Here is a 110578-nt window from a genome sequence, read left to right as displayed (position 1 = left end):
CCAGCTGTCCAAGCGCATCAGCCAGTTGGAAGCGCAGTTTTCCGTGGTGTTGTTGCAACGTACCACCCGCCGCTTGAGCCTGACCGCCGCCGGTGCTGCGTTGTTGCCCCAGGCCCAGGCGCTGGTAGTGCAAGTCGAGCGGGCCCGCCAGGCCCTGGCGCGCCTGAAGGACGACATGGCCGGCCCGGTGCGGATGACGGTGCCGGTGTCGCTCGGGGAAACCTTCTTCGATGGCCTGTTGCTGGAGTTCTCGGCCAAGTATCCCCAGGTGCAGATCGAACTGGAGCTCAACAACAGCTACCGCGAACTGTCTCGCGACGGCTTCGATCTGGCGATTCGTTCCGACGTGGCCATTGACCAGCGACTGGTGGCGCGTCCACTGCTGGCGTGGCAAGAACTGACCTGTGCCAGCCCGGCTTATCTGGAGCAATACGGTGAACCGCAAACCCCCCAGGCGCTGGCCGAGCATCGCTGCCTGCTCAATAGCCATTACAGCGGCCGCGAAGAATGGCTGTATCACCAGCAGCACGAGTTGTTGCGGGTGCGGGTGTCGGGGCCGTTCGCCAGCAACCACTACAACCTGTTGAAGAAAGCCGCACTGGTCGGCGCCGGTATTGCGCGCCTGCCATCCTACTGTTTGCCAACAGAGCTGGCGGACGGGCGCTTGCGATGGCTGCTGCGCGATTATCAGACCCGCAGCATGCCGATGTACCTGGTGCATCCGTATCAGGGCGGTTTGCCCAAGCGCACGCAGGTACTGGCGGATTATTTGATCGGGTGGTTCAAGCGCAGTGGGGAGGTGCTGGATCGGTTGTAAGTCTTCACACGCATGTCCTGTAGGAGCGAGCCTGCTCGCGATGGACGTTAACGATGACGAGGGCTGTCTGAATGAACGCGGCGCCCTCCAGTTCTTCGCGAGCAAGCTCGCTCCTACAGAAGAGGGTCTGTGTGGCTATAGGGGGGGCATAAAAAAACGGCCCGCGAAGGCCGTTTTTCATTTACCGCAAAGGATTAGCCACCGAGGTACGCATCACGCACTTTCGGGTCGGTCAGCAGCGCTTCACCGGTGCCTGTCATCACCACCCGGCCGTTCTCCAGAACGTAGGCTCGGTCAGCGATCTTCAGCGCCTGGTTGGCGTTCTGCTCGACCAGGAACACTGTCACACCGTCCTTGCGCAGCTGTTCGATGATGTCGAAGATCTGCTGGATGATGATCGGTGCCAGGCCCAGCGATGGCTCGTCGAGCAGCAACAGCTTGGGCTTGCTCATCAGCGCACGGCCGATGGCGAGCATTTGCTGTTCGCCGCCGGACATGGTGCCGCCGCGCTGGTTGAAGCGTTCTTTCAGGCGTGGGAAAAGTCCGAGAACCTTGTCCATCTGTTCCTGATAGTCGCCCTTGGCGGTGAAGAAACCACCCATGGACAGGTTTTCTTCAACGGTCAGGCGGGAAAACACCCGACGACCTTCCGGCACCACGGCGATGCTCTTGCGCATGATCTGCGAAGAGTCCTGGCCGACCAGTTCCTCACCCATGTAGCGGATGCTGCCGCTGTGGGCGCGCGGCGAACCGCAAAGCGTCATCAGCAACGTGGACTTGCCGGCACCGTTGGCACCGATCAGGGTCACGATCTCGCCCTGGCGGACTTCGACGTTGACGCTGTGCAGGGCCTGGATCTTGCCATAGAAGGTGGAAACGTTTTCGAACTGCAGCATTTACGCTTCCCCCAGGTAGGCTTTGATCACTTCAGGATTGTCGCGGATCTGCTCCGGCGTACCGTTGGCCAGGGGCGTGCCCTGGTTGATCACGACAATGTGGTCGGAAATGCTCATGACCAGCTTCATGTCGTGTTCGATCAGCAGCACGGTGACGTTGTGCTCTTCACGCAGCATGCTGATCAGCGCCTTGAGGTCCTCGGTTTCCTTCGGGTTCAGGCCGGCAGCCGGTTCGTCGAGCATGAGGATCCGCGGGCGGGTCATCATGCAACGGGCGATTTCCAGACGACGTTGCTGACCGTAGGCCAGGGTGCCGGCCGGACGGTTGGCGAACTCCTTGAGATTGACCTTTTCCAGCCAGAATTCGGCGAAATCCATGGCCTCGCGCTCGCTTTTGCGGAACGACGGGGTCTTGAACAGGCCGGACAGGAAGTTGGTGTTCAGGTGACGATGCTGGGCGATCAAGAGGTTCTCGACCGCCGTCATGTCCTTGAACAACCGCACGTTCTGGAAGGTGCGCACCACGCCTTTGAGGGCAATCTTGTGGCCCGGCAGGCCTTCGATCGCTTCGCCGTCGAGCAGGATGCTGCCGCCGCTCGGCTTGTAGAAGCCGGTCAGGCAGTTGAACACGGTGGTCTTGCCGGCGCCGTTGGGGCCGATCAGCGCAACCACTTGTTTCTCTTTCACGCTCAAGGCTACGCCGTTGACCGCCAGCAAGCCGCCGAAGCGCATGCTCAGGTTTTCTACTTTAAGGATCTCGCGGCTCATTTGCGCAGCTCCATGTGAGGACGTTGCATGGGCAGCAGACCCTGAGGGCGCCAGATCATCATCAGTACCATCAAGGCACCGAACATCAACATGCGGTACTCACTGAACTCACGCATCATTTCCGGCAGCAGGATCATCACCACGGCAGCGAGGATCACGCCCAGCTGCGAGCCCATGCCACCCAGCACCACGATGGCGAGGATGATCGCCGACTCGATGAAGGTGAAGGACTCCGGCGTCACCAGACCCTGACGGGCAGCGAAGAAGCTACCGGCGAAACCGGCGAAGCTCGCACCCAGGGTGAAGGCCGACAGTTTGATGACGGTCGGGTTCAGGCCCAGGGCACGGCAGGCGATTTCGTCTTCACGCAACGCTTCCCAGGCGCGGCCCAGGGGCATGCGCAGCAAACGGTTGATGACGAACAGCGCACCCAGGGCAAGCAACAGCGCAACCAGGTAGAGGAAGATCACCTTGTTGATCGAGTTGTATTCCAGGCCGAAGTACTCGTGGAAGGTTTGCAGGCCTTCCGCGGCTTTACGTTCGAAGGTCAGGCCGAAGAACGTTGGCTTTTCGATGTTGCTGATACCGTTCGGACCGCCAGTGAGGCCGGTCAGGTTACGCAGGAACAGACGAATGATTTCACCGAAGCCCAAGGTCACGATCGCCAGGTAGTCACCACGCAAACGCAGCACCGGGAAACCGAGCAGGAAGCCGAAGGTGGCCGCCATCAGGCCGGCGATCGGCAGGCAGATCCAGAAGCTCAGGCCGTAGTAGTGCGACAGCAGCGCGTAGCTGTAGGCGCCGACGGCATAGAAACCGACGTAACCGAGGTCGAGCAGACCGGCCAGGCCGACCACGATGTTCAGGCCGAGGCCGAGCATCACGTAGATCAGCACCAGCGTAGCGATATCGACCGCACCGCGAGAGCCGAAGAACGGCCAGACCAGGGCACCGGCGATCAGCGCGATGATGATCCAGCGCTGGGTGGTCGGCAGGGTCAGGAAGTTGCTGGCCTTGGCCGGGATCAGCGGCATGCTCGGCGAAGAGCGCCAGGCCGAGCTGATCTGCTGGTCGAACAGCACACGCAGGAACATCAGCACCGAGCACACCGCGATGGTGATCAGGGTGGCGTCGCTGGTGCCATGAACTTCGAGGTTGATGCCGACGATGGTCAGCTTCAGACCGAGTACCGGGTAGGCCACGGCCCACACCAGCAAAGCGCTGAACAGCGCCTGTTTAAGATTCCTAGTCATACCTTCTCAACCTCCGGACGGCCCAGCAGGCCGGTTGGCCGGAACAACAGCACCAGAACCAGCAGGCCGAACGCCACGACGTCCTTGTACTGGTCGCCGAAGATATCGGCACCAAAGGCTTCCGCCACACCCAGTACCAGCCCGCCGAGCATGGCGCCCGGAATACTGCCGATACCGCCCAGTACCGCGGCGGTGAAGGCCTTGAGGCCGACGAGGAAACCGGCGTTCGGGTTGATCACGCCGTATTGCATGCTCAGCAGCACGGCGGCGATGGCTGCCAGAGCCGCACCGATGACGAAGGTCAGGGCGATGATGTTGTTGGTGTTGATACCCAGCAGGTTGGCCATCTTGATGTCTTCGGCACAGGCACGGCAGGCGCGGCCCAGGCGAGAGCGGGAGATGAACAGGGTCAGGCCGAGCATGGCGACGAGAGTCACCACGAACACCACGATTTGCATGTAGGAAATCAGCACTTCATGTGCGCCACCTGGCCCAAAGGCAAAGTTGCCCGGAATCAGGTTGGGGATGGATTTGTCCTTGGAGTCTTGCGCCAGCAGAACGGTGTTCTGCAGGAAGATCGACATGCCGATGGCGGAGATCAGCGGGATCAGACGGTTGCTGCCGCGCAAGGGGCGGTAGGCGATCCGTTCGATGCTGTAGCCATAGGCACTGGTTACAACGATGGTTGCGAGAAAAGCGGCGGTCATCAACAGCGGCACGCTGTCGAGTCCCAGCATGGCCAGCCCGGCGATGGCGATAAACGCCACGTAGGAGCCAATCATGTACACCTCGCCGTGGGCGAAGTTGATCATTCCAATGATGCCGTAGACCATCGTATAGCCGATGGCGATCAGGGCATACGTGCTGCCAATGGTCAGGCCATTAACCAGCTGTTGGAAGAAGTGATAGATGTCAGGCATTACAGCGCTCCTAAAAACCTGATACGCATTTCACTGGTGGAGTCATTTTCCCGCCCGAGCCCCGTGGATCTGCATCCACTTCGAATTCGGGGTTTGCCAGCGAACCGCTGATGACGGTTTTGAGATTTTCAGGTGGGGAGACTGGCGGATCACGCCAGCGCGGCCCAGATACGTTCGTAAAACAAAGCCCACGGCACGCCGTGGGCTTTATTGGCAGTCAGTCTGGCAACGCCTTACTGAGGCTTGGCTTCAGTTTTTGGTTTGCCGAAGTGCCACTCGTAAACCACGAATTTGAAGTCTTTCAGGTCGCCTTTCTCGTCGAAGCTCAGGTCGCCGGTAGGCGTCTTGAAGGTGCCGGCGTGGATGGCTTCAGCCACTTTGGCGGAGTCTTCGGACTTGGCAGCCTTGATGCCGTCGGCGATCACGGTCACAGCCGAGTAGGCCGGGAACACGAACGGACCGCTTGGATCTTCTTTCTTGGCTTTGAACGCATCAGCCAGGGCAACGTTGGCCGGATCCTGGTCGAAGGATTTCGGCAGGGTCACCAGCAGGCCTTCGGAAGCGTCCTTGGCGATCTGCGAAATGGAGTCGTTACCCACGCCTTCCGGACCCATGAACTTGGCTTTCAGGCCTTTTTCCGCAGACTGACGCAGGATCAGGCCCAGCTCCGGGTGGTAGCCGCCGTAGTAGACGAAGTCGACGTTGGCTTGCTTGAGCTTGGCGATCATCGAGGAGAAGTCTTTGTCGCCGGCGTTGACGCCTTCGAACACGGCAACCTTGACGCCTTTGCCTTCCAGGGTTTTCTTCACGGCAGAGGCGATGCCTTCACCGTATTGCTGTTTGTCGTGCAGAACAGCAACGATCTTCGGTTTTACGAAGTCGGCAATGTAGTTACCGGCGGCAGGGCCCTGGGCGCTGTCCAGACCGATGGTGCGGAACACCATTTTGTAACCACGGGCGGTGATGTCCGGGCTGGTGGCAGCCGGGGTGATCATGATCACGCCTTCGTCTTCGTAGATGTCCGAAGCCGGTTGAGTGGAGCTGGAGCACAGGTGACCGACTACGAACTTGACGCCGTCGTTGACGACCTTGTTCGCGACTGCCACAGCTTGTTTCGGATCACAGGCGTCATCGTATTCAACGGCTTCGAGTTTCTTGCCGTCCACACCGCCCTTGGCGTTGATTTGCTCGATGGCCATTTTGGCGCCACTGAACTGCATGTCGCCGTATTGGGCTACAGGGCCGGTCTTAGGGCCGGCGATGCCGATCTTGATGGTGTCAGCTGCGAACGAATGGCTGGCAACCCCGGCCAGAACCATAGCGGCAAACAGTTTGGAAATCTGCTTAGTAGCCTTAGTCATAGTGCTCCACTCTTACTGTTGTAGTTTTTATAGTCCTGGCGCCGAAAGCAGCAGAACCGGGTCGGATATCTGCGACATTCCCCGGAAAAGTCCCTCGGCAACTGTACCGGTACAGTGTAGAGCGCCGATTGTCAGCCTGGGAAGGCAGCGCCGGGGGACAAAACCTGCAAGTGTCGCTTTATTGAAAGTAAAAGACAGAATTGCGGCGGGGTGTTGAGGGGCTTATAGCCGTATTCAGTGCATTCCCTGGCTTTCCTGCGCTTTTCATTTCGGTCACTCAATTGCATCCGGGTTTTTCTGCCAGTCCACCGACGTTATCATTCGCGTCGATTTCTTTTCCGGACAGTCCCATGAATCAAGAACCTAGCACCCTCTATGCCAAGCTGCTTGGTGAAACCGCATCTATTACCTGGAAAGAGCTGGAGCCGTTCTTCGCCAAGGGTGCCCTATTGTGGGTCGATCCTGGCCTGGATCTGATCGCCGCCGCCGAGGCCGTTGCCCAGGATGAAGGGGAGAAAGTGGCTGCCTGGCTGGCCGCCGACAAGCTCGGCAAGCTCTCTGAAACGCGGGCGCTGGATCTTTTTGAACGTGATCCACAGCTGTGGGCCGTGGTTGTTTCGCCGTGGATTCTGATCCAGGAAAGGGCGCAGGCTTAAAAGGTTGCACCTGATTGGTGCGTTCATTTTTGAGGGAAAAGTGTGTAGCCGAGTAGCGTGATGGCATGTTGCCGTAGAGAAAGGCCACAGCCTCACGGTGACGTAAACGTAACGGGAACAGTTGGGAGGGCAACTGAACGTCTGCTCAATTGTTTCTGAATGTTGATTTGCAGTAATTCAAGGCCGCCATCGCGAGCAAGCTCGCTCCACAGGGATCGCATTCTTTCAAACAGAACGCGGTCAACTGTGGGAGCGAGCTTGCTCGCGATAGGGGCGGTGAGTTTTCGCGTCTTGTTAAGCCGTTTTGCCCGTATGGTTATTCAACGAAATAACCTTGGTCTTGCCGATACGGTGACGGTAGATCTCGCGCAGGTACTTGATCGATTTCTTCACGCAATCCCGGGACAGGCGGATGTCGTTGATCGAGACGAACTTGTCCTTGTCGTTGATCAGCTCACGGTACTTCTTCTCGTACATCGGCTTGATCGCGTACCAGTTGGTATCGAGGATCTTCGCCGGGTTCTCGAATTCGTTGAGTAGTTCGTCAATCCGGTCTTCATCGAACTGTTCGTTGATGATGAAGTCCAGGATCGAGTTGTCCAGGGTCTCGTCGAAGCGGTACGGGTTTTTCGCGAAGCAGCGCTTGATGAAGGCCACGATCAGCGTCAGGAAATCGTCCGACAGGCACGGGCTCTTGGCGATCAGGGTGGTCAGCGACAGGTTGGCCGAAGCACCGATCACCAGCGCGTAGCGCTTGAGCGTGGTGTTGGGAAACAGGCTGTTGAGATGAGTCTTCAACCGGTTCAAATCCATGTAGGACAGCTTGTAGTCCTTCGGCAACGAAACGATCGACACCACCGACGAGCAATTCTTGAAGAAGTGCAGGTCATGCAGGGCCGCCGCGTCGTAACCCGAGTTCTTGTACTGCTCCAGCGACGCGCGATAGCGCTTGGACTCGATCGGCAACAGGCTGATGCCCTCGATGGCCTGGGTGACCTTGTTGAAGTGCGGCAGGTCGATCGAGCGGAAGAACAGGTCGTCGATGTTCAGGCGTTGCGGCTCTTTCTCGAACACCTTGAATTTGTCGCTGCTCGGCGCCGGGGTTTCCGGCACAACGGACTCGGCGTAGGCAATCGCCACCGGACCGGCCAGGCTCATGAACAGGTCGTTGGCGTCCAGGCGAATGGTTTCGCCGATGTCGATGCCGGCACGACGGAAATAGTTCTGGTCGTAGTCGGTGGTCACCGCCTGGGCCGTCAGAATGTTGAAGATCTGCTGCGAGATGTATTGGTTGGCATGCTTTTCCATGGCATTGACATCAATGTTCTGGATATTGCCGTCATCGTTCTCTTCGGCGTAACGCATGATGTCGTTGGAGATCAGCATCATCGCGTTCCATGGGCGGATGCGGCCCATGACGCTGGCTTCGCTGCTGTCTTCGTTGGCGAAGTTGTAGGAGAAGTCCCACTCTTCCGACAGGTATTTGCACAACAGGCGACCGGCGTTGATGTGCAGCGCCTCGGACATTTCACTGCGGTGATCTGAAATGTTCGGCAGTACACAGATGCCACTGGTGAAGATCGGTTCGAAGACGAAGGAGTGGCCGCTCTTGCTGTCGTGCTCGTCCATCGGCTTGGTGTCGAACGTCTTGTTCATGTACGAGTGCTGCTGGGCCAGGCCGAACTCCGAGGCCATGCCCGAGCCGGTACCGCCACCGGCACTGAAGATCGAGAAATACAGGCGCGACTGGTTGGCCTTGATGCCGCAGCTGTCGATCAGGTACGAGTGAATCATTTTCCAGTCGGGGCTGGAGAAGCGCTGGGTGTCCTTGTTCAGGATGATCTTGGCCAAGTACTGGCCGAGGATCGGCGCGTTACCGGCGCCACCGGCGTGGACTTCCGACAGGTCCATGATCTTCATCTTGCTGTAGTCGCGCAGAAAGCCGCTTTTTTCGCCCTTGCGCGAGAAGCGGATGCGCCCGGCGATGTCCTTGTCCAGGTCGCCGAGCATCACCAGCGGCTCGACCAGAAACACCGGCTTGGTGTTTTTGTTCTGGCCCAGGCGCAGGTTGTTGCGGATCCACTGGGCCGGGCTGTAACCCTTTTCGGCAAAGCGCTTGTCCGGCGACAGGCGATCTTCGTTATTGAATTCATTGAGGTAGAACTTGCGGGCGTTGTACACCAGTTCCGCCACGTCCAGCGCAATGTTCGAGCCACAGCGGCCCAGGCCGATCAGGCATACCGACGGGAATTCCTGATCGCTGTGCTGTTCGCTGTCGCCTTCCAGGTGCGGTGCGCGCGGGAACACCATGTCGCGCAGGCCGTCGAGGTTGTCGAGGATGCGGTCGGTGTTGGTTTCGGTGAAGTACAGGTATTGCTGGGTCGCCAACGGGCGCGATTGAATCAATGGCTTAGGTGATGACGGGCTGTTGGCCGCGGGGCTCAACGTCAGATCGGTTACCGCAGTGGCCGGGTTGTTTTTAGAAGTCATAGTTCGCCATCTACCTGGGCTGATTGGTTGGCCGACTCACTGTCGTCGAACCGTCACGGAATACAATCGCGTCTTTTTTCAGCGCGTACTTGGACCATGCCTTGGTCTTTAGCCTGAGCATTGCTCGGAGTGAATCCTTTCCTGAGTCATGATGAATCGGCCAATATTCGGTGATCTTTAATCAAGAAGAGGCAAAATGATGTCAACGCTACCTTCGCTAGGGTTTGCCGGGATCGGGCTGATGGGGCTGCCGATGTGCCGGCGCCTGCTGGCCGCGGGTTATCCGCTGGCGGTATGGAATCGCAATCCGGACAAGTGCAAGCCGCTGGTGGAGGCCGGCGCGCACCAGGTCGCCAGCCCGGCCGAACTGTGCCAGCACGCTGACGTGGTGATGCTGTGCCTGGCCGATACCTCGGTCGTACGCGAGGTGGTGTTTGGTCCGGCAGGTGTTGTGGAGGGCGCCAAAAAAGGCCAGCTGCTGGTGGATTTCTCCAGCCTGGAGCCCAACGCTACGCGGGAAATGGCCGCAGAACTTGCCGCTAAAACCGGCATGGGCTGGCTCGATACGCCGGTGTCCGGTGGCGTGGTCGGTGCCGAGGCTGGAAGCCTGGCGATCATGGTCGGCGGTGAGCTACAGGATCTGGAGCGGGTCAGGCCTGTCCTGTTGAACCTGGGGCAGCGTGTGACGCATATGGGCGGCGTCGGGGCAGGGCAGGTGACCAAGGCGTGCAATCAGATGATCGTCGCCTGCAATGCATTGGTGATTGCCGAAGTGGTCGCGTTGGCGGAGCGTTCCGGGGTTGATGCCAGCCTGATCGCCGAAGCGCTGGCCGGCGGCTTTGCCGATTCGAAACCCTTGCAGATCCTGGCTCCGCAGATGGCGCAAAATCGATTCGAACCGGTCAAGTGGCACGTACGGACGTTACTCAAGGATCTGGATACAGCGGTGAAGTTTTCCCGTGAACAAGGCTCGGCGACACCGATCAGCGGTCTGGCCGCGCAGTTGATGCGCCTGCATGGGAGTCAGGGGTTTCTTGAAAAGGACCCGTCTACATTAGTACAGATGTACCGTGAACCAGGCTCAGCGTCGTGACGGTGTAGGCGTGCTTGCGCTGGTTGATTTCGTTCAGCACCGGATGCAGTTCGGCCAGTGGCACCGGCCGACTCAGCAGATAGCCCTGAACGAAGTCACAGCCATGGTCTTCCAGGAACTGGTATTGCTCGAAGGTTTCGACCCCTTCAGTGACCACTTGCAGGTGCAGGGTATGGGCCATGACGATAATCGCCTGGACGATTTCCATATCCTGGGTCGCCTTGGGAATGTCCTGGATGAACGAGCGGTCGATTTTCAGCGTGTTGAGCGGCAAGCGCTTGAGGTAGGCCAGGGATGAATAGCCGGTGCCGAAGTCATCGATCGACAGCGAAACGCCAAGGGCGCGTATCTGGCGCAGCAGCACCAGGGTGTCGGCGATGTTGCCCATCAAGGCGTTTTCGGTGACCTCCAGTTCCAGACGGTGGGGCTCTACACCGGAGGCCCGCAATGCGTACTCGATTTCATCGGCCAGTTCTTCGCGCGCCAGGTTCAGGGGCGAGCAGTTCACGGCGATCTTCAGGTCTTCACAGCCTTGGCGCGACAACTCGCCCAGATCCTCGCAGGCCTTGCGCAGCACCCAGTTGTCCAGCTCGGCGATCAGGCCATTGGCTTCGGCGATGGCGATAAAACGATCCGGTACGAGGAAACCGTGGACCGGGTGTTGCCAGCGGATCAAGGCTTCGAGCTTGCTCACCTGACCGGTCTTGAGGTCATAGATCGGCTGATAATAAAGCATCAAACCGGTGTCTTCACGCAGGGCGTGGCGCAACTCTTCTTCCAGTTGCAGCTCGAGTGTGGCGCGGGTTTTCAGGTCGGCACTGAAAAAACTCAGCCCGTTCCGGCCGCCACCCTTGGACTGATACAGCGCCAGATCGGCGTTTTTCAACAGTTCCTCGCAGGTCTTGCCGTCTTCCGGAAACAGGCTGATGCCGATGCTGGTGGTCATGACCATGCGCCTGCCGGCCAACTCGATGGGCTCCTTCATTTTCAGCATGATGCGTTGGGCCATCTGCCGCGCTTCGTCACGATCACGCAGGTCGATGAGCAGGCAGAACTCGTCGCCGCCGAAGCGAGCGACCACATCCTCATGACTGCGAACGGAGCTCTTGATGTGCCCGGCAAGCACTTTGAGCAGTTCGTCACCGGCATCGTGGCCAAGGCTGTCGTTGATCCGCTTGAAATGGTCGATGTCCAGGAACATGACCGCCAGCATCCCGCCTTTGTTGGTTTTCTCGATGAGTTTTTCAGCGAAGACCTGGTTGAACCCGCGGCGGTTGATCAGGTTGGTCAGCGCATCGTAGTGCGCCAGCTGTTGCAGCGACATGCGCGCCTGGTCAAGTTGGCTTAGCAGGGAGTTGACCCGTTGCAGGTCGTGGTCCTTGTGTTGCAGCTTCTTGTCCGCCAGTGCCGCGCTGATGCTGCTGCCGATGATCAGCAGGGTGATGACCGTCACGGTCAGCGCCAGTTGCAGATGGCTGTGTTCGCCGGTTTGCGCTGGCAGGCTGCCGCTGGGCATCACCATGTTGAACGCGGCCATGGCAGTGAGGTGCATACCGAGGATGCCCGCCCCGAGCACCAGGCTGGCGCAGAATTTGAAAAGCTGATGCAGCATGCCGGCGCCGTCGCGCAGATACCATGCCAGCAACAAGGCGGCCAGTGCGGCACCGATCGCGATCGCGATGGAAAGGGCGAACAGGCCCGGATGGTAATAGACCGAGGCATTGGAGTGCATGGCCGTCATGCCCACGTAATGCATGGTCGCGATACCCAGGCCGATCCCGACCGATGACGTGAGGCACTGTCGAAAACTCAGCTCAGGAAGGCTGAGGGTATGCATCGCCAGCCATGCGGCGAACAGCGCGATGGTTAGCGAGAACACCGTGACAGGCAGTTGGTAGTGAAGATCGATAGGCGCCTGGAATGCCAGCATCCCGACAAAATGCATGGCCCAGATGCCGCCGGCCAGGCATCCGCTGCCCACCCAGCGCCAGAGCGTTTGAGACGCGGATTTTTCAGCGTGAGCAACCCGTTCGGCCATGTCCAGTGTCGCGAAACCGCCGACACAGGCGACCAGATAAGCCAGCAGCACCAGAAACGGGTCATGTGTGCAATTAAGTATGACCTGCCCAGTCTCTGGTAGCTCGGTAATGAAATGCAAACCAAGCCACTCCATAGCATGCCCCATCGTTAAGCTTCAGGTCGGCGCAAGGAGCGTCGGCGAATGTCGTGGAGTATAGAGGGCGTGGATGGAGCGCAAGCGGTAGTGGCACATTGATGCCAATTTTTTGATATTAGCCTAATAGCGATTAGTGATATGACTTAGGCGATTTGCTTCTGAGGCGTCTCGAACGCGGGTTGCAGGGCCGGCAAGCCGAAAGCGGCACGGGCCGCGTCGCAATCGGGATTTGCCAGGCCGTCGACCCACGAAGCGTCGAACTCCCGACAGGTGCTGGAGCGTTTTTCGTAAATGGAGCACTGCACCGTACTGCCCACGTCTCCGACCAGGCTGGTGCAGCGCACGGGTTTGCAGCCGGTTCCGAGCATCGCGACCCGACTGGGGCTGATCTGCTCGACAAGCTCATCGGGTACCGTCCCCCCGGACGAGGCGCATTCACCCCAGAAAAATGACACGCGAAAATGAGAACAGCAGGCACCGCAATTCAGACACGGACTGGCTTCGGACATGGGCGATTATCTAAGGAGGAGTGGAGACACAGGGGGGGAAACAAGGCCGCTATTCTAGGCTTCGCCAACGGCTTGGGAAGGGGGGCTGAAAGGTATTTTTCATCGGTCGGACGGACTGCGAAATACCCGTCCCGCGAAAGCTCCTACAGGATGCGTCCCATGGGTTGGTATCAGCCTGGCGAATAATGAAAGACAGGCGCGGCCGGCCTGTCTAGATTGCAAAGTCCGGGGGCAGTGACGCCCCAAAAACAATAAAAGAGACGGACCCATGCAGAACTCGACCCAAGCGGCCAATGCCTGGCGCATTCTGTTCCTGTTGTTCCTGGCCAATCTGTTCAATTTTTTCGACCGCACCATCCCGGCCATCATCATCGAGCCCATTCGCATGGAATGGCACCTCAGTGATTTCCAGTTGGGGATCATCGGGACGGCATTCACCATCGTCTACGCCATTGCCGGCTTGCCGCTGGGGCGCATGGCCGATACCGGCTCGCGCAGCAAGCTGATGGGCTGGGGGCTGGCGGTATGGAGCGGGTTGACCGCCGTCAACGGCATGGTGGGCAGTTTCTGGAGCTTCCTGATCGTGCGCATGGGCATCGGCATCGGCGAGGCCAGTTACGCGCCAGCCGCCAACTCGCTGATCGGCGACTTGTTTCCGGCGCACCGTCGGGCGCGGGCCATGGGGATCTTCATGCTGGGGCTGCCCTTGGGGCTGTTGCTGGCGTTCTTCACCATTGGCGCGATGGTCAAGGCCTTCGATAGCTGGCGCGCACCGTTCTTTATCGCGGCGGTGCCCGGGCTGATCCTGGCGATCTTCATGTTTTTCATCAAGGAACCGAAGCGCGGCGCTGCCGAGAGCGTTCAGGTTTCGCAGGAAAAAATCGATCGGCCGATCCGTCGGGTATTGGCAGTGCCAACCTTCCTGTGGCTGGTGATGGCCGGCCTGTGTTTCAACTTCGCCACCTATGCTTGTAACTCGTTTCTGGTGCCGATGCTGCAACGCTACTTCCTCATGCCGTTGCAGGATGCCGCAGTGGCGACCGGGGTTATTGTCGGTGTGACCGGGCTGGTCGGCCTGACCCTCGGTGGCTGGATCGCGGACAAGATTCACCAGCGCATCGCCAACGGACGGCTTTTGTTTGCCGCCTTCAGCCTGGTGATTTCGACGGTCTGCACCGCGTGGGCGCTGCATTCCGGGCGAATCGAGATCGGTGTGTTTGTCGCGGTATTCAGTATGGGCTGGCTGTTCGCCTACAACTTTTACACCTGCGTGTACACGGCGATTCAGGATGTGGTCGAGCCTCGGTTGCGGGCAACGGCGATGGCGCTGTTCTTTGCCGGGCTTTACCTGTTGGGCGGTGGCCTGGGGCCGGTGGTGGTCGGGGCCTTGTCGGATCACTTCGCCCACACGGCGATGCTTGCGGCGGGCGCGGAGCAAATGACTGAGGCGTTTAAAGCGGTCGGCCTGCATGACGCGATGTACTTGATACCGGTGGCGTTGTTGCTCACCGTGGTGTTTCTGTTCCTGGCTTCGCGGTGTTTTGTGAGGGACGCCAAGCGGATGAAGGACGGGTTGGTGGCGGTGGTTGAGCCTGACAGTTCTGCGGTGACTGCTTAACCGCTATCGCGAGCAAGCTCGCTCCCACAGGTATCTCATAGGCACTGAAGATCCAATGTGGGAGCGAGCTTGCTCGCGATGAGGCCATCAGCAGCACTACTGAATTTGAAGTAAACAAAAAAGGCCCGCATCGCTTCGGGCCTTCTTTTTATAGCGGTGGAGAAGGGTTGTTAACCCGCCACCAGCACCCGAATCGCTTCCAGTCGCAGCGCAGCCTTGTCGAGCATGGCCAGGCCTTGCTCGCGTTGTTTGCGCAGGGCCACCAGTTCGCTGTCGCGCACGGTCGGGTTGACCGCTTGCAGGGCGGTCAGGCGCGCCAGTTCTTCGTCGGTATCGGCGGCCAGGCGACGCTGCGCCTCGGCGACACGTTCAGTGTGGCGCGGCAGGATCTTCGCTTCACCGGCGTTGATCCGTGGTGTCAGTTGGTCACGCTGGGCCTGGATGAACTTGTTGGCGCTGGCACGCGGTACGCTTTCAAGCTGATCGTTCAAGGTTTCGAACGACACGCGGGCCGACAGGTCGTTGCCGTTGGTGTCGAGCAGGCAGCGCAGGGCGGCCGGCGGCAGGTAACGACCCAGTTGCAGCGAGCGCGGGGCAACCACTTCGCTGACATAGAGCAGTTCCAGTAACACGGTGCCAGGTTTCAGCGCCTTGTTCTTGATCAGCGCCACGGCGGTGTTGCCCATGGAACCGGACAGCACCAGGTCCATGCCGCCCTGAACCATCGGGTGCTCCCAGGTGATGAACTGCATGTCTTCGCGAGAAAGCGCCTGGTTACGGTCGTAGGTGATGGTCACGCCTTCGTCGTCGCCCAGCGGGAAGCTGGCGTCGAGCATTTTTTCGCTCGGCTTGAGGATCAGCGCGTTTTCCGAATGGTCTTCGCTGTCGATGCCGAAGGCGTCGAACAGGGTTTCCATGTAGATCGGCAGGGCGAACTGATCGTCTTGCTCGAGGATGTCTTCAACCAGCGCATCACCTTCGCCAGCGCCACCGGAGTTGAGCTCCAGCAAACGGTCGCGGCCGGTGTGCAGCTCGGCTTCCAGACGTTCACGCTCGGTACGGGCTTCGTCGATCAGAGCTTGCCACTCGCCATCGTCGGCTTCTTCGAGCAGCGGCAGCAGGCGCGGGCCGAACTGGTGCTGCAAGGCGTTGCCGGTCGGGCAGGTGTTGAGGAACGCATTCAGCGCTTCGTGGTACCACTGGAACAGGCGCTCTTGCGGGCTGGTTTCCAGATACGGCACGTGCAGTTCGATGATGTGCTTCTGGCCGATCCGGTCCAGTCGACCGATACGTTGTTCCAGCAGGTCCGGGTGGGACGGCAGATCGAACAGCACCAGGTGATGGGAGAACTGGAAGTTGCGACCTTCACTGCCGATTTCCGAGCAGATCAGCACCTGCGCGCCGAATTCTTCGTCGGCGAAATAGGCGGCGGCGCGGTCACGCTCGAGGATGTTCATGCCCTCGTGGAACACCGTGGCCGGGATGCCGGAGCGCACACGCAGGGCGTCTTCCAGGTCCATGGCGGTTTCGGCGTGGGCGCAGATCACCAGCACTTTGGTGCGCTTGAGCATCTTCAGTTGATCGATCAGCCATTCGACGCGCGGGTCGAATTTCCACCAGCGTTCTTCTTCACTGGCGTCCGGTTGGGCCTGGAAGCTGACTTCCGGGTACAGCTCGGCGTGATCGCCCAACGGCAGTTCGAGGTATTCGTCCGGGCACGGCAGCGGGTACGGGTGCAGCTTGCGCTCCGGGAAACCCTGCACGGCAGCGCGGGTGTTGCGGAACAGCACGCGGCCGGTGCCGTGGCGGTCGAGCAATTCACGCACCAGACGCGCGCTGGCTTCGGTGTCGCCATCGTTGACGGCGGCCAGCAGGGCTTCGCCTTCGTTGCCGAGGAAGCCGTGGATGGTCTTGTGGGCTTGCGGCGACAGGCGTCCCTTGTCCAGCAACTCCTGAACGGCTTCAGCCACCGGGCGATAGTTTTCGCTCTCGGCGCGGAAGGCTTGCAGGTCGTGGAAACGGTTCGGGTCGAGCAGGCGCAGACGAGCGAAGTGGCTGTCCTGGCCCAGTTGTTCCGGGGTGGCGGTCAACAGCAGCACACCGGGAATGGTCTCGGCGAGTTGCTCGACCAGGGAATACTCGGGGCTGACCTGATCTTCGTGCCACACCAGGTGGTGAGCCTCGTCGACCACCAGCAAGTCCCAGCCCGCCGCGAACAGCGCGTCCTGGGCTTTCTCGTCGTCCACCAACCACTCAAGCGCGACCAGTGCGAGCTGGGTGTCTTCGAAGGGGTTGCTGGCATCGCTTTCGATGAAGCGTTCTTCGTCGAACAGCGCGACCTGCAGGTTAAAGCGGCGGCGCATCTCGACCAGCCACTGGTGCTGCAGGTTTTCCGGAACCAGGATCAGCACGCGGTTGGCGCGGCCCGAGAGCAATTGGCGATGGATCACCAGGCCGGCTTCGATGGTTTTGCCCAGGCCCACTTCGTCGGCCAGCAGAACCCGTGGCGCGATACGGTCGGCGACTTCGCGGGCAATGTGCAACTGGTGCGCGATCGGTTGCGCACGCACGCCGCCCAGACCCCAAAGGGAGGACTGCAACTGGCGACTGGTGTGTTCCAGTGTGTGGTAACGCAGGGAGAACCAGGCCAGCGGGTCGATCTGGCCGGCGAACAGACGGTCGCTGGCCAGGCGGAACTGGATGAAGTTCGACAGTTGGGTTTCCGGCAGGGTGACCACTTCGTTCTGCCCGTTGAGGCCGTGGTAAACCAGCAGGCCATCGACGTCGTCGACTTCGCGAACGGTCAGCTTCCAGCCTTCGAAGTGAGTGATGGAGTCACCGGGCGAAAACCGCACACGGGTGAGGGGCGCATTCCTTAGCGCGTACTGGCGAGTGTCGCCAGTGGCCGGATAGAGCACGGTCAACAAGCGGCCGTCCTGTGCCAGAACGGTGCCTAAACCCAGCTCGGCTTCGCTGTCACTGATCCAGCGTTGCCCCGGTTGATACTGCTGCGCCATGCTGCCTGACTCCCACCTGAAAAAGCGGGCTATCTTAACGGAATGAGGGCTTCAGGGCCAAAGGACTCTCAGAAAAACTCACAGTCATACGTTAGCCCACCTGTGCATGACGCGCCGCCCGGTGCACTAATGAGTGCCAAATGAGTCACAGTTTGCGACCGATGGCTCAAGTCGCCATTCCCGCAGCCGACAGCCTGCTGACAGGAGACTGAAAACCATGCTGCCACCGATGCTCCCCTTGAGTGCCGTGCCGATCACTTCACAGTCCGACCCGATCCGTCAGCGTCCGGATATTCCTCCGGTGGTGCCGGTGCAGGAAAGCTCCAGTGAAAGCACGATCGACCTGCAAAAGCGCAACCCTGAGGAGGATGGACTGGTGCTGCGCGAGGAACAGCGCCGCAGGCAGGAGCAGGAACGACGTCGCCACGAAGCTGATAATGACCCGCAGGCTCACCTGGCAATTCCCGGTGATGAACTCAATGCCGACAACACCGTGCCGGTGGTGCCGCTGATGGAAGATCAGCCGCGGCAAGGGTTGTGGGTCGATATCGAGATTTGAGCGCAGGCTGGTCAGCACGGCCGTCAGGCCGCATTATTGGCGCAGGGTTGCCGAACGCTACGGCGGCTTAAACTCATTTCAAGCGATGCACTGACTGCCATGAGCCAAGACGACAAACTGATTGACCTCAATGCCGAGCGCGCCAAGCGTGTTCATGACCTCAATGACAAGCGGCTCAATGAAGTTCGCCAGGCGTTCGAGCAGGCCATGCCATTGGGCAAGGCCAAAAAAAAGCCGAAAAACAAACCGAAAAAGCGCTGAAATACCCCGCATTCATTGATGCGGGTCAAACTTCTCCCTTCCTCTTGCCCAGTCTCGGGCGACATTGATCCCGGTCAATATTCTCTCCTGCCCGTTTGGTTAACTTAGCCCTATCGCAACAGGGCAGGTACAGGAGACGCGTCATGTTTTTCGACAACGTGGTGATCGCCGGAGTGCTGACTGTCAGCCTCATGTTTGTATTTTTTGCAGGGTTCGGACTTTTTATCTGGAAGGATTCGCACAAGCGGAAATAACCGTAGTTCTTTCTGGATGTAATGAGCACGCAAGGCATTTTGGGCAACTTCGGTTGCCCTTTTTTTTGCCTGTAAAAAACTATCGGTAAACACGTAACCCTGTAGGAGCGAGCTCTGCTCGCGATGGACGCCAGCGATGACGCGGGCTGCCTGAATGTACGCGTTGTCCTTGCGGTCATCGCGAGCAGAGCTCGCTCCTACAGTGATTTTTTGCGATTGGCGGCAATAAAAAAGGCGCGGTCCTTGCGGAGCGCGCCTTTTTCGATGCCGCTGTATCAGCTACCCAGCGCCTTCGAGGCCAGCCAGAACAACCCGGCCGACAGGGCCACGGTGGCTGGCAGGGTCAATACCCAGGCCAGCAGGATGGTTCTGACGGTGCCGCCTTGCAGGCCGCTCTTGTTGGCGACCATGGTGCCCGCCACGCCCGAGGACAGCACGTGGGTGGTGGAAACCGGCAGGCTGAAGATGTTGGCCATGCCGATCAGGCTGGCGGTGGTGATCTGCGCCGACATGCCTTGGGAGTAAGTCATGCCTTGCTTGCCGATCTTCTCGCCAATGGTCAGTACCACGCGTTTCCAGCCGACCATGGTGCCCAGGCCCAGGGCCAGTGCTACCGCCAGAATCACCCAGAACGGGGCGTATTCAGTGGTGGTGGTCAGGTCTTTGCGCAACTTGTCCAGGTCAGCCTTTTCACGGGCCCCGAGCGTTGGCAACTTGCTGACTTTCTTCGCGGTGTCATCCAGGCAGAGCAGGTAACGACGTACTTCGATGCGGCTTTCCGCCGACAGCGAATGGTAGTCGGCTACACCCTTGAGGGTGCCGAGCAGGGCGGTGATGGTCGGTTCGGTCTGTTGCGGGTTGCAACGGAATTTCTCCGGCAAGTCGCCGTTCAAGCTCTTGCCCAGGGCCAGGAACTCGCCCAGGGTTTCGGAATTGCGCTGGTAGAACTGGCTCAGGTGCAACGTAGCGTCGCGAGTCCGTTCGATCTGGTAGGTCGTGCTGTTCAGGTCGAGGACGAACTGGGCCGGCACGATACCGATCAGGACCAGCATGATCAGGCCGATACCTTTCTGGCCATCGTTGGAACCGTGCACGAAACTCACGGCCATGGCCGAGATCACAAGTACCAGGCGATTCCAGAACGGCGGGTGTTTCTTGTCGTCGATCTTGCGGCGCTGTTCCGGCGTCTTGTGCATCTTCGACAGCGGACGCCACCATTTAAGACCGATCAGAATCAGCGCGGCGATCAGGAAGCCTGCCATTGGCGAGAATACCAGCGACATGCCGATATCGATCGCCTTTTGCCAGTTCACCCCGTCGGCCAACGGAATTTCGTTGATCAGGGCGTTGGCCAGGCCCACGCCGAGGATCGAGCCGATCAGCGTGTGGGAACTGGAGGCGGGGATACCGAAGTACCAGGTGCCCAGGTTCCAGGTGATGGCTGCGGCGAGCAACGAGAACACCATGGCCAGTCCGTGACCGGTGTTCACATTGATCAGCAGTTCTACCGGCAGCAGGTGGACGATGGCATACGCCACGCCGACCCCGCCCAGCAGTACGCCGAGGAAGTTGAACACACCGGAGAAGAACACCGCCAGGTGAGGCGGCATGGCTTTGGTGTAGATAACGGTCGCCACCGCGTTAGCGGTGTCATGAAAGCCGTTGATGAACTCGAAGGCGAGGACAAAGGCCAGGGCGAGCAAGAGGCTCACAAGCACCCAAGCATCCAGTCCGCTGAATAAATCGATCATGAAGGTTTTCTGACCCGGTCATAAGGGGGCGCGATTATGCCAGAAAAGACTGCTAATCAATGCACTAGCTGCTCATCGGTAACATTCTTCAACGAATTTTTTTGCCGCAGGACCTGAAAACCCACGGTTTTGCTGTGTTTTTTAAGTCATTGATTTTATTGAAAAAATAGACTGTCACAAAACCTTCACGGCCCGGCAGGAGGGGCTTGAACGGTTGTGAGAAAAATCTGAGAAATAGGTCAGATACCGGAAATCTGCCTGATTTGACGACGGTGATGGCCGCTGCCCGCTCGTAGCGGGCGCGAAAGGCAACATCAATACATCCCGCTTTTAACGGGTGCAGAGGCAGGCCCTTGTAAGGATCAGGCCGAAGCAGTCACGGCTCTTCGGCTTTGAGTTCCTTTTCCATTTTTTGAAGTTCTTGCTGGAAAACCTGATCCTGAACGGTGGCGCGTTTACGCCAGGGTTTGCGTTCCGGTTCGGGTTGAGCGGCGTAAGTGGTGACTTCTCCGCCGTAAACTTCCTTGTAACGTTGTTCCTGGCGCTCTAGTTCCGCGCGCAGTTCGTCTTTCGTCACAGTGCTACCTGATTGAGTTGGGATAAATTCTGGTGAAAACGCGCTGCATCAAATCGTTTGATCACGTTCGTCGAGTGGGCAATGCCCGTCAAGGCATCGTTTTTGGCAACAACGTGATCAATACTTCCATGTCACAGGCGGCCACGACACCAGAGATAAATAGCTGACGTAGCTTCAGTTTCCTGTTTCGGCAAGCGCGATGGCAAGGCTGTGCAATGCGGATCTGGCGCTTGCAACGGGCAACGGCGATGGAACATCGCCTGGCCGGGCAGCGGGTTCGGCAAGTAAAAAACCGAAGCGCTACTGAATTGTATTATAGCGGCCGATTTGAAGAACACTATCTCCAAAGAGTTAAAAGTGAATCTTGGTGTGTGACCGTTTTGTTGCTCGAAACTTTGCGATTAACTAGAACGTCGACGGATACCGCATTGCTGCGATGCCTTTCTGACGCCATTAAATCAGGCAAGTTACGGTAATTGGATTGCCCCATTAAGTCCTGTGTCGAGTCGGCGTAAACATGGGGGCGCAAGTCAGCGAAAACCGGGCATCAGCGCATGTGATTTACACGACGGATTGCGATTATCGGTCGAGCGTTCGATAATCGCACGGAGTTGGCGGGCCGGGCTTGAGCGCCAGGCTCGCCCTTTGTAATAGTCGCTGATCCGAATGGGTAAAAGGACCTTGTATGAACGATCAAATGCGCAATTCCTTCGCTTCAGTGGCTCCTCCCATCGTTGCCTCACCTGCCAAACGGATCCAGGCACTGACCGGCGACCCGGATTTCATGACGTCCCTGGCCCGTGGCCTGGCCGTGGTGCAAGCGTTCCAGGAGCGCAAACGACACCTGACCATCGCCCAGATCAGTCACCGCACGGAAATTCCCCGCGCCGCCGTGCGTCGTTGCCTGCACACTCTGATCAAGCTCGGCTACGCCACCACCGACGGCCGCACCTATTCGCTGCTGCCCAAAGTGCTGACCCTCGGCCATGCCTATGTGTCATCAACGCCGCTGGCGGTTTCCGCCCAGCCTTACCTGGACCGCATGAGCGAGCAACTGCACGAGGCCTGCAACATGGCCACGCTGGAGGGTGATGACATTCTGTACATCGCGCGCTCCGCGACCACGCAGCGGCTGATTTCGGTGGACCTGTCGGTGGGCGGGCGCTTGCCGGCCTATTGCACCTCGATGGGGAGGATCCTGCTGGCCGCGCTGGATGACACCTCGCTGGGCGAATACCTCGACCACGCCGAATTGCAAGCCAAGACCAGCCGCACGATCCACACCCCCGAGGCGTTGCTCGAATGCCTGCAAGAGGTGCGACAGCAAGGCTGGTGCATCGTCGACCAGGAACTCGAGCAAGGACTGCGTTCGATTGCCGTCCCGGTGTACGACGCTTCCGGGCAGGTGGTTGCGGCCCTCAATGTCAGCACTCACGCCGGGCGAGTCAGCCGCAATGAACTGGAACAGCGGTTCCTGCCCGGTTTGTTGAGCGCCAGCCGCGACCTCAGCGCCCAGTTGTTTGCCTAAGCCGTTCGATAAACGCACAGAGTCGCGTTTATCGAATTGACGCTGTTTCCTCCGGATCATTACTGTCGCGGCTTCGTCGGCATCTGCTGACATCGTTCGACCGCGATCCGTGGGATAAAAATAATGAACCAGCCTCAGTCTGCTGTAGGTAACTGCCTCGACGTGCAGTCCTTCATCAATGCCCAACCCATTTCGCGCTACCAGTGGCGCGTGGTGATCCTGTGTTTCCTGATTGTCTTCCTCGATGGCCTCGACACCGCGGCCATGGGCTTCATCGCCCCGGCCCTGTCCCAGGACTGGGGTATCGACCGAGCCAGTCTCGGCCCGGTGATGAGTGCGGCGTTGATCGGCATGGTCTTCGGCGCACTGGGCTCCGGCCCTCTGGCTGACCGCTTCGGGCGAAAAGTCGTACTGGTCGGCGCGGTGCTGTTGTTCGGTGCCTTCAGCCTGGCCTCGGCCTACAGCACGAATGTCGATCAGCTGTTGGTGTTGCGCTTCCTGACCGGCCTGGGTCTGGGTGCCGGCATGCCGAACGCCACCACGCTGCTGTCGGAATACACCCCTGAGCGCAAAAAGTCCCTGCTGGTGACCAGCATGTTCTGCGGCTTCAACCTCGGCATGGCTGGTGGCGGATTTATCTCGGCCAAGCTCATTCCGGCCTTTGGCTGGCACAGCCTGCTGCTGATCGGTGGAGTGCTGCCGCTGATCCTCGCCGTCGTTTTGCTGTTCTGGTTGCCGGAGTCGGCGCGTTACCTGGTGGTGCGCAACCGCGGTACGGACAAAGTACGCAAGGCACTGGCGCCGATTGACCCGACGGTGGTGGCCCAGGCGTCCAGTTTCAGTGTGCCGGAACAGAAAACAGTGAAGGCGCGCAATGTGTTCGCGGTGATCTTCTCCGGCACCTACAGCACCGGCACCTTGCTCTTGTGGCTGACCTACTTCATGGGTCTGGTGATCGTTTACCTGCTGACCAGTTGGCTGCCGACGCTTATGCGTGACAGTGGCGCGAGCATGGAGCAGGCCGCCTTCATCGGCGCGCTGTTCCAGTTCGGTGGCGTGCTGAGTGCGGTGGGCGTGGGCTGGGCAATGGATCGGTTCAATCCGCACAAGGTCATCGGCACTTTCTACCTGCTGGCTGGGGTGTTTGCCTACGCGGTAGGGCAGAGCCTGGGCAACATCGCGCTGTTGGCGACGCTGGTGCTGGTGGCCGGGATGTGTGTCAACGGTGCGCAATCGGCAATGCCGTCACTGGCTGCGCGGTTTTATCCGACTCAGGGGCGGGCCACCGGCGTGTCGTGGATGCTCGGGATCGGCCGCTTCGGCGCCATCCTCGGGGCGTGGATGGGCGCGACGCTGCTGGGCCTGGGCTGGAACTTCGAGCAAGTGCTGACGGCGCTGGTGATTCCGGCGGCGCTGGCGACGACGGCGGTGGTGATCAAGGGCATGGTCAGTCATGCGGATGCGACCTGACAGTCTGATCCGGAATCTCGTGTGATGTAGATGGCCTCTTCGCGAGCAGGGCTCGCTCCCACAGTTGATTGCAATCCTCTGTGGGAGCGAGCCCTGCTCGCGATGCATTTTGGGATAGGTAGCCAGACAACAATGTGTTCGATAATCGAACGCTCAGTCGATTATCGGATTGTTTGGCCTTTTTCAGAAGCTTAACCTTCAGTCATTCCGGCGCTGCGCATCGGCGCCTTCTTCCACTGTCGGTTAACAATAAACGGGAGCCTGCCCCAATGGCTGAAATCCTTTCGCTGCACGACGCGGTGAAGCAATTCGTAAACGACGGCGATACGGTCGCGCTCGAAGGCTTTACTCACCTGATCCCGACGGCCGCCGGTCACGAAATCATTCGCCAGGGCAAGAAAGACCTGACCCTGGTGCGGATGACCCCTGACTTGATCTACGACCAGTTGATCGGTGCCGGTTGTGCCCGCAAACTGATTTTCTCCTGGGGCGGCAACCCGGGTGTCGGCTCACTGCATCGCCTGCGTGACGCAGTAGAGAAACAGTGGCCCCACGCGCTGGAAATCGAAGAACACAGCCACGCCGACCTGGCCAACGCCTACGTCGCCGGGGCATCCGGCCTGCCGTTCGCGGTGCTGCGTGCCTACGCCGGTTCCGATTTGCCGAAGGTCAACCCGCTGATCAAATCGGTTACCTGTCCGTTCACCGGCGAAGTGTTGGCCGCCGTGCCTTCGGTGCGCCCGGACATTACCGTGATTCACGCGCAGAAAGCCGACCGCAAGGGCAACGTGCTGCTGTGGGGCATCCTAGGCGTGCAGAAAGAAGCTGCGCTGGCGGCCAAGCGCTGCATCGTCACCGTTGAGGAAATCGTCGACGACCTCAATGCGCCGATGAACTCCTGTGTGCTGCCAACCTGGGCCTTGAGCGCGGTTTGCCACGTACCTGGCGGCGCGCATCCGTCCTATGCCCACGGCTACAACGAACGCGACAACCGCTTCTACCAGGCCTGGGACCCGATTGCCCGCGACCGTGAAACCTTCACCGCGTGGATCAACGAATACATCCACGGCAGCGCTGACTTCAGCGAGTTCCAGGCCAAACTGGCCGCCGCTTCGGAGGCGAAGTAATGACTTACACCACCAATGAAATGATGACCGTTGCCGCTGCCCGTCGCCTGAAGAACGGCTCGGTGTGCTTCGTCGGCATCGGCCTGCCGTCGAAAGCGGCCAACCTGGCGCGCCTGACTTCCTCGCCTGATGTGGTGCTGATCTACGAATCGGGCCCGATCGGTGCCAAGCCAAGTGTATTGCCACTGTCGATTGGCGACGGTGAGCTGGCGGAAACCGCCGACACCGTGGTGCCGACCGGCGAGATTTTCCGTTACTGGCTGCAGGGCGGGCGCATTGACGTCGGTTTCCTCGGCGCGGCGCAGGTCGACCGTTTCGGCAACATCAACACCACCGTCGTGGGTGATTACCACGCGCCGAAAGTCCGTCTGCCGGGTGCAGGTGGCGCGCCGGAGATTGCCGGTTCCGCCAAGAGCGTGTTGATCATCCTCAAGCAGTCATCGCGCTCCTTTGTCGACAAACTCGATTTCATTACCTCGGTCGGCCACGGCGAGGGCGGCGATTCGCGCAAGCGTCTCGGTCTGCCAGGCGCCGGACCGGTGGGGATCATCACCGATCTGTGCATCATGGAGCCGGAAGCCGGTACCCATGAGTTCGTGGTCACTGCACTACACCCGGGTGTGACCCGCGAGCAAGTGGTTGCTGCCACCGGTTGGGCGATTCGCTTTGCCGACCAGGTTGAGCAAACCGCCGAGCCGACTGAAGTCGAACTGACCGCGCTGCGCGACCTCGAAGCCCGTACCGCTGTCGCACACGGCCAAGCCCCCGGAGAAGCGTGATGCGTGACGTTTATATCTGCGACGCGATTCGTACCCCCATCGGCCGTTTCGGCGGTGGCCTGTCGTCGGTGCGTGCCGACGACCTGGCTGCCGTGCCAATCAAGGCCTTGATGGAGCGCAACCCGTCGGCGGACTGGAACGCGGTGGACGAGGTGTTCCTCGGCTGCGCCAACCAGGCCGGTGAAGACAACCGCAACGTGGCGCGCATGGCGCTGCTGCTGGCTGGCCTGCCGGAAACCATTCCCGGCGTGACTCTCAACCGCCTTTGCGCTTCGGGCATGGATGCCATCGGCACCGCGTTCCGCGCCATCGCCAGCGGCGAGATGGAGCTGGCGATTGCCGGCGGCGTCGAGTCGATGTCCCGTGCGCCGTTCGTGATGGGCAAGGCCGATGCCGCTTTTTCGCGCAACATGAAGCTCGAAGACACCACCATCGGCTGGCGCTTCATCAACCCGTTGATGAAGGCCCAGTACGGCGTGGATGCGATGCCGCAGACCGCTGACAACGTGGCCGACGATTACAAGGTGTCCCGCGCCGATCAGGACGCGTTCGCCCTGCGCAGTCAACAACGCACGGCCGCCGCACAAGCCGCCGGGTTCTTCGCCGAAGAAATCGTTGAAGTGCGCATAGCCCACAAGAAGGGTGAAACCGTGGTCAGCCAGGATGAGCATCCTCGCGCCGACACCACCCTGGAAGCTCTGACCAAACTCAAACCGGTCAACGGCCCCGACAAGACCGTCACCGCCGGCAATGCCTCGGGTGTAAACGACGGCGCCGCCGCGTTGATCCTGGCTTCGGCCGAAGCGGTGAAGAAACACGGCCTGACTGCCCGTGCCAAAGTGCTGGGCATGGCCAGCGCCGGTGTTGCCCCGCGGGTGATGGGCATTGGCCCGGTGCCGGCGGTGCGTAAACTGATCGAGCGCCTCGGTGTGGCGGTCAGCGATTTCGACGTGATCGAGCTCAACGAAGCCTTCGCCAGCCAAGGCCTGGCGGTGCTGCGTGAACTGGGGATCGCGGACGACGCGGCCCAGGTCAACCCGAACGGTGGTGCGATTGCGTTGGGTCACCCGTTGGGCATGAGTGGCGCGCGGCTGGTGTTGACCGCATTGCATCAGCTGGAAAAAAACGGTGGCAAGAAAGGTCTGGCCACCATGTGCGTCGGTGTCGGTCAGGGTCTGGCCCTGGCGATCGAGCGCGTCTGACGCGCTCTGAAGACTTATAAGAACTGAGGAATGTTTCATGACTGACAAGCCTGGTTACCGTCGCCCGCAGGAAGGCACCCAGCCGGAGTACCTGCACCCGACCTATCAATCCACCAACCTGCGCTCGCCGTCCAAGCCGTTGGTGTTCCTGCCGCATTCGCTGTCGGAAATCACCGGTCCTACCGTCGGTGCCGAGCGCATCAACGAGAAGGATAACGACCTGACCGCCCAGCACGAGGGACAGCCTCAGGGTGAGCGCATCATCATCCACGGCCGTGTGCTGGATGAAAACGGTCTGCCGGTGCCGGGGATTCTGGTGGAGATCTGGCAGGCCAACGCCGCCGGTCGCTACGCCCATGCCCGCGACCTGCACGACGCACCGCTGGACCCGAACTTCACCGGCACCGGCCGCACCGTGACGGACGCCGATGGCTGGTACCAGTTCCAGACCATCAAGCCCGGCGCCTATCCATGGGGTAACCACCACAACGCCTGGCGCCCGGCGCACATCCATTTTTCGCTGTTCGGGCCGAGCATCCTGACGCGCCTGGTGACGCAGATGTATTTCCCGGGCGATCCGTTGCTGGCGTACGACCCGATCTACAACTGCGTACCCGATACCAGCGCCAAAGAGCGCTTGATCGCGACGTTCGATCTGGAAAAAACCATCCCTTCCTATGCCCTCGGTTATCGCTGGGACATCGTTTTGCGCGGCCGCGACGCCACGCCGATGGAGAAATAAGATGACGCTGACTGCGACCACGTCCCACACCGTCGGGCCGTACTACCACATCGGCCTGACCTGGCTGAACCGCGAAAACCTGACCGTCGAACAAACCCTGGGCGAGCGCGTGGCGATCACCGGGCAAGTGGTCGACGGCAATGGCGACATCGTCAACGACGCGATGCTGGAAGTCTGGCAGGCCAACGCCGCCGGCAAGTATGACCACCCCGAAGACGATCAGGACAAACCCCTGGACCCGAACTTCGAAGGCTTTGGCCGGGTGCCGGTAGATGCCGAAGGACGCTTTCGCTTTACCACCATCAAGCCCGGTACGGTCGAGGGCCTCAAAGGCACGACCCAGGCACCGCACCTTGTCGTTCTGGTGTTTGCCCGTGGTTTGGTGAAGCACCTGCTGACGCGTATCTACTTTGATGGCGAGGCGGCCAACGTCAACGATCCGTTGCTGGAGTGCGTGCCGGCCGAGCGCCGCAGTACCTTGCTGGCCAAGAAGGATGCGTCGGGTGTTTATCAGTGGAATGTCATTCTGCAGGGTACCGATGCCGAGACGGTGTTCTTCGACTATTAAGTGAACACCGCAACACCTTGTAGGAGCTGGCAAGCCAGCTCCTACAAGGGATCTGTGTTGCTGATTTATCTGCGGAACGGGAGTGTTGCAAAGTGTGTCTAGACTCTCACTTTCCCCATTGAGTGAAAAAACAATGACAACACCCACAGCGCCTATAGCTCTTTATACGGGCGAAGAACGCAGCAAGCGGATCTTCGCCATTGTCGGTGCCTCGTCCGGCAACCTGGTTGAATGGTTCGACTTCTACGTCTACGCCTTCTGTGCGATCTATTTCGCACCGGCCTTTTTCCCGTCCGATAATCCCACCGTGCAGTTGGTCAATACCGCTGGCGTGTTCGCCGCCGGGTTCCTGATGCGGCCGATTGGTGGCTGGATTTTCGGGCGCTTGGCGGACAAGCACGGGCGCAAGAATTCGATGTTGATCTCGATTCTGATGATGTGCTTCGGCTCGCTGCTTATCGCCTGCCTGCCGACCTACAGCAGCATCGGGGTCTGGGCGCCGATCCTGTTGCTGTTCGCCCGTTTGCTGCAAGGCTTGTCGGTGGGCGGTGAGTACGGCACTACCGCAACCTACATGAGTGAAGTGGCGCTCAAGGGCCAGCGCGGTTTCTTCGCCTCGTTCCAGTACGTGACCCTGATTGGTGGCCAATTGCTCGCGGTGTCGCTGGTGGTGGTCCTGCAACAGTTCCTCACCGAAGATGACCTGCGTGCCTACGGCTGGCGGATACCCTTCGTGGTGGGTGCCATGGCGGCGCTGGTTTCGCTGTATCTGCGTCGTTCGCTCAAAGAAACCACCAGCAAGGCAATGCGCGAAAACAAGGACGCCGGCAGCATCAGCGCCCTGTTTCGCGACCATAAAACCGCATTCATCACCGTACTCGGTTACACCGCCGGTGGTTCGCTGATCTTCTACACCTTCACCACGTACATGCAGAAGTACCTGGTGAACACCGCCGGCATGCCGGCCAAGACCGCCAGCTACATCATGACCGGCGCGCTGTTCCTCTATATGTGCATGCAGCCGATTTTCGGCATGCTCGCCGACAAGATCGGCCGGCGTAACTCGATGCTCTGGTTCGGCGCCCTCGGCACGCTGTGCACCGTGCCGATCCTGTTGAGCCTGAAAAGCGTGACAAGTCCATTTCTGGCCTTCGTGTTGATTACCCTGGCGCTGGCGATCGTCAGTTTCTACACCTCCATCAGTGGCCTGGTGAAAGCCGAGATGTTCCCGCCCGAGGTGCGTGCATTGGGTGTCGGCCTGGCGTATGCGGTGGCGAATGCGATTTTCGGTGGTTCGGCGGAGTATGTGGCCTTGAGCCTCAAGGCCGTGGGCATGGAAAACTCCTTCTACTGGTACGTGACGGTGATGATGGCGATAGCGTTCCTGTTCAGCCTGCGTCTGCCGAAACAGGCGAAGTATCTGCATCACGACCTTTGATCTTCACGCGCGGACCGCAGGCCCGCGCCTCCAGGAATTGTTTATGAACCAGCGACCGGGCAATCAATTGTTCGATGCCTATTTCACGGCCCGCGACATGCGTGAGGTGTTCTGCGATCAGGGTCGGGTCCAGGCCATGCTCGATTTCGAAGCGGCATTGGCCCGGGCCGAAGCACGGGTCGGGATGATTCCGTCGAGTGCTGTCGCGCCGATTGAAGCAGCTTGCCGTGCCGGGCTTTATGATTTTGCGATGTTGGGCGAGGCCATTGCCACGGCGGGTAACTCGGCGATTCCGTTGGTCAAGGCGCTGGGCAAGCAGATCGCGGCCACCGATGCCGAAGCCGAGCGCCATGTGCATCTGGGCGCGACCAGCCAGGACGTGATGGACAGCGGCCTGGTGCTGCAACTGCGCCGGGCGCTGGAACTGATCGAGAGCGACCTGGCACAACTGGGGCAGACACTCGCGTCCCAGGCCCAGCGCTACGCGACCACGCCATTGGCCGGACGCACCTGGCTGCAGCATGCGACACCGGTCACCCTCGGAATGAAGGTCGCCGGCTGGCTGGGGGCGGTAACCCGCAGTCGCCAACGCTTGGCCGAACTCAAGCCGCGTCTGCTGGTGCTGCAATTCGGCGGTGCGTCCGGAACCCTTGCGGCCCTTGGCGAACAGGCCATGCCGACGGCCCAAGCGCTGGCCGAAGAACTGCAACTGACCTTGCCCGATCAGCCGTGGCACACCCAGCGCGATCGCGTGGTGGAGTTCGGCGCTGCGCTCGGCCTGATCGCCGGCAGTCTCGGCAAACTCGGGCGTGATATCAGCCTGTTGATGCAAACCGAGGCCGCCGAAGTGTTCGAGCCTTCGGCGCCGGGCAAGGGCGGTTCCTCGACCATGCCGCACAAACGCAATCCGGTGGGCGCGGCGGTGTTGATCGGCGCGGCGACTCGCGTACCCGGTTTGCTTTCGACGCTGTTCAGCGCCATGCCCCAGGAGCACGAGCGCAGCCTCGGTCTGTGGCATGCCGAGTGGGAAACCCTGCCGGAAATCTGCTGCCTGGTGTCGGGCAGCCTGCATCAAGCATTGTTGATCGTCCAAGGGCTGGAAGTGGATGCCGAGCGCATGGCGCGCAATCTCGATTTGACCCAGGGCCTGGTGCTCGCCGAAGCGGTGAGCATCGTCCTCGCGCAGCGGGTTGGGCGCGATACCGCGCATCATCTGTTGGAGCAATGCTGCAAACGCGCCGTGGCCGAACAACGTCACCTGCGTGCGGTCCTCGGCGACGAACCACAAGTGACCGCCGAACTGTCGGCGGCTGAGCTCGATCATCTGCTGGACCCTGCCCATTACCTCGGCCAGGCCAAAACCTGGGTCGAGAGGGCGGTGGCTGAACATTCTGCATTGACTGCCTGAAGGAGACTTGCTGTGGCTTTTGTACAACTCGCCGAGGGCGAACTGCATTACCAACTCGATGGACCGGTCGATGCGCCGGTGCTGGTGCTGTCCAACTCCCTGGGCACGGACCTGCACATGTGGGACGCGCAGATCCCGGCGTTCTCCAAGCATTTTCGCGTGCTGCGTTTCGACACCCGCGGCCATGGCCAGTCATTGGTGACACCGGGGCCTTACAGCATCGAGCAACTGGGCCGCGACGTGCTCGCATTGCTGGATGCCTTGCACATCGAACGCGCGCATTTCTGCGGATTGTCCATGGGCGGGCTGATTGGCCAGTGGCTGGGGATCAACGCCGGCGATCGACTGAACAAGCTGATCGTGTGCAACACCGCAGCGAAAATCGGCGATCCGTCGGTGTGGAACCCGCGCATTGAAATGGTGCTGCGCGATGGTCAGGCGGCCATGGTTGCCCTGCGCGATGCGTCGATTGCCCGCTGGTTCACCCCGGATTTCTCCGAAGCCAACCCGGCGGCGGCCAAGCAGATTACCGACATGCTGGCGGCGACTTCGCCAGAAGGTTACGCGGCCAATTGTGCAGCTGTGCGCGATGCCGATTTCCGCGATCAGTTGTCCTCGATCAAGGCGCCGCTGCTGGTGATCGCCGGCACTGAGGATGCGGTCACGCCGCCGTCGGGTGGGCACTTCATTCAGGAACATGTGCCGGGCGCCGAGTACGCCGAGTTCTACGCTGCGCACTTGTCCAACGTGCAGGCTGGCGCTGATTTCAGCGAATGTGTTCTGGCCTTTCTGAAGGCTCGTTGAGGGATATTCCGTGGACGAGAAACAACGTTACGACGAAGGCATGAAAGTCCGTCGCGCGGTACTGGGCGATGCTCACGTCGACCGCAGCCTGACCACTCTGACCGAGTTCAACTCGGAGTTCCAGGAAATGATCACCCGCCACGCCTGGGGCGACATCTGGACTCGCGAGGGTCTGCCACGCCATACCCGCAGCCTGATCACCATCGCCATGCTGATTGGCATGAACCGCGAGGGCGAACTCAAACTGCACCTGCGCGCTGCCGCCAACAATGGCGTGAGCCGTGGCGAGATCAAGGAAGTGATCATGCAGAGCGCGATCTACTGCGGCATCCCGGCAGCCAATGCGACGTTCCACTTGGCCGAGTCGGTGTGGGATGAGTTGGGGGTTGAATCGCGGGAGTAAGCGGTAACGGTGAACAACCTGTGGGAGCGAGCTTGCTCGCGATAGCGTCGGCACATTCACTATTGATGTCGCCTGATACACCGCCATCGCGAGCAAGCTCGCTCCCACACTTGTTTTGTGTTTACAACAGGCTGATCGGGTAGCTGATGATCAGGCGGTTCTCATCGAACTCGTTGTTGCTGTAGTCGCGGCGCATGGTCGAGTTGCGCCATTTCAGGTTCAGGTCCTTCAGCGCACCGCTTTGCACGGTGTAGCCCAGTTCACTTTCGCGTCCCCATTCCTTGCCGTCGGTGATGGTGCCGGTGTGCACATTGTCACCGCTGATGTAGCGGTTCATCAGGGTCAGGCCCGGAACGCCCAGGGCGGCGAAGTTGTAGTCGTGGCGTACTTGCCAGGATTTCTCCTGGGCATTGTCGTAACTGGAGTTGTAGCTGTCGTTGGCCAGGGTACCGCCGCTGGTGCCGTTGACCCGCATCCAGGCGTTGTCGCCGGTGAGTTTTTGCAGGCCGACGTAGAAGGTGTTGCCGCCGTATTTGGCCGAGAACAAACCGTACATGGTCTTGTTGTCCAACTCGCCGGCCAGGGCGCTGCCGTCATCCTTACCGTAGAAGAAACCCAGGTTGGCGCCCAGGGTCCAGTCACCCAATGGCTGGCTGTGGGTCAGGTTGATGAACTGCTGGCTGTAGATGTCCTTGAGCTCGGCGTTCCACAGGCCGATCTGGGTGCGCTTTTCGTTGAATAGGTATTCGCCGCCCTGAAAGTTGAAACGGTCGGAGGTGAACGCCGCTTTGCCGGTCATCGACATGTCGTCCATGCTGCTGTCATCGCGGGGGCTGTTCTGCCGGAACTGGCCGCCGTAGAGCGTCAGGCCATTGATCTCCTTCGACGTGATCTGGCCGCCCCGGAAGGTTTGCGGCAACGAACGACCGTCGTCCGAACGCAGGATTGGCAACACTGGCATCCACTCGCCGACCTTCACTTCGGTCTGCGACAGCTTGGCCTTGAACGCGACATTGGTGCGGCCGAAGTTATCCGCCGGGCGACCGTCATGATCCAGCGGCAGCAGTTGCGTACCGCCTGTGCCTTTACCGCCGTCGAGTTTCACCGAATATAAACCGAGTACATCCATGCCGAATCCGACGGTGCCCTGGGTGAACCCGGACTTGGCGTCGAGGATGAAACTTTGCGTCCATTCTTCAGCCTTGCCTTGGGCCTTGGTCGGGTTGGTGAAGTTGCGATTTATGTAGAAGTTGCGCAGGTTCAGGTTGACCTTGGCGCCTTCGACAAAACCCGACTCTTCGGCGATGGCGGGCAGGGCCGCGCTGGCCAGGGCCATGGCAATCAGGCTGGGAACGAAGTACTGCGCGGGAGAAGGCGTCATGGGCTCGGGTCTCTCTAATTCTTTGGGATGAAGCGGGGTGATGCCGCAACCCTGGGTTGCAGACGAATATTCGAAATCAGCACGAACGAAGCGGATCAGCCGGAGAGGGCAGGGCGCGGGGGCATGGTGTCGAACCTGTTGTTATTGGTTTTGTGGTTCGGATGGTGCGTGGAATGTACTGGATGGTTCAATTGTTAAAAGCAGGTTTTGGGCGATTATCGAACGCAACATGTCGCTGGATTTTGTGTGGCCTGTGCGGGCCTCATCGCGAGCAAGCTCGCTCCCACAGGTGGCCGGGTTTGGCAAAAATCTTATGCACGCTGTAAGTCCACTGTGGGAGCGAGCTTGCTCGCGATGGGGCCATCACTGAGAACACACCTTTTCCCGCAGCCAACAAAAAGCCCACCAATCGGTGGGCTTCTCGTTTTTACAGCGCTATCAGAAATACTTCATCTTCGGCGCTTCTTCTTTCAACGGCTCGTTCTTCGCCGTCTGTTCGTTCCATCCACCACCCAGGGCCTTGTACAGGTTCACCTGGCTGACCAGCTGCGCCAGTCGGTCGGTGATCAGCACCTGTTGCGCACTGAACAACTGACGCTGGGCATCGAGGAAGGTCAGGTTGCTGTCGACACCAATGCGGTAGCGACGCTCGGCCAGGCGGTAGTAGTCCTGGTTGGCACTGACGAAATCTTTCTGTGCCTGCAACTGCTGGACGTAGGTCTGGCGGGCAGCCAGGCCGTCGGCGACTTCCTGGAAGGCCGTTTGAATGGACTTCTCGTAGTTCGCCACGCCGATGTCTTTCTGGATTTTCGAGTAATCCAGGCTGGCGCTCAGGGCGCCGGCGTTGAAGATCGGCAGGTTGATCTGCGGTTGGAACAACCAGGTGCCCGAACCACCCTTGAACAGACCGGACAGGTCCGGGCTCAGGGTGCCGGCATTGGCCGTGAGGCTGATGCTCGGGAAGAACGCAGCCCGCGCCGCGCCGATGTTGGCATTGGCGGCCTTCAGGTTGTACTCGGCCTGAAGGATGTCCGGACGACGATGCAGCAGGTCCGACGGCAGGCCGGGTGGAACGTCGCTCAGCAGGTCGTCGTCAAGTGGTTTGGCCGCTTGCAGGTTGGCCGGGACACCGGTGCCGAGCAGCAGCACCAGGCTGTTCTCGTCCTGGGCGACCTGACGGGTGTACTTGGCCAGTTGCGCACGGGCGTTTTCCACCGAGGTGCGCGACTGTGCCAGGTCCAGGGCCGAGGCGACGCCGACTTCGTTGCTGCGGGCGGTGAGCTTGTAGCTCTCCTCGAAGGCGGCGAGGGTGTCCTGGGTCAGCTTGTACAGTTCCTTGTCGGCCTGCCAGGTCAGGTAGGCATTGGCCACACTGGCCACCAGGCTGATCTGCGTACTGCGGCGGCCCTCTTCAGTGGCGAAGTACTTCTGCAACGCTTCTTCGTTCAGGCTGCGAACCCGACCGAACAGGTCGAGTTCATAGGCGCTGACGCCAACAGTTGCCGAGTAGGAACTGGTGATGCCGGCTTCGCCGGTCTGGGAAGCATCAGCCGGAAGCCGCTGACGGCTGCCGCTGCCATTGGCCGAGACGGCCGGGAACAGATCGGCACGGGAGATGCGGTATTGAGCCGCGAACGCGTCGATGTTCAGGGCCGCGACACGCAGGTCACGGTTGTTTTCCAGGGCAACCTGGATCAGCTGTTGCAGCGCCGGGTCATGGAAAAACTGCTTCCAGCCCTGCTCGGCAGCCGCTTGCGCCGGTGCCTGGGCCGGCGAGTACGCCGGGCCCTGCGGGTACTGGCCCGCCACCGGTGCTTCGGGCTGCTGATAGTCAGGTATCAGCGAGCAGCCACCGAGCACGAAGGCGGCGACTGCCAGGGAGAGTAGCGACTTGCTCATTAGCCAGCCTCTTTAGAAGTTTCAATAGCGTCATCCTGGTCGGCGATTTTGCGCTGGCCAATGGACGACACGGTGACGAAGAACAGCGGGACCCAGAAGATCGCCAGCACAGTGGCCGTGATCATACCGCCGATTACGCCGGTACCGATTGCATGCTGGCTACCGGAGCCCGCACCGGTGGATATCGCCAGTGGTACCACACCGAGGACGAAGGCGAGCGAGGTCATGATGATCGGTCGCAGACGCATGCGGCAGGCTTCGATCGCTGCATCGCGCAGGCTACGCCCTTGTTCGTGCAACTCCTTTGCAAATTCGACAATCAGAATGGCGTTTTTCGCCGCCAGACCGATAGTCGTCAACAAACCTACCTGGAAGTACACGTCGTTGGACAAACCACGCAGGCTGGTGGCCATCAGCGCACCGATGATCCCCAGCGGTACAACCAACATCACCGCGATCGGAATCGACCAGCTTTCATACAACGCCGCCAGACACAGGAACACCATCAGCAGCGACAGGGCGTACAGCGCTGGTGCTTGCGAACCGGACAGACGCTCTTCGTACGACAGGCCGGTCCAGGAAATACCGACACCCGCCGGCAGTTTCTTGGCGATGGCTTCGACTTCGAGCATGGCTTCACCGGTGGAATAGCCTGGCGCCGGGGCACCGAGGATTTCCATCGCTTCCACGCCGTTGTAACGGGCCAGTTTCGGCGAACCGTAAATCCACTCGCCCTTGGCGAACGCCGAGAACGGAACCATGGTGCCGGTGCTGTTGCGCACGTACCACTTCTGCAGGTCTTCAGGGCCCATTCGAGCGCCTGGCTGGCCTTGCACGTACACCTTCTTCACCCGGCCACGGTCGATGAAGTCGTTGACGTAGCTACTGCCCAGGGCAATCGACAGGGTGTTGTTGATGTCGGCGATGGTAATGCCCAGGGCACTGGCCTTCTCGTCATCGATTTCCAGCTGGTATTGCGGTTCGTCGTTCAGGCCGTTCGGACGCACCTGAGACAGGATCTTGCTTTGTGCGGCCATGCCGAGGAACTGGTTGCGCGCTTCCATCAGTTTTTCGTGGCCGATACCGGCACGGTCCTGCAGGAACACGTCGAAACCGGTGGCGTTACCCAGTTCCAGTACCGCCGGTGGCGCGAAGGCGAACACCATGGCATCGCGGAAGGTGAAGAAGTGCTGCTGGGCACGGGCCGCCACCTTGAACACATTGTTGTCGGCGTTACGTTCGTCCCACGGTCTGAGCATGATGAACGCCATACCCGAACTCTGGCCACGGCCGGCGAAGTTGAAGCCGGTCACGGTAAACACCGAGTTCACCGCATCGCCTTCACCGCCATCCTTGCCAGGGCGCAGCAGGAACTCACGCATTTCGTCCACGACCACCTGGGTGCGCTGGGACGTCGAACCGGCCGGGGTCTGCACCTGGGCGAACAGTACACCCTGGTCTTCTTCCGGCAGGAACGCCGTTGGAATGCGGGTGAACAGCCAGATCATGCCAACCACGATCAGCAGGTACGCCAGCAGATACGGGATCTTGCGCTGCAGGATATTGCCGACACCGCGCTCGTAGCCGCGAACGCCACGGTCGAAATTGCGGTTGAACCAGCCAAAGAAACCACGCTTGGGTACCCCGTGCTCGCCTTTGGGAATCGGCTTGAGCATGGTGGCGCAAAGCGCCGGGGTGAAGATCAGCGCGACCAGTACCGACAGGGCCATGGCCGAGACGATGGTGATCGAGAACTGCTTGTAGATCACACCGGTGGAACCGCTGAAGAACGCCATCGGCAGCAGAACCGCCGACAACACCAGGGCGATACCGACCAGCGCACCCTGGATCTGGCCCATGGACTTCTTGGTGGCTTCCTTGGGTGACAGACCTTCTTCGCTCATCACCCGTTCGACGTTTTCCACCACGACGATGGCGTCGTCCACCAGCAAGCCGATGGCCAGCACCATGCCGAACATGGTCAGGGTGTTGATGCTGAAACCGGCGGCCGCGAGGATGCCGAATGTACCGAGCAATACCACCGGCACGGTCATCGTGGTGATGATGGTGGCGCGGAAGTTCTGCAGAAACAGGAACATCACCAGGAACACCAGCGCGACCGCTTCGACCAGGGTGTGAACCACGCCCTTGATCGATTCGGTTACTACCGGAGTGGTGTCATACGGAAACACCACTTCCATCCCTTGCGGGAAGAAAGGCTTGAGACTGTCGATGGTTGCGCGCAGGGCCTTGGCGGTATCGAGCGCGTTGGCACCGGTGGCCAGTTTCACGGCCAGGCCGGAAGCCGGGGCACCGTTGAACTGGGCGTTGATGCTGTAGTTCTCGCCACCCAGACCGACTTCGGCAACATCCCTCAAGCGGACCTGGGAACCGTCCTTGTTGACCTTGAGCAGGATCTTGTCGAACTCTTCCGCAGTCTGCAGGCGGGTCTTGCCGATGATGGTCGCGTTCAACTGGGTGCCGGGCAGGGCAGGCAGGCCGCCGAGCTGGCCGGACGACACCTGGACGTTTTGCGCGGCGATAGCGGTCTTGACGTCGATCGGGGTCAGGTTGAAGTTGTTCAACTTGGCCGGGTCGAGCCAGATTCGCATGGCGTATTGGGAACCGAACACCTGGAAGTCGCCGACACCGGCGGTCCGCGAGATCGGGTCCTGCATGTTCGACACGATGTAGTTGGACAGGTCGTCCTTGGTCATGCTGCCGTCACGCGACACCACGCCGATCACCAACAGGAAGTTCTTCACCGCCTTGGTGACGCGGATACCTTGCTGTTGCACTTCTTGCGGCAGCAGCGGGGTGGCCAGGTTCAGCTTGTTCTGGACCTGGACCTGCGCGGTGTCGGAGTTGGTGCCTTGCTCGAAGGTCGCGGTAATGGTCATGGTGCCGTCGGAGTTACTTTCCGACGAGACATAACGCAGGTTGTCGATACCGTTGAGCTGTTGCTCGATCACCTGAACCACGGTGTCCTGAACCGTTTGTGCCGAAGCACCCGGGTAGGCCACGGAGATGGCGATCGCTGGAGGCGCAATGCTCGGGTACTGGTTGATTGGCAGTCTGAGGATCGATAGTGCCCCGACCAGCATGATCACCAGGGCAATTACCCAGGCGAAAATCGGACGGTCGATAAAAAATTTCGACATGGTTTACTCCCCTTTGCCGCCAGAGGCTTTATCAGCTACCTGGGCGGGGGCCGGGTTCTTTACGGCTACGTTGGTCGCTTCACTGGCCTTGACTTCGATGCCAGGTTTGACGAATTGCAGACCTTCGGTGATCAGGCGATCGCCGGCCTTCAGGCCGTCTTCGATCAGCCATTGGTTACCGACGGTGCGGTTGGCCTTGAGTTGACGCAGTTCGACCTTGTTGTCCGGGCCGACAACCAGTGCGGTCGGCGTACCTTTGAGGTCGCGGGTCACGCCTTGCTGCGGGGCCAGGATCGCCGCGCTGTTCACACCGGCCAGCAACTTGGCGTGCACGAACATGCCAGGCAGAAGGGTGTGGTCAGGGTTCGGGAAAATGGCGCGCAGGGTGACGGAACCGGTGGTCTGGTCAACCGAGATTTCGGAGAACTCCAGCTTGCCGTCCAGCTTGTAGTCGCTGCCGTCTTCGAGGGTCAGCTTGACCGAAGCCGTGTTGTCGCCGGCTTTCTGCAGGCGACCGCTTTCCAGCTCACGACGCAGTTGCAGCAGCTCGACCGAGGACTGCGTCACGTCGACGTAGATCGGGTCGATTTGCTGAATCACCGCCATCGCATCGGCCTGGGCATTGCTCACCAGCGCGCCTTCGGTCACCGAGGAGCGGCCGATACGGCCGGTCAGCGGGGCATAGACCTTGGTGTAGCGCACGTTGATCTGTGCGGTTTGCAGCGCGGCTTCCGATTGCAGGCGGTTGGCCACGGCGGTGTCGTATTCCTGACGGCTTACGGCTTGTTCGTTGACCAGTTGCTGGTAGCGGTCGGAAATCGACTTGGTCGAGCGCAGGTTGGCTTCAGCGCTTTTCAGCGTCGCTTCATAGACCGACGGATCGATCTGGTACAGCTGCTGGCCGGCCTTGACGTCGCTGCCTTCCTTGAACAGGCGCTTGAGAATGATGCCGTTGACCTGCGGGCGGACTTCGGCAATGCGGAACGCACTGGTACGGCCGGGCAGATCGGATGTCAGGGTGAAAGCTTGAGGTTGCAGAGTCACGACGCCGACCTGAGGCGGTGGGGCGGCCGGTGCTGCCTCTTCCTTTTTGCATCCGCTGAGCAGCGATGCCAGGGCGACGGCGGCGACCAGAGCGGTAACAGCTGGCTTGAATTGCATGAAAATCCTCGGGTCAGGCACGCAAGGTGCGCACTAGAAAGGTGGAAGGTTGAAAAATGTTTGCCGAGTGGATAAGTAGCTTGCTAAGGAATATACTTACGTACATGGCTGTTTGTAAATACCCAGGCTGCGTATCAACGCCGTTACACAAGCCGCTACACAAGCCGTTGAAAGGTTGGAATTGTAGGCCGGGGACGAATCCCCGGAACGTTCGCCCCACTTTTATTCAGCTGATGTTCAGGCATCGCTGAAGCACCCTGATTGAGGTTGTACTGCCATGGTCCGTCGTACCAAAGAGGAAGCTCAGGAAACCCGCGCGCAAATTCTCGTGGCGGCCGAAAAGGCCTTTTTCGAGCGAGGCGTGGCACGCACGACCCTGGCGGACATCGCGACCCTGGCCGGCGTCACTCGAGGGGCCATCTACTGGCATTTCAGCAACAAGGCGGATCTGGTGCAGGCCATGCTCGACACTCTGCATGAGCCGCTGGAAGAAATGGCCAAGGCCAGCGAGAGCGAAGACGAACTCGATCCTCTGGGTTGCATGCGGAAGTTGCTGATTCATTTGTTTCATCAAATTGCGCTGGACCCGAAAACCCGACGTATCAATGAGATTCTTTTTCATAAGTGCGAATTCACCGATGAAATGTGCGACCTGCGCCAACAACGGGTGTCAGCCAGCCTCGAATGCAATGTGCGGATCGGTCTGGCCCTGAGTAATGCAGTGAATCGCGGTCAGTTGCCGGAAAACCTCGACACCGCCCGCGCGGCGATCAGCTTGCATGCTTATATTGATGGCATCCTGTACCAGTGGCTGCTGGCCCCCGACAGCTTTGAATTGCACGCCGAAGCCGAGCGTTGGGTCGATACCGGGCTGGATCTGTTGCGCTTTAGCCCCAGCCTGTGCAAATGAAACAAAATGATAAATTGGCTCCCTGCAAGTCAACCGTTGAAGTCACCGAGGATCATTTTACTTCGCGTGCCTTTTTTGCAATGGGGGTTTTTATATACGGACGTGTGCCAGGTTGACAGCTACCAGGCTACATAATTTGTAGGAATTTTGTGTCGAGCTTGCATGGGGAGTGAACCTCGTGCGGATTCCACTACTGCTAAAAAGAACCCCGGTTTTGCGAGCCGGGGCCTGGAATGTGGCGAAGAAAATGCATCAGCAAGCTGATTTTATACGTTTTTTCACCGGCGTCTTTTCTATCTGATCAGTATCAACCGACTATCAAGTCGACGCTAAAACTGAAGGGCGCCTCTTTATTCTTTTTCGTGATGTCGGCAGTGACCTTATATGAGCTGTTGCTGTTGCCGGATCGCGTTATTGTTTTTGACCAATTTGGTTTCAGGTTCGGATGCAGGACGCCGAAAACCACTGAAACTGTCAGCTGAATAGCTAGCGTGAATATTAATCCATCTTCGGTAATGTACGAGAACTGTTGCAGGATCGGGGCGAACTTTCTTTTGTTGTAATACATTCCATTACTTGAGAAGTCCCGAAGGTAAGGAAGATCGAGGGTTTGCTCATCGTTCGCTTCGATTTCGAAAGCTGATAGCGAGGTTCCGGTCAAATCCCAGCCTGCTTTCAAGAGCCGGATCGGGCCATCGGTGTTGTTGGAAATGTTAATGGTCATTATGGTGTATTGATTGGGGAATTTACTGGCTGAAGCAGAAAAAATGCTGGAATCATCAGGTTCATATTCTGTGCGTGCAATGATGCGAGGCACGTTTATCGGGCCATTGTTGTTCATGCTGTTAATCCTTTAAAGTTATTGAGAGGCTTTCCGTGGCGCTCGGAATGTTGTAGCGAAGCGTTGTGAAGTATTAGATTGTTCTGTTGGGTTTGTCTGGGGTTTAATTGTAATTTTGTATTGAGGTACGTGCAGGTGTGATGCAAATTTAGATGGCAGGTAAGTTGTCAGAGATTTAAGTATGACAAGCGGGTTTTGGCTTGTTTAAAGCAAAAAAACCCGACGTCCAAAACGCCGGGCTATTCGAGTTTTTCGCAGGCCTACAAGGTTGGATAGTCGATGTAACCGACCGGGCCCTTGGCGTAGAACAGTTCCGGACGCGCTTCGTTCAACGGCGCGTCAGCCTGCAAGCGTGCCGGCAGGTCAGGGTTGGCAATGAAAGGTACACCGAAGGCGACTGCATCGGCCTGGCCACTGGCGAGCAACGCGTTGGCGCTGTCCTTGGTGAAACGTTCGTTGGCAATATAGGGGCCGCCGAAGGCTTCCTTGAGTTGCGGGCCGAGGCTGTCGGCACCTTCTTTCTCCCGCGAGCAGATGAAGGCAATGCCACGCTTGCCCAGTTCGCGAGCGACATAGGTGAACGTTTCAGCGAGGTTGTCGTCGCCCATGTCATGCAGGTCGGCGCGTGGCGACAGGTGCACACCCACGCGGCCGGCGCCCCAGGTTTCGATGGCGGCGTCGGTCACTTCCAGCAGCAGGCGGGCACGGTTTTCCAGGGAGCCGCCGTAGTTATCGGTGCGCTGGTTGGTGCTGCTTTGCAGGAACTGGTCGAGCAGGTAACCATTGGCGGCATGGATTTCCACACCGTCGAAGCCGGCGGCCTTGGCGTTCTCGGCACCGACGCGGTAAGCGTCGACGATGTCGGCGATTTCAGCGGTTTCCAGGGCACGCGGTACAGGAAAGTCGGCCAGCGGACGAACCAGGCTGACGTGGCCCTTGGGCTGGATGGCACTCGGGGCGACCGGGGCTTCATCGTTCAGGTACAAACCGTGGGATATGCGACCCACATGCCACAGTTGCAGGAAGATCTTGCCGCCCGCGCCATGGATAGCCTTGGTCACGTTGGACCAGCCACGCACCTGATCGTTGGACCAGATGCCCGGGGTGTCCGGGTAGCCGACGCCCATTGGGGTCACCGAAGTGGCCTCGCTGAGGATCAGGCCGGCGGTGGCGCGTTGCACGTAGTACTCGGCCATCAGCGCGTTGGGCACGCGGCCTTCGTCGGCGCGGCAGCGGGTCAGTGGCGCCATGATGATGCGGTTGGCCAACTCGAGGTCGCCCAGTTTGATCGGATCGAAAATAGTCGTCATTTAGTGGCTCTCTTTTGGAGATCAGTTAGAAGTAGCTGGAGCCAGGTCGGGATTGCCGCTCTGACGGAAAGTAATCAGGGTCACCAGCAGGGCGAGTACCGCCAGTGCGGCTGCCGCGAGCGGCACGCTGGTCAGGCCGAAGCCGTGGGCGATCACACTGCCGCCGACCCAGGCACCCAAGGCGTTGCCGATGTTGAAAGCGCCGATGTTCAGGGTCGACACCAGGTTCGGTGCGGCCTTGCCGAAGGTCACCACGTTTACTTGCAGCGCCGGTACGGCGGCGAAGCACGCGGTGGCCCAGAGGAACAGGGTGATTTCGGTAGGGACCAGCGCGACGCTGGTCCAGGTCAGCACGGTGGACACCACGGCCATGGTGACGAACACACCGATCAGCGTCGCGGCCATGCCTTTGTCGGCCAGCTTGCCGCCGATGATGTTGCCGACCGTCAGGCCCAGGCCGATGAGCATCAGGGTCCAGGTCACGCCACGGGGCGAAACGCCAGTGACTTCGCCCAGCAGCGGTGCGACGTAGGTGAACAGGGTGAACACCGAGGCGGCGAACAGCGCGGTCATGCTCAGGGACAGCCAGATGCCACCGCCCTTGAGTGCGGCCAGTTCGGCGCGCATGTCGAGTTTCTCTTCATCACGCTTGGCCGGCAGGAAGCGGATCAAGCCGATCAGCGCGATCACACCGATCACGGTCACGGCCCAGAAGGTCGAACGCCAGCCGGCTTCCTGACCGAGTGCGGTGCCCAGCGGTACGCCGAGGACGTTGGCCAGGGTCAAGCCGGTGAACATCAGGGCCACGGCCGAAGCGCGTTTGTTCGCAGGCACCAGGCCGGCGGCTACCACTGAACCGATACCGAAGAAGGCGCCATGGCAGAGGGCGGTGACCACACGGGCGAACATCAGCACGTTGTAGTCGCCGGCCACTGCGCAAAGCAGGTTGCCGACAATGAAGATGCCCATCAACGCCACCAGGGCTGCCTTGCGCGGCAGTCTGGCGGTGGCCAGCGCCATGAACGGCGCGCCGATGGCCACGCCCAGGGCGTAACCGGTCACCAGCCAGCCGGCACCGGGAATCGACACACCGAGGTCAGCCGCCACGTTGGGCAGCAGGCCCATGATGACGAACTCGGTGGTGCCGATGGCGAAGGCGCTCAAGGCCAGGATGAGTAGCGAGAGGGGCATGTTTAATTCCTTGTCGGCCGACTGACGTTAAGGGTCAGAGCTCTTTACTGAAGGTTTTGAGGAATTCCTGGATGGTTTCCTCGTTGCGTTTGAAAAAATGCCACTGGCCGACTTTGCGGCTGCTGATCAGGCCGGCGCGTTGCAGGGTCGCCAGGTGTGCGGACACCGTGGACTGCGACAGGCCGCAACGTTGATCGATCTGCCCGGCGCAAACGCCGTGCTCGTTACTGTGGGACTGGTCGGGAAATTCGACGGTCGGGTCCTTGAGCCAGTGCAGGATGTCTCGCCGTACTGGGTGTGCCAGGGCTTTTATTATTTCGTCGAGATTGATGGTCATGATGTGGGCTCGTGATGTTTAAAACGCTATATCGCGATGAGGCGAACTTTAAATCGGTATTTCGCGATATACAAATATGATTTGGCTCTGACCAGCTCACATTTCGGTATATCGAGTTATAACGATATGTTGAGTGTAACAAGACAAGGGGGCAGTGCTAAGCTGCGCCCATGAACTATCTCGCACATCTTCACCTCGGTGGCCAGCGTCCCGGCCAATTGCTCGGCAGTCTGTATGGCGATTTCGTCAAGGGACGCCTGCAAGGGCAGTTCGCTCCGGACATCGAGGGGGCTATCCAGTTGCACCGCAGCATCGACGTGTTCACCGACCGCCATCCGCTGGTGGACGTCGCGTTGTCGCGTTTCTCCCTGACCCGTCGTCGCTACGCGGGCATCGTGCTCGATGTGTTTTTCGACCATTGCCTGGCCCGGGACTGGACGCTGTATGCCGACCGGCCCCTGGCGTTGTTCACTTCGGACGTTTACCGGGTGCTGTCCAGCGAACGGCAATTGCCGGAGCGGCTGGCGAGGATTGCGCCGCACATGGTGGCCAATGACTGGCTGGGTTCGTATCAGGAATTCGAAGTGCTGGAGCAGGTGTTGCGCGGGATCTCGCGACGCCTGACCCGGCCGGAGGAACTGGCGGCGGCGATGCAGGAATTGCGGCGGTTGTATGAACCGTTGAGCGAGGACTTTCGGTTGTTCTATCCGCAGCTTCAGGATTTTGCCCGGAACTATCCATCAGCATAAAACCCCTGTGGGAGCGAGCTTGCTCGCGATTGCGGATTAACATTCAACGATGATGCTGAATGACCCACCGCTATCGCGAGCAAGCTCGCTCCCACAGGGTACTTCGGTGAATAAAAGATCGCGTCACGCCGCAATGGCAGGGCGCATCGGTGCTCGTTGCGGTTCGACAATTTCACCAAACAACACCTTCTGCACCGCCTGCTGCGCCTCGAACGCCAGTGCCGCGCGTTCCCGGCCTTCGCAAGCGATTGGCTTGAGCAGATGAATCTCCACGCCGCCACGGTCATTGGCGAACAACCGCATCAGATGCGACAGCAAGTCATCGTCGCCAATGAACGGCGCCAGCGCGCAAGTCTCGCCGTCACGCACATAACGAATCGCCACCGGCTGCATTGCCACTTCTGAATCGATGGCGGCGGACAGCAGGCGGCCGTGAAAAGTACGTAGCGAACGGCCATCGGTAGTGGTGCCTTCGGGGAACATCAGCAGCGGGTGTGCCTGTTCCAGGTGACGGGTCATCTGCTTGCGGATCAACTGGCTGTCACCCGAGCCACGGCGGATAAACAGGCTGCCGGCTTTGGCCGCCAACCAGCCGGCTACCGGCCAGGTGCGCACTTCGGCCTTGGACAGGAACGACAGCGGCGTGAGCATGCCCAGCAGCGGGATGTCGGTCCAGGACACGTGGTTGCTGACCCAGAGCATCGGTGCCTTCGGCAGCTCGCCGTGGACGGTCACGTCGAAGGGCAGGGCATTGCTCAGGCGGGCCATGAAAAACCGCGACCAGCGTTGCCGGCGCGCCATCGAATGGGCCATGCCCAAGCGCTCGAACAGCCCGAACACACTGGCCATGCCCAAGCCCAGCGTCACTACCATCAGCACTCGCGCGATTCGCGCGTACACCCGCAACCGGCCCATTACACAGCCGCCTTGAAGTGTTTGGCGTAACGCGGGCAGAGTTCGTCGCGCTTGAGCAGGATGAACACGTCGGCGACCTGGAAGTCTTCGTCCCAGCATGGCTCGCCGCAGATCTTCGCGCCCAGGCGCATGTAGGCCTTGAGCAGCGGTGGCATTTCGGCGATCACGTTCGACGGGATGTCCAGGCTCGGCAGCGGGTTTTTCGGCTCGGCGCGCAGATGTTCGGTGCACAGGTAGCGTTCGCGCAGACGCTGCATGATCGCGTGGGCCTGCACGCCACCATCCTGCATCGGAATGCTCGCACAACCCATCAGGTAGCTGTAGCCGCCCTGGTTCAGGACTTCGGCCAGTTCTCCCCAGAGCACGGCGATGGTGCCGCCATTGCGGTAGGCCGGGTCGACACAGGTGCGACCGATTTCCAGGATCGGGCCTTGCAGGTGCACCAGACCGTGGAGGCTGAACTCTTCTTCGCTGTAGAATTTGCCCAGGCTGCTGGCAGCCGTGTGGTCGAGTAAACGGGTGGTTGCCACCAGGCGCCCGGTATTCAAGTCACGCACGCCGATGTGGGCGCAGTGAACGTCGTAGTCATCCATGTCCAGACCCAGTTCAGCGCCCTTGAGTTTGGCGTTGAATTCGCCGCTGAACACATTGAAGCGCAAGGCCTGGGCTTCCTGCAACGCCTCGGCGCCCAGCAGGCGTTCGGCTTGCAGGCGGCGTTCGTTGCCGGTGTCGCTGATGCGGGCGATCTGAGTCATGGCGAATCTCCGTGCGGGCTGCTCACCCGTCTTTGGGCTACAGCGAATCGACTTTCTTTGTCTAGCCGTGTTGTGCAAAGTCAGGCTATGTAGCCCCGGTGTCATCGCCATTAAGCTTTGGTGATGCTTATATGACAGCCTTCGAGGAGACTCTTATGCCTTGGCAAACCCTGTTGAACCGCCGTGATCGATTGCCCGCCAACCCGGATCTGGCGGAAGGTTTCGCGACCTTGTTGCAGCAGTTGGGAACGGTCACTCCGTTTGAATTGGCGGTGCTTGGCGGGCGGTTGATGGCGACACCGGGGCTAGCGTTTCTGGTGGGGTATCAGGCGGCCTTGCGCATGCTCTGGCCGAGCGCGCCACTGAGCCTGGGCGCGTTGTGCGCCACCGAGCAGGGCAGCCTGCGTCCGGCCGATATGCAAACCCGACTGAGCGATTTGCGCCTGAGCGGACGCAAGGATTTCGTCACCGCCGGCAATGCCGCCGACTGGCTGCTGGTAGCGGCGCGCAGCGAGGAGCCTGGCGCCGATCCACGCTTGAGCCTGGCGGTGATCTATCGCGATGAGCCGGGTGTGCGGGTGGAAAAGCTGGCGCCGCTCCCGTTGATGCCGGACATCAGCCATGGCCGGTTGTTTCTGGATAACGCGCTGTGCGAGTTGCTCGCAGGGGATGGTTGGGACGCATACGTCAAACCGTTCCGAACGTTGGAAGACATCTATGTGCTGAGCGCCATGACAGCGTGGTTGTATGGCGTCGGCCAGGAATGCGATTGGCCGCAAGGCTTGCAATTGCGGTTGCTGGGGTTGCTGGCGGGGTGCGCGGAAACCAGCCGCCAGCCACCAACCCATCCGGCCGGGCATGTGTTGCTTGGCGGGTTGTTTGCGCAGTTCGAAGGGCTCAAGGCTGAGGTGAATGAGGCGTTGGCCGGAGGGCCTCAAGAGTGGGCGGCGATGTGGCAGCGGGATCAGGCGGTGATGGATTTGGCGGCAGGGGCGCGGGGCAAGCGATTGGCGAAGGCATTGGCGCAATCTTCACTGCCCTGACTGGCCTCATCGCGAGCAAGCCCGCTCCCACATTTGAAATGCATTCCCCTGTGGGAGCGAGCTCGCTCGCGATGGCGGCCTGATTGGCAGCATGAATTCCTGAACTGTCATCAACCTCGACTAGGCTCAGCAGGTTCAATCTTCGAGCCCCCGTCATGCCCAAAGGCCTGTCCCTGATTTTCCTGCTGTTGCTCAGCCTCACGACCCAGGCTGAAAGCTGGCCCGCCGAGCAATGGCCGACCGCGCCGACGCCCGTTGGCCCGGCGCTTCAAGCCCTGGAGGCCTATGCCTTCCCATCCCGCGATGACACCACTCGCCAGGGCATTCGCACCGATGCCTTGCTGGTGATCCGCGACGGCCAGTTGATCTACGAACGCTACGCCGGCCCGACGACGGCCGAGACGCCGCACCTGACCTGGTCGATCAGCAAGAGCCTGATGGCCGCGGTCCTCGGTGTGGCTTACGGCGAAGGCTTGTTCAAACTCGGCGACCCTGTGGCGAAGTTTTATCCGCCCCTGAAAAAACACCCCGACCTGACCATGGCCGACCTGCTGCACTGGGCCTCGGGCCTGGATTGGCAGGAAGACTACGAATACGCACCGCTGAAGTCTTCGGTAGTGGCCATGCTCTACACCCGTGGTCACCACGACATGGCTGCGTTCACCGCGGCCCATGCCGAGTACGCGGCGCCGGGCCAGGCGTTTCGCTACTCCAGCGGTGACAGCAACCTGTTGTCCGCCGCGCTGAAAACCATCGTCGGCCCCGGCCGCTATCCGGACTATCCGTGGACTGCGCTGTTCGAGCCGCTGGGCATCCGCCAAGCCGTGTGGGAAACCGATGCCACGGGCACTTTCGTTGCTTCGTCCTATGCCTATCTCACTGCACGGGACCTGGCCCGGGTCGGTCTGTTGATGGCCCGCGAGGGGCGCTGGGCAGACAGGCAACTGCTGCCCAGGGACTGGGTGGCGTTCAACCGCGAGCCGTTCGCTCACTATCACGCCGATCAAGACGAGGCCGTCCCCGGCGGCCAGTGGTGGCTTAATCGAGCCGTTGAGGGCGCGACACGACCCTGGCCCGATGCCCCCGCCGACACCTTCGCCGCGCTGGGGCATTGGGGCCAGGCGATGTACGTGATCCCCAGTGAACAGCTGGTGATCGTCCGCTACGGCGATGACCGCGACGGCACTTACCGGCACAACCAATTGCTCCAGCTCGCGCTCAAGGCCTTTTCCGGGAAGGTGCAGCCATGAGCGGTTTCATTCGCCGTCGACCGTTCAGTTCCCTGTTGTTGATCCTGCTGATCGCCTTGCTCGGCTGGATCTGGCACGAGCGGGTGGCGCTGTGGGCGTTCCCCAACATCATCAGCGCCTACACCGCCAAGGAATATTGTTCGTGCCGCTACGTGATGAACAACGATGCCGAGTACTGCCACGGTTATGTGAAACAGTGGCTGCCCGCCAGCGGCTTTACCGATGACCCGGCCGGCAAGCGTGTCTCGGTCAGTGGCATGGGCCGCAGCAACAGCGCGGTGTGGATCGGCGAGCGCCAGGGTTGTCGTTTGGAGCCTTGAGCGGGGTATGTGCTTTGGGTGGTGGTGAGTTTTTGTGGCGAGGGGGCAAGCCCCCTCGCCACAAAAGCTCACTCGCCCTATGGAATGTGTTCATGGAGCAACAGAAAGTTTGCAACCTGTGACAAGCCAGTTAAGGTTCAGCACAGGTTTATCTGCCCCACGAGTCTCTATGTTCAAGCGCTCCACCTTCCAAACCCTCACTTTCCTGCTGCTGGCCGGTGCCGCGTTGTCGGCCCGCGCCGACTGGTACCTCGATGGCGAGTCTTCGCGCCTGTCATTTGTCAGCACCAAGAATGCCAATGTTTCCGAAGTGCAGCGCTTCCTGGTGCTGCACGGCAAGGTCGACCCCGAGGGGCTGGCGCAGGTGGAAGTCGAGCTGGAGTCGATCAACAGCGGCATCCCGTTGCGCGATGAGCGCATGCGCAAGGAACTGTTCCAGATCGACCGGTTCCCCGACGCCCTGATCACCACGAAAATAGATCTGCGCCCGATCAACGACCTCGCTCCCGGCGCGCAGTTGGAGTTGCGCCTGCCGCTGATGGTCGACCTGCACGGCAAACAACACGAATACCAGGCCGAACTGTTGGCGACCCGACTCGATGACCGGCGCTTCCAGGTGGTGACCCTCGAACCGCTGGTGATCAACGCTGAGGATTTCGATTTGGCTCCCGGCCTGGAAACGTTGCGCAAACTGGCCGGTTTATCAGCTATCAGTCTTTCCGTACCGGTGGGTGCGGTACTGATTTTCACGGCGCGCTGACATGGCCGGAGCGATTTTTCCGTGGCGTGAAGGCAACCACTTCGAACTGCTGATCGACGGTCCGCAGTTTTTTCCGCGCATGCTGGTGGCGATTGCCCGGGCTGAAGAGCAGGTTGAGCTGGAACTGTATCTGGTGGAGGCGGGTGCCTGCGCCGAAGCCATGGTCCAGGCATTGGTGCAGGCCGCCGAGCGCGGTGTACGGGTGCGCTGTCTGTTCGATGATTACGGCAGCCTCGCTTTCACCCTGGCCTTGCGTCAGCGGCTGATGTCCGCTGGCGTGGAGCTGCGTTTTTACAATCGTCTGAGCTGGCGACGTTGGGTCGGCAACTTCTACCGCGATCACCGCAAGCTGTTATTGGTGGACCAGAGCCTGGCCGTGGTCGGCGGCACCGGTGTCACCGATGAATTCTGGACTCCGGGGGAAGACGCCAGCGAATGGCACGAAGTGATGGTGGAAATCACCGGCCCGCTGGTACTCGATTGGCAGCTGCTATTCGATCGTCAGTGGATTGCCAACCGCCATCGACGTGCCTGGCGACCGGCTTCGCATTTCGGTCTGCCGCGCCTGCCAAGGGTGCCGTCCATAGGCGAGGGCATGGGCCGGGTGGCCTATGCCGACGCCCGTCAACACCGGGACATTCTGCAATCGCTGGTGCGTGCCCTGAACAGTGGTCAGCGACGGATCTGGCTGGCCACGCCGTACTTTTTGCCGACCTGGAAAGTCCGCCGCTCCCTGCGCCGGGCGGCTGCCCGGGGCGTCGATGTGCGCTTGCTGCTGACCGGCCCCCGTACCGATCACCCATCCGTGCGTTATGCCGGGCATCGCTACTACCCGCGACTGCTCAGGGCCGGGGTGAAAATCTACGAGTACCAGCCGTGTTTCCTGCACCTGAAAATGGTCCTGGTCGACGACTGGGTGAGCATCGGTTCGTGCAACTTCGATCACTGGAATCTGCGCTTCAACCTGGAAGCCAACCTGGAAGCCCTGGACCCCGGACTGACCCGGTCGGTGGCGGCGAGTTTCGAACGGGATTTCGGGTTGAGTGAGCAAGTCAGCCTGGAGGAATGGAAGCGCCGGCCACTGTGGCGGCGGGTCAAGCAACGGGTGTGGGGATGGGTGGATCGGGTGGTGGTGAACCTGCTGAATCGGCGGGGTTGACCCCAGTTTTCTGAACACTGAAACCACTGTGGGAGCGAGCTTGCTCGCGATGAGGGCTTAACATTCAACATCTCTGTCGACTGTCAGTCCGCTATCGCGAGCAAGCTCGCTCCCACAGGGTTTTGCGGTGTTTGATTAATTACAGCAACTCAAAACTCTGCTGCGTCACGTCCTCTGAATCCAGGCCGATCTGCACGTTGAACTTGCCCGGTTCCGCCGCGTACTTGAGCTGGGTGTTGTAGAACTTCAGGTCGTCCTCAGTGATGGTGAAGTGCACGACTTTCTGTTCGCCGGCCTTGATCATCACTTTCTGGAAGTTCTTCAGTTCCTTGATCGGACGAATCATCGAGCCGGTCTCGTCCTGGATGTACAGCTGCACCACGGTTTCGCCGTCGCGCTTGCCGGTGTTTTTCACGGTGACACTGGCGTCGAGCTTGCCGGTCTTGTTCAGCGTGGTCGACGACAGCGCCATGTCGCTCAGGCTGAACTCGGTGTAGCTCAGGCCATAGCCGAACGGGTACAGGGGGCCCGTGGTGTCATCGAAGTACTGCGAGGTGTAGTTGCCCGGTTTGCCCGGAGTAAACGGCCGGCCAATGGTCAGGTGGTTGTAGTAGGTCGGAATCTGGCCTACCGAACGCGGGATGCTGATCGGCAGTTTGCCCGACGGGTTGTAGTCGCCGAACAGCACGTCGGCGATGGCGTTGCCGCCCTCGGTGCCGCTGAACCAGGTTTCCAGGATCGCGTCGGCCTGTTCCTTCTCTTCGAGGATCGTCAGTGGACGGCCATTCATCAACACCAGTACCAGCGGTTTGCCGGTGGCCTTCAGGGCACGGATCAGCTCGCGCTGGTTTTCCGGGATGTTCAGGTCGGTGCGGCTCGACGATTCGTGGGACATGCCACGGGATTCACCGACGGCGGCAACCACCACATCAGCATCCTTGGCCGCTTTCACCGCTTCGTCGATCAGCACGTTCGCCGGGCGCGGGTCGTCCACCACTTCCGGGGCATCGAAGTTGAGGAAGTTCAGGTAACCGAGGATTTTCGGGTCGCTGGTGATGTTGGCGCCACGGGCGTAGATCAGTGTCGATTTGTCTCCCAGGGCGTTGGTCATGCCATCGAACAGGGTCACCGATTGAGCAGGGCGACCGGCGGCTGCCCAGCTGCCCATCATGTCGATGGGCGCCTTGGCCAGCGGACCGACCAGGGCGATTTTCGCGGTCTTCTTCAGTGGCAGGGTGTCATTCCGGTTTTTCAGCAGCACCTGGCTGCGGCGTGCCACATCACGGGCCTCGGCGCGGTGCAGGCGGCTGTCGGCGTAGGTGTCGACCGGATCATCCTCGGCCTTGCCGATGCGCAGGTACGGGTCCTTGAACAGGCCCATGTCGTACTTGGCGCCCAGTACCGCACGCACGGCGTTGTCGATGTCGCTCTGCTGGATCTCGCCGGACTTCAGCAGCCCTGGCAGCTCTTTGCCGTACAGGGTGTCGTTCATGCTCATGTGGATGCCAGCCTTGATTGCCAGCTTCGCCGCTTCGCGACCGTCGGCGGCAACACCGTGCTTGATCAGCTCGAAAATCGCCCCGTGGTCGCTGACGGCCAGGCCCTTGAAGCCCCACTCCTTGCGCAGCAGGTCGTTCATCAGCCAGGTGTTGGCGGTGGCCGGCACGCCGTTGATCGAGTTCAGCGCAACCATGACCCCGCCGGCGCCGGCATCGATGGCGGCGCGGTACGGTGGCAGGTAGTCCTGGTACATCTTGACCGGGCTCATATCGACCACGTTGTAGTCGCGGCCACCCTCGACCGCGCCGTACAAGGCAAAGTGCTTTACGCTGGCCATGATGCTGTCGGCTGCGTTCGCGCCGGTACCCTGGAACGCCTTGACCATCACGCCGGCAATGCGCGACACCAGGTAAGTGTCTTCACCGAAGCCTTCGGAAGTACGACCCCAGCGTGGGTCGCGGGAGATGTCGACCATCGGTGCGAAGGTGATGTCGAGGCTGTCAGCCGCGGCTTCCTTGGCGGCAATGCGCCCGGACAGGCCGATGGCGTCCATGTCCCAGCTCGAGGCCAGGGCCAGCGGGATCGGGAAAATGGTGCGGTGACCGTGGATCACGTCGTAGGCGAAAAACATCGGGATCTTCAGGCGGCTGCGCATGGCCGCGTCCTGCATCGGCCGGTTTTCCGGGCGGGTGATCGAGTTGAACGTACCGCCGATGTTGCCTGCCGCGATTTCCTTGCGGATCATTTCGCGCGGCATTTCCGGGCCGATGCTGATCAGGCGCAGCTGGCCGATTTTTTCATCGAGGGTCATTTGCTTCATCAGGTTGCTGACGAAGGCTTCCTTGTTCTCCAGGGGTGCGGGCGTCGTGGCGGCCAATACGTTATGACTGGCCAGGCTGACGAACAGGCCCAGCAAACACAGCTTCTTCATGAATAGTTTTCTCAAGGGCCCAAACGGCGATGTACACGCCGGCCAGCCAAAATTTAGGGAGCGTCTATTGTTGTTCGGGTGCCGGCTCAAAAGACCAGAGCCAAAAAAACACAGCCAGATGGCGGATGCGTTTTCGCGCAGGGCCTCTTTTTAGCCCATCGGCCCGTTGCAATCCAGAGGCGCGGGCGATTATGCCCCAAGAGCCGGCCCAGAAGGTTTCACGGTCGGTTTTTTCATGAAATGCACAAGGGAGCATCATCCTGATGAATGTAAGTCCAACCTACCGCTCGCGTTTGCAGGTCGTCACGTTGCTGATGCTGGCTACGTTGCTGACCGCCTGCGGCATCAACAACATCCCGACGCTCGATGAACAGGCCAAGGCCGCCTGGGGCCAGGTGCAGAACCAGTATCAGCGGCGCGCCGACCTCATTCCCAACCTGGTGGAAACCGTCAAGGGCTATGCGGCCCACGAGAAGGAAACCCTGACCGCCGTCATCGAAGCCCGGGCCAAGGCCACGTCGATCCAGGTGGATGCCTCGACCCTCGACAACCCGGAAAAGCTCAAGCAGTACCAACAGGCCCAGGACCAGCTCAGCGGCGCCTTGAGTCGCTTGATGGTGGTCTCCGAACGTTATCCGGACCTCAAGGCCAACCAGAACTTCCTCGCCCTGCAATCGCAGCTTGAAGGCACCGAGAACCGCATCAGCGTGGCCCGGCGCGATTTCATCCTCGCGGTGCAGAAATACAATACCGAGATCCGCACGTTCCCAGGTCGCCTGTGGCACACCGTGATGTACAGCGACCTGCCGGTGCGCGAGACCTTCGAAGCCACGCCGGGTTCGGAAAAGACCCCCGAGGTCAAATTCTGAACTGCGCTAATCGGCGTCACCACGCAAGAGGTTGCCAATGCGCGTCCTGAAAACAGGCCTGTTGCTGTTGTTGTGGGTGGTGGCGATCGCTGCTCGCGCCGAGCTGAGCTTTCCGGCGCTGACCGGGCGGGTGGTCGACACTGCGCAGATGATCGAGCCATCGGTGCGCCAGCAGCTCAGCCAACAACTTCAGGCCCATGAGCAAGCCACCGGCGAGCAGCTTGTGGTAGTGACGTTGCCGGACTTGCAAGGTACCGACATCGCCGACTTCGGTTACCAACTCGGCCGCCACTGGGGCATCGGGCAGAAGGACAAGAACAACGGCGCCTTGCTGATCATCGCCCGGGACGAGCGCCGGCTGCGTATCGAAGTCGGATACGGCCTGGAGGATCGCCTGACCGATGCCCAGAGTTCGGTGATCATCAACCAGGTCATCACCCCGTCATTCAAGACCGGCAATTTCAGTAAAGGCATCAGTGACGGCGTGGCGGCGATGCTGGTGGTGCTGGGCGGCAACCCCCTGGACGAACCCTCCACGGCGTATGAATCCAGGGGCGATCCGGGGGACGATTTCATCGCGCGGCATCCCGGGTTGTTCGTGTTTTTTGTGATGTTATTCATCCTGACTGTTTTTGTGTGCCAGATGCTCGGTATTCTTCCCGCTGGCCGGGGCGGCTCCGGTGGATCCGGGGGCGGCTTTGGCGGTGGTGGATTTGGCGGCGGCGGTGGAGGGGGAGGCTTCAGCGGCGGCGGGGGCAGTTTCGGCGGGGGCGGTTCGTCCGGCGGCTGGTGATAATAAAAATTAGCAGGCACTTCACGACATGGCATTACTGACTGAACACGAACAACGCAAGGTGGCCGAGGCCATTGCCCGGGTCGAGCGCGAGACAGACGCAGAACTGGTGACAGTACTCGCAGCCCGCGCCGACGACTATGCGTACATCCCGTTGCTGTGGGCCAGCCTGCTGGCGCTGCTGGTGCCGGGCATCGTGCATTACCTCACCGGCTGGCTGACCATGCACAGCCTGCTGATGGTGCAATGGGCCATCTTCATCGTGCTGTGCCTGGTGTTCCGCCTGCCGAAAGTCACCACCCATCTGATCCCGCGCTCGGTGCGCCACTGGCGTGCCTCGAACCTGGCGCGCCGGCAGTTCCTGGAGCAGAACCTGCACCACACCGAGGGCAGCACCGGCATGCTGATTTTCGTTTCCGAGGCCGAGCGTTACGTGGAGATCCTGGTGGATGAAGGGATTTCCAGTCGCCTGGACAACAAGAACTGGGACGCGATCGTCGCGACGTTCACCCAGCAGGTGAAACAGGGGCAGACGCTGCAGGGCTTTGTCAGTTGCGTCGAGGCCTGTGGCGAGTTGCTCAAGGTACATGTGCCGGTGACCCATGTGCGCAACGAGCTGCCGAATCGTCTGGTGGTGCTGGGTTAAGCCAGGGCTTCATCTGCTTTTGTAATGCGCCGCGACACAGTTCCCGAACGTTGTCCGGCGGGGAGCTTGTCTTCAACATCTCTCTCATGGTGCACGCCCTGCGATGGGCGTTCTGTGTAGAGGGAGTTCTTATGAAAACGCAACAAACGCTGGAGACCTTGGTGGAGGATGCACCCGGTAGCGCAATGCTTACTCCGTTGGTGCAACTGACAACGAAAGAGACACAAGCCCTGGAGTGGTGCCTTAAAGGCAAGACGTCCTGGGAGATCGCCAGGATTCAGAGTTGCTCGGAATCCACCATCAACTTCCACTTTTCCAATATCCGCCGCAAGTTCGCCGTCAGATCTCGCAACGCTGCCGTGTTCAAGGCGCTGAAGTCGGGAGCCATCACTATTGAGCCATTGCAGTCGCGAGATACCCATGAGCCTGACTGATTCGACCTATAACAGTATCAGCGGGCTCATGGTGGGGTTGGGTATTGCGACGTTGCCGGCTATCGATGGAGAAGCCCTGTTCGGCGCGACGCTTGGCGCGTGGTTGGTCACGACCACTCGCGGCAACTTCAAGGCCTGGCAACGCATCGGTTCCTGGCTGTTGTCGGCGGGTGTCGGTTACCTGTTTGTCCCGGTCGCCCAGCCACTGGCGCCTTTTCTGACAGCCGGTGTGACGGCCTTTCTGTGCGCGTTGCTGGTCATTCCCATCAGCATCAAGCTCATGCAGTGGATCGATGGCGCCGGCCTCGGTGACATCCTTCGTCATCTCAGGGGGCGAGGGCAATGACCTTTGAGATGGCGGCTCTGGTGTGGGTGGCGGGCGTGGCTCACCTGGTCAGTGCGTTCAGGCTGGCGTGTTACCAGCGCGACGAACAACGTTACCACTGGTGCGACAGGATATTGATCAGCTTGCTTGGCGCAGTGTTCTGCCTTGCCGGCATCGATGTACTGCTGACATTCCTGCCGGTGAGCCCATGGCATGCAGTGGTGAGTGTTTTTTCATGCGTAATGATTGTTCGCAGTAGTGGCAACATTATTGTTTTGTGGCATGCCTTCAAGCATTGAAACGTCGGACTTCAAGTCAGGTTTTGTTTGAGTGTCCAAGTGAGGCCAGGGTAGCGGCCATTTCCGAAAGTTGTGTTTCCAGATCCCGCAGGCGTCGTTTTTCCTCCAATGCGTTTTGTATTGCGCAGCGGTCATCCTCATCAAGTAATCGCCACAGCGAAAGGATGGTGCTTTCCTGCGTTGTTGCAGTTTCCGCAGCATTTGCAGGAGCGTTGACATGGGGCTGCCGCAGCATTGGCCCCTCGCCCAGCAGCAACCAGTCAAGGGAGATGCCGCGAGTCTGTGCAATATCTACGCATAATGAGTATGGCGTGCTGTCGCGGCCTTTCCAACTGCTGAGTGTCTGGGGGCTGATCTGTAGCGCAGTAGACAGGGAAGCGTCAGTTTTTGTACCCGTGATTTGCTTCAGGCGGGCCAAAACAGCTTGTGATTTTTTGCTACGCAATTTGAGCCTCTTCCTTTTGACATATGCTTTTTGAGTGCTTAACGTATGCGTAATGAGTACGTTTTTTCTTGTAAGTAATCAATCGTCAACTATGAATCTGAAGAATACGATGTCGAAACTTCCTAATGGTATCAGGGTGATTTCCTACGAGCTTGGCTCGTATCTATTACGTGTCCACCCGTTGCACTTCCTTTTGTCTGGCGGACGTTATTTGCAGCACCTGTCTTTCACCAATTGTGTTTCAAACAGTATTGCGTTTGATCAATTCGATTACCACCGGATGGCCCAAGGGAAGCATGTATGAGTACTTACAAGATGGTGTGCCCGCACTGCCTGAACCGGATGCGCATACGTACCAGCGAAGGGCGGCATATCTTCCTGCGGGTGGCATACCTGCAATGTACGTCGGAGGCCTGTGGCTGGTCGGTACGGGCCGAGTTCGAAATGACCCATGAGCTTTCCCCCAGTGGCATGCCCAATCCGGCCGTGCACCTGCCGTGCGCCGGACCTGACTTGCGCCGCGCCGCACGGCCTGTCGCCGAGAGTGCTCCGGCGGCGCAAGCGCAACAGGAGTCTTGAGCATGAAGGAGGTTGATGAACAGGCCCATTTGAATGAGGCGCTATTGGCCATAGCGCAGGCGTTTCTGACCCGTCATGAAGGCGAGGGTGTGATTGATGATCAAGTGCTGTTCTGCCGTGCGGTGAGGCATTTGCAGAGTCTGGATATGCCGATGCACCAGGCGGAGCGGCTGGTCAGCCATGCGTACGGATTACTCAAATCCAGCAACGATCGCCGACGTCTGGATCTGGCTGCAAGTTCCGAAACTGTCGCCGTGGTCACTGATCCGGTCAACGGTCTGACGTGGGCGGTGCCGGTAGGGTTGATCGTCAAGTTCGTCATCAACTCGCCGACCAATCGCAAACTTCGACTGGTGGAGCCATGAGGTAGCGACGGTTGAATTCAGGTCCCGATCGGCGGGAACGGGACCTGGCGCAAAATTACCCCGTGCCCAAAACCCTCGTCCCCCCTAAAATACCCGGCATCCCCAGATTCGTATTGCCGAGGCCGTTTTTCCATGTCCGTCACCGCCACTCCCGCCAGCCTCGCGCCGGATCATCACGCCCAGTTCATCGACCTGCTGCAATCGAGCCTCGAGCACAACGCATTCATCAAACTGGTGCTGGCCAAATACGTGGGTGATGAAACGGACCTGCAGCGGATCATCATCAAACCGGTGACGGTCAAGGCGCAGCCTTGCCTGTCTTTTGTCTACCGCTACAAGACCCGCGATATCACCAAGAACCTGCCGCTGGTCGAAGGTGTGGCGAGCATTGCCGGGCTGCTACCGGCGTCGTTCAAAAATGCGCATTTGTTGTCGTTGACCGACGAAGCCCAGCTCGAATACAGCAAAAAAGGCAAGTCATCGCTGTTCAAGAGCCAACCTCAGCAATTGCGCGAAGTGCCTTCGGCCGAGCACAACCGTGAGAAAAACCGTTTTCTTGACCTGAGCCGGCCGTTTCTCGCCGACCTCGGTGTGACCAACAGCAAGCACGAGCTGATCCCGGCGATGTCGCGCAAGTGGAAGCAGATCAACAAGTTCATCGAAGTGTTCAGCCATGCGCTGACGTCGTCCCCCCTGGCGCTGGACAAGCCGGTGCGTGTGGCGGACTTCGGGTCGGGCAAGGGCTATCTGACCTTCGCCATCCACGATTACCTGCGCAACACCTTGAAGGCCGAAGGCGAGGTGACCGGCGTCGAGCTGCGTGAAGACATGGTCACCCTGTGCAACGCCGCCGCCGCCAAACTTGAACACCCCGGCCTGGTGTTCAAGTGCGGTGACGTGCGCAGCGTGGCGCCGAGCGAGCTGGACGTGATGATCGCCCTGCATGCCTGCGATATCGCCACCGACTATGCGATCCACACCGGCATCCGTTCCGGCGCGGCGATCATCATGTGCTCGCCGTGCTGCCACAAACAGATCCGCCTGCAAATCCAGAGCCCGGCGCTGCTCAAGCCGATGCTGCAATACGGCTTGCACCTGGGCCAGCAGGCGGAGATGGTCACCGACAGTTTGCGCGCGTTGTTCCTTGAGGCCTGCGGCTACGAGACCAAGGTGTTCGAGTTCATCTCACTGGACCACACCAACAAGAACAAGATGATCCTGGCGGTCAAACGCGCAGAACCAGTGGACCCGGCTCAGTTGCTGGCGAAGATTCAGGAGCTGAAGGATTTCTATCGCATCAGCGAGCATTGCCTGGAAACCCTGCTGCGCTCCGACGGTTACCTCTGATCCTGTTGTAGGAGCGAGCTAGCTCGCGATGGACGTCAACGATAACGCGTGCTTTCTGAATCAACGCGTCGGTTTCAAGTCCTTCGCGAGCAAGCTCGCTCCCACAGGATTGGGTTTGATCGCTGTCTTGCGCCCGAGCATCACCGTCACGATCACCCCGCCAGCAAACAGCCAGGTAATCGGCTCCACATGTTCACCGAAGAACAGCGCCGAGAAGGCGATGGTGAAGAAGATCTGCAGCAACTGGATCTGACTGACCCGGGCAATGCCACCCATGGCCAGTCCGGCGTACCAGGCAAAGAAACCGATGAACTGCGAAAACAGCGAGACATATCCGAAGGCCCACCAGGTCTTGGCGGAAATCTCGCCCTGATGTTGTAGTGCCAGATACACCACCGGGCCGATCAGCAGCGGCGTCGACAGCACCAGCGCCCAGCAGATCACCTGCCAGCCGCCCATCTCCCTGGCCAGTCGGCCTCCCTCGGCGTACCCCAGCCCACCCACTGCAATGGCGCCAAGCATCAGCAAGTCACCGGCCTGAATGCTGCCGGCACCGCTGATCAGTGCATAACCGAGCACCAGCGCACTGCCCAATGCGGCGCAGGCCCAGAAGGCTTTCGAAGGCCGCTCATGGGACAACCACGCGGCGTACAGCGCCACGCACAGCGGCTGCAAGCCGTTGACCAGCGCACCGTGGGACGCCGGCAAGGTTTGCATGGCCCAGGCCGACAACACCGGGAAACCGAGGATCACCCCGGCCATCACCAGCGTCAGGCCTTTGACCTGCTTCCAGGTCGGCCATTTTTCCCGGTGCCACAGCAACAGCAACGCCGCCGGAACCGCTGCAAACAGTGCCCGGCCCAGGCCATTGAGCAGCGGGTGGAGTTCCTGCACGACGATCCGCGTGAAGGGCAGGGTGAGGCTGAAGATCACAACGCCGAGCAGGCCCAGGGCCATGCCGGTGTTTTCGCGCGAGGACATGATGGCAACCAGAATCGTGGAAGGTGGGAGGTGTTGTTATCTAGCCATAAACCCGGTGTAAGCCGCTGTTACAGCTAGGTGCAGAGTTATCCGTACAGTTGCGAACACACCTATGTGGCGAGGGGGCTTGCCCCCGTTGGGCTGCGCAGCAGCCCCTATCCGGTTTCATCAAACGAACCGCACTGTCCTATTTTGCGCCTGCTTCGCAGGCGAACGGGGGTAAGCCCCCTCGCCACAAGGTAGTAGCCGGTTGTTACCCGACCCGCCGGATAAGGACTACCTTGAATACTCCTGCACGCCCACTTCCAGAGGAGTCCTCCCCATGGCTGCGAAAAAAATTCTGATGCTGGTCGGTGATTACGTCGAAGACTATGAAGTGATGGTGCCGTTCCAGGCGTTGCTGATGGTCGGCCACACGGTGCACGCCGTTTGCCCGGACAAGGCTGCCGGCCAGACCGTGCGCACGGCGATCCATGACTTTGAAGGCGACCAGACCTACAGTGAAAAACCCGGTCACCTGTTTGCCCTCAACTTCGATTTCGCCAAGGTCAACGCCGCCGATTATGACGCGGTGCTGATTCCGGGCGGCCGTGCGCCGGAGTACCTGCGCCTGAACGAAAAAGTCCTGGAACTGGTGCGCGCGTTCGACAAGGCTGGCAAGCCGATCGCTGCCGTGTGCCATGGCGCGCAGTTGCTGGCTGCAGCGGGTGTTCTCGAAGGTCGCGAATGCAGCGCTTATCCGGCCTGCGCTCCGGAAGTGCGACTGGCGGGCGGTACGTATATCGATATTCCGGTGACGGACGGCCATGTCCAGGGCAATCTGGCCACGGCTCCGGCCTGGCCTGCGCATCCGAACTGGCTGGCCGGTTTCCTGGGGTTGCTGGGTACTAAAATCACGCTGTAAAGAGGGGCATGCCCATGTGCGAGCTGTACGTCAAAGCCGACCCGATACTCTACGAATCGCGCTCCCGCTCGCTGCGCATTTGCGGGGTGGTCACCACCTTGCGACTGGAGAATCAGTTCTGGGACATCCTCAGCGAAATCGCCGAGGTCGACGGCATGACCACCAATCAGTTGATCGCCAAGCTGTATGAAGAGGTGATGGACTACCGCGGCGAGGTGGTCAATTTCGCTTCGTTCCTGCGGGTGAGTTGTACGCGGTATCTGAGCCAGCGGCGGACGTCAGCACCGGAGTTGTCGGTGGTGCGGGCTGCGGCGAAGTAAGGAAGATCGTGTCGACGCCATCGCGAGCAAGCTCGCTCCCACAATGGTTTGGTGTACACAAATCTACTGTGGGAGCGAGCTTGCTCGCGAAGGGGCCAGAACAGGCGACAGAAACCCGAGGCTGGTCTTTACTGTGAAGCGCGCAACCTTTCAATCGCCAAGGAGAAAGAGCATGTCCGGATGGTATGAAGTGAGCAAAAGCAGCAATGGCCAGTTCAGGTTTGTCCTCAAGGCGGCCAACGCCGAGACCATTCTGACCAGCGAGCTGTACACCACCCACGCCGCCGCCGACAAAGGCATTGCCTCGGTCCAGGCCAACAGCCCGTTGGATGAGCGTTACGAGAAGAAAATCACCAAGGATGGCCACCCGTATTTCAACCTGAAGGCGGGCAACCACGAGATCATCGGCAGCAGCGAGGCCTATTCCTCCGATGCCGCCATGGAGAAAGGCATCGCCAGCGTGAAGGCCAACGGTTCGTCCAAGGTGGTCAAGGACAAGACGTTGCCGGTGCTTTGAGTACAGCTTTCAAATCCAGCAAAAATCCCTGTGGGAGCGAGCTTGCTCGCGATGGCGGTCTGACAGTCAACATCCGTGTTGAATGTAATGGTCTCATCGCGAGCAAGCTCGCTCCCACAGTGGCTTTATGTACAGCTGGAGATCAGCGCAGGGCCTTCAACAGATCTTCCAGCTGATCACAACTCGCCTCACTCAACGGGAATACCGGCAGCCGCGGATCCCCCACCTCCAGGCCCGTCGCCCGCAAACCCGCCTTGATCGTCGCCGGCAAGCCACCCTTGAGGATGAAATCCAGCAGCGGCAACTGGCGATAGAACAGCTCGCGAGCCTTGCGCAAATCGTTGGCCAGCACTGCTTCGTACAAATCCAGGTTGAGCTGCGGGATCAGGTTCGGCGCAGCGGTGCACCAGCCTTTAGCGCCGGCGGCGAAGGCCTCCAGGGCCAACGGATTGCAGCCGTTGTAGAACGGCACCTGGCCTTCGCCGAGACGTTGCAGTTGATGCATGCGCTGGATGTCGCCGGTGCTCTCCTTGACCATGGTCACGTTTTCCACGGCGTTGACGATGCGCAGGATCAGGTCCACCGACATGTCGGTGCCGCTGGTGGCCGGGTTGTTGTAGAGCATGATCGGCACGCCGATGCTGTCGCCGATGGCGCGGTAATGGGCGAGGATCTCCGCTTCGCTGAGTTTCCAGTAGGACGTGGGCAGCACCATCACCACATCGGCGCCGTGAGCTTCGGCGAAACGCGCGCGGCGCACCGCTTTAGCGGTGGTCAGGTCGGACACGCTGACGACGGTCGGCACGCGCCTGGCCACGTGCCTGATGCTGAACTCGCTGACCTGATCCCACTCTGCGTCGCTCAAGTAGGCACCTTCACCGGTGCTGCCCAGCGGTGCGATGGCGTGTACGCCGCCCTCGATCAGTCGGTCGATGGAGCGCCCGAGGGCATCCAGGTCAACGCCTTCGCCGTGGGGGGTGAAAGGGGTGATGGTGTAGCCGATGATGCCGTGAATGTTTGCGGTGGACATGGTGTCTCTCCGTTCGATCGATGGGTTCAGTTCAGGCAATCGGCGTGTTGGCGCAGGATCTGCCGGGCGTAGTAGTTGAAAGCGGCGGCATGCCGCTTGGGCCGGGCAATCCAGTCGTGGGCTTCACGGCCCAGCTCGGGAATGATCGGCTTGATGGTCCCGGCGCTCATCGCCAGCAGTTGCAGTTTCGCGGCGCGTTCGATCAGTTGCGCGATGACACAGGCTTCCTCGATGGTACCGCCGGTGGACAATTGGCCATGGTGCGAAAGCAGGATCGCCCGTTTGTCGCCCAGTGCCCCGGCAATCAGCTCGCCTTCCTCGTTGCCCACCGGCACGCCCGGCCAGCCTTCGAGAAACGCGCAGTCGCCATAGAGCGGGCAGAGGTCCATGTGGGAAATCTGCAACGGCACTTCCAGCATCGACAAGGCTGCAACGTGGGTCGGATGGGTGTGAATGATGCAGTTCACATCCGCTCGGGCGCGGTACACCCAACTGTGAAAACGATTGGCCGGGTTGGGCATGCCGTGGCCTTCGAGCACCTCCAGGTCCTCGTTGACCAGCAGCAGGTTGCCCGCAGTGATTTCGTCGAAACCCAGGCCCAGTTGTTGAGTGTAGTAAGTGCCGGGTTGCGGACCACGGGCGGTGATTTGTCCGGCAAGGCCGGAATCGTGACCATGCTCGAACAGGATGCGGCAGGTCAGGGCCAGCTTTTGCCGGGCGGTCCACGTATTATCCGCCAGGGTATTTTGCATTTGGCTCAGCGCGTGCTTGACCAGTTGCTCTTTGGGCAGTGCTAATGTCTTGGCCATATCGGTGTCCTTTGGGTGATTCAATGGACGTCGGGTTTGCCGTTCACCGGTTCCTCGCAAAGTCGTCGGTGAGTGCAAATGACACTAAAGAGGCTATATGACACATTGTGTCATTGGCAAGGACAAATCGTTGCCTCCTTGATGGATAAATCGCTCTACATGTCTATCCGTTTGAAATTACTCAGAAAAAAACTTGGCGTGACGTTGGAAACCCTGGCCGAACAATCCGGCATGACCAAGAGTTACCTGTCGAAAGTCGAACGCGGGTTGAACACGCCGTCGATTGCTGCGGCCCTGAAACTGGCCAGGGCGCTGAATGTGAAGGTCGAGGAACTGTTCTCTGAAGACAACGTCAGCCTCGACAGCTACAGCCTGGTGCGCAGCCACGAACGGCAACCCTTGGGCGTCAGTGACAACAATTCGGGTTACGCGGTGCTGGCCCATCAGGTCAGCGAACGCAGCCTGCTGCCGTTCATCATCTACCCGCCGGCCGAGTTCACCGACAAGACCTTCAAGGAGCATTTGGGCGAGGAGTTTTTATTCGTCCACGAAGGGCGGGTGGAGGTGGACTTCATGAACGAGCGCGTGCTGCTCGATCGTGGCGATGCGTTGCACTTCAATGCGCAAAAGCCGCACCGGATTCGTTCGGTGGGCGAGGTGCAGGCGCAGTTGCTGGTGGTGGTGCACAGCACTGAAGAATGAGTTGACTGCAAAAGCATCGCGAGCAAGCTCGCTCCCACAGGGATCACGCTGAACCTGTGGGAGCGGGCTTGCTCGCGAATGCGTCAGATCAGTTGCCGCTAAACCTCGACCGGAACCGCCAGCTTCGTGCCACCCAACGCATGGCTCTTCGAATCAAAAAAACGCAACTCAACCCCCGTCCCCTCAAACACCTTCGCGTAATGCCGCTTCTGGTGCTGGATGAAGGCCTTGCTGCGCGGGTAAATCGAGATCGCCACCACCTGCGGTTTCGCCAGGCGCAAGGCATGGATGATGTGGCTGTCCTGCTCCCCCAACGCATGGCCGAAGATGCACAGCGCCTGGCCGTGACCGAGTAATTGCTCGTAGCAGAACGACAGGTAATCCGAACTGCGAATGGTCTTGAGCTTGTCCGCACTCGGGCCTTCATTGACGAACAGCGGCACGTCGTCGAGGGTCTTGATCGTGTTGTTGATGGCGAAATTGCCCAGCAACGTGCCCTCGGTCGACATCAGCTTGCGCGCCGTACCGTCCTGGTTGCGCACCAGATGCAGACCGCCGTGCAGGTACAGCAAACGGGTTTTATCGGTGGCCGTGTCGCTCAGGTCGAAACCGGGTTCGGCGCCCTGGAACAGATCGCTGATCGCCTCAGGCTGGTGTTGCACCGCCCAGTAGTTGAGCAGGTCGTAATTGGTGGTGAACACCGTGCGGTAGCTGGCCAGTTCCTGATTGATGGTTGCCAGCGTCGAAGGCACTACCAGCCGCCACGGGATATGCACCGCGTGCACGGTGTTGATCAGCGCTTCCTTGATCGCGTAGTAGCGATTGCGCGGAGCGGCGGAGCTGACAGCCAGGGCCTTGTTGACCCGGCTGGTGGTTTTCAAGGCGCTCAGTACCTGCTCGAAACTGCGGGTCTGCATCGCATCGAACACGCTCAACTCGGACGGGCTCAGGGGCTTTTCTTCAACGGTGCGGGCGTTTTCGAACAGCGATTCGTAGCCGAAATCGTCCCACACCGCGCGACTGGCACCGTTGCCCACCAGCAAGCCACTGAACGAAGTGGTGCTGCGCAAGGCGTTCCAGTCTTCAAGTTGAGCATCGACATCCTGGAAATCGGTCATTGCGTTCTTCGTCTCACGGCAAAAGGTCTGTGGGCGGCGACTTTATCACGACCGGTGCCTGGACCACGGCACGACGTGGGCGAAGAACGCTATGCTGCGACTTCGCCTGAGCCGACTTCGCCGAGTACCCGATGCTGCAAAAAAGCCTGATCCGCCGTCTCGACCTGATCACCCTGCAACTGTTCGTCGCCGTGCACGAAGAGGGCACGCTGACCCGTGCAGCGGTGCGCGAAGCGATTGCCGTCTCGGCGGCGAGCAAGCGTTTGATGGAGCTGGAGGAGGCGTTGGGCATCAGCCTGTTCGTGCGCCAGGCCAAGGGCATGTCCCTGACGCCGGCCGGTGAAACCCTGCTGCACCATGCCCGGCAGATGTTGTTCAACGTCGAGAAAATGGGACTTGAACTGGGCGAGCACAGCCACGGTGTGCGCGGCTATGTGCGGATGCTCGCCAACCTGTCGGCGATCATTCAGTTTTTGCCCGAGGACCTGCGGGACTTTTCCGAGCGTCACCCACAGGTCAAGACCGACCTCGAAGAACGCCCCAGCGCCGGGGTGATTCAGGGCGTGCTCGACGGGGTGGCCGACCTCGGGATCTGTTCCATCGACAGTGACATCAAGGGCCTGCACAGCGTGCTGTATCGCCAGGACAAACTGGTGGTGTTGATGCCGCCGCACCATCCATTGGCGAGTCGGTCCAGCGTGGCGTTCGCCGATACGCTGGACAGTGATTACGTTGGGTTGCATGCCGCCAGTTCGATCAACATGCGGACCCATGCCGCCGCCCGCGAGGCCGGCAAGGTGCTGCGGGTGCGAATTCATGTGCCAGGGTTCGACGCCATGTGCCGCATGATCCAGGCCAACATGGGGATCGGCATCCTTCCGCAGCGCGCCTATGAATTGTTTGGCCGGGCGCTGGGTTTGCACGCGGTGCCGTTGACGGACGAATGGTCCGATCGGGCGTTGATTCTGGTGGTGCGCGATGAGGCGTTGCTGTCGCCGGTGAGCTGGATGTTGTTTGAGCATTTGCGGGATACAGCCTGATAGTTCTCGGCTGAATGGGCGGGCCTCATCGCGAGCAAGCTCGCTCCCACACTGGGTCGGCGCCGCACTGAGGATCCCTGTGGGAGCGAGCTTGCTCGCGATGACTGACCTGAGGCCACGACAATTTCCCAAAGCGTTCGCATTTCGCGAACGCCCGTTGCCAACTGAAGGTTGGATTCCCGAGCTACCTGTCCTCTAGCCTTGGCACATATTCCAAGAACAAGAGGTACCCCGCGATGACTGCCCCTTTGAGTGCGATCAAAGTGATCGAGATCGGCACGCTGATCGCCGCGCCGTTTGCGGCGCGCATGCTGGCCGAGTTCGGCGCCGAAGTGATCAAGATCGAAGCCATGGGCCAGGGCGATCCCCTGCGCAAATGGCGCAAGCTGCACGAAGGCACCTCGTTGTGGTGGTACCTGCAATCACGCAACAAGAAGTCCCTGGCGCTGAACCTCAAATCCCCTGAAGGCATCGAACTGGTCAAGCAACTGGCGACCAGCGCCGATGTGCTGATCGAGAACCTGCGCCCCGGCGCCCTGGAAAAACTCGGCCTCGGTTGGGACGTGTTGCACGCGCTCAACCCCAACCTGACGCTGGTGCGGATTTCCGGATACGGCCAGACCGGCCCGTATCGCGATCGTCCGGGTTTCGGTGCCATAGGCGAAGCCATGGGCGGGATTCGCTACACCACCGGCACGCCTGGTTCGCCGCCGGCGCGGGTCGGCGTGAGCCTTGGCGATTCCCTGGCGTCACTGCATGCGGTGATCGGTGCGCTGATGTCGCTGCTAAGGGTCAAGACCGGGCAGGGCGGCGGGCAAATCGTTGATGTGTCCCTGGCCGAAAGCGTGTTCAACGTCATGGAAAGCCTGGTGCCGGAATACGACATGCTTGGCCATGTGCGCGAACGCAGCGGCGGTGCCTTGCCGGGTATCGCGCCGTCCAACACCTACCTGACGGCCGACGGCGCCTACGTGGTGATCGCCGGCAACAGCGATCCGATCTACAAACGCCTGATGCAAACCATCGGCCGCGCCGATCTGGCCGAGGCGCCGGAGTTCGCCCACAACGACGGGCGTGCAGCCAAGAGCAACCTGCTCGACGCCGCCATCACCCACTGGACCAGCAGTTTGCCCATCGACGAGGTGCTGGCCGCGCTGGAGGCCGCCGAAGTCCCGGCCGGACGCATCTACTCGGTGGCCGACATCGTCGCCGATCCGCACTATCAGGCGCGGGACATGCTGCTCAATGCCGAGTTGCCCGGTGGCGCCACGGTGAAGATGCCAGGCATCGTGCCGAAACTCTCCGAGACGCCCGGCGGCGTGAACTGGTCCGGCCCCGGGCTGGGCCAGCACACCGACGGCATCCTCGCGCAATTGGGCCTGACTGCAACAGACATCGAACGCCTGAAAGTCGAAGGAGTGGTGCAATGATCACCGATTATTCCAACAGCCTGATCGTGCAGGAAGTGTCCCCGCGCGACGGTTTGCAAATCGAGCCGACCTGGGTTGAAACCCACGACAAGATCGCTCTGATCGATCAACTGTCGCTGGCCGGGTTCAGCCGCATCGAAGCCGGTTCGTTCGTGTCGCCCAAGGCCATTCCTGCGCTGCGCGATGGTGAACTGGTGTTCAAGGGCATTAGCCGGCAACCGGGGGTGATCTATGTCGCGCTGATCCCCAACCTCAAAGGCGCGCAGCGGGCATTGGCGTGCCGTGCCGATGAGCTGAACCTGGTGATGTCCGCCAGCCAGACCCACAACCTGGCGAACATGCGCATGCGTTGTGAGGATTCATTGGCGGCGTTCGGCGAGATTGTGCAGTTCGTCGGCGACAGCCCGGTGCGACTCAACGCCAGCATCGCCACCACCTTCGGCTGCCCGTTTGAAGGCAAGATCGATGAGGACCGGGTACTGCAAATCGTCGACGCCTATCAGGAGCTCGGCATCCAGGGCATCACCCTGGCCGATACCACGGGCATGGCCAACCCGCGTCAGGTCGACCGGCTGGTGCGCCGGGTGCTGCAAAGGGTCTCCCCATCAGACCTGACCCTGCATTTTCACAACACTCGCGGTCTTGGCCTGTGCAACGTGCTGGCCGCTTACGAGGCCGGTGCCCGTCGCTTCGACGCGGCCCTCGGTGGCCTCGGCGGCTGCCCGTTCGCACCGGGGGCATCGGGAAACATCTGCACCGAGGATCTGGTGAACCTGTGCGATGAAGTCGGCATTCACACCGGCATCGATTTGCCGCTGCTGCTGAAACTGTCCCGGGGACTGCCGGCTCTGCTCGGCCACGAAGTGCCCGGTCAACTGGCCAAGGCCGGGCGCAATTGTGACCTGCCCCCGATCCCTGCCTGACACCGCAGAACACCTGTGGGAGCGAGCTTGCTCGCGATGACTGAGTCACAGCCAACCTCAATGTTGGCTGACCCGACGCAATCGCGAGCAAGCTCGCTCCCACAATAAAAAAGCACCTCAACCAGACAACAAAAACAATCGGACACCCACGGGAAGTCCGCCTGGAGAAACGCAATGAGCCTTAATGCACTGGAGGCCGGCGCGAGCCCGGCCGTTAGCCACGACGAAGAAAAAGCCCTGGTCAGCAAAGTCGCCTGGCGCCTGATGCCGCTGATCATGGTCTGCTACCTGTTCGCCTTTTTCGACCGCATCAACATCAGCTTCGCCAAGTTTCAGCTGCAGGCCGACCTGAGCCTGAGCGACACCGCTTACGGCCTGGGTGCCGGGTTGTTCGTGGTCGGTTATGTGATTTTCGAAGTGCCCAGCAACATGATGCTGTACAAGGTCGGCGCCCGGCGCTGGATCGCCCGGATCATGATGTCCTGGGGCCTGGCCACGGCGGCCATGGTGTTCGTCAACAGCGAATGGCAGTTCTACGTGCTGCGCTTCGTGATCGGCGCGATGGAGGCGGGTTTCGCTCCGGGCGTGCTGTATTACCTGACCCTGTGGTTCCCGCAGCACTATCGCGGGCGCATCACCTCGATGCTGTTCCTGGCGTCGGCGTTCGCTGGCCTGGTGGGCGCGCCGTTCTCGGGTCTTGTGCTGCAACACCTTGACGGTGTGCTGCAAATGCGTGGCTGGCACTGGCTGTTCCTGCTCGGTGGCGTGCCGTGTATCGGCCTCGGTTTGCTGGTGCTGACCCTGCTCAAGGACCGCATCGAAGACGCCCATTGGCTGACGCCTTCGGAGAAGACTTTGCTGGCCAGCCGTATCGCTCAGCATGAGCCGCACAAGAGCGGTGGTTCGCTGCTCGCCGCGCTACGGATTCCGGGCTTCCTGACCTTGGGGCTGATCTATTTCCTGATTCAGGTGGCGTCCTACGGCTTGAATTTCTGGGCGCCGCAACTGATCCGCAGCGCAGGTACCGAGAGTCCGGTGATGATCGGCTTGCTGACGGCCATCCCGTACATCTGCGGCGCCATCAGCATGGTGGTGATCGGACGGCTGTCCGATGCTTCTGGCGAGCGACGCAAGTTTGTCGCCGGTCTGGTGGCGGTCGGTGCGGTCGGGTTCTTCTGTGCGGGGATCTTCGCCAGTCACACGACCTTCCTGATTATTGCGTTGGGCCTGCTCGGTGCCGGGATCATCGCCTCCATCCCGAGCTTCTGGACCCTGCCGCCGAAACTGCTGGCCGGTGCCGGCGCGGGCGCGGCCGGCGGGATTGCGGTGATCAACACCCTGGGCCAGTTCGGCGGCATCGTCAGCCCGGTGATGGTCGGCCGAATCAAGGACCTGACCGGCAGCACCACGCCGGCGCTGTATGTCATTGGTGTGTGTGCGCTGATCGCCGTGGCGCTGTTGTTGTGGGGATTGCCGCAGAAGTTGCGCACACTCGACAAGGCCTGATGCCATAGACCGCTTTCGCGAGCAAGCCCGCTCCCACAGGAACCGCGTACCTCCCTGTGGGAGCGGGCTTGCTCGCGAAGGCGGCCAGGAGAACACCCTCGCATCGTCGGTTATCCCATCAACCCGCCGTCACCAACCCTTTGGCCGGCGCATCAAAAAACTGGATCAACACCACCCCGGCCATCAACAACATCACTCCCACCAGCTTGGGCAGGTTGATCTGCCGCTCCACCAACCCGAACCAGCCGAAGTGATCCAGCAACAACGACCCCACCACTTGCCCCGCCAGCGCCAATGCCATGAACCCCGCGGCACCCAGCTTGGGCAGCAGCACCAATGCCAGGGAAATGAATATCACCCCAAAAGCACCACCGGCCCACATCCAGAGCGGCGCCTTGCTGATGAATGCCAGTGATGGCAACGGCAAGCGCATCGCAACGATGATCGGCAACAGCACCACGACGCTCACCAGCAACGAGGCGAGTGTCGCCCACAGCGGATGGCCCAACCCGCGCCCGAGATTGACGTTGATCGCGCTCTGAAACGGCACCACCGCCCCGGCGATCATCGCCAGTCCAATCAGACCGGCCCAATGCAACGTACTCATGATCGATCTCCAACAGGTTTTGCTGGACTCTAGGGTATTCGTCGCGCAGATTTAAATTCCGTTTTGTTATCCAGAACATGCAGCAGATGAATAATCTTCGCCGTATCGACCTCAACTTGCTGGTGATCCTCGACGCCTTGCTCAGCGAGCAACACGTGACCCGGGCGGCCGAGCGTCTGCACTTGAGCCAGCCAGCGGTCAGCCATGCGCTGGCGCGCTTGCGTGACCTGCTCGGCGATCCGCTGCTGGTGCGCGCCGGTGCCGGTCTTGTGCCGACTCCGCGAGCGCTGGAACTCGTGGTACCGCTGGCCGCAGCCCTGGCCCAGGTGCAAGCGCTGCTGGCGCCGAACGCCTTCGATCCCGCGACCACCCAGCGCACCTTCCGTCTGGCGATGTCCGACTACGGCGCCGCCATTGTCCTGCCGGGACTGATCCGTACGTTGCGCCGCGAAGCGCCGGGCATCGACCTGCAAATCAGCCATGGAAGCCGCGAAAGCATGCTCGAAGGGGTGCTCAACGGTGACATTGATGTCGCCGCCGGTGTATTCCCGGAAATGCCCTATGAGTTGCGCAGCACGCCCCTGTTCGAAGAGCACTATGCCTGCCTGGTGGACCGCAACAGCCTGCCCGCCGATGGTGACCTCGACCTGCCCACTTACCTGGCTCGGCCTCACGTCCTGCTGGAAATGCGCGGCAGCGGCACCCCGGAAATCGAGCGTGCATTGACTGCATTGCGCGAACGCCGGCGTGTGGCTGTCAGCCTGCCGCACTGGAGCGTCGCCCCGCAGCTCATCAGCGGCACCGACCTGATCCTCACCGTCGCGTCGCGCGGCTTGCGCGATATCGATCAGTCTTCATTGGTTGTCGTGCCACCGCCGTTTCACATTCCGTCGTTCACCTTTGTGTTGGCGTGGCATAAACGGCGGGGTGGGGATCAGGCGTTGAACTGGTTGAATGAGTGGATCGTCCAAGGGACCCACCGTTGACTGATTTCTGTCGCGATCAGGCAGTCGGCAGTTGAGGTCCTGATATAGACTGGCCACCATTCACCAAGCCGTTCAAAAGGACTCCCCATGACCCCATCGTTGCTAATGGCCGTGCTTGCCTCGGGTTTTATCTACGGCATCACCCCGGGCCCGGGTGTGCTGGCGGTATTCGGTATTGGCGCGGCCCATGGGCGACGGGCCGGGGCGGGGTTTCTGTGCGGGCATTTGCTCGGTGATGTGGTCTGGTGCAGCACGGCGCTGATCGCGATTGTCGGTGCGCGGGAGATCGGCAGTACGGCGTTTGACGTGCTCGGTGTGCTCAGCGGCCTGTACCTGTTCTGGCTCGGCTGGCGTGCGGTGCGCGCCCGGCGTAGCAGCGGTGATGCGCCGCAGGGTGCGGCGCGGCAGCCGTTCTGGCACGGCATCCTGTTTGGCCTGACCAATCCCAAGGCCTATCCGGTGGCGGTGGCGACGTTCACGGCATTGCTGTCGAGTCGCGCGGAACTGCTCAACTGGTCAATGCTGCCGGCGCTGATCGCCTTGAGTTTCGTCGGCGGGTTGCTCGCCTACGCTATTCTCATCGGCATCGTCGGTGCGCGGCGAGTGCGCACCTTGTACCAGCGTCATGAACTGGCAATCACCCGGTTGTGCGGGGTAATGTTCATCGGTTTCGCCATTAATGCGCTGGTCCATGCGTTGCCGGGGCTGATGCCGGAAAAGGCTTGAATGTAATCACAGGGATGCAAGGCTGACGGGGCAGGGATGATTGAAGAGCGCTGCATTATCGGGGCACCCACGCTGAACCATGGAAAACCGGAATTCCGCGCCGCTGGCGAGTTATATCGATCTGTTGCTGGACGCCGTCTGTGCGGTGGATAAGCAGGGCCGCTTCGTCTTTGTCAGCGCGGCATGCGAGCGCATTTTTGGCTACAGCGCCGATGAGATGATCGGCGAGGCGATGATCGACATGGTGCACCCGGGCGATCGCCAGCGCACCCTCGACGCCGCCCGGGAGATCATGGGCGGTGAGCCCAAGCTCAACTTCGAAAACCGCTACCTGCGCAAGGATGGCAGTGTGGTGCACATCCTCTGGTCGGCACGCTGGTCCGAGGACGATCAACTGCGCATCGCCGTTGCTCGTGACATCACCGAGCGTAAGCAGGCCGAGTCCCGGCAGGCAGCGTTGTATGCGATTTCTGAAGCGGCCCATGCGACAGAGGATCTGCTGGCGTTGTTCAAGCGCATCCACATGATCATCGGCGAATGGCTGCCGGCATTGAGTTTTTCCGTGGCGCTGTACGACCAGCACTGCGCACAGCTGAACTTTCCCTATCACGTCGATGACCACGAGCCACAGCCCGAACAGCCCGGAACCATGACCGGGCGCCTGTGTGTCGAGGTGATCTGCACGGGGCAGCCGATCCTGTTGACTCCGGGCCAGTGCCCACCTCTTGCCGGCTTCGAAATGCTGCAGACCGAACAGAACGCACCCTGTTGGCTGGGTGTGCCGCTGAGTTCGCAAAACGGCACCATCGGCGCGCTGATCGTCAAAAGCATTCCGGGCGGCGAACGCTACACCGAGCAAGACAAGGAGCTGCTGCAATACGTCTGCGCCCAGGTCGCCACGGCCATCGAGCGCAAGCAATTGCACGCCCGCCTGCAACACATGGCCCAGTACGACCAACTGACCCAGTTACCCAACCGCGAGCTGCTGCGCGAACGGCTCAAGGCGTCACTGCAAGTGGCCCGGGAGGGCGGCGGGCGCATGGCGCTGCTGTACGTCGACCTTGACCGCTTCAAGCAAGTCAACGACACCCATGGGCACGCGGTCGGCGACATGCTGTTGCAAGCGGTGGCCAACAGGCTCAAGGGCTGCGTGCGGGAAATCGACACCGTGGCCCGCATCGGCGGCGATGAGTTCGTGGTGTTGCTGCACAGCATTCACGCGGCGGACGATACCGACCTTGTGGTCGAGAAAGTCCGTCAGGTCCTGGCTCAGCCCCTGCGCCTGGACGGGCACAGCCTGAATATCCAGCCCAGCATCGGCGTCGCCCGATACCCCGATCACGGCACCGAAGAGAAGCAATTGTTCCGGCATGCCGACGAGGCGATGTACTGCGCCAAACGCGAGCATCACCTGCGACTGGTCTGAAAAACCGCGCACCGTTCGTCGTGGCATCCACGTAATTTTCTAAACCTTTTGGGGCGCGCAAATTCAGATTCTATGCGGGCTACAGCTCGCCGCGACTACCACCAAGAGGAAGAGAATCATGCCTAATTCAAGAAACTCGAACTCGGGGAACTTCGCCAATGATCGAACGAAGGCCTCTGAAGCCGGTCGCAAGGGTGGGAAAACCACCACGACGACTGTCGACAAAGAGCCTGCGAAACCCGACATGGGCCGCAAGCCCGGACAGAAATCCAAGTAATGGATGATGGTGGTTTTGATTGAGAAGCGGGGGCGAAAGCTCCCGTTTGAATTTGAAGAGGAGGGCGCGACCATGAACCGGATGGCCACCCGATTATGTAATACCAGTCTTGCCACGTTACTGGGCCTGTTTGCCAGCGGCGTCTTTGCCCAGTCGACTGCCGAGTTCATCGACGAGGCCTCGGCAAAAGGTATTGCCGATATTGAAGCTAGTCGCCTGGCGCACCAGAAAGCCGAGTCCAAAGAGGTCAAGGACTACACCATTATCGTCATCAACGACCGCACCACGGCGAACCAGCACCTGGCTAAAATCGCCAAACAACTGGATATACCGGTCGCCCCCCGGGAAGAGATTGTCGAAAAGGCCAAAACCCTGATGCCACAAGTCCTGGATGGGGCAACCTACGACGAGGCCTATACCGCCAGTCAGGTGAAGACCACGCAGGAAGCCATCGAACAGCTGCAACAAGAGGCGCAGACCACCGACGTGCCGCAAATCAAGGCGTTCGCCGAAGAAACCCTGCCTAAATTGCAAAATCACCTGGAAATGGCCAAGGCGTTGCAAGCCAGCCGTTGACCTGAAGGTTTCAACACAAACGGCGCGGGGCTTCAGTCACGCGCCGTTTTTCTGTTCAGCACTGGTCCAGATGCGGCTTGGGATTATGCGTTGGGTTCAGGCCATTGAGGTCAAACACTCGACGTGATCGAAAAGGTTATTTTCTGAAACCTTTAGCGGTGCTCGCCGCGGTATCGTAGCGTCCCGAGGACAACGTACCGACAGGAGAACGCAATGAGTTGGTCCGCCAAACAGTACGTCGCTTTTGAAGATGAGCGCACCCGTCCCGCCCGTGACCTGCTGGCGGCTGTCCCCGCCGGGGACGTGCGCTTGGCCATCGATATCGGTTGCGGGCCCGGCAACTCCACCGAGTTGCTGGTGGAGCGCTTTGCCGATGCCACGGTGCGTGGGCTGGACAGTTCCAGCGACATGATCGACGCCGCGCGCAAGCGCTTGCCGCAGGTGCAGTTCGACATCGCCGACATCGACACCTGGAATGACAGTGGCCCGTTCGATGTGATTTTCGCCAACGCGGTATTGCAGTGGGTGCCTGATCACGCCACGTTGCTACCGTCGCTGGTGAGCAAACTGGCGCCGGGTGGCAGCCTGGCCGTCCAGATGCCTGACAACCTGAATGAACACTCGCACCGCTTGATGCGTGAAGTCGCCGCTGATGGCCCATGGGTCGGCAAACTGGCAGGTGCCGCCGGGCAAAGGACCGAAATGGCCGATGCCAGTGGCTACTATTCGATTTTGAAAGCCTGTTGCACCCGCGTCGATGTGTGGCGCACCACTTACCATCATCCGCTCGCAGGCGGTGCATCTGGCGTGGTGGAGTGGTTCAAGGGCAGTGGCTTGCGACCGTTTCTCGATCCGTTGGACGAGGCGGAACGGGCGCAGTATCTGAAGCAATATCAGACTGCTATCGAGCGGGCGTACCCGGCCATGGCCGATGGTTCGGTGCTGTTACCATTTCCGCGACTGTTTATCGTCGCGACCCGCTGAAGCAAAACAGGGACAGTTGATGAGCGTCATCTGCCCCTTTTTTCGATTTTGAAAAATCACTGTGGCTTGTTCTTTTTTGAGCGTCGGGCACTCAAGTACTCAAAGGCAAAGGAGGCAAAGCCGAACAACCCGATCAATGAAATGATCATGATTCCCAACTCTGAATTGTGCATGTTGATCTCCAGGCGAAGGATGAGCCGGGAGAATAAGGGAACTGTTGCTGGGCTCAACGCAGCTCTACGGCTTCTTTACTCGCTTGCGGTGATCTATACGCAAAAGATATGAGCGTCCAGGTGGCAGGGTCACATTCAGCGCTGAACACCAACCCACTATTTTGAGTCATATCAGGGGCTCCAATCAGTTACTCGATCACGTCGATTTCCACCAGTGCCCACGTACAGCCAGCGTACTTTGGATTAGATGTGTGCAGGGTAACGCTGCTGGCTGAGGGGAAGGGGGCACCGTTCTCGGCGAGCATCTCGAAATACCCCTCAATGGCTTGTTGAACCATGGCTATTGCATCTTCCAGATCTTCACCGGCGCTAAAACAACCTGGCACATCCGGGACTTCAACACCCCACGCATGTTCGTCGTCGTCCATGAAAATCGCAATCGGGTAAAACATGTTCATGGTCCTCCGTGAACACAGCGGGTGAGGTTATGAACCCCAAAGGGCGCCCCCGAAAGGCGCCGGGTGGACTGTCAGGATGGTTCTGCATCCATGCGTCGAGCGATAACGTCCAGCACATCGCAACCATCGCGCAATGGCACGCAGCAGAGCAATGCGAAGTCGCTGAGTACAACTGTGTCAGAGGTCAGGTCGCCGCGCATTGCGAGGTTTTCAAGAAGCTGCGTCACGGCGCGAATTCTGTAGCTGGCGGTGCTGAGCAGGGAGTGCAGGGGTTGGGTGGTGTTGACGTAGAGAGAGGGGAGGTCGTCGGCGTTGCTGGTTAAAGCCATATATTCATTCATGAGTGATTCCTTGAATTGAAGTGAACTACCACTCAGTGTCGCCAAACAAAAGGTGGTAGCTGTACGCAGGTTGGCGAACCGGGACAAGGCAAACCGGTAGACCCAAAGGTCTCCCACGCACAGCCACCATAAACAGGTAGCCAAGTGCGTTCAGAAACGCTCCGAGATTGCTCGGAGGTTCCTATGCTTTGTCATCGAGTCGCCAAACCCGATACGCCATTTGGACGCGGTCGGACTATAGGTCTCATGACAAAGGCACAGCAATGCGCAAGTCTACGGACATTTCCCAGTGTCGTGTAGGACGTTGCTTTTTCTAACGTTGATCTCCGTTTGGCCTTTAAAAACGAGGCCTTAACATTAGCGTTGGTAGGCGCATCACCAAATCCCGCGCACAAAAAACCGGCCACTTGGGCCGGTTTTTTCTGTCTCTGCATCCCCCGTCAAAACCACCCTGACGTGAGATCAAAATTCGATTGGAGCGGGTGAAGGGAATCGAACCCTCGTTATCAGCTTGGGAAGCTGGAGTAATGCCATTATACGACACCCGCTCAGAGCGCTGACTTTGTACCAGATACGGCTGCGGATTTGAAGTTTTTCTTTACGTGGAGCGGGTTTAACGCAGATGTGACAAAAAAAGCCCGGACCGCATGACGGTCGATCGCGGGCAAGCCTCGCGCCTGCAGAATACGTTTAACGCAGCAGGGCGGGGCTTGCTCGCGATGACGCTACTTCAGCCTGCCAATGCATGGTGTTCCTGGACGTTGTGGTAACGCGGTCGGCTTTCGAGTTGCGCTGGTTTCAGGAAGCCCATCAGTGCGTTGCGGCTGTCTCGGCAGGCGGCTTTGTGCTCCATGTCGAGAAAGTGGCCGGTGGCCTGAATGGTGCTGAACGTGCTGTGTTGCACGTGGCCGGCGAACAACCGGGCGTCGTCGGCGGCGGTGTATTCGTCCCATTCGCCGTTGAGGAACAGCACCGGCACGTCGATTTTCTTCGCCGCGTGCAGGTAGCACTGGCGGTCGCTGTGCAGCACGTCGCTGATGTGGAAGTGCATCTGCCCGTACTCATGTTCGGCCAGGGAGCTGACGTGGCGATAGTTGAAGCGCTTGAACAACGACGGCAGGTGTTTGCCGATGGTGTCGTTCACCAGGTGCCCGACCCGGTCGCGATCCAGGTTGCCGAGGTGTTCGACGCCGCGCTCGAGGTAGTCGAGCATGTGCGCGTTGATCACCGGGGAGAACGAGCTGATCACGGCTTTTTCGATGCGCCGTGGCCGTTGCGACAATGCCATCATGGTCGCGGCACCGCCCCAGGAAAACGACAGCACGTGCTCGGCAGCGAAGTGGTCGATCAGCTCCAGCAGGATCTGTCCTTCGATTTCCTTGGTGAGCATTTTTTCATGCAGGTTGTGGGCTTTTGACCGGCCCGCGTAGGGCTGGTCGTAGCAGACGACGTTGAACTGCGGATGGAGGTTTTTCACGGTTTGTGCAAACGACGCAGTCGTAGCCATCGAGCCGTTGACCAAGATAATGGTCTTCTCTGCGGCGTCTGCGCGATAGAACTCCGTGTAAACCCGATACTGACCCTGTATATCCAGCACAGCGATTTCTGGCCTCATGTCATAAGACTCCTGGCAAGCGGGTATGCGCGCAAATGAGATTGCACGAGCTTTGTGACAGGTAGGCATACGCCTGGAATTTGAGAGGCCCATGTCGATCCATTGCAGTCCGGTCGACGGGTATTGTTATTGGCGGGCAGTCTGCCGGATGAGGCCGGAACCCTTGGGTTCCTACCGGCAAAAAGTTTCTTAGAAGTATGGGGTGACTCGTCGGTCACATTTCGGCCGACGTCCTGATTCAAGCAGGGGTCACATCATTGCGCAAGTGCCGTTGGTAAATTGTTCGACAACTTTCTGCTGAGCGGTCGCGCGCTTAGATCGATCCGATCTCTTCGTCGGTCAGCGGGCGATATTCGCCCGGTTTCAAGGTGTCGTCGAGCACCAGTGACCCCATGCGTTCGCGATGCAGGCGCAGCACCTTGTTGTCGAAGTGGCCGAACATGCGCTTGACCTGATGATAGCGGCCCTCGACGATGCTCAGGCGTGCGCATTTTGGCCCGAGCAGCTCTAGCCCGGCGGGTTGCGTGGTGAGGTCTTCGAAGGCGAAGTACAGCCCTTCGTTGAATTTGATCGCGTACTCGGGGCCGATGTCCTGCTCGGTTTCGACGTAATAGACCTTGGGCAATTTGGTCTGCGGCTGGGTCAGGCGCCGCGACCAGCTGCCGTCGTTGGTGATCAGCATCAGGCCGGTGGTGTTGAAGTCCAGGCGTCCGGCGATGTGCAGTTCGTCCTTGTCCGGTTCATGGATCAAATCGAGCACGGTCGGGTGCTGCGGATCCCGGGTGGCGCTGACGCATCCGGCGGGCTTGTGCAACATGAAATGGCGCAGGGGTTTACCGGCCTGCAGCACCTCGTTGTCGACTTCGACGCGGCTGAATTCGCGGACTTCGCTGTGCGGGTCGCTGACGACTTTTCCGTCAACCCTGACGCGTTTTTCCACCAGCAACAAGCGCACCTGCTTACGGTTGAAGCACGGCAGGTTGCTGAGGAAACGGTCGACACGCATGACTTAAGGATCGGTAAGGACAGGGGCGCGCATCTTACTTGATCGACCCGGACGCTGCTTGCAACTGCGCCTCGACTTCAGCGCAGCGCGGGCACAGGCACGAGGCGTCGCGCAGTTCCGCCGGCAGCGCCTGGAGCACCGCCGGGTCGATGCTGACGCCGTAGCACCAGCAGGCGCGGTCGGCGGTTCGCGGGTCGGCCAGGGTGCAGTCGTTGGGTGCACCGCAGGCCGGGCAGAGGTCAGGCTGGTTCATAGCTGGAGTGAGGTTTTTCCACGCAGGTTCGGTTACGGCCAGTTTGCTTGGCCCGATACATCGCATGATCCGCCCGTGACAGCAGGCTGTGCAAGGTGTCATCGGGCTGCAAGGTCGTGAGGCCAATGCTCACGGTCAGTTGCAAGGCCTTGTCGTTGTAGGCGTAGCGCTGTTGTTCCACGTGCTGACGAATTTTCTCGGCAATCATCAGGCCGGTCTTACCGTCGGTGTCCTTGAGCAGCACGATGAACTCTTCACCGCCCCAGCGGCAGACGATGTCGGAGTGTCGCAGGCAACTTTCCAGATCCCGGGCGAAACCGATCAGTACCTGGTCGCCGGCCAGGTGGCCGTAGGTGTCGTTCAGCGCCTTGAAGTGGTCCAGGTCCAGCAGCAAAGCGGTCAGCGGCTTGGGCTCGCGCCGGGCTTCGTGCATGGCCTGCGCGGCCAGCAGGTCGAAGCCGCGACGGTTGGGCAGTTCGGTCAGGCTGTCGAGGATGGCCTGGGCCTGGATCTTGTCCTGATAGCGTTTGATCACCCGGTTGAGCAGGGCCAGCACGATCAAGGTGACCAGCAGGCAGATCAGCAGGTTGAGGTACAGCGACTGGCGGATTTCACCGAGGGCGCTGTCTTCGCGTTTGTCGACGAACAGGTACCAGTTCAGCTCCGGGATAAACCGCACGTTGAGGAAATGCCCCTGGCCCTGCACGGAGTATTCATAGCTGCCGCTGTGGGGTTTGGGCAGCCGGCTGACCAGGTCTTTCATGCTGTCGAGTTCACTGAGTTTCTGCCCGATGTGCGCGCCCTGCGGCCCCCCTTCGGCGCCGGTGAGTACCAGGCGCCCGAAGTTGTCGACGAAATACACACTGCGTTGATAACGCTGCTGGTACTTGTCGATCAGCTTGATCACGGCGTCGACGGTCAGGCCAACCCCGGCCGCGCCGATGAATCGGCTGTTGTAGTCGTAGACCTTGTAGTTGATGAAGAAGGTCAGGTTGTCCTTGTTGGCGAGATCCGGGTCGACGTTGATCTCGTACGGATCCTTCATGTCCCGCACGCGAAAGTACCAGGCATCGCGGGGCTCGGTGGTCTTGACCTGCTTGAGCACACCCTTGGCGTGGTAGTAGGTCAGGCTGGTGTTGGAGACGAAGAACGCGGTGTAGGCGCCGTAGTGGGTCATGACCTCGTTGAGGTAACGGGTCATCTGGTCGGAGTCCTTTTCACCATTGACCACCCAGTCGCGCATGAAGGTGTCGCGGGCCATCATCGAGGAAATCAGGATTGGCCTGACGAGGTCTTTCTGGATTTCCGAGTAGACCGTATCCGATGTCAGCGGCAGTTCGGTGTTGACGATGTTGTCGCGGATCGAGGCCCGGGAGGCGTAGTAACTGAGGAAGGAGGTGGCGAGGAAACCTGCGCCCAGCAATGCGACCAGCGTGAGCACCAACGAACGTTGAGAGTACAGCGGCGAGCGAAGCGGCATGGCAGTTCCATTGGCAGTCATCCGATGGTTGCATTCTAATGGCACTGCGGGGAAATAACTGCTCTATGTGTGCCGCGAATGGTCGTTCCCACATTCCACGAAGGGTTACGCCCGCCGCCAGCGTGAATGAGGCGGCACTTTGATGGTGCTCGTGTGCACCGCATTGGAACCTGTCCGCCGCTGATCAGACGGTGGGAGCAAAGTCGCACTTGGCAGGGGAATGCCAGTCAAAACAGGTGTAAGTCGGAGCGTGCCGACTGCTGTTACAGGTCTTTACGGAGGCCACCATGTTGCGTCGATTATTGTTAGGTGCAGTACTGGGTCTTGGATTGTCTGGCTGCTACTACTACGCCGGTCCTGCCGACGTCTACGGGGGACCTTATTACTACCCCGGCTACTACTCGCCCTATTACTACGGTTACTACGGTCCGCGTTATTACGGTGGTTATCGCGCCTATTACTACGGTGGGCATGGTTACTACCGTGGCCACGGCGGCGGACACGGACATCATGGCGGTGGACATCGAGGTGGCCACCGTTAATCAGGGCGCGAACGAATGAAAAACCTTTCATCGGCCAGATGTTTCCACTTGTTTCGAGGGCGCACCAGATTCCGAATTCGGTGTCTGATCTTTCGACAGTCACCGAACATTTGTCTGTCGCCTGCCAGCGTCGCTGGTGTGGCTTATCCGCGGTCCAGGAGGCCGCCATGCTCTGTCGAATTCTTCTGTTAGCTGTGTTGGGATTGTCCCTTGGTGGGTGCGTGCCTTATTACGATGAAGGAGGCAGTTACTACAGTTCCGAGGTCTATACCTCGCCATCGCCAACCTATTACGCCGGGGGGAGTTCCTACTACTCCAATGGTGGCGGTTACTACACACCGCCGCCCCGGTACTACGTGCCGCCAGCGCGGTATTACCAGCCGACACCGCGCTATTACTCACAGCCACGGATCTATCAACCGTCGCGCTATTACTCGCAGCCGCGGATGTATCAACCATCGCGCCATTACCAGTCGGCCCCTCGTTACTATCAGCCGTCGCGTGGCGACTACCGCACGCATCAGAACCATGGCTGGGACGGCCGTAACCGCGGGAACTGGAACAACGACTATCGCGGAAACGGTCGAGGCTATCGCAGCGGGCGGGGCGGCCACCGATAGCTTTGTACAAAACACAACTCTGAATGTGGGAGCGAGCTTGCTCGCGAAGGCGGAGTGTCAGTCAACATCAATGTTGCTGAGATGACGCTTTCGCGAGCAAGTCGAATCGTCGCACCGCCGCTCCCACAGTGTTGTGTGCAGTTTTCAGTATTCGGACAAATCCGCCAGCGGATGCCGACCTTCCCAAGCCTTGTGAAAATGCGCCTCTACCACCGCGTCCGGCACGTTGTTGATGTCCGGCCAGTGCCAGTGCGGCTTCTGATCCTTGTCGATCAGCCGGGCACGTACGCCTTCGCTGAATTCCGGATGCCGACAGCAGTTGAGGCTCAGGGTGTATTCCATCTGGAAGACTTCGGCCAATGACAGGTGTCGGGCTCGAATGATCTGCTCCCACACCAGACGAGCGGTCAGCGGAGCGCCTTCGCTCAGGGTCCTGGCTGCGCGGCTCAGCAACAGGTCGGTGTGATCGCGCAAGGCGCTGATGGCCTTCCAGGCGCAACGCACGTCGCTGACATCCAGCAGTTCGTCGATCTGCTGGCGGCGCGGCAGCCACTGGGCTTCGGGCATCTGCGCCGCGGCTTCCTGCTGCAAGGCCTTGAGCAGGCTGTTGAGCTGCATGGGTGTCTGTTCCTGCCAGTTCAATTGCAACAGGCCTTCGATCAATTCCGGCTGCTGCTCATCGAGCAGGAAACGATCGGCCAGGTCCAGGTCAATGGCATCGCGGCCGTTCATGTGCGCACCGGTCAGGCCCAGGAACAACCCGAGCTTGCCGGGCAGGCGCGACAGAAACCAACTGGCGCCAACGTCCGGGTACAGGCCGATGCTGATCTCCGGCATGGCCAAGCGGCTGCTCGGCGTGACGATGCGAATGCCTGCCCCTTGCAACAGTCCCATGCCACCGCCGAGCACATAGCCGTGGCCCCAGCAGATCAGCGGTTTCGGGTAGGTATGAAGTTTGAAGTCCAGGCGATATTCCGCCGCAAAGAACTGCGCGGCCAGTGGCGGTACTTCGCCCGGATGGACGCGACAGGCTTCCACCAGGCTGCGCACTTCGCCGCCGGCGCAAAAGGCCTTGGCACCATTGCCGCGCAACAGAACGCAGACGATCTGCGGGTCCTTGGCCCAGGCCCCCATTCGGTCGCGCAGGGCGTTGATCATCGGCAGGGACAGGGCGTTCAGGGACTTTTCGGCATCCAGGCTGGCGATGCCGATGCGCGCGCCGTCGGTGCCGGTGAGTTCTTCGAAGTGCAGATTCATCGTGACCTCGATCGGGAATTTGAGGGTTAAGTATGATCGCTGTGTGGGAAAGTGCCGGATCTGCATCAGATCAATTGACAAGCGTGATGCGCTTTCCTAGGGTTCGCCCCATTGTTTTTGCCGGATGTAACCATGACTGCTGACGACCGTATCAAACTCGAACCGGGCTGGAAGGAGGCACTGCGTGCCGAATTCGACCAGCCCTACATGGCAGAGTTGCGAAACTTCCTGCAACAGGAGCGGGCGGCCGGTAAGGAGATCTATCCGCCGGGGCCGATGATTTTCAACGCGCTCAATTCCACGCCGCTGGACAAGGTCAAGGTAGTGATCCTCGGGCAGGACCCTTATCACGGCCCGGGCCAGGCCCATGGCTTGTGCTTCTCGGTGCAACCGGGCGTGCCGGCGCCGCCGTCGCTGGTGAACATTTACAAAGAGCTCAAACGCGACCTGAACATCGACATTCCCAACCATGGCTACTTGCAAAGCTGGGCCGATCAGGGCGTGCTGATGCTCAACACCACCATGACCGTCGAGCGTGCCAACGCCAATGCGCACAAGGACAAGGGCTGGCAGTTTTTCACGGATCGAATCATTGAAGTGGTCAGCCAACAGCAACCGCACCTGGTCTTCATGCTGTGGGGCGCCCATGCCCAGAGCAAGCAGAAGCTGATCGATGCGACCAAGCATCTGGTGTTGACCTCGGTGCATCCGTCACCGCTGTCGGCCTATCGCGGCTTTCTCGGTTGCGGGCACTTCAGCCGGACCAATAAATTTCTGGAACAGAATGGCGAGACGCCGATCGAGTGGCGGTTGCCGCCGGTTTGATGGGCTGAGCAAGAGGGCCCCATCGCGAGCAAGCTCGCTCCCACAAGGATCACGCGAACCCTGTGGGAGCGAGCTTGCTCGCGATGAAGGCAACTCGGTCTATCAGACTGAATCCGGACCCCGGTTCCAGTACTTGAACAACGGCTCCGCCAGAAACAACACAAACAACAGCCGCATCACCTGCATCGCCGTCACCAGCGGCACCGACAGTTGCAGGGTTTCCGCCGTCAGGCTCATCTCGGCGATCCCGCCGGGCATCATGCCCAAGGTCAGTGAGCGCAGATCCAGATGGGTCAGCGCACTCAACCCCAATGCCGCCGCCGTGGCGATCAGCATGGTCAACACCGTGCCGATCAGGGTGCGCCCCATGAACGACGGCGCACGCCGGAAAAACTGCCGGTTGAAGTGACAGCCCAGACCGCTGCCGATCAACCATTGGCCAATCTGGCTACCGCCGTTGGGCAAGCCGATGTGCAGGTCCCAGCCGATGCTGACGGCCGCACTGACCAGCAGCGGCCCGAACAGCCAGGGGTTGGGTTGACGCAGGCGCTCCCAGATCCAGGCCGCCAACGCGCCAGCGGGAAACAACACCGCCAGCCAGCGCCAATCGATGCTGCCAGCGTGGGAAATCGGCGCACCGTCGCCCAACAAATACTTGAAGGCTGCCGGCACGCAGAGCACCACGACCAACACCCGCAAACTCTGCCCCGCCGCCACACGGCTGAGTACCGCACCATTGCGGGCGCCGAGGTTGACCATCTCCCCGGAACCGCCGGGCATGCTGGAAAAGAACGCCGTGGCGCGATCTTCTCCGGTACGGCGCATCAGCCACACGCCGACCACGGCGGACAGGCTGGTGACCAACGCACCAAAGAAAATCAAACCGAAATGACTCAGCACCTGCTCCATCACCACCGGGGTGAAGTGCAGGCCGATGCCGATACCGACGATCCACTGGCCGCACTTGCGTCCGCCAGGGATTTCGGCCAATTGCCAGGGTGTCAGGCAGCGCACGAGGATGATCGCCAGCAACGAGCCGACCATCCACGGCAAAGGCCAGCCGACCTGGCTGGCGAGATAACCGCCAAGCAGGCCGACCAGCGGGGTTCCCCACCAGAGTTTGAAGGGGGACCGATCAGACATCGGCGACAACGCGTTGCGCCACTGAGCGTTTACGCCAGATGCGCACAATCGGCACCAGCAGCATGACCACGATCAACCCCCAGACACCGACGGTGATGCCGCTCGACCAGAGGATGTCCAGCGAACCGTTGGAGATCGACAACGCCCGACGCAGGTTCTGCTCCATCAAGCCGCCAAGGATGAAACCCAGTAGCACCGGCGACAGCGGGAAGTCGAGCTTGCGCAGGATGTAGCCGAAGATGCCGATACCGATCATCAGGAACAGGTCGAAGGTGGTGGCATGCACCGCGTACACGCCGATAGCGGTGATGATCGCAATCATCGGCACCAGCGCCCAGTTCGGCACGGCGAGGATTTTGGTGAAGATGCGGATCATCGGGATATTGAGGATCACCAGCATGATGTTGGCGATAAACAATGACGCAATCAGGCCCCAGACGATGTCCGGTTGCTGTTGGAACAGCAGGGGGCCGGGCGTGATGTTGTACAGCGACAGCGCACCGATCATCACTGCCGTGGTGCCCGAGCCGGGAACACCGAGGGTCAGCATCGGCACCAACGCGCCGCAGGCTTCGGCACCGATGGCGGTTTCCGGGGCAGCGAGGCCGCGTTTGTCGCCTTGGCCGAATTTGCCGCTTGGGCCGGCAATGCGTTTCTCGGTCATGTAGGCCACGGCACTGGCCAGCGTTGCACCTGCGCCGGGCAGTACGCCCATGATGAAACCGAGTACGCCACAACGCATGTTCACCCAGAACACCGAAGCGGCTTCCTTGAAGTTGAACAACATGCGCCCGGTCGCCTGGAAGGCTTCCTGGCCACGGTGGGTTTTTTCCAGCAGCAACAGGATTTCGCTGATGGAGAACAGGCCCAGCACCAGCACTACGAATTGAATGCCGTCGGTGAGGTGGATGTTATCGCCGGTGAAGCGGTACACACCGCTGTTGGCATCAATGCCGACCGTCGACAGAAACAGCCCGATCAGCGCGGCGATGAAGGTCTTGAGCGGGCGGTCGCCGGCCATGCCGCCGAGACAGACAATCGCAAACACCATCAGCACGAAGTATTCCGCCGGGCCGAAGGCAATCGCCCATTTCGCCAGTATCGGCGCGAACACCACCATCCCGCAGGTGGCGATGAACGCGCCGATGAACGAACTCCAGGCCGACAGCGACAGGGCAACACCGGCCAGGCCTTGACGGGCCATCGGGTAGCCGTCGAGGGTCGTCATCACGGTGGAGGCTTCGCCGGGAATGTTCAGCAGGATCGAACTGATCCGGCCGCCGTATTCGCAACCCAGATACACCGCCGCCAGCAGGATCAATGCCGACTCCGGCGGCAGGCCCAGTGCGAACGCAATCGGGATCAGCAATGCCACGCCGTTGATCGGCCCCAGCCCCGGCAGCAGGCCGACGACGGTGCCGATCAGCGTGCCGCTGAGGGCGGTCACCAGGTTGTAAGGGGTTAGTGCGACGCCGAAGCCGTGACTCAAATAACCAAGCGTATCCATATCAGTTCTCCAGAACGTCGAGCAGGCCCAGAGGCAGTGGCACGTCCATGACTTTGTCGAACAGCAGGTACAGACCGACGCTCATCAGACTGATGATTATCGCGCCCGGCAGCCAGCGTCCGCCGTACAGGCGAGCCATCGGTATGCCAACCAGCATGCTGCTGAGAATGAAGCCCAGCGGTTCGAACAGCCCGGCGAAGACCAGCAGCAACAGTACGCAAACACCAATTTTGGTCAGGGTTTCGCGATCCAGCGGTGGCTCTTCATCGGTGTGCTTGATCGGCGAAGGGCGATACACCATGTACACCAGCGCCAGGCCCATCAGTCCCAGCATCAGCAGGGGGAAGGCTCGCGGGCCGATCGGTTCGTAGGAAAAAGGTGCCTGGTACGGCCAGGCCATCGCCACCAGGCTGAGGCAGGCCAGCAACAGCACCGAAGCAAAAATGCGTTGTAAGAGCATGGGGAACTCCTGTGCCGCGACTCCGCCAAACGGAGCCGCGGCCGCTAGACAGAGGCGATCACTGGATCAGGCCGAACTCTTTGGCCAGCACTTTGTAGTCCGCAACCTGCTTCTTCACGTAGGTGTCCAGTTCCGGGCCGGTCATGGCGAACGGGAACAGTTCACGCTGGTCGCGCAGCTTGGCGAACTCGGGGGAGGCCAGCAGCTTGTCGAAGGAGTCCTTCCACCAGGCATAGTCTTCATCGCTGACTTTTGGCCCGAGGTAGAAGCCGCGAACCACCGGCCAGACGATGTCGTAGCCTTGCTCGCGGGCTGTCGGAATGTCCTTCATTTCCGGCTCGTCCAGGCGCTTGTCGGAGAACACCGCCAGCAGGCGCATGTCGCCACTCTGGATGTGCGGCATGGAGTCGGAGATGTCGGTGCTGCCGACCTGGATGTGGCCGCCGAGCAGGGCGGTAGCAATCTCGCCGCCACCTTCGAGGGCAACGTAACGCAGGTCACGGGGGTTGATCCCGGCGGCCTTGGCGATCAGCGCGGTTTGCATCCAGTCCTGGCTGCCGACGGTGCCGCCGGAGCCGATCACCACTTTGCTCGGATCTTTCTTCAGTGCCTGGACCAGATCGTCGAGGGTCTTGTAGGGCGAATCGCTTTTCACCGCGATGGCGCCATAGCTGGTGCCAACGGCGGCCAGCCAGCGCACGTGGCTTTCATCGAAACGACCGAACTTGCCCTGGGCCAGGTTCAGCAGCGAACCACTGGACCAGGCTACCAGGGTGCCGGCATCGGCCGGACGTTGGGCGACCACTGCGTTGTAGGCCACTGCGCCAACGCCGCCGGGCATGTAGGTCACGCGCATCGGTTTGGTCAGCAGTTTTTCGTTGATCAGCGCGCTTTGCGCCAGTTTGCAGGTCAGGTCGAAACCACCGCCGGGCGAGGCCGGGGCGATGCATTCCGGGCGTTTGGGTTCGGCAAGCGCATGGCCGGTAAACAGCAGTACGCTGGCCGCGAGGGCAATTTTACGCATTGACAGGTTCATTCAAGTCTCCTTGGGAGTTGTTGTTATGGACGCACTGAATTACCAAAGGGCAACGCTATAGCTCACCAGCAGACGCACTTCATCGGCATCGCGAGCAGAGTAGTTGGAGCGGTAGGTGGCATTGCGCAGGCGCACGGCGACATCCTTGAGCGCGCCGCTTTGTACAACATATTTAATCTCGGAGTTGCGTTCCCACTCTTTGCCTTCGTCACCGTTCTTGAGCTTGATGTTGTCACCGCTCACGTAACGGCTCATGAAGGTCAGACCGGGGACGCCGAGGGTGACGAAGTCGAAGTCATAACGCGCTTGCCAGGAGCGTTCTTCGGCGCCGGCAAAGTCGTTGATCTGCACGAAGTTCACCAGGTACGGGTCGGCGCCATCCACATACGGGAATGCGCTGTCGCCGGACATGTGCTGGTAGCCCGCGCTGAACTTGTGGCCGCTCAAGGCGTAACTCACCAGGCCGTTGAGGGACTTGTTGTCGATCTTGCCGCCGCGGGCCTCGCCCTGGTCATCGCTGATGGCAAACCGCAGGTCGGTGCCAAAAGTGCCGGGGCCAAATGGCTGCGAAGCGATCAAACCGAGGAAATGCTGGTTGTAGACTTCATCGAGTTGCGCGAAGTGGTAGCTGCCGGTGATCTTGTCGGTGAGCTTGTAGTCCAGGCCGCCAAAATCAAAGTGCTTGCCGGCCACGGTGCCAGCGAAACGGCCGTTCTTGTTGTTGAGGGCTATGTCCTCGAAATCGGTGCTGTCGCGGTCCTTGGCTTTATCCAGACGCCCGCCGGTGAAAGTCAGGTTCTTGAGCTCTTTGGAGGTCAGCATGCCGCCCTCGAAGGTCTGCGGCAGGATGCGCCCGTCATTGGGCTTGAGGATCGGCAATTCCGGGATCAGGGTGCCGATTTTCAGCTCGCTGGCGGAGATTTTCATTTTGCCGGTCAGGCCGAGCTTGGAGTATTCGTCGACGGCGCGCCCATCGTCGGTCGGCAGCAGGCCGGTACCGGTACGGTCCGGGCTCGAATCGAGCTTGACCCCCATCATGCCCAGCGCATCGACACCGAACCCCACGGTGCCGTCGGTGTAGCCTGATTTCAGATTGAGCATGAACCCCTGGGCCCACTCGTCACGCTTGGACTGTTGGGCGCTGGTGCCGTCGCGAAAGTCGCGATTGAAGTACATGTTGCGGGTTTCGAAAGTGGCCGAGCTGTCTTCGAAGAATGCGGCCTGGCTCAACGGCGAAAAGCCGGCAAGGGCGGCAGCGCTGGCAAGCGCAGTGTGGCTGAAACGGGAGAGGCGGGCAGGCGCGATAGCCTGGGTCTGCAGGGACTGCATGGATGACTTACTCCGTTTATTGTTCTTATTTGTCGAAAACGCTTCGAGGCGTTTTTCGTATCGCTGTGTGGCTGCAGCGACGGCAGTCGAAACTGTCCGTGGCTGGACTGTAACGGGCTAACCTTTCGCTAACCTTTCAGCTGACTTTCACGGTTTTCGGGCTTCACAGCGGCGGTTGCGGCTGTAAACTTCGCGCCAGAGAATGGCGTCGACCATCCCGGAATGAGGTAAAGATCCATGCGTGTCCTGCTCGTCGAAGACCATTTGCAGCTCGCCGAAAGTGTCGCCCAGGCGCTCAAGAGCACCGGGCTGACCGTGGACGTTCTGCACGATGGCGTGGCGGCCGACCTGGCGCTGGGCAGCGAGGAATACGCCATGGCGATCCTCGATGTCGGCTTGCCGCGCATGGATGGTTTCGAAGTGCTGGCGCGTTTGCGGGCGCGGGGCAAGAACCTGCCGGTGTTGATGCTGACCGCCCGCAGCGACGTCAAGGATAGGGTCCACGGCCTGAACCTCGGCGCCGACGACTACCTGGCCAAGCCGTTCGAACTGACCGAACTCGAAGCTCGGGTCAAAGCCTTGTTGCGCCGCAGCGTGCTGGGCGGTGAGCGCATTCAGCGTTGCGGTGTGCTGGCCTACGACCTGGAAACCCGGCGTTTCACCCTCGGGGAAGAATTGCTGACCCTGACCTCCCGCGAACAGGCCGTGCTCGAAGCCCTGATCGCGCGCCCCGGTCGGGTGATGAGCAAGGAGCAGCTGGCGTCGCAAGTGTTCGGCCTCGACGAAGAAGCCAGCCCCGATGCCATCGAAATCTACGTGCACCGCCTGCGCAAGAAACTCGACGGTCAGCCGGTCGCCATCGTGACCTTCCGCGGCCTCGGTTACTTGCTGGAAAGCCGCGATGCATAAGCCCAGCAGCCTGCGCTGGAGGTTGCTGTGGAACCTGGCGCTGCTGCTGGTGGTGTTGATGCTGGCCAGTGGTTTGAGCGCCTACTGGAACGGACGCGAAGCTGCCGATACGGCCTATGACCGGACCCTGCTGGCGTCGGCGCGAACCATCGCTGCCGGCGTCTCCCAGCGCGACGGCACCCTCAGTGCCGACGTGCCCTACGTGGCCCTCGATACCTTTGCCTACGACAGTGCCGGGCGAATTTTCTACCTGGTCAACGACATCAATCAGAAGCTGATTTCCGGTTACGAAAACCTGCCCGCGCCACCGCCGGGAACGCCGCGCACCGATGACTATCCGGCGCTCGCACGTTTCTACAACGCCCAGTACCGCGGGCAGAACGTGCGCGTGGTGAGCCTGCTCAAGCCCGTGAGCGAGCCGAACATGAATGGCATGGCGGAAATTCGCGTGGCGGAAACCGATGAGGCGCGCGTCAGCATGGCCCGCAGTCTGGCGGCGGATACTTTGCTGCGCCTGGGCATGCTGGCAATCGGTGCGTTGATGCTGGTGTGGTTCGCGGTGAGTGCTGCGTTGCGCCCGCTGGAGCGCTTGCGCACGGCGGTGGAAGAGCGCCAGCCGGACGATCTGCGCCCCTTGCCTTTGGTGGAAGTGCAGCGCGAATTGTGGCCGCTGGTGCGCGCACTCAATCACTTTACCGAGCGCTTGCGTGGCCAGTTCGAGAAGCAGGCACAATTCATCGCCGACGCCGCCCACGAACTGCGCACGCCGCTGGCGGCACTCAAGGCGCGCCTGGAGCTGGGCCAGCGCTCGGCTGAGCCCGATGTCTGGCGCAGCACCCTGGAGACTGCCGCCCAGAGCACTGATCGATTGACTCATCTGGCCAATCAGTTGCTTTCCCTGGCGCGGGTCGAAAATGGTGCCCGGGCGATTGCCGAGGGCGGCGCGCAGTTACTCGACCTGAGTCAGTTGGCACGGGAGCTGGGCATGGCCATGGCGCCGTTGGCCCACAAGCGTGGTATCGCGCTGGCGCTGGAGGCGGATGAACCGGTCTGGCTGCGGGGCGAGCCGACGTTATTGAACGAGCTGCTGAGCAATCTGGTGGATAACGCATTGGCCCACACGCCGCCGGGTGGCAACGTGATTCTGCGGGTCTCGGCGCCCGCCGTGCTGGAAGTCGAAGATGATGGCCCCGGCATTCCTCTTGAAGAACGCGATCGGGTATTCGAGCGCTTTTATCGCCGCAATCAGCAAGTGGCCGGTTCCGGATTGGGGTTGGCGATTGTCGGTGAGATCTGCCGCGCGCATCTGGCCCAGATCAGCCTGCACGATGGCGAGCGGGCGGGGTTGAAGGTGCGGGTGAGTTTTATCTCCGGGGAGTAACACAACATCTGTGGCGAGGGGGCAAGCCCCCTCGCCACAAGGATCAGTAAAACATCGTGCGCGTTTCTTCCAGGTCGGCGCACATCGCCTTGTCGTCAAAATCGATTCCAAGTGCCTTGTAGGCCGGTACGTTCAACGCATCGGTACTGGCGAGCGGGTGATCGGTGTCCTGCAGGCAATACAGGCTGGCCACCTGTACCAGATCCACATAGTCGACCTGCGCAGACTGGCGTTTGAAGTTCAGGTATAGCCGCGGCACTTGCACCAGCATGTCGGGAAATTCCCAGACCCTGAGCAGTTTTTCACCGATTAGCGGATGAATCCGGTCGATCACATGGTTGAGGCTGACCGGGTCGGACAGCAGCTCGTAGTGATCTTCGGCGTAGGTCAGGATCGGCAGCACGCCGATCTGGTGCACCAGACCGCCAAGGGCCGCCTGATCGGGCTTTAGTCGGGTGTAACTGCGGCACAAGGCGTAGCTGACGCCGGCGATTTCCAGGCTTTTTCGCCAGACATCGCGCATTTTCTGTTCCACCACATCGGAGCGGGCATGGAAAATCTGCTCCATGACCAGGCCGATCGCCAGGTTACAGCTGTAGTTGATGCCCAGGCGGGTGATCGCGGTATGCAGATCGGTCACTTCCTGGGTCGCGCGCAACAGTGGGCTGTTGACCACTTTGATCAGGCGTGCCGACAGCGCGGTATCACGGCCGATCACTTTGCTCAGGGTACTGACGCTGACTTCCGGGTTTTCCGCGGCCTTGCGAATCTGCAGGGCCACTTCCGGTAACGTTGGCAGAACCAGGTCATCGTTATTGATGGCCTCAACCAAATCCTGTTGGACCTTTTCCGCCAGCTTGCTCATTTAGTCTCTCTAGGTGTCGCGCCAAGTACTGCCGTTATTGCTGGATTTCGCGGTCGCGGTCCAGTTCATAAGGCAGGTCGAGCAGCTGCAAGGACGGCCCTTCGAGCGCGCCCAAGTGGATGTCTCCACTTTCTGCTGCTTCGGCTTGCAACACAGCCAGGAGTTCAATGTTCTGTCCGGCGCGGGCCGCCAGCACCACTTCGCCGATGGCGCTGCCGTGGGTCGGGGAAAACAGCGGGGTACCCGGTTCAGGCAGTTCACCGGCAGCCAGTTGCAGGCGATACAGGCGGCGCTTGAGTTTGCCCAGGTACTGCATCCGCGCGACGATTTCCTGCCCGGTGTAGCAACCTTTCTTGAAACTCACGCCACCGACCGCTTGCAGGTTGAGCATCTGGGGGATGAACAACTCGCGGGTGCCGGGCATGACCTGGCCGATCCCGGCGCGGACCTGGCCCAGCAGCCATTGATTCAGATCGCCTTCGCTCAGCACAGCCGAAAGCTTGCCTTTGACCGCATCGGCTTGACCGGCGGCAACCCACAGTTCGGCACGATCAGGCGAGACGCGGATGGCGATCAGTCCATCGTTGCGCACGACGCTGTCGGTTTCTGCCGGCAGGTCCAGGCCGAGGCTGACCAGTGCGGCGTCGCCATGGTCAACGCCGAAGCGGACCCAGGCGGCACTTTCGTCGGTCAGTTTCGACTTGGAAAACACCGCGTATTTTTTCAGGTCCGCCAGTTGCGGTTCGAGCAATTCGGTGGCCATGGCCAGGACCACGCCGTCACCTTCGAGCAGGATGCGGAAACTCGATTGCATCCGGCCTTTTTGCGTGCAGCGGGCACCGAGGCTGGCCCGGGAATCGCTCAGGTAGTTGAGGTTGCAGGTCAGTTGGCCTTGCAGGAATTTGCTGGCGTCCGCGCCGCGGACCGCGAGAACACCTTCATGAGAAAGGGTGCAGAAAAAAGCAGAGTCGGCCATGGGTCATCGCAGGGTAAAAAGTCTGGTGGACATCATAAGGGGCCGCCTTCGAAATGGGTAGTTAACAAAGGCTCGACGGTGGCCGACCAAAGCCGACTGTTCGACGGGGCGCGGGCCTGTATACTTGCGGCCTATTTGAGGAGCGCTCCATGGTCGAAGATGTTGAACTGAACCGCCTCTACTGGCACAGCCGCCGCGGCATGCTTGAGCTTGATGTGTTGCTGGTGCCGTTTGTGAAAGAGGTTTATCGGCACCTCAACGAGGTTGATCGCGCCTGCTATGTCAGGTTGCTCGAATGCGAAGATCAGGACATGTTCGGCTGGTTCATGGAACGCAGCGAATCGGAAGATCCTGAGCTGCAACGCATGGTTCGCATGATTCTGGATCGTGTCCAGCCCAAGTAATGGGTTCGAATGCCGCTGGCATGCCTCACGGCAGTTGCTGGCGGCCTATCTTCTGGCCCAGCTGTTCGCGTTGGGTTCGTTGTTTTTACTGTCGATTCCGGTCTGGGTCAGCTTGCTCGGCGTCGTGCTGTGCGTGGTTCACGGAGTCTGGCTGTTGCCCCGGCAAATCCTGCTGACCCACCCGCAGGCCTTTTGCGGCTTGCGGCGCGATGCCGATGGCTGGCAGTTGTGGAGTCGTGCCAAGGGCTGGCAGCCCGTGCAACTAAGGCCGGACAGCCTGGCGCTGCCGTTGGTGGTGGTACTGCGTTTTCGACTACGGGGCGAGCGTCGGGCCCGGGCCATTTGCGTACCCCGGGATGCGCAGGCGGTGGATGTGCACCGACGCCTGCGGGTGCGGCTCAAATTCAGCCGACGTAGGTGGGCGGTACCAGAATAGTGTCCAGCGCGACCGGCAACATGTCCGGGTAGTCGAGGGTGTAATGCAGGCCACGGCTTTCCTTGCGTTCCATGGCTGACAGAATCATCAGCTCGGCAACCTGGGCCAGGTTGCGCAGCTCGATCAAGTCCCGGCTGACCTTGTAGTTGCTGTAGAACTCGTCGATTTCATCCAGCAACAGCTGCACGCGATGTTGCGCCCGTTGCAGACGCTTGTTGGTGCGCACGATGCCAACGTAGTCCCACATGAATCGCCGCAGCTCATCCCAGTTGTGCGCAATGATCACGTCTTCATCGGAATCGGTGACCTGACTCGCATCCCAGGCGGGAAGGGGCGTTGGCATCGGAACCCGGGGCAACTGTTCGAGAATGTCCGCGGCTGCCGAGCGGGCATAGACGAAACATTCCAGCAGCGAGTTGCTGGCCATGCGGTTGGCACCGTGCAGGCCGGTGAAACTGGTTTCGCCGATGGCATACAGCCCCGGCACATCGGTGCGACCCTGTTGATCGACCATCACGCCGCCGCAGGTGTAGTGCGCCGCTGGGACCACCGGGATCGGTTGTTTGGTGATGTCGATGGAAAATTCCAGGCAGCGTTCGTACACCGTCGGGAAGTGCGTCTTGATGAAGGCTTCCGGTTTGTGGCTGATGTCCAGATAGACGCAGTCGATGCCCAGGCGCTTCATTTCATGGTCGATGGCCCGGGCGACGATGTCTCGTGGGGCCAACTCGGCCCGTGGATCGAAGCGCTGCATGAAGCGCTCGCCGTTGGGCAGCTTCAGGTGGGCACCTTCGCCTCGCAGGGCTTCGGTGACCAGGAAACTCTTGGCTTGCGGGTGATACAGGCAAGTAGGGTGGAACTGGTTGAATTCCAGGTTCGCCACCCGGCAGCCCGAGCGCCAGGCCATGGCGATGCCATCGCCGCAGGCGCCGTCAGGGTTACTGGTGTAGAGGTAAACCTTGGCGGCACCACCGGAGGCGAGGATCACAAAGCGGGCGCCGTAGGTGTCGACTTCGCCGGTACCGCGATTGAGCACATAGGCGCCGAGGCAGCGATCACCTTCGAGTCCCAGGCGTTTCTCGGTGATAAGGTCAACCGCAACCCGCTGCTCCAGCAGTTCGATGTTCGGTCGTTTCCGGGCCTGGTCGAGCAGGGTGGTGAAAATGGCAGCGCCGGTGGCATCGGCGGCGTGGATGATGCGCCGATGGCTGTGACCGCCCTCGCGGGTGAGGTGGAACTCGAACCCGCCATCTTCGTTACTCGACTGTTCATCGCGGGTAAAGGGCACGCCCTGGTCGATCAGCCATTGAATCGCTTCCCGGCTGTGCTCGACGGTAAAGCGCACGGCGTCCTCATGACACAGGCCGCCGCCGGCATTGAGGGTGTCATCGACATGGGACTCAACGGTATCGGTGTCATCGAGAACGGCCGCAACGCCGCCCTGGGCCCAGAAAGTCGAGCCATTGGCGAGGTTGCCCTTGCTCAGAACGGCAATGCGCAAATGACCGGGCAAGGTCAGCGCAAGGCTCAAGCCGGCAGCACCGCTGCCAATTACCAGAACATCGTGTTGAAACTGTTGGCTCATTTCAGGATTCCGCTCAAAGCGACCCGGGTCGGGGGTGGCGCAGCTGGACTTTCGAGTCAATGCAGCCGCACTGCCCACTAGTATATAGAGGGGGGGAGCGGCACAATACCCGAGCTAGCATGGCATTGTGAAACTACCGTGACGCAAAACATCGGTCGCTTCGTCGGATGTTTTTCTGCCCGTTGGGCGCGAGAATGACTGTATCGCCGATTTAACAGTCTTTTTCCCTTCACGGTTGCACAATGTCGGGTTGGTACGGCTATAAATAATTGGAACTTTTGCCAAAGGGCCAAGATCAATAGACGGTTGCCTGAAACAAGGGACAGTGTCGGCTTCAGTGCCGGATTGCAGTTCGATCCTTGCTGAAGAATCCGATGACAAGATTATCCGCGCAGCCGGGTCAACTCGTGCTGCGCTTTTCGTGCGTGCCAAATCAGAGCCCGCAGGAAACTTGCCTGGAGGGGGAGAACTTTTGCGAAAAGCCCGAGTCTATGTTTGCAAGTCTGGTGGTTTACTTCTGCAAGCCTCCTCCGAGCTCATCGAGGAGTGTTCATGCTAACCCAGGAAGAGGATCAGCAACTGGTCGAACGCGTTCAGCGCGGCGACAAGCGTGCTTTCGATCTGCTAGTGCTGAAATACCAGCACAAAATTCTCGGGTTGATCGTGCGTTTCGTGCACGACACCCATGAAGCCCAGGATGTGGCACAAGAAGCCTTTATCAAGGCATACCGTGCACTTGGAAATTTTCGCGGAGACAGCGCGTTTTATACGTGGCTTTACCGCATCGCCATCAACACGGCGAAAAACTATCTGGTTTCACGCGGCCGTCGGCCGCCGGATAGCGATGTCAGTTCCGAGGATGCAGAGTTCTACGATGGCGATCATGGCCTCAAGGATCTCGAGTCGCCAGAGCGGGCTTTGCTGCGGGATGAGATCGAAGGCACCGTCCATCGAACCATTCAGCAACTGCCGGAAGATTTGCGTACGGCTTTAACTTTACGTGAGTTTGATGGTCTGAGTTACGAGGACATTGCGAGTGTCATGCAATGTCCGGTAGGCACCGTGCGCTCCCGGATTTTCCGCGCCCGGGAGGCCATCGACAAAGCCCTGCAGCCGTTGTTGCAGGAAAACTAAAGACAGCGGCGACAGCCAAGAGAGGAACGCCATGAGTCGTGAAGCCCTGCAGGAATCGCTGTCCGCAGTGATGGATAACGAAGCGGACGAATTGGAATTGCGTCGGGTATTGAATGCCTGTGACGATGTAGAAACCCGTGAAACCTGGGCTCGTTATCAGATCGCTCGGGCAGTGATGCACAAGGATCTGCTGCTTCCACGCCTGGACATCGCCGCGGCTGTTTCTGCTGCCCTGGCTGACGAAGCCGTACCGGCAAAAGCTTCCCGTGGTCCATGGCGCAGCCTGGGTCGTCTGGCGGTCGCTGCCTCGGTGACCCTGGCGGTGCTGGCCGGCGTGCGTCTGTACAACCAGGATGAGATCGCCGGTGTCGAACTGGCCCAGCAATCCGCTCAACCCGGACTGGCTGCTCCACAAGTAAAAGGCCCAGCCGTTTTGGCAGGCTACAATGAGAGTTCGGATGCTACTGGCCCAATGGCCAACGGCGTACTGCAAGGTCAGCCAGGCTGGCACGATCAGCGTCTGCCAGGTTACTTGCGCCAACACGCACAACAGGCTGCATTGAAAGGCACTGAGAGCGCTCTGCCTTACGCTCGTGCCGCAAGTCTGGAAAACCGTTAAGGAGGATCATGCGCGCCATACCTCTACTTTCGCTTCTGCTCAGCGGCTGGTTCATCGTTCCAGCCCAAGCCGGTGAAGCCCAGGACTGGTTGACCCGCCTGGGCCAGGCAGAGCAACAGCAAAGCTTTCAGGGTACTTTCGTCTACGAGCGTAACGGTAGTTTTTCTACCCATAACATCTGGCACCGCGTCCAGGATGGAAAGGTCCGCGAGCGTTTGATCCAGCTCGACGGTTCCGCTCAGGAAGTCGTACGCATTGATGGGCAAACCCAATGCGTCAGCGGCACACTGATAGCAGGGCTTGGGGACTCCCCGAACTCCGCCGCCCGTGCACTCGATCCTCAAAAGCTCAAGAATTGGTATGACCTGGCCGTCATCGGCAAGTCGCGTGTCGCCGGGCGTTCGGCGGTGATCGTATCGCTGACACCCCGTGATCAGCACCGCTACGGTTTTGAACTGCATCTGGACAAGGAGACCGGCCTGCCTCTGAAGTCCTTGCTACTGGACGACAAGGGGCGGTTGTTGGAGCGCTTCCAGTTCACGCAAATGGATACCGCTGACGTCCCTTCCGAAAAAGACCTGCAGGCCAGTAATGATTGCAAGCCGGTCAATCTCGAAAGTGACAAGGCCTCTGCCGTCAAGGCTGCCCAGGTCTGGCGTTCCGACTGGTTGCCGCCCGGCTTCGAGCTGACCAGCAGCACCGCTCGCAAGGATCCGCAGACCAAGACCCAGGTCAATAGCCTGATGTATGACGATGGCCTGACGCGTTTTTCGGTATTCCTCGAGCCGTTGAATGGCGCAACAGTCACCGACACCCGTACTCAGTTGGGGCCGACCGTTGCGGTTTCCCGGCGCCTGGCCACGGCACAGGGCGACATGATGGTGACTGTCGTTGGCGAGATACCGGTCGGTACTGCTGAACGGATAGCGCTTTCAATGCGCACCGACGCCGCTGCAACCAAGCAGTGAGCTGAATTTGAAATGTTTCGTGAGCATTTCAGTTTGCAAAAATCCCGTAAATTTTTTATAGGTCAGAGCCCCTCGGCTCTGGCCTTGTTTGTTGTTCCCGGAACAAAAATACCGGCGTATTGTTCCCGGTGTTCCTTGCTCCATATCGCTTAACCATGCTCGTTGTAACGGGAGCCGTATGTCGATACCACGCTTGAAGTCCTACCTTTCCATTATTGCCACCGTGCTGGTGCTCGGTCAGGCGGTCACCGCCCAAGCGGTCGAATTGCCTGATTTTACGCAACTGGTCGAACAGGCCTCGCCTGCGGTCGTAAACATCAGTACCACGCAAAAGCTGCCGGATCGCAAAGTCAACCAGCAGATGCCCGACCTCGAAGGCTTGCCACCGATGCTGCGCGAATTCTTCGAACGGGGCATGCCACCACAATCGCGCTCACCTCGTGACCGTCAGCGCGAGGCAACCTCCCTGGGTTCGGGTTTCATCATCTCTTCCGATGGCTATATCCTGACCAATAATCACGTGATCGCCGATGCTGACGAAATCCTCGTCCGCCTGGCCGATCGCAGCGAAATGAAAGCCAAGCTGATCGGTACCGATCCACGTTCCGACGTGGCGCTGCTGAAAATCGAAGGCAAGGATCTGCCAGTGCTCAAGCTCGGTAAATCCCAGGACCTGAAAGCTGGCCAATGGGTTGTCGCGATCGGTTCGCCATTCGGCTTTGACCACACGGTGACCCAAGGCATCGTCAGCGCCGTCGGTCGCAGCCTGCCGAACGAAAACTATGTGCCGTTCATCCAGACCGACGTGCCGATCAACCCGGGTAACTCCGGTGGTCCGCTGTTCAACCTCAACGGTGAGGTGGTCGGGATCAACTCGCAGATCTATACCCGCTCCGGTGGCTTCATGGGCGTGTCGTTTGCAATCCCGATCGACGTGGCCATGGATGTTTCCAATCAGCTGAAATCCGGTGGCAAGGTCAGCCGTGGCTGGCTGGGCGTCGTGATTCAGGAAGTGAGCAAGGACCTGGCCGAGTCGTTCGGCCTGGAGAAGCCGGCCGGTGCGCTGGTTGCCCAAATCCAGGACGATGGTCCGGCTGCCAAGGGCGGCCTGCAAGTTGGCGACGTGATCCTGAGCATGAACGGTCAGCCAATCGTCATGTCGGCCGATCTGCCGCATCTGGTTGGCGCGTTGAAGGCTGGCAACAAGGCCGATCTGGAAGTGATTCGTGACGGCAAGCGCAAGAATGTCGAATTGACGGTCGGCGCGATTCCGGAAGAAGGCAAGGAGCTGGATGCGCTGCCAAAATCCAGCATCGAGCGCAGCAGCAATCGCCTGGGTGTTTCCGTGGTCGAGCTGACTGATGAGCAGAAGAAAACCTACGACCTCAAGGGTGGTGTGCTGATCAAGGAAGTACAGGACGGCCCTGCTGCCATGATCGGCTTGCAGCCGGGTGATGTGATCACCCATCTGAACAACCAGGCCATCGGTTCCACCAAGGAGTTCGCGGACATCGCCAAGGCGCTGCCAAAGAACCGTTCGGTGTCGATGCGGGTACTGCGTCAGGGGCGTGCGAGCTTCATCACCTTCAAGCTGGCTGAATAACCCGGTTGTTGGTTGCATAAAAAACCGCCTCGAAAGAGGCGGTTTTTTTGTGTCCGGACCTTTTGTCGCCGGGGTGTCAGCCCATCATGTCCTTGATCATGCGCTCTTGTTCCATCAGCTCGCGTTGCCGCGCGTCGATCCGCGAAGACAGCGGGAAGTTGCTGCCAGCCCTGCGTTTGGCGAAGTCCAGTTGCTGAATGGCCTGTTTGTAGTCACCGACCAGCGCAAAGTATTCGGCGCGAGCCTGATGCAGGCCGATGATATTGCCCGACAGGCCGCGCGTCTCGGCAACCTGATACCACACGTCCGGGTCATCCGGGCGGGACTTGAGCAGGCTTTCGAGGGCTTTCTCCGCATCCGCAGTACGGTTTTGTTTGAGCAGCAGGTCGACGCGAATCTGGTTCAGCGGGTAGTTGCCAGAGTATTGGCCCATCAACCGGTCAACCCGGGACTGGGCATCCGCCAGGCGATTATTGGTGATATCCAGATCGACCTGAGCCAGGTTGTAGATGATTTCGTTGGGTGACTTGGCCAGCAACTGCTTGAGGTTTTCCCGTGCTTCGTTCAGTTGGCCGCCCTTGATCTGGGCGATCGCCAGGCCGTAGCGTGCCACGTCGTTTTTCGGGTTCTCGTCGAGCTGGGCGCGGAAGCGCTTGGCGCCAAGCCCCGGGGTTTCTTCATAGATCAGCTGTACGCGTGCGCGGATCAGTTGGTAGCGCATGCTGTCTTCGATACCGCCCTTTGGAAACTGTTCGGCGCGGTTGCGGGTGTCGGCGATACGCGATTCGGTGACCGGGTGGGTCAGCAGAAATTCCGGTGGCTTGGCATCGTAGCGGTACTGACGCCCCAGCCGTTCGAACATGGTTGGCATCGAGCGGGGATCGTAACCGGCCTTTTCCAGATTGAGGATGCCGATACGGTCGGCTTCCTGCTCGTTCTGGCGGGAGAATCGCCGCTGTTCCTGAATGGCTGCGGCCTGTGTGCCGGCAATGGCCGCGATCCCGGCGTCACCGCCACCGGCGGCTGCCAGCACGATACCCGCCAGCAATGCAGCCATCATGGGTACTTGCATGCGTTGCTGCGCTTCGACGCCCCGGGCAAAGTGGCGCTGCGACAAGTGAGCCAATTCGTGCGCCAGTACCGAAGCGTATTCGCCCTCGGTCTGGGCGTTGAGGAACAAACCACCGTTCACCCCGACGATCCCGCCCGGCGCTGCAAAGGCGTTGAGCTGCGGGCTGTTGATCAGGATGAATTCCAGGCGTCGGTCAGTGACCTGGCTGGTCTCGACCAGTCGGTAAACGCTGGATTCCACGTAATTCTTGAGCTGAGGATCGTTGAGCTGCGAAACCTGACTGCGCAACATTGCCAGCCAGGCGCGACCGAGCTGGTATTCCTGTTGCGGTGAGACAATGGCAGAACTGGCGTCGCCGAGTGACGGCAGGTCGTCGGCAAAGCCCGGTGAGGCGAGCAGGCAAGCGAGCGTCAGCAGGGTGGGGCGCAAAAAAGTCATGCACAAAGCCTTAGTCGACAAAGACCTTACTGTAGCCGGACACCGGCGTTGCGACCAGATATTCTAGGCAACACAACCACCTGACCCGGAGTGATGCAATGACCGACGCTGTAGAGCATGACGTTGAACTGGATGCCAGCGGCCTGAATTGCCCGTTGCCGTTGCTCAAGGCCAAGATGGAGCTCAACCGGCTGGCCAGTGGCGCGGTGCTCAAGGTCATCGCCACCGATGCGGGTTCGCAACGCGACTTTCGCACCTTTGCCCGATTGGCCGGTCATACCCTGCTTCGTGAAGAAGATGAGGCGGGTGTTTACCGCTACTGGTTGAAAAAAGCCTGAATTCGGCTGCGTTTACTCCTAAGGATTATTGATGTTCAAAGTGTTGCGCGACTGGATTCAGCGCTATTTCTCCGATGAAGAAGCGGTGGTGCTGGCTGTCCTGCTGTTTCTGGCGTTCACCGCCGTGCTGACCCTGGGCGGTATGCTGGCGCCGGTGCTCGCCGGGATGGTGCTGGCGTACCTGATGCAGGGGCTGGTGGTGACCCTCGAGCGCCTGCGGGTGCCGGGCGGGGTCGCGGTGGGGCTGGTCTTTGCGTTGTTCATGGGGCTGTTGCTGGTGTTTATCGTGGTTGTCGTGCCATTGCTCTGGCATCAACTGATCACCCTGTTCAACGAGTTGCCCGGCATGCTCGCCAAGTGGCAGTCGCTGTTGCTGCTGCTGCCCGAACGCTATCCGCATCTGGTGTCCGATGAGCAGGTACTGCAGGCCATCGAAGCGGCACGGGGTGAAATCGGCAAGTTTGGTCAGTGGGCACTGACGTTCTCGCTGTCGAGCCTGCCATTGCTGGTGAACATCATGATCTATCTGGTGCTGGTGCCGATCCTGGTGTTTTTCTTCCTCAAGGATCGGGCCATGATCGGCCAGTGGGTGCGCGGTTACCTGCCCCGTGAGCGGGCATTGATCACCCGGGTCGCCCATGAAATGAACCGGCAGATCGCCAATTACATTCGCGGCAAGGTCATCGAAATCTTCATTTGCGGTGGCGTGACCTACATCGCCTTTGTTGTCCTGGAACTCAATTACGCGGCGCTGCTGGCACTGCTGGTGGGGATTTCGGTGGTGGTGCCTTATGTCGGCGCCGTGGTGGTGACCGTGCCCGTGTTTCTGATTGCGCTGTTCCAGTGGGGCTGGAGCGATCAGTTCATATACTTGATGGCGGTCTACGGGATCATTCAGACGCTGGATGGCAACGTGCTGGTGCCATTGTTGTTCTCGGAGGCGGTCAACCTGCACCCGGTGGCAATCATCTGCGCAGTGCTGTTGTTTGGCGGGTTGTGGGGGTTCTGGGGGGTGTTCTTCGCGATTCCCCTGGCGACGCTGTTCAAGGCCGTGCTGGATGCCTGGCCGCGCAAGGAGCCGGAGGTCGCGCCGCTGCTTTAATTCACGAAGTGGATTTATGAGCTGAAGCGACGAGCCTCATCGCGAGCAAGCTCGCTCCCACATTGAACCGTGGATGCCCGGGCAACTCGGTCAACTGTGGGAGCGAGCTTGCTCGCGATGGCGTCCGAAAGAACGCCCGGAAATCAGGCCTTATTCAGAGCCTGGGCCGCGGCCAATACCGCATCAACATGCCCCGGCACCTTCACGCCGCGCCATTCCTGGCGCAGCACGCCGTTGGCGTCGATCAGGAACGTGCTGCGATCCACGCCCATGTATTCCTTGCCGTAGAGCTTTTTCAGCTTGATCACGTCGAACAGCTGGCAGATGGCTTCGTCCTTGTCGCTGATCAGCTCAAAGGGGAATTCCTGTTTGCACTTGAAGTTCTCGTGGGATTTGAGGCTGTCGCGAGACACGCCGAACACTTCGGTATTGGCGGCCTTGAACGCAGCGTATTGATCACGAAAGCCCTGCCCCTCGGTCGTGCAGCCCGGTGTGCTGTCCTTGGGGTAGAAGTAGATCACTACCTGCTTGCCTTTCAGGCCGGCGAGGCTGACGGTTTGCCCGCTGGTGGCGGGGGCTTGGAAATCGGCAACCGGTTGGTCGATGGCAACGGCCATGAAAGCTTCCTTACATTGGGTTCTGTGGGCGCCAGGGTTCGATCAGGGCATCGAGGTTCAGCGCGTCGGCAAAATCCAGGAACTGATCGCGCAGCCAGCTGATTTGCACGCCGGCTGGCAAGGTCACGGTAAACGTGGCGTTGAGCATGGTGCCGCCGGTCTGCGGAGCCTGATAAGTGTCGCAGGTGAGGTTTTCCAACTCGACATTGTGGTCCATGAAGAACTGGCACAGCTCGTTGATGATGTCCGAGCGGTAGGCCGAGCTGACATAAGCGACGTACGGCAGGGCCTGAGGGCGGTTTTCCAAGGCCGCGCTGCGCACCACGTTGACCGTGAACGCATGCCGCTTGGCCAATACTGGCAGGCTGCCTTCCAGGCGTGCCAGGGCATCCCAGCTACCGGAGATTTCCAGCACCAGGGCACTGCATTCGCCATGGCGGGTCAGGCGAGAGGTGACAACGGCGCAGCGGTTTTCATGGCTGGCGCGGCACAGGACGTTGGTCAGCTCCATGGGGTTGGCGCCGAGGGCACTGATAACAAGGAATTGTTCGCGAACTGTGGGGGTGGACATGCAGCATTCCTAAAGCGATGAGCGGTCGGTACGTCCAGAGGGCGTTTTGCCGGGGCGAGCCTGCGGATGCGAATTCAGAAACCCCCAAGCGGCAGGTCGCGACGTGCTCCGGCAGGGCGGGAGCGAGAGGCGGCAACGCTGGATCAGGGCTTGTGATGCCGTAAATGGAGGCTGAAACCCGGCGCGCGAGCTTGTCTGTACCGATCAAAGTCTGAAGGGTAGCGAAAACCGGCGCCAAGGGGAATGGCGGCAGCACAGTACTTCGCTTGTGCAAGCATCTTGGCGCCAGTACCATTACGGCTCTCTTTTTCCGGCAGGAGCGGTTTCATGATTGCGGGCAGTATGGTGGCACTGGTCACACCCATGGATGCACAGGGGCGTCTTGACTGGGACAGCCTCAGCAAACTCGTGGACTTCCACCTTGAAAACGGCACCCATGCCATTGTCGCCGTCGGCACCACCGGCGAGTCGGCAACCCTCGACGTCAACGAGCACATCGAAGTCATCCGTGCCGTGGTCAAGCAGGTCAACGGTCGTATTCCGGTGATTGCCGGTACCGGCGCCAATTCGACCCGCGAAGCCGTCGAATTGACCCGTAATGCCAAGGAAGCCGGCGCCGATGCCTGCCTGCTGGTAGTGCCGTACTACAACAAGCCGACCCAGGAAGGCCTGTACCTGCACTTCAAGCACATCGCCGAATCGGTCGACATCCCGCAGATTCTCTATAACGTTCCCGGCCGCACCTCCTGCGACATGCAGGCCGAAACCGTGATCCGCCTGTCCACCGTGCCGAACATCATCGGTATCAAGGAAGCGACTGGCGACCTCAAGCGCGCCAAGGCCATCCTCGACGGCGTAAGCAAGGACTTCATCGTCCTGTCCGGCGATGATCCGACCGCGGTCGAGCTGATCCTGATGGGCGGCAAGGGCAACATCTCCGTTACCGCCAACGTCGCACCGCGTGAAATGGCCGATCTGTGCGAGGCTGCCCTCAAGGGGGATGCCGAGACTGCACGGGCAATCAACGAAAAACTGATGCCGCTGCACAAGGACCTGTTCATCGAAGCCAACCCGATTCCGGTGAAGTGGGCTTTGGTTGAAATGGGCCTGATGCACGAAGGCATTCGCCTGCCGTTGACCTGGCTGAGCGCACCTTGTCACGAAACGCTGCGCACGGCCCTGCGCCAGTGCGGCGTCCTGGTTTAATTGAGGAAGTACAACGCATGAAGCGAATGGCCGGACTTTCCGCACTTGCCTTGATTATCTCCAGCACCAGTGGCTGTGGATGGATCTGGGGCCCGGAAGGTTATTTCCGTGACCGTGGTAGCGATTACCTGGAAGCGCAACAGACTGCACCGATGCAAATGCCACCGGATGTCCGTACCGCCAAGCGTCTGGATCCGCTGTTGCCGATCCCGCGCAACGTGGCCGATGACACCGCCAAGGGCGAATACATCGTTCCTCGGCCGCAGCCGCTGACCGCGGGTGCTGACGCCGGTGCCTACTCCCTGCAGAAGAGCGGCGGCTCCAGCTCCATCCTGGCGCAGAATCCGCCGGCTGAAGTCTGGCCCGTGGCCGTTCAGTTCTTCCAGGACAACGGTTTCCGTCTGGATGAACAGCGTCCGCAAACCGGTGAATTCACCACGACCTGGCAGCATTCCGATGAACTGTCTGCGGCCATGGCCAAGCGCCTGAGCGCGGCCGGCGTCAGCACGGACAGCGAAACCCGCGTGCGGGTGCGCATCGAGCCGGGCGTGCAGCGCAATACCAGTGAAGTCTATGTGGTCAGCGCCGAGCGTCCCGCCGGCAGCACCGCCGACGTGGCCTTCACCAACCGTTCGGTCAACACTGGCCTGGACGCGGCACTGGTCGACGACATGCTTGCGAGCATGAGCCGTATCTCCGAGAAGGGCGGTTCGGTCTCCATGCTGGCTTCGCGTGATTTCGACGCGCCAAGTCGTGTCAGCCTGAGTGAAGACGGCAGCGGCAACCCTGTGCTGAACGTCGGTACCGACCTGGATCGTGCCTGGTCGAGCGTCGGTCGTGCGCTGGAACAAGGCGAATGGCGTGTTGAAGACATCAACCGCAGCCTGGGCCTGTACTACATCAACCTGGCCGAAAAAGCCGAGAGCAAAGACGACAAGCCAGGCTTCTTCAGCAGTCTGTTCGGCAGCGCGCCGAGCAAGGAAGAGCTTGAGGCCCGCGCCGAGCGTTATCAGGTTCGCCTGAGCAAGGTTGGCGAGAACGTCCAGGTCACCGTAGAGAAAAACATCAACACCGTGGCGCCGGCCGATGTGGCGCGTAAAGTGTTGAGCAAGATTCAGGACAACCTGGGCTGATCCTATGCGTTTTGCCGTTCTCGGCAGCGGTAGTCAAGGGAACGGCACGCTGATAGCCAGCGCTGATACGTACGTATTGGTGGATTGTGGTTTTTCCCTGCGGGAAACCGAAAAACGCCTGCTGCGCCTGGGTGTGAGCCCTGCGCAGCTGAGCGCGATACTCGTGACCCACGAACATGCCGACCACGTGCATGGCGTGGGTTTGCTGTCTCGGCGCTACAATCTGCCTGTCTACCTCAGTCGCGGGACCTTGCGCGGGATGCGCAAACCTATTGAGCCCGCAGGCTTTCTGGCCGGCGGCGATCAACTGCAAATCGGCGACTTGAGCATCGGTGTCATTGCCGTGGCCCACGATGCACAAGAACCGACGCAATATGTTTTCAGTGACGGTTTACGGCGCTTCGGCCTGTTGACCGACCTGGGCTCGTATTGTGACAAGGTGCTGGACGGCTATCGGGACCTCGATGCGTTGATGATCGAGTCCAATCACTGTCGTGACATGCTGGCTCGCGGTCATTACCCGTACTTTCTCAAGCAGCGGGTAGGCGGTGAACTGGGGCATTTGAATAACCACCAGGCGGCATTCCTGGTGGCCGAGCTGGGCTGGAAAGACCTGCAACACCTGGTCCTGGCCCATCTGAGCAGCAAGAACAACCTGCCGCGGCTGGCCCGGCAATGTTTTGTCGACACCCTTGGGTGCGACCCGGACTGGCTGCAACTGGCCGATCAAGATTCAGGGCTCGACTGGCGACATATCGCCTAGCCCATCTACTTAGCAAGCGGAGCCCATCATGGAAAAACGTGAAGAACTCTACCGCGGCAAAGCCAAGTCGGTTTACAAGACCGACGACGCTAACCGCTTGATCCTGCTGTTTCGTAACGACACCTCGGCGTTCGACGGCAAGCGCATCGAGCAGCTCGACCGCAAAGGCATGGTGAACAACAAGTTCAACGCCTTCATCATGCAGAAGCTCGAAGCGGCCGGCGTGCCGACCCAATTCGACAAATTGCTGGGCGACAACGAATGCCTGGTGAAGAAACTCGACATGATCCCGGTCGAATGCGTCGTGCGTAACTACGCCGCCGGCAGCCTGGTCAAGCGTCTGGGTGTCGAAGAAGGCATGAAGCTCAACCCTTACACCTTCGAACTGTTCCTGAAGGACGACGCCAAGGGCGACCCGTTCATCAACGAATCCCACGTCGTGGCCTTTGGTTGGGGCACCGCCGAGCAACTGGTGCGCATGAAAGAGCTGTCGCTCAAGGTCAACGAAGTCCTGAGCAAACTGTTCGATGACGCCGGCCTGCTGCTGGTCGACTTCAAACTGGAGTTCGGCGTGTTCCACGATGGCTCCATCGTGCTGGGCGACGAATTCAGTCCGGACGGCTGCCGTCTGTGGGACAAGGCCACCGGCAAGAAAATGGACAAGGACCGCTTCCGTCAGGGCCTCGGTGACGTCATCGAAGCCTATGAAGAGGTCGCCAATCGTCTGGGCGTACCGCTTTAACCGACGCAAGCATCTGATAGCACAGAAATATTTCGCTTAGGGGGTTCGCTTCCTGCGAAAGTGTTGTTATGATGCGCGCCGTTGGAGAGATGCCAGAGTGGCCGAATGGGACGGATTCGAAATCCGTTGTACCTTCACCGGTACCTAGGGTTCGAATCCCTATCTCTCCGCCATTATTGAACAAGACGAAGCCCCTGAAGTGGTTAAACATTTCAGGGGCTTTTTCGTTTCTGTCGTATTGGTCGGGGAGGGCATTTCGTGTCCCGGCATTTTTGACGTGATGCCCGTCATGCTCTTGGGATCCCCTGGGTATCCATTTGCCGTAGGGCTTTCTCACCATTGTTGTATCTATATGTCCAGGTGATGTGGTTTGGGTTCGTTGCTGCCCCAGTGCTTTATATAGATGCTGGAGGTTCTCATGGTGGCGACCCGGGTGCTTTGGTAAGGAAGAAGAATTTTTAGGTGGGGGGTTGACCACGTATTTTAATACTGTATTATTCGCCTCCCGCTAACGAGCAGTTTGATGTGGCTCTTGGTTTAAGTAGTTGATTTTGTTGAAAAATCAGAAACTTTTAAGGTTGCAAATTGAAAAGATGCGCTGTAAGATGCGCACCTCGGTTGAGACGAAAGATCTTAACCAACCGCTCTTTAACAACTGAATCAAGCAATTCGTGTGGGTGCTTGTGGAG

The 110578-nt window shown here is 60.0% G+C and carries 110 protein-coding genes, 2 tRNA genes and 1 pseudogene (1 of these 113 cut by a window edge); 66 read left to right on the top strand and 47 right to left on the bottom strand.

Going from position 1 to position 110578, the window contains the following annotated elements; genetic code table 11:
- A protein-coding gene (locus AC1RS8_RS21930; protein WP_046041267.1) for a LysR family transcriptional regulator crosses the window boundary here: on the top strand, window positions 1-817 show its 3' portion. 92 nt of this gene lie to the left of the window's left edge; only the last 817 of its 909 coding nucleotides appear in the window; the start codon falls outside the window, past its left edge; it ends in the stop codon at window positions 815-817.
- A gap of 194 nt (window positions 818-1011) precedes the next feature.
- Here the strand turns inward: AC1RS8_RS21930 and AC1RS8_RS21925 are convergent, their stop codons facing one another.
- The 5 genes from AC1RS8_RS21925 to AC1RS8_RS21905 all read right to left on the bottom strand — a co-directional run bounded on the left by AC1RS8_RS21925 (window position 1012) and on the right by AC1RS8_RS21905 (window position 6015).
- Window positions 1012-1713, bottom strand: coding sequence for an ABC transporter ATP-binding protein (locus AC1RS8_RS21925; protein ID WP_057716104.1), 702 nt, complete (start codon window positions 1711-1713; stop codon window positions 1012-1014).
- Entirely contained in the window at window positions 1714-2481 is a 768-nt protein-coding gene (gene livG / locus AC1RS8_RS21920; protein WP_057716103.1) for a high-affinity branched-chain amino acid ABC transporter ATP-binding protein LivG, read from the bottom strand.
- Window positions 2478-3734 carry a high-affinity branched-chain amino acid ABC transporter permease LivM gene (locus tag AC1RS8_RS21915; protein WP_057716102.1) on the bottom strand — a complete coding sequence of 419 codons (1257 nt, stop codon included), beginning with the start codon at window positions 3732-3734 and terminating at the stop codon, window positions 2478-2480. Before AC1RS8_RS21915 ends, livG begins: the two co-directional genes overlap by 4 nt.
- Window positions 3731-4654 (bottom strand): high-affinity branched-chain amino acid ABC transporter permease LivH, encoded by a 924-nt coding sequence (gene livH / locus AC1RS8_RS21910; RefSeq protein WP_007947264.1) that lies wholly within the window; start codon window positions 4652-4654, stop codon window positions 3731-3733. The genes AC1RS8_RS21915 and livH overlap by 4 nt, the downstream gene beginning before the upstream one ends.
- Before the next feature lie 233 nt (window positions 4655-4887).
- A complete protein-coding gene (locus tag AC1RS8_RS21905; protein WP_046816661.1) occupies window positions 4888-6015 on the bottom strand; it encodes a branched-chain amino acid ABC transporter substrate-binding protein in 1128 nt (375 codons plus the stop codon).
- 350 nt (window positions 6016-6365) lie between these two features.
- Here AC1RS8_RS21905 and AC1RS8_RS21900 point away from each other — a divergent pair, with 350 nt between their 5' ends.
- Entirely contained in the window at window positions 6366-6671 is a 306-nt protein-coding gene (locus AC1RS8_RS21900) for a DUF2288 domain-containing protein (protein ID WP_008052913.1), read from the top strand.
- A gap of 294 nt (window positions 6672-6965) precedes the next feature.
- Here the strand turns inward: AC1RS8_RS21900 and AC1RS8_RS21895 are convergent, their stop codons facing one another.
- Entirely contained in the window at window positions 6966-9161 is a 2196-nt protein-coding gene (locus AC1RS8_RS21895) for a hypothetical protein (protein WP_057716101.1), read from the bottom strand.
- A 196-nt stretch (window positions 9162-9357) separates the two neighbouring features.
- Between AC1RS8_RS21895 and AC1RS8_RS21890 the strand changes: the two genes are divergently transcribed.
- Window positions 9358-10254: an NAD(P)-dependent oxidoreductase gene (locus AC1RS8_RS21890; RefSeq protein ID WP_489339911.1), complete on the top strand. Its 897-nt coding sequence runs from the start codon at window positions 9358-9360 to the stop codon at window positions 10252-10254.
- Here the strand turns inward: AC1RS8_RS21890 and AC1RS8_RS21885 are convergent.
- A complete protein-coding gene (locus AC1RS8_RS21885) occupies window positions 10211-12427 on the bottom strand; it encodes a putative bifunctional diguanylate cyclase/phosphodiesterase (protein WP_489339912.1) in 2217 nt (738 codons plus the stop codon). The genes AC1RS8_RS21890 and AC1RS8_RS21885 overlap by 44 nt on opposite strands.
- Before the next feature lie 146 nt (window positions 12428-12573).
- Window positions 12574-12939 (bottom strand): YkgJ family cysteine cluster protein, encoded by a 366-nt coding sequence (locus AC1RS8_RS21880; protein ID WP_046043993.1) that lies wholly within the window; start codon window positions 12937-12939, stop codon window positions 12574-12576.
- 268 nt (window positions 12940-13207) lie between these two features.
- Between AC1RS8_RS21880 and AC1RS8_RS21875 the strand changes: the two genes are divergently transcribed.
- Window positions 13208-14557 carry a spinster family MFS transporter gene (locus AC1RS8_RS21875; RefSeq protein WP_057716097.1) on the top strand — a complete coding sequence of 450 codons (1350 nt, stop codon included), beginning with the start codon at window positions 13208-13210 and terminating at the stop codon, window positions 14555-14557.
- 170 nt (window positions 14558-14727) lie between these two features.
- Here the strand turns inward: AC1RS8_RS21875 and rapA are convergent, their stop codons facing one another.
- Window positions 14728-17574: an RNA polymerase-associated protein RapA gene (rapA, locus tag AC1RS8_RS21870; protein ID WP_057716096.1), complete on the bottom strand. Its 2847-nt coding sequence runs from the start codon at window positions 17572-17574 to the stop codon at window positions 14728-14730.
- Between the two features lie 217 nt (window positions 17575-17791).
- On the opposite strand from rapA, the gene AC1RS8_RS21865 reads away from it, so the two are divergent.
- From AC1RS8_RS21865 to ccoM, 3 genes are all read left to right on the top strand, one after another.
- On the top strand, window positions 17792-18133 hold the full coding sequence (locus tag AC1RS8_RS21865) for an aspartate-semialdehyde dehydrogenase (RefSeq protein WP_150812953.1): 342 nt from the start codon (window positions 17792-17794) through the stop codon (window positions 18131-18133).
- A gap of 99 nt (window positions 18134-18232) precedes the next feature.
- Window positions 18233-18394, top strand: coding sequence for a hypothetical protein (locus tag AC1RS8_RS21860; RefSeq protein ID WP_008016476.1), 162 nt, complete (start codon window positions 18233-18235; stop codon window positions 18392-18394).
- Between the two features lie 143 nt (window positions 18395-18537).
- On the top strand, window positions 18538-18648 hold the full coding sequence (ccoM, locus tag AC1RS8_RS21855; RefSeq protein ID WP_007976669.1) for a cytochrome c oxidase subunit CcoM: 111 nt from the start codon (window positions 18538-18540) through the stop codon (window positions 18646-18648).
- Window positions 18649-18923: 275 nt separating this feature from the next.
- Here ccoM and AC1RS8_RS21850 read toward each other — a convergent pair whose 3' ends face one another.
- Both AC1RS8_RS21850 and AC1RS8_RS21845 read right to left on the bottom strand, forming a co-directional pair.
- Complete coding sequence (locus tag AC1RS8_RS21850) at window positions 18924-20399, bottom strand: inorganic phosphate transporter (RefSeq protein ID WP_057716094.1); 1476 nt, start codon at window positions 20397-20399, stop codon at window positions 18924-18926.
- A 376-nt stretch (window positions 20400-20775) separates the two neighbouring features.
- Entirely contained in the window at window positions 20776-20976 is a 201-nt protein-coding gene (locus tag AC1RS8_RS21845; RefSeq protein WP_007986337.1) for a hypothetical protein, read from the bottom strand.
- 685 nt (window positions 20977-21661) lie between these two features.
- Between AC1RS8_RS21845 and pcaR the strand changes: the two genes are divergently transcribed.
- The 11 genes from pcaR to pcaC all read left to right on the top strand — a co-directional run bounded on the left by pcaR (window position 21662) and on the right by pcaC (window position 32445).
- A complete protein-coding gene (gene pcaR / locus AC1RS8_RS21840; protein WP_057716093.1) occupies window positions 21662-22504 on the top strand; it encodes a pca regulon transcriptional regulator PcaR in 843 nt (280 codons plus the stop codon).
- 123 nt (window positions 22505-22627) lie between these two features.
- Window positions 22628-23974: a 4-hydroxybenzoate transporter PcaK gene (gene pcaK, locus AC1RS8_RS21835; protein WP_057716092.1), complete on the top strand. Its 1347-nt coding sequence runs from the start codon at window positions 22628-22630 to the stop codon at window positions 23972-23974.
- 269 nt (window positions 23975-24243) lie between these two features.
- Window positions 24244-25101 carry a CoA transferase subunit A gene (locus AC1RS8_RS21830; protein WP_008054173.1) on the top strand — a complete coding sequence of 286 codons (858 nt, stop codon included), beginning with the start codon at window positions 24244-24246 and terminating at the stop codon, window positions 25099-25101.
- Window positions 25101-25880, top strand: coding sequence for a CoA-transferase subunit beta (locus AC1RS8_RS21825; RefSeq protein WP_489339913.1), 780 nt, complete (start codon window positions 25101-25103; stop codon window positions 25878-25880). The genes AC1RS8_RS21830 and AC1RS8_RS21825 overlap by 1 nt, the downstream gene beginning before the upstream one ends.
- Entirely contained in the window at window positions 25877-27082 is a 1206-nt protein-coding gene (pcaF, locus tag AC1RS8_RS21820; RefSeq protein ID WP_489339914.1) for a 3-oxoadipyl-CoA thiolase, read from the top strand. The genes AC1RS8_RS21825 and pcaF overlap by 4 nt, the downstream gene beginning before the upstream one ends.
- A gap of 37 nt (window positions 27083-27119) precedes the next feature.
- Window positions 27120-27824, top strand: coding sequence for a protocatechuate 3,4-dioxygenase subunit beta (gene pcaH, locus AC1RS8_RS21815; RefSeq protein WP_057716089.1), 705 nt, complete (start codon window positions 27120-27122; stop codon window positions 27822-27824).
- Window position 27825: 1 nt separating this feature from the next.
- Entirely contained in the window at window positions 27826-28392 is a 567-nt protein-coding gene (pcaG, locus tag AC1RS8_RS21810; RefSeq protein ID WP_057716088.1) for a protocatechuate 3,4-dioxygenase subunit alpha, read from the top strand.
- Between the two features lie 133 nt (window positions 28393-28525).
- A complete protein-coding gene (locus AC1RS8_RS21805) occupies window positions 28526-29830 on the top strand; it encodes an MFS family transporter (protein WP_090453557.1) in 1305 nt (434 codons plus the stop codon).
- Between the two features lie 43 nt (window positions 29831-29873).
- Window positions 29874-31238, top strand: a complete 1365-nt coding sequence (locus tag AC1RS8_RS21800) for a 3-carboxy-cis,cis-muconate cycloisomerase (RefSeq protein WP_489339915.1) — start codon at window positions 29874-29876, stop codon at window positions 31236-31238.
- Between the two features lie 12 nt (window positions 31239-31250).
- A complete protein-coding gene (gene pcaD / locus AC1RS8_RS21795; protein WP_154909668.1) occupies window positions 31251-32042 on the top strand; it encodes a 3-oxoadipate enol-lactonase in 792 nt (263 codons plus the stop codon).
- A 10-nt stretch (window positions 32043-32052) separates the two neighbouring features.
- Window positions 32053-32445, top strand: a complete 393-nt coding sequence (gene pcaC, locus AC1RS8_RS21790; protein WP_008016493.1) for a 4-carboxymuconolactone decarboxylase — start codon at window positions 32053-32055, stop codon at window positions 32443-32445.
- 121 nt (window positions 32446-32566) lie between these two features.
- On the opposite strand, the gene AC1RS8_RS21785 is transcribed toward pcaC, so the two are convergent.
- From AC1RS8_RS21785 to emhA, 4 genes are all read right to left on the bottom strand, one after another.
- On the bottom strand, window positions 32567-33826 hold the full coding sequence (locus AC1RS8_RS21785; protein ID WP_489339916.1) for an OprD family porin: 1260 nt from the start codon (window positions 33824-33826) through the stop codon (window positions 32567-32569).
- Window positions 33827-34264: 438 nt separating this feature from the next.
- Window positions 34265-35725: an efflux RND transporter outer membrane subunit EmhC gene (gene emhC / locus AC1RS8_RS21780; RefSeq protein WP_090453567.1), complete on the bottom strand. Its 1461-nt coding sequence runs from the start codon at window positions 35723-35725 to the stop codon at window positions 34265-34267.
- Complete coding sequence (gene emhB / locus AC1RS8_RS21775) at window positions 35725-38886, bottom strand: efflux RND transporter permease subunit EmhB (RefSeq protein WP_489339917.1); 3162 nt, start codon at window positions 38884-38886, stop codon at window positions 35725-35727. The genes emhC and emhB overlap by 1 nt, the downstream gene beginning before the upstream one ends.
- 3 nt (window positions 38887-38889) lie before the next feature.
- A complete protein-coding gene (gene emhA, locus AC1RS8_RS21770; protein WP_057716081.1) occupies window positions 38890-40047 on the bottom strand; it encodes an efflux RND transporter periplasmic adaptor subunit EmhA in 1158 nt (385 codons plus the stop codon).
- Window positions 40048-40324: 277 nt separating this feature from the next.
- Between emhA and emhR the strand changes: the two genes are divergently transcribed.
- The gene (emhR, locus tag AC1RS8_RS21765) at window positions 40325-40957 is read left to right on the top strand and encodes an efflux system transcriptional repressor EmhR (RefSeq protein ID WP_057716080.1); all 633 of its coding nucleotides are present in this window, start codon (window positions 40325-40327) and stop codon (window positions 40955-40957) included.
- Window positions 40958-41264: 307 nt separating this feature from the next.
- Here the strand turns inward: emhR and AC1RS8_RS21760 are convergent, their stop codons facing one another.
- The 4 genes from AC1RS8_RS21760 to AC1RS8_RS21745 form a co-directional block, all read right to left on the bottom strand.
- Window positions 41265-41798, bottom strand: coding sequence for a hypothetical protein (locus AC1RS8_RS21760; RefSeq protein ID WP_057716079.1), 534 nt, complete (start codon window positions 41796-41798; stop codon window positions 41265-41267).
- 260 nt (window positions 41799-42058) lie between these two features.
- Window positions 42059-43108, bottom strand: a complete 1050-nt coding sequence (locus AC1RS8_RS21755) for an alkene reductase (protein WP_102672173.1) — start codon at window positions 43106-43108, stop codon at window positions 42059-42061.
- A 21-nt stretch (window positions 43109-43129) separates the two neighbouring features.
- Entirely contained in the window at window positions 43130-44299 is a 1170-nt protein-coding gene (locus tag AC1RS8_RS21750; RefSeq protein WP_489339918.1) for an MFS transporter, read from the bottom strand.
- A gap of 34 nt (window positions 44300-44333) precedes the next feature.
- Window positions 44334-44636 carry an ArsR/SmtB family transcription factor gene (locus tag AC1RS8_RS21745; protein WP_008019443.1) on the bottom strand — a complete coding sequence of 101 codons (303 nt, stop codon included), beginning with the start codon at window positions 44634-44636 and terminating at the stop codon, window positions 44334-44336.
- Window positions 44637-44806: 170 nt separating this feature from the next.
- Between AC1RS8_RS21745 and AC1RS8_RS21740 the strand changes: the two genes are divergently transcribed.
- Window positions 44807-45385 carry an acyl carrier protein phosphodiesterase gene (locus AC1RS8_RS21740; RefSeq protein ID WP_489339919.1) on the top strand — a complete coding sequence of 193 codons (579 nt, stop codon included), beginning with the start codon at window positions 44807-44809 and terminating at the stop codon, window positions 45383-45385.
- Window positions 45386-45508: 123 nt separating this feature from the next.
- Here AC1RS8_RS21740 and AC1RS8_RS21735 read toward each other — a convergent pair whose 3' ends face one another.
- Both AC1RS8_RS21735 and olsB read right to left on the bottom strand, forming a co-directional pair.
- Entirely contained in the window at window positions 45509-46300 is a 792-nt protein-coding gene (locus tag AC1RS8_RS21735; protein ID WP_057716075.1) for a lysophospholipid acyltransferase family protein, read from the bottom strand.
- Window positions 46300-47055 carry an L-ornithine N(alpha)-acyltransferase gene (gene olsB / locus AC1RS8_RS21730; RefSeq protein ID WP_057716074.1) on the bottom strand — a complete coding sequence of 252 codons (756 nt, stop codon included), beginning with the start codon at window positions 47053-47055 and terminating at the stop codon, window positions 46300-46302. Before olsB ends, AC1RS8_RS21735 begins: the two co-directional genes overlap by 1 nt.
- Before the next feature lie 155 nt (window positions 47056-47210).
- Here olsB and AC1RS8_RS21725 point away from each other — a divergent pair, with 155 nt between their 5' ends.
- From AC1RS8_RS21725 to AC1RS8_RS21705, 5 genes are all read left to right on the top strand, one after another.
- Window positions 47211-48098, top strand: a complete 888-nt coding sequence (locus AC1RS8_RS21725; protein WP_489339920.1) for an acyl-CoA dehydrogenase family protein — start codon at window positions 47211-47213, stop codon at window positions 48096-48098.
- Between the two features lie 155 nt (window positions 48099-48253).
- The gene (locus AC1RS8_RS21720) at window positions 48254-49348 is read left to right on the top strand and encodes a serine hydrolase domain-containing protein (RefSeq protein ID WP_489339921.1); all 1095 of its coding nucleotides are present in this window, start codon (window positions 48254-48256) and stop codon (window positions 49346-49348) included.
- Window positions 49345-49668 (top strand): amidase, encoded by a 324-nt coding sequence (locus AC1RS8_RS21715; RefSeq protein WP_489339922.1) that lies wholly within the window; start codon window positions 49345-49347, stop codon window positions 49666-49668. The genes AC1RS8_RS21720 and AC1RS8_RS21715 overlap by 4 nt, the downstream gene beginning before the upstream one ends.
- Before the next feature lie 169 nt (window positions 49669-49837).
- The gene (locus AC1RS8_RS21710; RefSeq protein ID WP_057716070.1) at window positions 49838-50428 is read left to right on the top strand and encodes a YceI family protein; all 591 of its coding nucleotides are present in this window, start codon (window positions 49838-49840) and stop codon (window positions 50426-50428) included.
- A gap of 1 nt (window position 50429) precedes the next feature.
- Window positions 50430-51587 carry a phospholipase D-like domain-containing protein gene (locus tag AC1RS8_RS21705; protein WP_057716069.1) on the top strand — a complete coding sequence of 386 codons (1158 nt, stop codon included), beginning with the start codon at window positions 50430-50432 and terminating at the stop codon, window positions 51585-51587.
- A gap of 139 nt (window positions 51588-51726) precedes the next feature.
- On the opposite strand, the gene bglX is transcribed toward AC1RS8_RS21705, so the two are convergent.
- Window positions 51727-54018, bottom strand: coding sequence for a beta-glucosidase BglX (gene bglX, locus AC1RS8_RS21700; RefSeq protein WP_057716068.1), 2292 nt, complete (start codon window positions 54016-54018; stop codon window positions 51727-51729).
- 263 nt (window positions 54019-54281) lie between these two features.
- Here bglX and AC1RS8_RS21695 point away from each other — a divergent pair, with 263 nt between their 5' ends.
- The 6 genes from AC1RS8_RS21695 to AC1RS8_RS21670 all read left to right on the top strand — a co-directional run bounded on the left by AC1RS8_RS21695 (window position 54282) and on the right by AC1RS8_RS21670 (window position 57384).
- A complete protein-coding gene (locus tag AC1RS8_RS21695; RefSeq protein ID WP_057716067.1) occupies window positions 54282-54887 on the top strand; it encodes a LemA family protein in 606 nt (201 codons plus the stop codon).
- Window positions 54888-54924: 37 nt separating this feature from the next.
- A complete protein-coding gene (locus AC1RS8_RS21690) occupies window positions 54925-55680 on the top strand; it encodes a TPM domain-containing protein (protein WP_057716066.1) in 756 nt (251 codons plus the stop codon).
- Between the two features lie 28 nt (window positions 55681-55708).
- Window positions 55709-56326, top strand: a complete 618-nt coding sequence (locus AC1RS8_RS21685) for a TPM domain-containing protein (protein ID WP_057716065.1) — start codon at window positions 55709-55711, stop codon at window positions 56324-56326.
- A 131-nt stretch (window positions 56327-56457) separates the two neighbouring features.
- Window positions 56458-56760 carry a helix-turn-helix domain-containing protein gene (locus AC1RS8_RS21680; RefSeq protein WP_489339923.1) on the top strand — a complete coding sequence of 101 codons (303 nt, stop codon included), beginning with the start codon at window positions 56458-56460 and terminating at the stop codon, window positions 56758-56760.
- Entirely contained in the window at window positions 56747-57106 is a 360-nt protein-coding gene (locus AC1RS8_RS21675) for a putative holin (RefSeq protein ID WP_057716063.1), read from the top strand. Before AC1RS8_RS21680 ends, AC1RS8_RS21675 begins: the two co-directional genes overlap by 14 nt.
- A complete protein-coding gene (locus AC1RS8_RS21670) occupies window positions 57103-57384 on the top strand; it encodes a phage holin family protein (RefSeq protein ID WP_090453589.1) in 282 nt (93 codons plus the stop codon). The genes AC1RS8_RS21675 and AC1RS8_RS21670 overlap by 4 nt, the downstream gene beginning before the upstream one ends.
- Before the next feature lie 16 nt (window positions 57385-57400).
- Here the strand turns inward: AC1RS8_RS21670 and AC1RS8_RS21665 are convergent, their stop codons facing one another.
- Window positions 57401-57829, bottom strand: coding sequence for a helix-turn-helix domain-containing protein (locus tag AC1RS8_RS21665; RefSeq protein ID WP_057716061.1), 429 nt, complete (start codon window positions 57827-57829; stop codon window positions 57401-57403).
- A 300-nt stretch (window positions 57830-58129) separates the two neighbouring features.
- On the opposite strand from AC1RS8_RS21665, the gene AC1RS8_RS21660 reads away from it, so the two are divergent.
- The 3 genes from AC1RS8_RS21660 to AC1RS8_RS21650 all read left to right on the top strand — a co-directional run bounded on the left by AC1RS8_RS21660 (window position 58130) and on the right by AC1RS8_RS21650 (window position 60120).
- Window positions 58130-58408 (top strand): Ogr/Delta-like zinc finger protein, encoded by a 279-nt coding sequence (locus tag AC1RS8_RS21660; RefSeq protein WP_057716060.1) that lies wholly within the window; start codon window positions 58130-58132, stop codon window positions 58406-58408.
- A gap of 2 nt (window positions 58409-58410) precedes the next feature.
- On the top strand, window positions 58411-58773 hold the full coding sequence (locus AC1RS8_RS21655; protein WP_489339924.1) for a hypothetical protein: 363 nt from the start codon (window positions 58411-58413) through the stop codon (window positions 58771-58773).
- A gap of 132 nt (window positions 58774-58905) precedes the next feature.
- Window positions 58906-60120 carry a class I SAM-dependent methyltransferase gene (locus tag AC1RS8_RS21650; RefSeq protein WP_489339925.1) on the top strand — a complete coding sequence of 405 codons (1215 nt, stop codon included), beginning with the start codon at window positions 58906-58908 and terminating at the stop codon, window positions 60118-60120.
- A 60-nt stretch (window positions 60121-60180) separates the two neighbouring features.
- Here AC1RS8_RS21650 and AC1RS8_RS21645 read toward each other — a convergent pair whose 3' ends face one another.
- Window positions 60181-61101, bottom strand: a complete 921-nt coding sequence (locus tag AC1RS8_RS21645) for a DMT family transporter (RefSeq protein ID WP_057716057.1) — start codon at window positions 61099-61101, stop codon at window positions 60181-60183.
- Window positions 61102-61423: 322 nt separating this feature from the next.
- Here AC1RS8_RS21645 and AC1RS8_RS21640 point away from each other — a divergent pair, with 322 nt between their 5' ends.
- From AC1RS8_RS21640 to AC1RS8_RS21630, 3 genes are all read left to right on the top strand, one after another.
- The gene (locus AC1RS8_RS21640) at window positions 61424-62005 is read left to right on the top strand and encodes a DJ-1/PfpI family protein (RefSeq protein ID WP_008051822.1); all 582 of its coding nucleotides are present in this window, start codon (window positions 61424-61426) and stop codon (window positions 62003-62005) included.
- A gap of 14 nt (window positions 62006-62019) precedes the next feature.
- On the top strand, window positions 62020-62325 hold the full coding sequence (locus AC1RS8_RS21635) for a ribbon-helix-helix domain-containing protein (RefSeq protein ID WP_095945146.1): 306 nt from the start codon (window positions 62020-62022) through the stop codon (window positions 62323-62325).
- Between the two features lie 172 nt (window positions 62326-62497).
- Window positions 62498-62842 (top strand): YegP family protein, encoded by a 345-nt coding sequence (locus tag AC1RS8_RS21630; protein ID WP_150814255.1) that lies wholly within the window; start codon window positions 62498-62500, stop codon window positions 62840-62842.
- 142 nt (window positions 62843-62984) lie between these two features.
- Here AC1RS8_RS21630 and AC1RS8_RS21625 read toward each other — a convergent pair whose 3' ends face one another.
- Window positions 62985-63872 carry a dihydrodipicolinate synthase family protein gene (locus AC1RS8_RS21625; protein WP_090453599.1) on the bottom strand — a complete coding sequence of 296 codons (888 nt, stop codon included), beginning with the start codon at window positions 63870-63872 and terminating at the stop codon, window positions 62985-62987.
- Between the two features lie 26 nt (window positions 63873-63898).
- Window positions 63899-64681: an aldolase gene (locus AC1RS8_RS21620; RefSeq protein ID WP_489339926.1), complete on the bottom strand. Its 783-nt coding sequence runs from the start codon at window positions 64679-64681 to the stop codon at window positions 63899-63901.
- Window positions 64682-64840: 159 nt separating this feature from the next.
- Here AC1RS8_RS21620 and AC1RS8_RS21615 point away from each other — a divergent pair, with 159 nt between their 5' ends.
- Window positions 64841-65383, top strand: a complete 543-nt coding sequence (locus AC1RS8_RS21615) for a helix-turn-helix domain-containing protein (protein WP_057716658.1) — start codon at window positions 64841-64843, stop codon at window positions 65381-65383.
- Between the two features lie 98 nt (window positions 65384-65481).
- Here AC1RS8_RS21615 and AC1RS8_RS21610 read toward each other — a convergent pair whose 3' ends face one another.
- Window positions 65482-66501 (bottom strand): DUF4917 family protein, encoded by a 1020-nt coding sequence (locus tag AC1RS8_RS21610; protein WP_407514084.1) that lies wholly within the window; start codon window positions 66499-66501, stop codon window positions 65482-65484.
- A 131-nt stretch (window positions 66502-66632) separates the two neighbouring features.
- Between AC1RS8_RS21610 and AC1RS8_RS21605 the strand changes: the two genes are divergently transcribed.
- The 4 genes from AC1RS8_RS21605 to AC1RS8_RS21590 all read left to right on the top strand — a co-directional run bounded on the left by AC1RS8_RS21605 (window position 66633) and on the right by AC1RS8_RS21590 (window position 71400).
- On the top strand, window positions 66633-67541 hold the full coding sequence (locus AC1RS8_RS21605; RefSeq protein WP_489339927.1) for a LysR family transcriptional regulator: 909 nt from the start codon (window positions 66633-66635) through the stop codon (window positions 67539-67541).
- Between the two features lie 236 nt (window positions 67542-67777).
- Complete coding sequence (locus AC1RS8_RS21600) at window positions 67778-68971, top strand: CaiB/BaiF CoA transferase family protein (protein WP_154861774.1); 1194 nt, start codon at window positions 67778-67780, stop codon at window positions 68969-68971.
- Complete coding sequence (locus tag AC1RS8_RS21595) at window positions 68968-69894, top strand: hydroxymethylglutaryl-CoA lyase (RefSeq protein WP_489339928.1); 927 nt, start codon at window positions 68968-68970, stop codon at window positions 69892-69894. Before AC1RS8_RS21600 ends, AC1RS8_RS21595 begins: the two co-directional genes overlap by 4 nt.
- A gap of 174 nt (window positions 69895-70068) precedes the next feature.
- Window positions 70069-71400 carry an MFS transporter gene (locus AC1RS8_RS21590; RefSeq protein ID WP_349733361.1) on the top strand — a complete coding sequence of 444 codons (1332 nt, stop codon included), beginning with the start codon at window positions 70069-70071 and terminating at the stop codon, window positions 71398-71400.
- 118 nt (window positions 71401-71518) lie between these two features.
- Here AC1RS8_RS21590 and AC1RS8_RS21585 read toward each other — a convergent pair whose 3' ends face one another.
- The gene (locus AC1RS8_RS21585; protein ID WP_150814264.1) at window positions 71519-72007 is read right to left on the bottom strand and encodes a DMT family transporter; all 489 of its coding nucleotides are present in this window, start codon (window positions 72005-72007) and stop codon (window positions 71519-71521) included.
- Window positions 72008-72084: 77 nt separating this feature from the next.
- On the opposite strand from AC1RS8_RS21585, the gene AC1RS8_RS21580 reads away from it, so the two are divergent.
- The 6 genes from AC1RS8_RS21580 (at window position 72085) to tam (ending at window position 76982) form a co-directional block, all read left to right on the top strand.
- A complete protein-coding gene (locus AC1RS8_RS21580) occupies window positions 72085-72993 on the top strand; it encodes a LysR family transcriptional regulator (protein ID WP_489339929.1) in 909 nt (302 codons plus the stop codon).
- An 87-nt stretch (window positions 72994-73080) separates the two neighbouring features.
- On the top strand, window positions 73081-73719 hold the full coding sequence (locus AC1RS8_RS21575; protein ID WP_340316609.1) for a LysE family translocator: 639 nt from the start codon (window positions 73081-73083) through the stop codon (window positions 73717-73719).
- Between the two features lie 79 nt (window positions 73720-73798).
- Window positions 73799-75145 (top strand): sensor domain-containing protein, encoded by a 1347-nt coding sequence (locus tag AC1RS8_RS21570; protein WP_489339930.1) that lies wholly within the window; start codon window positions 73799-73801, stop codon window positions 75143-75145.
- Between the two features lie 118 nt (window positions 75146-75263).
- Entirely contained in the window at window positions 75264-75422 is a 159-nt protein-coding gene (locus AC1RS8_RS21565; RefSeq protein WP_007976786.1) for a KGG domain-containing protein, read from the top strand.
- Window positions 75423-75494: 72 nt separating this feature from the next.
- Window positions 75495-75998 (top strand): DUF4142 domain-containing protein, encoded by a 504-nt coding sequence (locus AC1RS8_RS21560; protein WP_489339931.1) that lies wholly within the window; start codon window positions 75495-75497, stop codon window positions 75996-75998.
- A gap of 213 nt (window positions 75999-76211) precedes the next feature.
- Window positions 76212-76982 (top strand): trans-aconitate 2-methyltransferase, encoded by a 771-nt coding sequence (gene tam / locus AC1RS8_RS21555; RefSeq protein WP_090453628.1) that lies wholly within the window; start codon window positions 76212-76214, stop codon window positions 76980-76982.
- A 370-nt stretch (window positions 76983-77352) separates the two neighbouring features.
- Here the strand turns inward: tam and AC1RS8_RS21550 are convergent.
- The 7 genes and pseudogenes from AC1RS8_RS21550 to AC1RS8_RS21520 form a co-directional block, all read right to left on the bottom strand.
- Window positions 77353-77607: pseudogene (locus AC1RS8_RS21550) on the bottom strand (type II toxin-antitoxin system HicB family antitoxin); the annotation flags it as partial.
- A 77-nt stretch (window positions 77608-77684) separates the two neighbouring features.
- Window positions 77685-77954 carry a hypothetical protein gene (locus AC1RS8_RS21545; protein ID WP_057716042.1) on the bottom strand — a complete coding sequence of 90 codons (270 nt, stop codon included), beginning with the start codon at window positions 77952-77954 and terminating at the stop codon, window positions 77685-77687.
- 474 nt (window positions 77955-78428) lie between these two features.
- A tRNA-Gly gene (locus AC1RS8_RS21540) sits at window positions 78429-78502 on the bottom strand.
- Window positions 78503-78684: 182 nt separating this feature from the next.
- Entirely contained in the window at window positions 78685-79569 is an 885-nt protein-coding gene (locus AC1RS8_RS21535) for an alpha/beta fold hydrolase (RefSeq protein ID WP_090453634.1), read from the bottom strand.
- Window positions 79570-79882: 313 nt separating this feature from the next.
- Window positions 79883-80575: a pseudouridine synthase gene (locus AC1RS8_RS21530; protein ID WP_489339932.1), complete on the bottom strand. Its 693-nt coding sequence runs from the start codon at window positions 80573-80575 to the stop codon at window positions 79883-79885.
- A 34-nt stretch (window positions 80576-80609) separates the two neighbouring features.
- Window positions 80610-80828 carry a cysteine-rich CWC family protein gene (locus AC1RS8_RS21525; RefSeq protein WP_008050697.1) on the bottom strand — a complete coding sequence of 73 codons (219 nt, stop codon included), beginning with the start codon at window positions 80826-80828 and terminating at the stop codon, window positions 80610-80612.
- Window positions 80815-82308, bottom strand: coding sequence for a sensor domain-containing diguanylate cyclase (locus AC1RS8_RS21520; protein ID WP_489339933.1), 1494 nt, complete (start codon window positions 82306-82308; stop codon window positions 80815-80817). The genes AC1RS8_RS21525 and AC1RS8_RS21520 overlap by 14 nt, the downstream gene beginning before the upstream one ends.
- 287 nt (window positions 82309-82595) lie before the next feature.
- Here AC1RS8_RS21520 and AC1RS8_RS21515 point away from each other — a divergent pair, with 287 nt between their 5' ends.
- The gene (locus AC1RS8_RS21515) at window positions 82596-82850 is read left to right on the top strand and encodes a hypothetical protein (protein ID WP_079246796.1); all 255 of its coding nucleotides are present in this window, start codon (window positions 82596-82598) and stop codon (window positions 82848-82850) included.
- Between the two features lie 167 nt (window positions 82851-83017).
- Entirely contained in the window at window positions 83018-83470 is a 453-nt protein-coding gene (locus tag AC1RS8_RS21510) for a hypothetical protein (protein ID WP_079246795.1), read from the top strand.
- 144 nt (window positions 83471-83614) lie between these two features.
- Here AC1RS8_RS21510 and dspII read toward each other — a convergent pair whose 3' ends face one another.
- Window positions 83615-84727 (bottom strand): enoyl-CoA hydratase/isomerase DspII, encoded by a 1113-nt coding sequence (gene dspII, locus AC1RS8_RS21505; RefSeq protein ID WP_218495105.1) that lies wholly within the window; start codon window positions 84725-84727, stop codon window positions 83615-83617.
- A 132-nt stretch (window positions 84728-84859) separates the two neighbouring features.
- On the opposite strand from dspII, the gene ung reads away from it, so the two are divergent.
- On the top strand, window positions 84860-85552 hold the full coding sequence (gene ung / locus AC1RS8_RS21500) for a uracil-DNA glycosylase (protein WP_010462292.1): 693 nt from the start codon (window positions 84860-84862) through the stop codon (window positions 85550-85552).
- 102 nt (window positions 85553-85654) lie between these two features.
- Here the strand turns inward: ung and AC1RS8_RS21495 are convergent, their stop codons facing one another.
- The 5 genes from AC1RS8_RS21495 to AC1RS8_RS21475 are packed head-to-tail and all read right to left on the bottom strand — an operon-like array spanning window position 85655 to window position 91027.
- Window positions 85655-86695 (bottom strand): AbrB family transcriptional regulator, encoded by a 1041-nt coding sequence (locus AC1RS8_RS21495; protein ID WP_489339934.1) that lies wholly within the window; start codon window positions 86693-86695, stop codon window positions 85655-85657.
- On the bottom strand, window positions 86688-88202 hold the full coding sequence (locus AC1RS8_RS21490) for a tripartite tricarboxylate transporter permease (protein ID WP_057716033.1): 1515 nt from the start codon (window positions 88200-88202) through the stop codon (window positions 86688-86690). The genes AC1RS8_RS21495 and AC1RS8_RS21490 overlap by 8 nt, the downstream gene beginning before the upstream one ends.
- Before the next feature lies 1 nt (window position 88203).
- Entirely contained in the window at window positions 88204-88662 is a 459-nt protein-coding gene (locus AC1RS8_RS21485; RefSeq protein ID WP_057716032.1) for a tripartite tricarboxylate transporter TctB family protein, read from the bottom strand.
- Between the two features lie 58 nt (window positions 88663-88720).
- Window positions 88721-89698 (bottom strand): Bug family tripartite tricarboxylate transporter substrate binding protein, encoded by a 978-nt coding sequence (locus AC1RS8_RS21480; RefSeq protein ID WP_090453661.1) that lies wholly within the window; start codon window positions 89696-89698, stop codon window positions 88721-88723.
- A gap of 39 nt (window positions 89699-89737) precedes the next feature.
- Window positions 89738-91027, bottom strand: coding sequence for an OprD family porin (locus AC1RS8_RS21475; RefSeq protein ID WP_154861749.1), 1290 nt, complete (start codon window positions 91025-91027; stop codon window positions 89738-89740).
- A 237-nt stretch (window positions 91028-91264) separates the two neighbouring features.
- On the opposite strand from AC1RS8_RS21475, the gene AC1RS8_RS21470 reads away from it, so the two are divergent.
- Window positions 91265-91936: a response regulator gene (locus tag AC1RS8_RS21470; protein ID WP_007979804.1), complete on the top strand. Its 672-nt coding sequence runs from the start codon at window positions 91265-91267 to the stop codon at window positions 91934-91936.
- Window positions 91929-93317 (top strand): sensor histidine kinase N-terminal domain-containing protein, encoded by a 1389-nt coding sequence (locus AC1RS8_RS21465; RefSeq protein ID WP_489339935.1) that lies wholly within the window; start codon window positions 91929-91931, stop codon window positions 93315-93317. Before AC1RS8_RS21470 ends, AC1RS8_RS21465 begins: the two co-directional genes overlap by 8 nt.
- 43 nt (window positions 93318-93360) lie before the next feature.
- Here AC1RS8_RS21465 and AC1RS8_RS21460 read toward each other — a convergent pair whose 3' ends face one another.
- Together AC1RS8_RS21460 and ygfZ are read right to left on the bottom strand one after the other, a co-directional pair.
- On the bottom strand, window positions 93361-94182 hold the full coding sequence (locus AC1RS8_RS21460) for an HDOD domain-containing protein (RefSeq protein WP_349733343.1): 822 nt from the start codon (window positions 94180-94182) through the stop codon (window positions 93361-93363).
- 34 nt (window positions 94183-94216) lie between these two features.
- Window positions 94217-95158 carry a CAF17-like 4Fe-4S cluster assembly/insertion protein YgfZ gene (ygfZ, locus tag AC1RS8_RS21455; protein ID WP_154909691.1) on the bottom strand — a complete coding sequence of 314 codons (942 nt, stop codon included), beginning with the start codon at window positions 95156-95158 and terminating at the stop codon, window positions 94217-94219.
- Window positions 95159-95307: 149 nt separating this feature from the next.
- Between ygfZ and AC1RS8_RS21450 the strand changes: the two genes are divergently transcribed.
- Both AC1RS8_RS21450 and AC1RS8_RS21445 read left to right on the top strand, forming a co-directional pair.
- Complete coding sequence (locus tag AC1RS8_RS21450) at window positions 95308-95562, top strand: FAD assembly factor SdhE (protein WP_057716026.1); 255 nt, start codon at window positions 95308-95310, stop codon at window positions 95560-95562.
- A complete protein-coding gene (locus tag AC1RS8_RS21445; protein ID WP_489339937.1) occupies window positions 95546-95998 on the top strand; it encodes a protein YgfX in 453 nt (150 codons plus the stop codon). The genes AC1RS8_RS21450 and AC1RS8_RS21445 overlap by 17 nt, the downstream gene beginning before the upstream one ends.
- On the opposite strand, the gene nadB is transcribed toward AC1RS8_RS21445, so the two are convergent.
- Complete coding sequence (gene nadB, locus AC1RS8_RS21440; RefSeq protein WP_057716024.1) at window positions 95967-97583, bottom strand: L-aspartate oxidase; 1617 nt, start codon at window positions 97581-97583, stop codon at window positions 95967-95969. The two genes, AC1RS8_RS21445 and nadB, sit on opposite strands and share 32 nt — an antisense overlap.
- A 552-nt stretch (window positions 97584-98135) precedes the next feature.
- On the opposite strand from nadB, the gene rpoE reads away from it, so the two are divergent.
- The 4 genes from rpoE (at window position 98136) to AC1RS8_RS21420 (ending at window position 101907) form a co-directional block, all read left to right on the top strand.
- Entirely contained in the window at window positions 98136-98717 is a 582-nt protein-coding gene (rpoE, locus tag AC1RS8_RS21435) for an RNA polymerase sigma factor RpoE/AlgU (protein WP_003172477.1), read from the top strand.
- Between the two features lie 31 nt (window positions 98718-98748).
- On the top strand, window positions 98749-99336 hold the full coding sequence (locus AC1RS8_RS21430; protein WP_057716023.1) for a sigma-E factor negative regulatory protein: 588 nt from the start codon (window positions 98749-98751) through the stop codon (window positions 99334-99336).
- An 8-nt stretch (window positions 99337-99344) separates the two neighbouring features.
- Window positions 99345-100304: a MucB/RseB C-terminal domain-containing protein gene (locus AC1RS8_RS21425; protein WP_489339938.1), complete on the top strand. Its 960-nt coding sequence runs from the start codon at window positions 99345-99347 to the stop codon at window positions 100302-100304.
- 178 nt (window positions 100305-100482) lie between these two features.
- Window positions 100483-101907, top strand: coding sequence for a DegQ family serine endoprotease (locus AC1RS8_RS21420; RefSeq protein ID WP_090453675.1), 1425 nt, complete (start codon window positions 100483-100485; stop codon window positions 101905-101907).
- Between the two features lie 76 nt (window positions 101908-101983).
- Here the strand turns inward: AC1RS8_RS21420 and AC1RS8_RS21415 are convergent, their stop codons facing one another.
- Window positions 101984-103417 (bottom strand): M48 family metalloprotease, encoded by a 1434-nt coding sequence (locus tag AC1RS8_RS21415; RefSeq protein ID WP_057716020.1) that lies wholly within the window; start codon window positions 103415-103417, stop codon window positions 101984-101986.
- Between the two features lie 98 nt (window positions 103418-103515).
- Between AC1RS8_RS21415 and AC1RS8_RS21410 the strand changes: the two genes are divergently transcribed.
- Window positions 103516-103755, top strand: coding sequence for a sulfurtransferase TusA family protein (locus AC1RS8_RS21410; protein WP_007979782.1), 240 nt, complete (start codon window positions 103516-103518; stop codon window positions 103753-103755).
- A 31-nt stretch (window positions 103756-103786) separates the two neighbouring features.
- Window positions 103787-104857, top strand: a complete 1071-nt coding sequence (locus AC1RS8_RS21405) for an AI-2E family transporter (RefSeq protein ID WP_057716019.1) — start codon at window positions 103787-103789, stop codon at window positions 104855-104857.
- A gap of 143 nt (window positions 104858-105000) precedes the next feature.
- On the opposite strand, the gene AC1RS8_RS21400 is transcribed toward AC1RS8_RS21405, so the two are convergent.
- Window positions 105001-105474, bottom strand: coding sequence for a peroxiredoxin (locus AC1RS8_RS21400; RefSeq protein WP_057716018.1), 474 nt, complete (start codon window positions 105472-105474; stop codon window positions 105001-105003).
- 10 nt (window positions 105475-105484) lie between these two features.
- Window positions 105485-106045: a glycine cleavage system transcriptional repressor gene (locus tag AC1RS8_RS21395; protein ID WP_007979776.1), complete on the bottom strand. Its 561-nt coding sequence runs from the start codon at window positions 106043-106045 to the stop codon at window positions 105485-105487.
- A 327-nt stretch (window positions 106046-106372) separates the two neighbouring features.
- Between AC1RS8_RS21395 and dapA the strand changes: the two genes are divergently transcribed.
- From dapA to AC1RS8_RS21370, 5 genes are all read left to right on the top strand, one after another.
- Complete coding sequence (dapA, locus tag AC1RS8_RS21390) at window positions 106373-107251, top strand: 4-hydroxy-tetrahydrodipicolinate synthase (protein WP_057716017.1); 879 nt, start codon at window positions 106373-106375, stop codon at window positions 107249-107251.
- Between the two features lie 17 nt (window positions 107252-107268).
- The gene (bamC, locus tag AC1RS8_RS21385; RefSeq protein WP_057716016.1) at window positions 107269-108384 is read left to right on the top strand and encodes an NlpB/DapX family lipoprotein; all 1116 of its coding nucleotides are present in this window, start codon (window positions 107269-107271) and stop codon (window positions 108382-108384) included.
- A gap of 4 nt (window positions 108385-108388) precedes the next feature.
- A complete protein-coding gene (locus AC1RS8_RS21380; RefSeq protein ID WP_489339939.1) occupies window positions 108389-109147 on the top strand; it encodes an MBL fold metallo-hydrolase in 759 nt (252 codons plus the stop codon).
- A 28-nt stretch (window positions 109148-109175) separates the two neighbouring features.
- Entirely contained in the window at window positions 109176-109889 is a 714-nt protein-coding gene (gene purC / locus AC1RS8_RS21375) for a phosphoribosylaminoimidazolesuccinocarboxamide synthase (protein ID WP_007944067.1), read from the top strand.
- An 83-nt stretch (window positions 109890-109972) separates the two neighbouring features.
- A tRNA-Ser gene (locus AC1RS8_RS21370) sits at window positions 109973-110062 on the top strand.
- The last annotated feature ends 516 nt before the right edge of the window (window positions 110063-110578 follow it).

The sequence above is a fragment of the Pseudomonas sp. GW821-FHT12A04 genome (assembly GCF_058807755.1).
The sequence above is the reverse complement of the archived record's forward strand: the minus strand, read 5'-3'. Positions and strand labels throughout refer to the sequence as shown.

What these genes read in the sequence shown, in the direction of transcription:
- AC1RS8_RS21925 (WP_057716104.1), bottom strand. Translation starts at nt 1,713, where the DNA reads ATGCTGCAGTTCGAAAACGTTTCCACCTTCTATGGCAAGATCCAGGCC.
- livG (WP_057716103.1), bottom strand. Translation starts at nt 2,481, where the DNA reads ATGAGCCGCGAGATCCTTAAAGTAGAAAACCTGAGCATGCGCTTCGGC.
- AC1RS8_RS21915 (WP_057716102.1), bottom strand. Translation starts at nt 3,734, where the DNA reads ATGACTAGGAATCTTAAACAGGCGCTGTTCAGCGCTTTGCTGGTGTGG.
- livH (WP_007947264.1), bottom strand. Translation starts at nt 4,654, where the DNA reads ATGCCTGACATCTATCACTTCTTCCAACAGCTGGTTAATGGCCTGACC.
- AC1RS8_RS21905 (WP_046816661.1), bottom strand. Translation starts at nt 6,015, where the DNA reads ATGACTAAGGCTACTAAGCAGATTTCCAAACTGTTTGCCGCTATGGTT.
- AC1RS8_RS21900 (WP_008052913.1), top strand. Translation starts at nt 6,366, where the DNA reads ATGAATCAAGAACCTAGCACCCTCTATGCCAAGCTGCTTGGTGAAACC.
- AC1RS8_RS21895 (WP_057716101.1), bottom strand. Translation starts at nt 9,161, where the DNA reads ATGACTTCTAAAAACAACCCGGCCACTGCGGTAACCGATCTGACGTTG.
- AC1RS8_RS21890 (WP_489339911.1), top strand. Translation starts at nt 9,358, where the DNA reads ATGATGTCAACGCTACCTTCGCTAGGGTTTGCCGGGATCGGGCTGATG.
- AC1RS8_RS21885 (WP_489339912.1), bottom strand. Translation starts at nt 12,427, where the DNA reads ATGGAGTGGCTTGGTTTGCATTTCATTACCGAGCTACCAGAGACTGGG.
- AC1RS8_RS21880 (WP_046043993.1), bottom strand. Translation starts at nt 12,939, where the DNA reads ATGTCCGAAGCCAGTCCGTGTCTGAATTGCGGTGCCTGCTGTTCTCAT.
- AC1RS8_RS21875 (WP_057716097.1), top strand. Translation starts at nt 13,208, where the DNA reads ATGCAGAACTCGACCCAAGCGGCCAATGCCTGGCGCATTCTGTTCCTG.
- rapA (WP_057716096.1), bottom strand. Translation starts at nt 17,574, where the DNA reads ATGGCGCAGCAGTATCAACCGGGGCAACGCTGGATCAGTGACAGCGAA.
- AC1RS8_RS21865 (WP_150812953.1), top strand. Translation starts at nt 17,792, where the DNA reads ATGCTGCCACCGATGCTCCCCTTGAGTGCCGTGCCGATCACTTCACAG.
- AC1RS8_RS21860 (WP_008016476.1), top strand. Translation starts at nt 18,233, where the DNA reads ATGAGCCAAGACGACAAACTGATTGACCTCAATGCCGAGCGCGCCAAG.
- ccoM (WP_007976669.1), top strand. Translation starts at nt 18,538, where the DNA reads ATGTTTTTCGACAACGTGGTGATCGCCGGAGTGCTGACTGTCAGCCTC.
- AC1RS8_RS21850 (WP_057716094.1), bottom strand. Translation starts at nt 20,399, where the DNA reads ATGATCGATTTATTCAGCGGACTGGATGCTTGGGTGCTTGTGAGCCTC.
- pcaR (WP_057716093.1), top strand. Translation starts at nt 21,662, where the DNA reads ATGAACGATCAAATGCGCAATTCCTTCGCTTCAGTGGCTCCTCCCATC.
- pcaK (WP_057716092.1), top strand. Translation starts at nt 22,628, where the DNA reads ATGAACCAGCCTCAGTCTGCTGTAGGTAACTGCCTCGACGTGCAGTCC.
- AC1RS8_RS21830 (WP_008054173.1), top strand. Translation starts at nt 24,244, where the DNA reads ATGGCTGAAATCCTTTCGCTGCACGACGCGGTGAAGCAATTCGTAAAC.
- AC1RS8_RS21825 (WP_489339913.1), top strand. Translation starts at nt 25,101, where the DNA reads ATGACTTACACCACCAATGAAATGATGACCGTTGCCGCTGCCCGTCGC.
- pcaH (WP_057716089.1), top strand. Translation starts at nt 27,120, where the DNA reads ATGACTGACAAGCCTGGTTACCGTCGCCCGCAGGAAGGCACCCAGCCG.
- pcaG (WP_057716088.1), top strand. Translation starts at nt 27,826, where the DNA reads ATGACGCTGACTGCGACCACGTCCCACACCGTCGGGCCGTACTACCAC.
- AC1RS8_RS21805 (WP_090453557.1), top strand. Translation starts at nt 28,526, where the DNA reads ATGACAACACCCACAGCGCCTATAGCTCTTTATACGGGCGAAGAACGC.
- AC1RS8_RS21800 (WP_489339915.1), top strand. Translation starts at nt 29,874, where the DNA reads ATGAACCAGCGACCGGGCAATCAATTGTTCGATGCCTATTTCACGGCC.
- AC1RS8_RS21785 (WP_489339916.1), bottom strand. Translation starts at nt 33,826, where the DNA reads ATGACGCCTTCTCCCGCGCAGTACTTCGTTCCCAGCCTGATTGCCATG.
- emhC (WP_090453567.1), bottom strand. Translation starts at nt 35,725, where the DNA reads ATGAGCAAGTCGCTACTCTCCCTGGCAGTCGCCGCCTTCGTGCTCGGT.
- emhB (WP_489339917.1), bottom strand. Translation starts at nt 38,886, where the DNA reads ATGTCGAAATTTTTTATCGACCGTCCGATTTTCGCCTGGGTAATTGCC.
- emhA (WP_057716081.1), bottom strand. Translation starts at nt 40,047, where the DNA reads ATGCAATTCAAGCCAGCTGTTACCGCTCTGGTCGCCGCCGTCGCCCTG.
- emhR (WP_057716080.1), top strand. Translation starts at nt 40,325, where the DNA reads ATGGTCCGTCGTACCAAAGAGGAAGCTCAGGAAACCCGCGCGCAAATT.
- AC1RS8_RS21760 (WP_057716079.1), bottom strand. Translation starts at nt 41,798, where the DNA reads ATGAACAACAATGGCCCGATAAACGTGCCTCGCATCATTGCACGCACA.
- AC1RS8_RS21755 (WP_102672173.1), bottom strand. Translation starts at nt 43,108, where the DNA reads ATGACGACTATTTTCGATCCGATCAAACTGGGCGACCTCGAGTTGGCC.
- AC1RS8_RS21750 (WP_489339918.1), bottom strand. Translation starts at nt 44,299, where the DNA reads ATGCCCCTCTCGCTACTCATCCTGGCCTTGAGCGCCTTCGCCATCGGC.
- AC1RS8_RS21745 (WP_008019443.1), bottom strand. Translation starts at nt 44,636, where the DNA reads ATGACCATCAATCTCGACGAAATAATAAAAGCCCTGGCACACCCAGTA.
- AC1RS8_RS21740 (WP_489339919.1), top strand. Translation starts at nt 44,807, where the DNA reads ATGAACTATCTCGCACATCTTCACCTCGGTGGCCAGCGTCCCGGCCAA.
- AC1RS8_RS21735 (WP_057716075.1), bottom strand. Translation starts at nt 46,300, where the DNA reads ATGGGCCGGTTGCGGGTGTACGCGCGAATCGCGCGAGTGCTGATGGTA.
- olsB (WP_057716074.1), bottom strand. Translation starts at nt 47,055, where the DNA reads ATGACTCAGATCGCCCGCATCAGCGACACCGGCAACGAACGCCGCCTG.
- AC1RS8_RS21725 (WP_489339920.1), top strand. Translation starts at nt 47,211, where the DNA reads ATGCCTTGGCAAACCCTGTTGAACCGCCGTGATCGATTGCCCGCCAAC.
- AC1RS8_RS21720 (WP_489339921.1), top strand. Translation starts at nt 48,254, where the DNA reads ATGCCCAAAGGCCTGTCCCTGATTTTCCTGCTGTTGCTCAGCCTCACG.
- AC1RS8_RS21715 (WP_489339922.1), top strand. Translation starts at nt 49,345, where the DNA reads ATGAGCGGTTTCATTCGCCGTCGACCGTTCAGTTCCCTGTTGTTGATC.
- AC1RS8_RS21710 (WP_057716070.1), top strand. Translation starts at nt 49,838, where the DNA reads ATGTTCAAGCGCTCCACCTTCCAAACCCTCACTTTCCTGCTGCTGGCC.
- AC1RS8_RS21705 (WP_057716069.1), top strand. Translation starts at nt 50,430, where the DNA reads ATGGCCGGAGCGATTTTTCCGTGGCGTGAAGGCAACCACTTCGAACTG.
- bglX (WP_057716068.1), bottom strand. Translation starts at nt 54,018, where the DNA reads ATGAAGAAGCTGTGTTTGCTGGGCCTGTTCGTCAGCCTGGCCAGTCAT.
- AC1RS8_RS21695 (WP_057716067.1), top strand. Translation starts at nt 54,282, where the DNA reads ATGAATGTAAGTCCAACCTACCGCTCGCGTTTGCAGGTCGTCACGTTG.
- AC1RS8_RS21690 (WP_057716066.1), top strand. Translation starts at nt 54,925, where the DNA reads ATGCGCGTCCTGAAAACAGGCCTGTTGCTGTTGTTGTGGGTGGTGGCG.
- AC1RS8_RS21685 (WP_057716065.1), top strand. Translation starts at nt 55,709, where the DNA reads ATGGCATTACTGACTGAACACGAACAACGCAAGGTGGCCGAGGCCATT.
- AC1RS8_RS21680 (WP_489339923.1), top strand. Translation starts at nt 56,458, where the DNA reads ATGAAAACGCAACAAACGCTGGAGACCTTGGTGGAGGATGCACCCGGT.
- AC1RS8_RS21675 (WP_057716063.1), top strand. Translation starts at nt 56,747, where the DNA reads ATGAGCCTGACTGATTCGACCTATAACAGTATCAGCGGGCTCATGGTG.
- AC1RS8_RS21670 (WP_090453589.1), top strand. Translation starts at nt 57,103, where the DNA reads ATGACCTTTGAGATGGCGGCTCTGGTGTGGGTGGCGGGCGTGGCTCAC.
- AC1RS8_RS21660 (WP_057716060.1), top strand. Translation starts at nt 58,130, where the DNA reads ATGAGTACTTACAAGATGGTGTGCCCGCACTGCCTGAACCGGATGCGC.
- AC1RS8_RS21655 (WP_489339924.1), top strand. Translation starts at nt 58,411, where the DNA reads ATGAAGGAGGTTGATGAACAGGCCCATTTGAATGAGGCGCTATTGGCC.
- AC1RS8_RS21650 (WP_489339925.1), top strand. Translation starts at nt 58,906, where the DNA reads ATGTCCGTCACCGCCACTCCCGCCAGCCTCGCGCCGGATCATCACGCC.
- AC1RS8_RS21645 (WP_057716057.1), bottom strand. Translation starts at nt 61,101, where the DNA reads ATGTCCTCGCGCGAAAACACCGGCATGGCCCTGGGCCTGCTCGGCGTT.
- AC1RS8_RS21640 (WP_008051822.1), top strand. Translation starts at nt 61,424, where the DNA reads ATGGCTGCGAAAAAAATTCTGATGCTGGTCGGTGATTACGTCGAAGAC.
- AC1RS8_RS21635 (WP_095945146.1), top strand. Translation starts at nt 62,020, where the DNA reads ATGTGCGAGCTGTACGTCAAAGCCGACCCGATACTCTACGAATCGCGC.
- AC1RS8_RS21630 (WP_150814255.1), top strand. Translation starts at nt 62,498, where the DNA reads ATGTCCGGATGGTATGAAGTGAGCAAAAGCAGCAATGGCCAGTTCAGG.
- AC1RS8_RS21625 (WP_090453599.1), bottom strand. Translation starts at nt 63,872, where the DNA reads ATGTCCACCGCAAACATTCACGGCATCATCGGCTACACCATCACCCCT.
- AC1RS8_RS21620 (WP_489339926.1), bottom strand. Translation starts at nt 64,681, where the DNA reads ATGGCCAAGACATTAGCACTGCCCAAAGAGCAACTGGTCAAGCACGCG.
- AC1RS8_RS21615 (WP_057716658.1), top strand. Translation starts at nt 64,841, where the DNA reads ATGTCTATCCGTTTGAAATTACTCAGAAAAAAACTTGGCGTGACGTTG.
- AC1RS8_RS21610 (WP_407514084.1), bottom strand. Translation starts at nt 66,501, where the DNA reads ATGACCGATTTCCAGGATGTCGATGCTCAACTTGAAGACTGGAACGCC.
- AC1RS8_RS21605 (WP_489339927.1), top strand. Translation starts at nt 66,633, where the DNA reads ATGCTGCAAAAAAGCCTGATCCGCCGTCTCGACCTGATCACCCTGCAA.
- AC1RS8_RS21600 (WP_154861774.1), top strand. Translation starts at nt 67,778, where the DNA reads ATGACTGCCCCTTTGAGTGCGATCAAAGTGATCGAGATCGGCACGCTG.
- AC1RS8_RS21595 (WP_489339928.1), top strand. Translation starts at nt 68,968, where the DNA reads ATGATCACCGATTATTCCAACAGCCTGATCGTGCAGGAAGTGTCCCCG.
- AC1RS8_RS21590 (WP_349733361.1), top strand. Translation starts at nt 70,069, where the DNA reads ATGAGCCTTAATGCACTGGAGGCCGGCGCGAGCCCGGCCGTTAGCCAC.
- AC1RS8_RS21585 (WP_150814264.1), bottom strand. Translation starts at nt 72,007, where the DNA reads ATGAGTACGTTGCATTGGGCCGGTCTGATTGGACTGGCGATGATCGCC.
- AC1RS8_RS21580 (WP_489339929.1), top strand. Translation starts at nt 72,085, where the DNA reads ATGCAGCAGATGAATAATCTTCGCCGTATCGACCTCAACTTGCTGGTG.
- AC1RS8_RS21575 (WP_340316609.1), top strand. Translation starts at nt 73,081, where the DNA reads ATGACCCCATCGTTGCTAATGGCCGTGCTTGCCTCGGGTTTTATCTAC.
- AC1RS8_RS21570 (WP_489339930.1), top strand. Translation starts at nt 73,799, where the DNA reads ATGGAAAACCGGAATTCCGCGCCGCTGGCGAGTTATATCGATCTGTTG.
- AC1RS8_RS21565 (WP_007976786.1), top strand. Translation starts at nt 75,264, where the DNA reads ATGCCTAATTCAAGAAACTCGAACTCGGGGAACTTCGCCAATGATCGA.
- AC1RS8_RS21560 (WP_489339931.1), top strand. Translation starts at nt 75,495, where the DNA reads ATGAACCGGATGGCCACCCGATTATGTAATACCAGTCTTGCCACGTTA.
- tam (WP_090453628.1), top strand. Translation starts at nt 76,212, where the DNA reads ATGAGTTGGTCCGCCAAACAGTACGTCGCTTTTGAAGATGAGCGCACC.
- AC1RS8_RS21545 (WP_057716042.1), bottom strand. Translation starts at nt 77,954, where the DNA reads ATGAATGAATATATGGCTTTAACCAGCAACGCCGACGACCTCCCCTCT.
- AC1RS8_RS21535 (WP_090453634.1), bottom strand. Translation starts at nt 79,569, where the DNA reads ATGAGGCCAGAAATCGCTGTGCTGGATATACAGGGTCAGTATCGGGTT.
- AC1RS8_RS21530 (WP_489339932.1), bottom strand. Translation starts at nt 80,575, where the DNA reads ATGCGTGTCGACCGTTTCCTCAGCAACCTGCCGTGCTTCAACCGTAAG.
- AC1RS8_RS21525 (WP_008050697.1), bottom strand. Translation starts at nt 80,828, where the DNA reads ATGAACCAGCCTGACCTCTGCCCGGCCTGCGGTGCACCCAACGACTGC.
- AC1RS8_RS21520 (WP_489339933.1), bottom strand. Translation starts at nt 82,308, where the DNA reads ATGCCGCTTCGCTCGCCGCTGTACTCTCAACGTTCGTTGGTGCTCACG.
- AC1RS8_RS21515 (WP_079246796.1), top strand. Translation starts at nt 82,596, where the DNA reads ATGTTGCGTCGATTATTGTTAGGTGCAGTACTGGGTCTTGGATTGTCT.
- AC1RS8_RS21510 (WP_079246795.1), top strand. Translation starts at nt 83,018, where the DNA reads ATGCTCTGTCGAATTCTTCTGTTAGCTGTGTTGGGATTGTCCCTTGGT.
- dspII (WP_218495105.1), bottom strand. Translation starts at nt 84,727, where the DNA reads ATGAATCTGCACTTCGAAGAACTCACCGGCACCGACGGCGCGCGCATC.
- ung (WP_010462292.1), top strand. Translation starts at nt 84,860, where the DNA reads ATGACTGCTGACGACCGTATCAAACTCGAACCGGGCTGGAAGGAGGCA.
- AC1RS8_RS21495 (WP_489339934.1), bottom strand. Translation starts at nt 86,695, where the DNA reads ATGTCTGATCGGTCCCCCTTCAAACTCTGGTGGGGAACCCCGCTGGTC.
- AC1RS8_RS21490 (WP_057716033.1), bottom strand. Translation starts at nt 88,202, where the DNA reads ATGGATACGCTTGGTTATTTGAGTCACGGCTTCGGCGTCGCACTAACC.
- AC1RS8_RS21485 (WP_057716032.1), bottom strand. Translation starts at nt 88,662, where the DNA reads ATGCTCTTACAACGCATTTTTGCTTCGGTGCTGTTGCTGGCCTGCCTC.
- AC1RS8_RS21480 (WP_090453661.1), bottom strand. Translation starts at nt 89,698, where the DNA reads ATGAACCTGTCAATGCGTAAAATTGCCCTCGCGGCCAGCGTACTGCTG.
- AC1RS8_RS21475 (WP_154861749.1), bottom strand. Translation starts at nt 91,027, where the DNA reads ATGCAGTCCCTGCAGACCCAGGCTATCGCGCCTGCCCGCCTCTCCCGT.
- AC1RS8_RS21470 (WP_007979804.1), top strand. Translation starts at nt 91,265, where the DNA reads ATGCGTGTCCTGCTCGTCGAAGACCATTTGCAGCTCGCCGAAAGTGTC.
- AC1RS8_RS21465 (WP_489339935.1), top strand. Translation starts at nt 91,929, where the DNA reads ATGCATAAGCCCAGCAGCCTGCGCTGGAGGTTGCTGTGGAACCTGGCG.
- AC1RS8_RS21460 (WP_349733343.1), bottom strand. Translation starts at nt 94,182, where the DNA reads ATGAGCAAGCTGGCGGAAAAGGTCCAACAGGATTTGGTTGAGGCCATC.
- ygfZ (WP_154909691.1), bottom strand. Translation starts at nt 95,158, where the DNA reads ATGGCCGACTCTGCTTTTTTCTGCACCCTTTCTCATGAAGGTGTTCTC.
- AC1RS8_RS21450 (WP_057716026.1), top strand. Translation starts at nt 95,308, where the DNA reads ATGGTCGAAGATGTTGAACTGAACCGCCTCTACTGGCACAGCCGCCGC.
- nadB (WP_057716024.1), bottom strand. Translation starts at nt 97,583, where the DNA reads ATGAGCCAACAGTTTCAACACGATGTTCTGGTAATTGGCAGCGGTGCT.
- rpoE (WP_003172477.1), top strand. Translation starts at nt 98,136, where the DNA reads ATGCTAACCCAGGAAGAGGATCAGCAACTGGTCGAACGCGTTCAGCGC.
- AC1RS8_RS21430 (WP_057716023.1), top strand. Translation starts at nt 98,749, where the DNA reads ATGAGTCGTGAAGCCCTGCAGGAATCGCTGTCCGCAGTGATGGATAAC.
- AC1RS8_RS21425 (WP_489339938.1), top strand. Translation starts at nt 99,345, where the DNA reads ATGCGCGCCATACCTCTACTTTCGCTTCTGCTCAGCGGCTGGTTCATC.
- AC1RS8_RS21420 (WP_090453675.1), top strand. Translation starts at nt 100,483, where the DNA reads ATGTCGATACCACGCTTGAAGTCCTACCTTTCCATTATTGCCACCGTG.
- AC1RS8_RS21415 (WP_057716020.1), bottom strand. Translation starts at nt 103,417, where the DNA reads ATGACTTTTTTGCGCCCCACCCTGCTGACGCTCGCTTGCCTGCTCGCC.
- AC1RS8_RS21410 (WP_007979782.1), top strand. Translation starts at nt 103,516, where the DNA reads ATGACCGACGCTGTAGAGCATGACGTTGAACTGGATGCCAGCGGCCTG.
- AC1RS8_RS21405 (WP_057716019.1), top strand. Translation starts at nt 103,787, where the DNA reads ATGTTCAAAGTGTTGCGCGACTGGATTCAGCGCTATTTCTCCGATGAA.
- AC1RS8_RS21400 (WP_057716018.1), bottom strand. Translation starts at nt 105,474, where the DNA reads ATGGCCGTTGCCATCGACCAACCGGTTGCCGATTTCCAAGCCCCCGCC.
- AC1RS8_RS21395 (WP_007979776.1), bottom strand. Translation starts at nt 106,045, where the DNA reads ATGTCCACCCCCACAGTTCGCGAACAATTCCTTGTTATCAGTGCCCTC.
- dapA (WP_057716017.1), top strand. Translation starts at nt 106,373, where the DNA reads ATGATTGCGGGCAGTATGGTGGCACTGGTCACACCCATGGATGCACAG.
- bamC (WP_057716016.1), top strand. Translation starts at nt 107,269, where the DNA reads ATGAAGCGAATGGCCGGACTTTCCGCACTTGCCTTGATTATCTCCAGC.
- AC1RS8_RS21380 (WP_489339939.1), top strand. Translation starts at nt 108,389, where the DNA reads ATGCGTTTTGCCGTTCTCGGCAGCGGTAGTCAAGGGAACGGCACGCTG.
- purC (WP_007944067.1), top strand. Translation starts at nt 109,176, where the DNA reads ATGGAAAAACGTGAAGAACTCTACCGCGGCAAAGCCAAGTCGGTTTAC.